The organism is Nostoc sp. (assembly GCF_036916735.1).
GTDB lineage: Bacteria > Cyanobacteriota > Cyanobacteriia > Cyanobacteriales > Nostocaceae > Nostoc.
In genome coordinates this window covers 57,416-172,758 of the sequence record NZ_JBALFV010000125.1, presented here as the reverse complement: position 1 = coordinate 172,758, position 115,343 = coordinate 57,416, and the positions used below count along the sequence as shown (strand labels likewise).

Sequence of the window (115,343 nt, the reverse complement as noted above, 5' to 3'; positions counted from 1 at the left end):
TACCATAGAAGGGGTGAAAGAGCAGATTGCAGAAGTATCTGAATTAGCTCGTCAAGCAGGACGCACAATTAAGTTTGGTTTGAATTCCTTTATCATCGTACGAGATACGGAAGCAGAAGCATATGAAGTATTGCGCGATATTATTGCTCAAGCTGATGTGGAAGCTGTCAAAGGATTTGGTGAAGCGGTGAAACAGGCGGGAGCTTCAACTCGTGAACGTCAGGGAATGTGGGCAAATTCCAATTTTGAAGACTTGGTGCAGTATAACGATGGTTTCCGATCGGGCTTGATTGGTACGGCTGAACAAGTAGCTGAAAAGATTCGCCAGTTCCACGAAGTAGGAGTCGATCTAATTCTTGGTGGTTTCTTACACTACACAGATGATTTACCAGCATTTGGTAAGACAGTAATACCAGTTGTGCGCGAACTTAAAGCTAATCGTCGGACAGCTGATGAGTTGGTTAGAGTGTAGATTAACAAGCAACATACTCTGTAGGAGCGGGTTTTGTGGATTGAAGCTGTTGTAGATAACAGTTATATCCGAACGGCATAAAAAAAACCCAAAGACTGTCTCATAGTAGTGGCGATTATGAGTGACTCAATCACAATCAAGGAGTTTTACTATGACATCAGTAATTAATACTGACCAGAAGGCGCATATTATTCGGGATGACAAAGAAGCGATCGCGATCGCTCACGAATTAGCAGCTGAGTTTGCCAAGGGAGACTCAGAACGCGACCAAAATCGGCGTTTACCTGCTCAAGAGGTAGAAAAGTTTTCCCAGAGTGGATTGTGGGGAATTACAGTCCCGAAAGAGTATGGCGGTGCTTTTGTATCAAATGCCACTCTAGCAGAAGTAGTTAAAATCATCTCCGAAGCTGATTCTAGCCTCGGTCAAATTCCCCAAAACCACCTCTATATGGTGGAAGCAGTCCGGTTGGATGGTACAGATGAGCAGAAGAAGTTCTTCTTTGATTTGGTTCTACAAGGTAAGCGCTTTGGTAACGCCTTCTCGGAAATTGGTACTAAGTCTGTGACTGATGTCCAAACAAAATTAACACCAGATGGCTCTGACTTCGTACTCAACGGACGCAAATACTACTCTGCTGGGGCACTATTGGCACATTGGGTTCCAGTGATTGCCAGTAATCCAGATGGTAAGACAGTGGTGGCATTTGTCGAAAGAGATGCCGAAGGATTAACCCTACTTGATGATTGGACAAGCTTCGGACAGCGTACCACTGCAAGCGGCACTACGATTATTGAAAATGTGAAAGTTAAGGCAGAACACGTAATTCCGCACTACTTAGCCTTTGAGAGGGCTACTCCAATGGGTGCGATCGCGCAAATCATCCAAGCCGCCGTAGATGTGGGAATTGCTAAAGCCGCAGTCCGTGACACCATCCACTTTGTTCGCAAGCATACCCGCCCTTGGGTTGACAGCAATTTAGAAAAAGGTTACGAAGACCCACTAACACTCTATAACTTAGGGAATGTCCAAATTCAGGTTCACGCTTCTGAAGCATTGCTGCGTCGTGCAGGCGAATTTCTTGACATCGCCAACGAGTCAGGCTTAGAAGAACCCAAGGTAGTTGAAGCATCGATCGCAGTTGCTGAAGCCAAAGCCTTAGCCACCGAAGCAGCATTACTAGCTACCAACAAATTATTTGAACTAGCAGGTACTAAGTCCACATTAGAGGAATTCAACTACAATCGCCACTGGCGAAATGCCCGCGCTCACACACTCCACGATCCTGTACGTTGGAAGTACTACGCTGTTGGTAACTACTTCCTTAATGGCGTCTATCCTCCGCGCCATCCTTGGTTGTAGTTGCAGCATTCTTTACTGGGGTGAAGCTTTCAGAATTAATATTTACTAGAATGCTTTACCCTGATAAATCCAACATTATTTAAATTGATACTATGAGCGTTGCGAACCCAACCCAAAGGCGAAGCATTTGGAAAAGCCAGCCATTTAAGGGACTCCTTTTCATTGCCGTAATTGCTGTTATTAGCTATATTTTTGAACTCATTTTTGGTCAAATTCTTCAGTTGAATGTGGGAACAAAGTTGACTTACATCACTATATGCTTCGTCTGGTGGCATATAGGTTTTTCCCTCAACGGCTATCCAGGTTCTCGCTTTTCTCCTACCCGATTTGGACGAGGAACAGTGAATTTAGTAGTGCTGTTAGCGCTAGTTTACATAACTGGAGAAATTTGGAAAATCATCTCTGCAAAAGCAATTCTCACTGATACACCTGTTGGCTTGTGGGGACAAACAGCAATCATTGCTGCCGCCGCCAGTTTATTCTTCTTTGACAATACGATTGTCACTACTAACGAAGTACGCAACTGGCATCCAGTTAGCGGCTTTCTCAACATCTTTTTTGCCATTTTCTTTATTGCCCCTGCCCTTACCTTTTTGCCGCAAATGTGGGGGCTTCAACCGTTTTACATTCCTTGGTATTGGTATCCTTGTTCGACGGTATTCGGCAGTTTCTTTGAACGTTGGCCTTTGAACAAATTGGAACTAGGAATGCCACGTTTGGGCTTACTCCATACAGGTATTATTTTGTTACTCACTCTGATTACAGAATTATTCCTCAAACAGCTAGGACTGGATTTATTTACAACAACGACAGGGCCAACCTTTGCAGCAATTTGGACAACTGTTGGTTTAGGATTTGTTTGGCAATTCAATATGTGGCCTTTCACAGAGTTGTCACAGCCCACAAAAGGCATAGTTGCATCTGTTGCTAGTTTAATAATTTCGGTCTTGTTGTACCTGCTGACACTATATCTGGTAGGTCAGGAAAATATTATCCAAGGGCTTTATTGGTGGTTTAATATCCTTTGGGTGCAAGTATTCTTAATGGCTCCAGGATTATATGATGGAATTAGCCTTTGGCAGGATGTACCACTACTAGTTGAAGAACAACCCCTGAGCTTAAATCGTGAAGGACGTTAAAATAATTCGTAATTCGTAATTCGTAGTTAAGAATTAAATTACGAATTAAGCATTAGTTAATAGCTGTGAAGTAAGTAAGAGGACGAGCTAAATAAACGAAAAAATTCTCAACTTTTAATCTTTGCATCTACAGCGTCTCTGCATCAGGACTTACGCACAGGTCACGGAAAATCAAACCACAGAGAACGCAGAGAACACAGAGGAATTAGAGTTAGAGAGGTTTTTTGCGTAAGCCCTATGCATGAAGAAAATTGATATTACTCAATCAGCAACGCCAAAAATTTTAACGTTGCTGAGATGATTTAAAACGTGAAGGTTGTCCTGAGAGTGCCAATTACCGCATCTTGATTGTCATTGTTTTGAGCAGGAGCCGTAATCCAAATTACGCCAGGGGTGATAGCAATATTATCTGTAAGCTGATACTTGTAAAAGCCTTCAATATGTAAGGATAAATCATTTGCAGGTTCAGGATTACCACCTCGATAAGGTTCTGCACCCACAAGAACGCCACCAAGATTGCCTTGTTTCCCTAAATCTGGGAATGCTAATCCTAAAGCATAGTACCAAATATCTGCACTACCACTACCTGCTAAATTTTTGGCGTTAGTGTAGCCAAAGAACCCATTGACTGCAAATCGAGGATTAAATTTATAAAAAGCTTCGACTCCGTAGGAGTTGGTAATCGTCCGCTCAAATGGAGTATTGGCTTGAGCTGTTCCGACCAGTGTAAAACCACTACCCAGGTCAAATATTCCTCCCCGATTTTGGTAAGCATTTACATAAGTCAAACCAATGCCAGAGTTCCTGTTAGGGTTCCATGCTATTTGTCCAAATGCGCTATATTGACCATTAAAAAAACCGCTATCGAGCTGAGGATTGGCATGATCTCCTGCTAAGTAAGCCAAGCTCAATACCAATCGGTCAGTTAATCGATAATTAAATCCTCCACCTGCACCACCACCAATACGATAGATCGGACTAGAGGAAGCAAATTCTGTCAAAGCGCGACCGCCGCCTGTGGCACTATCCAAATAGGGACTCAGAGTTGGAACAAAATCAAAATATACTCCGTTTACAGCTCCTATATAAGCATCGATTTTGCTACCAACGGGGAAATAGTAAGAAAGCCAATCTACGGCCAGATTGTTGTTACTAGGAGCAAGATTGAAGGTTTGCAAACCTTCAGCTGAACCACCAGGAAGCTGCAATAAAGTAGTGTTTCCAGTACTTAGACGAGTATATAAAGAGTCTTTACCTGTAAAGCTAGTTTTAAATACGAGGCGAACTCTATCTTGAAAAACTGTATTATCACCATTAACTGAGCCTTGGAAAGCATTCGTAATCACAAAGATGGCTTCAGTAGTAAGCTTTGTAGTTGTGGAAATCTGATTTGCTTCTAGTTCTGCGGTTCTAGGTTCTAAATTATCAACGCGACCCCGTAGAGTTGCTAGTTCAGTACTAAATTCTTTTTGCAGTCTTTGTATGGTAGTTAAGTCTTGTTTGGTAACTAAGTCAGATGTAGCTGTTGCAATTAGCTCGTTGATCCGAGATAAACAAGCATTTAAGCCTGCTGCAAATTCATAACGAGTGATGGCGCGGTTTCCCCGATAAGTACTGTTTGGATAGCCCGCAATACATCCATAACGCTCAACTAAAGACTGGAGTGCAATAAACGCCCAATCAGTTGGCTGCACATCTGAAAACTGAGATACAGAAGTCACCTGAGACATACTATTTGTCTGTTGGACATTTGCATCAGTATTGATTGCAGGAATTTTAGGCGTTTGGGCGATGATTATTACCGAGGCATTATCTCTGAAATTAGTGATCGCAATTGGTATATTTGTTTGAGTCTCAGTCCTAGCCACTAAATTTCTGTCTTCAGCATGAGCTGATGTACTAGCTAGCAAAGTAGCCCCCAAAACCATCGATTTTATGAATAAATTATGAAATGAACGATTGAACATTTCTACCACTCCTCATATTTTTAGTTTGCAAAATCTAGTGAAAGCCATCACACATTTCAGTGACTTGTCAAGCTAAAAAATCATGACTAGTCCTGATAATATTGAATCGATTTAACACTCGAAGTTTTTAACTAAGATTGCTACACTTCGAGATATAATTCTGGTACTTTTATCTGCATATTCAGTGTAAAAAAACTTGTGAGCATACAAATAGATTTATTGCACAAGTTAATCTATTTTTCAAGAGAATATTTATCTGCAAAATCACATTTTTTTTACAGAATAATCAGATTGGATCGGCAATTACCCATAAACTACTATATAATTATCAAATTTAGGTAGATTTTTGCCTTTAAATTAATAATATTGCATATATTTTTTATAAACACAAGTAGAATAGAAAACATATTTCAAATTATGATTTGGCTTTATTCTCAAGAAAATATTTTTTATTTGGCATTAATAACTGAGATAATTTAGCAAAAATTATTTTATTTTTGCTTGCTTTGTTAATTAATATATGCAATACTATTTTTATAGCAAAGTAGTGATGTGAAACTATTTGAAATTCAAGTTTTTTTAGCTATTTTTATAGTTACTTCTCACAATAAGGTTACAGGAGAAGTGGTAAAGTATGCAATTAATCGAAACGAAAGAGTCTCAAAATTATCTCGATCTAGCTAAGTCTTTAGGACAGGAATTTGCCCAAACTGCTGTTGAGCGGGATGCTAAAGGGGGAACGCCAAAGCACGAACGCGATCGCTTGCGCCAAAGTAACTTACTGAAACTGATCGTACCCACAGAGTATGGTGGTTTGGGGCAAAGCTGGATTACCGTTCTGCAAATTACCCGCGAGTTTGCTAAGGTTGATAGTTCCATTGCTCACGTCTTTTCTTACCACCATTTAGGTGTAGTAATTCCGCATATCTTTGGTTCGGCAGAGCAAAAACAGCGATATTACTCAGAAACTATTCACAATAATTGGTTTTGGTGCAATGCCCTCAACCCTTTAGATAAAAGAGCGACTCTGACACCGGAAAATGATTATTTCCGTCTCAACGGTATTAAAAGCTTTTGCTCTGGCTCTCAAGACTCGGATATATTACCGATTACTGCTATTCATCAAGAAACTGGTGAATTGAATATTTTGGTAATTCCTACCCAACGGCAAGGCGTTACTGTTCATCATGATTGGGATAATATCGGGCAACGCCAAACAGATAGTGGTAGTGTTACTTTTGAGAATGTATTGGTATACTATGACGAAATTCTTGGTAGTAGAGACAAACCCAGTCAACCCTTCAATACTATTCGTGCTTGCTTAACTCAATTGAATCTTGCTAATATCTACTTGGGAATTGCACAAGGAGCATTTGAAGCTGCTAAAATATATACTCGCACTAATACAAAACCTTGGCTGACATCAGGCATAGAAAGTGCAACCAAAGATCCTTACATCCTTCAGCACTATGGCAAAATATGGGTTGATCTGCAAGCAGCCTTGTATTTAACTGAGCAGGCGGGAGAATTACTACAAGCAGCTTGGGAAGAAGAATGGTCACTTACGGCACAACAACGGGGAGAATGTGCGCTCAGTGTCGCTACTGCCAAAGTCGTCGCAACTAGAGTCGGTTTAGACATTACCAACCGTATCTTTGAAGTTATGGGCGCACGCGCTACTGATGCAAAATATGGGTTTGACCGTTATTGGCGTAATCTCCGCACGTTCACTCTCCACGATCCAGTAGATTACAAAATTCAAGAGATAGGAAACTGGGTGTTGAATGATGAACTGCCAAAACCTAATTTTTATTCATAGTTTTATCTTTGCCGCATCTTTCTTAACATTCAACATTTCTGTCAGAACATTTATGTCTGCTGATACCTTTGCAAACGCTGATGCAGAATACCTGTGTGTAACTCAAACAAATGATTGTCGTAGTCGTAAAAATATAAGGAACGTCCTTCGCCTTCCACCCGGCTTCGACCTTCCTTCATATCAACCCCAAAATTTCTAACTTTAGCTGCGTAAAGTTCGTAGTCCTCTTCAGTTATTTTAAAAGCCACATGATTATAGGTTTTCTCTGCTAGAGCCTCACCTTCCATAATAGCAATCCATAAACCACCTATGAGAAAGAACTTTTCTTTCGAGATGGAGAAAGTTTGGTTACCGCTAGAATAAACTTCTTTGGCATCAAATATGAATGTGAGGAATTTTGTCATCCTCTCCAAGTCTCTCACAATGAAGGTAATATGGCTAATTCCTTGAATCATTTAAATCTGGAGACAGTGTTAATAAACTAATCAACTTTGCTCAAAAGAAGTAAATGTGAGAAACAGAAAAAACTCTTTCCCTACTCCCCACCTTCACCCGTCATTTTAGGGTTGGCAAACCACTAGATATACATAGCAAAGTAATCATTGTAAATTTCTGTATTAGTTATGACTGTGAGTTCTATTTGTTTCTGTTCTTCATCTGTTGCCGAACTCGTAGCCTGGTCTAAGCTTTCTTGAGGAATAAAATCACCACAGTATTCATTCGCAGGTACAGCTGCATTCATCTTTTGGGGATAACTCAATTTGAGATTATTCATGATGGTAATGAATTGACTACGGCTGCGATCGCTAAATCTAGGATTAAGCCGTTTTTCTTCGCCAATGGTGGAAACTGTGCGCCCTTTATAGTCATGGGCAGGATATACCTTGGTATCATCTGGCAAGGTGAATAAGCGTTGTGTCACTACATCGTATAGAGTTCCAGCATCGCCTGCCTGAAAATCTGTGCGTCCACAACCACGAATAAATAAGGCATCACCACTTAACAGATGGCTTTTGTTCACCAAATATGCTATGTGACTGGCGCTGTGTCCTGGTGTGAAAATTGTTTCGATGATTACCGATCCCACCTCTAGAATTTCGCCACCGACAAGGGAGCGATCAGCTTTTGTCACAGCAGTATTCTGGGGAACAATTACCTCACAGCCTGTTTGTTGCCTGAGTTTGCCTGCTCCTGTAATGTGATCGGCATGAAGGTGAGTTTCTAGACAATATCGTAGCTTTAATCCCAATTCATCCAATGATTCCAAATCGCGGTCAACTTGCTCTAATACAGGGTCAACTAGAACAGCATCTCCTGTCTGCTGATCGGCAATTAAGTAAGTATAACTACTAGTTGCAGGGTCAAAAAATTGCCGAAATAGGAAAGTTGACTGCGGTATCTCTGCACTGCGATTAGCTACGCTAGGGGGAACGCCATCGCTTAACAAAGGCATCATCGGAATCGGACGCACACGTACTGGTAGCGACTGCAACAACGTATTAGATAGTTCCTGCGCCTGTTTCCGTAATTCTGGAACAGCAATAGTTTCCCACAAGTCACCCTTGCGCGGAGTTCCCAAGGTATAAAGCAGCGTCGAAACGTTACCGTCTGCTGCATATAAAGCACCGTGGGTATCTGTATCTAATCCTAAACCGATGGTATTGGGGCGAATTAAATTCTGCGATCGCAAATTAGTAATCAAAGGATGAGGCGATCGGCGATAATCTGCTGCTACCCCTGTACAATTCACCACCCGGCGGACGTGCAAGATATGATTAGTTTGGGTTTTGCGCTGGCAGACGGTCACTGCTACACCGTCCGGCAAAGCTTGATATTCCTGAATCCGCCCGGCAGAAATGGTGAGTTGACCAGAATCTAGCATTTCAGTTACAACATCCGCCACTTTTGGGGCAATGCGGTGACGATGCACATCCCAATAGGGTGTCAGATGACGCAAAAAACGTTGCTGTTCTTCTGTCGGTAGTTTTTGCCAGATTTTCTGAATCATGGGACGCAGAGAATCAATTACTGCTCGCCAGTCGTAGCCTTGGGTAGCAGCAATTTTCACCTCGGCACGCAAGCGACGTAACCAGGAGCGCACACTTTTTGGTGAATTTTCTGGGGTCAAGAAACAGGGATAAGGTTGAGCCGCTTGATGTTTGAGGGGAAATAATCCGCGTCGGGACACAGCATAAATTTTGCCGCGATGTTGGCGATCATTCAGAGATAAAACCATATCCACCATCGTCAGTCCCGTACCAATTAGCAACACAGATGCATCAGCATCAAGGTCTGTTAGGGCATCGGCTGACCAAGCATTCCGTAGATAACTTTCATCATTACTGTTGGCGTTTTGTATGGCGGGGGGTGCAGAAGGTGAGTTCCCTAATGCCAACACAACTCTGTCTGCGACAAAACAGCGACCACTACGCAGAGAAATCATTGCGCCTTTTTCTTCAGGCTGTACCCCTACCACTTCATCGGTGAAGCGTTCTAGTCGCACATCACTAGGTGCTGTGGCTTCTGCTTCTGCCAAAACCGATTGAATGTATAAACCATAGACCTTACGAGGTATGAAGGTACTGGCATTGACTTCTTGGGGCAAAAATGCTTTTAACTCATCGCGGTTGTGCTGAAGCCAACGTAACAAATGCCCCGGGTCATGGGCAAATGCACTCACGTTGCCTGCCGATACATTCAGCAAATGACAGTTGGTATCTGTGCTGTAGGCAATTCCCTTGCCAATTTGATTACTGCGCTCAATCAGCTTAATGGTGAGGGGTTGACTGGCAGTTTTCAATAGGTGGGTAGCGACTAGAGAACCACTAAAACCTCCGCCAACAATAGCGATCGTGGTTGGAGTATGGGCAGTTAAAAAACTCGGGTTCATGGCGGTCTTAGTTAGAATCAATAGTTACGCTGATTTCATCAAGTCTTTTTACTGGAACTAAATGCTTTTCCAACCCAGCTAAAAAAACTTAAGATTAGATTGATTATAAATTCTTATATTACTCTAATTTGAAGCATTAAATACATTTTTTTGGTAAATTAACCGTAGTTTTGGATTACACAGTAATCATCTTTGTACCAAAAGATTGTTATGAAAGGATTGAAGACACTTTTCTCAATCATCGCCTTGCCATGTTTTGCTCAGAAAATAGGCATAACATTGACAATAATATGCCAAAACTAGCATACTTAAGATATGAGTTCATCGTTAAAACTAGTTGAGTGGGTTGGAAGTTCGCTTGAGGATTTGAAAGAGTTCCCAGAGAAAGTAAGGCAAGTTGTAGGTTACGCTCTGTACTTGGCACAATCTGGTGAGAAACATCCTTCGGCTGAACCACTCAAAGGATTTAAGGGTGCTGGAGTGTTAGAAGTTGTAGAAGATTTTGATTGAGATACGTATCGAGCTGTTTATGCTGTAAAGCTTGCAGGTGTAATTTATGTTTTGCACGCTTTTCAAAAGAAATCAAAACAGGGTATCGCTACACCAAAGCAAGATGTTGATCTGATTGAGAAAAGACTTAAACGAGCAAAAGAGCATTATGCAGAAAACTACAGCCAGCAGCAAGGTGAGCAAGAATGACTGAGGAAATTAAAATACAAGCGAGTAACAGTAATATATTTGCCGATTTGGGCTTAGAAAACTCTGATGAATTGCTTGTGAAAGCTGAACTTGTACGCAAGATTAGCAACATTATTACCATGCAACAAATGACGCAGGCTGAAGCAGCAGAACTGTTAGGAATTGATCAACCAAAGGTATCTGCTTTAATTAACGGAAAATTATCAGGCTTTTCAACTGTACGGTTGTTTAGGTTCTTGAATGCGTTGGGTCAAGATGTAGAGATTGTAGTGACAAGCAAACCTCAATCTCACTCACAAGCTAGAACAAGGGTTGTGGCTACATGATAGGTTGGTGATGTGATACAACTTATCAACAGAATCGGTACAATTCATGTCTGGGAAAATTCTCAAGATATTTACAGTTATGTTCAAGAAACAGAACATTTAAATGAGCAAGATATGCTCTTTTGGAGATTTTATCTTGATCTTCACAACTTAAATGTCATCAAGCTCTCTCTTTTTCGTGCGTCTAGCAAAGGAACCAAAAAATATATCCTTTTGTGAGTACAACCTTGGAAATTTATCGTCTTTGTAAGGAAACGAATAAATTTGAGATAAAAGCCAATCTCTACTATTTCTAGCTAACTTAGTTTCATCTGAATCTAGGTTGACATAATCGATCACGAAAACATTGAAAGCTTCGTTGACTGTTCTAACCATTTTTCTTAGAAGGTGTTGCAACTCGGAGGATTACTCCACATTTAGCGTTTTGCTTGGTTTGTGAATGCTCAATGTGAATTTCCTGAAATCGTAGCTTCTGAATGAGTATATGTGTACTAATAAAAGGTAGAAATAACCGTACTGAGCAATATTTCTGACTTGTAGAAAATCTTGTGATCGCGTCTTACAGATAACATTCAGGTTATAACCCTACTGATTCCTAGAAGCATAGCTATCTATTTTACTGAATCCAAAGTAAAAAAAATACTATACCGAAGATATTAGTACGTAATAAGACTTGATTTTATATGAACTACTATGATAATCTTTCTTTATTCATAAACTACAGTTAATCAATAAAGTAATCGTAGTATAATAGATACACAGCTTGCATCAAACGGGAATCACCCCTTATGCCAAAAGATTGGTATGAATGGCACGACCTATATGACACTGAGCCAAAATTGCAGCAGCGTCTAGAAGTTGTACAGGAATATATTGCTTACAGCCTGAATACGTCGCCATCTGGAGCTATTCGTGTGGTAAGTGTTTGCGCGGGTGATGGACGAGATTTATTAGGAACTTTAAAAAATCACCCTCGAATAAATGACGTATATGCACGACTTGTTGAACTTAGCCCCCAGTTAGTTGAGCGTGGACGAGCAAGTATAGAGTCTTTGGGTTTAGCCAAGCAAATTGAGTTTATCAATGGTGATGCAACTCTTGCCAGTAACTATGTAGGAGCAGTACCAGCAGATATCGTAATTGTGTGTGGTGTCTTTGGCAATCTGGCTGATGAGGCTGAACTCAATCGCTTACTAGATAACCTGAGTTTTCTGAGTAAAGCAGGTGCTTTTGTCATTTGGACTCGTGGACACTCCAACGGTATTACCTACTCTGAGAATGTGCGGAAAATTTTAAGTGCATCTGGATTTGAGCAAGTGAACTTCAAGCTTACGGCTACAGGAGATATGGGTGTTGGTCTTCATCGATACCTTGGTGAAAATTTGGCTGCACCCAAAGAGCAACAGTTATTTGTGTTTTCCGGCATTCCTAGTAAAGCGAGGTAAAAAATGTCTATTCAAAACACAGTGTCAACTTGGGAAGAAGTTTTAGAAACTGCTAGAAAAAATACCTCTGTGCGTAGGGTAAAGAGGCCGGGACAATCTCCTTCTACTGCACCAATACCCAGCAGTTTACATAAACTTTCCCCAAACACAGAACCGCCAATCTTGCTTTATCGAGATACTAATTCCTGGTGTCCTTTCTGCGAGCGAGTTTGGTTTGCTCTGGAAGAAAAGGAAATTCCCTTTGCAACGGAGTTTATTGATTTAAGTAATAAACCCAAATGGTACACTGACTTAGTTCCCACAACCCTTGTCCCAGCAGCAAAAATTGAGGGTAATTTAGTATATGAATCTAAAGATATTCTCTTGGCTTTAGAACAAAGGTTTCCACATCCAGCATTATTGCCTGAGAATTCAGAGGAAAATGCTGTTGCTAGGCAGTTGGTTGAAGACGCTGAGACTAACGTTTTTAGAGAGATTGCTTACAAATTTCTCAGGGAAGCACCTGTAGATGCTGATGAGTTGGCAAACTTACAAGCAGCATTTGAGGCGAAGTTAGATGAACTTGAGCAAGCTTTGGCTAAATATGCTGGCCCTTACTTTGTAAGTACGTTTAGCTTAGTAGACATTCTGTATAGCCCCCATCTAGATAGATTGGCGGCTAATTTACCTGTGTATCGGGGATATCACCTCAAAGGAAATCCTCGCTTTCCTCGCATTAATGCTTGGTTTGATGCACTTAATCAGCGTCCTGCTTATCACAGGGTAAAGTCGGATAATATCACCAACAATTTACTTTTGCGTCGCAGATGGGGTGTAGAACCGATTGGAAATCCTTTACCTCTGGATGTAGCAGATAGTGAGAAAATTCAATATCGCGCAGAAGCGGCTGAGAGATTGAGCGATAATCGGGAAGTTGCGATCGCAGATATTATCAGAAATTCTGGAGTCCAAGCTTTAGCCGCAGATGGTGATTTTACCACAGTTAAGGACGCTGTTGATTTTCACCTGCGACAACTGGCTGATTATCTTATTCATGGCAATAGCAAAACTTTACCGGGTGGTCGGACTGGTGGTAAAAATAGCAGTGTTGATCCCATCTTCGCTGCTGTGGGGGCTATTACTTTGGCATATTTGAGAAATCGCATCTGCGCCCCCCGTGATATGAGTGCTGGTGCAGCAACAGCGTTTCGAGCAGCGATAGATAAATTGTTGACATCTGTTTATTGAAGGCAGAAGGTGTGAGTAACTTTTACTCAGCACTCTAAAACACTGTTTGACGTAGTTCTGGAAATACTTTAGAGACTTTATTCAAAAGATAATCGCCATAAGTACCGTGAAATTGGTGGACACTGGCTTTATCCCAGCGCTCGCTTTTATCATCATTCACTACTATGTCATTCAGTTCAATGGATTTGACTTCAACGTTGAAGTTGGGATCAAAGAAGAAGGGAAATGACAGGCGATTACTTGTTGATAGGTTTTGAACGCGGTGAGGTGTTGAGCGATACAGTCCTCGTGTCATGCGATCAAGCATATCACCAATGTTGCATACGAATGAACCAGGAATAGGAGGTGCATCTATCCAACCAGACTTTGATTTTATTTGTAATCCACCCACATTATCTTGTTTGAGTATAGTTAATACTCCATAATCAGTATGTTCACCAACACCCCATTCAGATTTAGATGATGAATTAGGAGGGTAATTGAAAATCCGAAATAATATCAATGGGTCTTTTGTATAACTGTCTGCAAAGTAGGATTTTTCTAACCCCAAACTCAGAGCAATACCAACCATTAGGATGTGTCCAAGTTTGGTCATTGAGTCTATATAATCCAGCACTGTTTCCCTAAATTGGGGAATATTGAATGGAAAAAGATTGCGACCATGCATTGGTATACCAGCTTTCACAAGTGGGTGGTCTTCTTCTAGTTCTGCACCGAAGTAAATACCTTCTTTTAAGTCAGGTTTACCTGATGTCAACTCGTTACCTACGGGGAAATATCCTCGCCATGCTTGACCACCAAGAGCCATACTAATCTTCAGTTTAGTTTCTACATCTTGCGTGAAGAACTGTTGACTCAGATGTTCTAGTTGTTCTTGTAGTTGTTCATCAACTCCATGTCCGACGATATAAAAGAAACCGAAATCTTGGCACGCTTGTCTAATTTGGTCTGCAACTACACAATAAGAATTGTTAGTTTGGGAAATCAACGCACTAATATCAATGACGGGAACTTTTGAAAATTCTTTGTTTACAACTTGTAAGATTGTCATACTCAGTTGTTTATAGTCATACTTAGACTAATAACTAGGTTACACAGAAAATTATATCAATAACCATAATGTTGGAAATTATGACGATCGCAACAGCATCAGTTGACCAATTAATTACAGAAAATGCTTATGACCACATCTTTGAGGTGACAGTTACAGGAGAGATTGTTTGGGAATATGTTAATCCCTACTTTGCGGTTCGGAATCTAGGTGAGAAGTCAGCAGTAGCTAGTGAGGAACAAAATTCAGTCTTCCGTACCTTTCGTTATGCACCTGAAGAAGTGTCTTGGCTTTAGTTCAATTTTAGATTTTACATTTTAGATCGAATTAATTTCCAAAGTTAATAAACCATATAAAAAAATGACTAGATATAAAAAGTTGCTAATTACATCTTATCTGGCTCCCAATTGGTTTGGATTATATCAGGCGATCGCAGCTTATTTAAGTCGTGTTTTAAAAGTAGAAGTCCAACTACAGCCAGGTGAATATGACCCCTTAGAAGATCCCCTGTTATTACAAGACAAAATAGACCTAGCTTTTATTTGTGGATTACCACTAATTCGCTATAGCCAAATAGTTTCAAATCAATTTCAGACATTAGTTGCACCAGTAATGCAATCATCACGATATAGCAACTCCCCTATTTACTATGCAGATGTAGTTGTCAATGCTAATAGTAATATTAAAAAGTTTACAGATTTAGCAGGGAAAACATTTTGTTATAATGACCTTGGTTCTAACAGTGGTTATAATTTACTCTGTTATAGATTAATTCAAGAAAGATATCCTGAAAGTTTTTTTGGCAAAATTCTACAATCAGGTTCGCATCAGCATTCAATTAGCTGGGTAGTTGAGGGATTGGCAGATTGTGCATCAATTGATAGTGTAGTCCTAGAACAGGAATTAAAAGATTTTCCCGAATTATTACAGCATTTGCGTGTGGTGGAAGTGTTGGGGCCTTCCCCGATGCCACCTTTAGTGGTAGCACAGCGTCTAGGTATATTTTTAATTCAGCAAATGCAGTTGGCGCTACTCCAACCAGATGCAGAGTTGCAAAGAGTGATGGAACAGTTTGGAGTCAAACGTTTTGCCATAGTGGACTTAAAAGACTATCGGATATTAAATCAGATTTATAGCGCTCGCTCTTGTGTTAGCTTGTCGTGATATAGTAGGGACTTTTCAAAAGTATTATTTTTCATAGCACTTCCAATCAAATTAGCCAATCTGAATTATGCAGTTATTGATTAAATTTATTTTATTGGCTAACAACTCTACCTGCGTATTTAATTTTTTCTAAACTCTTTTTGAATTATTCATAGTCAGCTTAAGCTTATTGAGAACTGAAAACGAAAAATGAAGGTTTTCAAGCACATTTTCCGAGAAGAAGTAGGGATTATTAGAATAGTGGGATTGGTTCAAGGACAAGGCATTTCCATACACTTTCCCAAATAATAATCGCTGTGCATGACTCCCTCCAATCTCATGCAAGCGTGGTAAAACAGGTTTCAGTTCTGCAACAGTCGTGTGGAAATCGCCTTTGGCATGAGCTATCATGCCTCTAGCTGCGGGAATTGCTACTTCGATCCAACTTTGTCGCAGAAAGGGATTAATAGTCAAAGTGTGATACTGCATATTCTGAAGCATTTGGTTCACCCAATCATGGTGTCCGGCTTTCGTAAGGGCATAAACATAATGCAAATCCTGAAATGGTAATGCGTGTTCATCAATCCGGCTGTAAAGATAAGGACTGATGCTTTGCCAACGGTTTTCTACATTTACACCGCGCAATTCTAGGCGCAATAATAATGAAATTGCTCCTACTTGGTCTTTGGGAGATTGTTTGTTGGCACATTCCCAAATATGCGTATCATAAAGTTTGAGAACTTTTTGGTAGTTTTCTAACTGCAAATAATATAGTGCAATGTGCCACCAGTTGTGAGTGTAGAGCATGGAGTTGCAGTTTTCCCAAGTGTATGCAAAACTCTCCATCCAAGCTATCCCTTCATCAATTCTTCCCTGAGTTTCCATGACATGAGCGATCGCATGATGCGCCCAAGGATCATATCTATTTAAGGCGATCGCTTGACGTGCCATCTTTTCTGCTGATTGGAGTTGATGACACTGTTCTAAACCAAATGCCACCATGCCTAATAAATAATGGTTTTCAGGATTGCTTAGTAAAACTTTTTGGGCGATTTCTAGTAATTTATCATTATTGCCTGTATAAAAATAGTGATATTGTCCCTGCTGAACAGAAATTAAATCACGGGGAAACCGATTAGTAATTTCCTCATGAATAGCGATCGCTACATCAATCTCTTGATTTGCCCAAGCTGAAATTGCTTGCACATATAACTGTTCTCTGAGGGTAATCTTGGTACAATACTGTTGTGCAGTTTGCAGATATGGTAAAGCTCGCTGCCAAGCCTTGCGGTTTTCTTGGGTGAGATAATAAGCAGCCGCATAAGCATAAGCTAATGCACAAGTCGGATCTGCTGCAATTGCTTGTAAAATTACTGTTTCTGCATCTTTACCATAACCAAGCATCTGATCGATAAAACAGTTAATTGCTGCGATCGCATTGGCTGAATCTGTTGTAACTACTAGTCCTTGTGCATCTTTAAGCATTATTAATTTCTTGCAGCAAGATTTGTGAAGCAAACTTAAACTACGGTAAGTCTATAGGAATAATGAACTTAATAGCTAAAGTATGTCATAGCTACCACAAAATTACAAGTATTTAAATACTGTAAGTTTATAGAATAACCGTATTTAGTTGTTGCAGAGGTATTGCTTTGCTTAACTGGCTTAGTCTAAAAGGGACTACTTCGACTACGCCCAACTCTACCAAAGGCTGCGCCCTAAGCGTAGCTATGCCGTAGGCTTTACGACTAAGCTTAGGACAATTCGCAGTTCGACTGCGCTCACCGTAAACTCAGTACAAGTGCCCAATATGCACATTTTGTCGCACCTTTACTAACAGCTAATTTGTATTCAGTAAAATAGTTGTCTAATAAGGGTTTCAGGAGTTTGAGCCAGTAAAAAATTTTTTGCCTAAAGTCAGACCTAGCAATTAATTCAGTATTCTTAAGATTTACTTGATGAATAGACTTTAAACAAGCTGTTTGAGATCATAAAACTTTGTATCCTAAATTAATAGGTCTTAATTAATAATTTTTTAAAACTGGTGCAAGAAGATTTTAGGCTAATTATTGATTTAGTTTTAGTTTTAGGCATTGCCGCCTGCGGTGGATTGTTGGCGGCACTTTTGCGACAACCCGTGCTGCTAGGGTATCTTATTGGCGGGATGATTATTGGCCCAGCCGGACTGGGATTGATTAAAGAACTTATTCAAGTAGAAACTCTGGCACAGTTCGGTGTCGCTTTTTTATTATTTGCCTTGGGTGTGGAATTTTCCTTTGCAGAACTTAAGAAGGTAAAAGCGATCGCTCTTGGCGGAGGTGGACTCCAGATTACTTTGACGATTTTGGTCACAGTTGTGGTATGCGGGTTAACCGGAGCCTGGGGAGCCTTACCTGCTAAGGGCATGTTTTTGGGGTGTATTCTGTCCTTGTCTTCCACGGCGGTTGTCCTCAAGTGTTTGATGGAAGATAACGAAACAGAAACGCCCCACGGGCAAGTTATGCTAGGGATTCTGGTAGTACAGGACTTGGCATTGGGATTAATGTTAGCAGTCTTACCAGCCCTTAACCAACCAGCAGAAACTATTGGCATCGCCGTGCTAACAGCACTGCTGTGGATTGGTTTATTCGCTGCGGGTGCAATAGCTGCGGGGATTTGGCTGATACCGCCTTTGTTGCGACTGTTAGCCCGTACTGAAAGCAAAGAACTATTTTTATTAGGGGTTGTAGCTCTATGTTTGGGCATTGCCTTGTTAACAGAGCATTTAGGGCTGTCAATTGAAATGGGGGCATTTGTCGCGGGTTTGATGATTTCTGAGGTGGAATACGCCGATCAAACCCTGACTTATGTCGAACCACTGCGAGATATTTTTGCCAGTTTATTTTTCGCTGCCATTGGCATGTTAATCGATCCAGTCTTTTTGTGGAACAACTTAGAATTGATTTTGGGGTTGGTGGCAATAGTTTTTGTAGGTAAATTTTTGATTATCACGCCCCTAGTTAAGCTGTTTCGCTACCCTTTGAAAACAGCGATAATCGCTGGTTTGGGACTAGCACAAATTGGGGAATTTTCCTTTGTTCTCGCTAGTGAAGGGCAAACTTTGGGGCTGGTGTCCAGACAAATATACTTATTAATTTTGGGAACCACCGCAGTTACTCTCATGCTTACTCCCTTTGTCCTGCGATTAGTACCATTTTTATTTAACTTTGCCGAATCAATGCCCTGGTTGAAACCGTATTTAGAAGAACAAGAGGCGCGGGATGTGTCGGAAGATTTGCCCTTCAAAAACCATGTGGTAGTCTGTGGCTATGGGCAAGTTGGCAAAAATTTAGTAAAGTTGTTGCTGCAACATGACCTGCCTGTGGTAGTAATCGACCAATCAGAGAGTAGAATTCAGCAGTTGCGTGAGGCTGGGGTGTCTTATGTCTATGGCAATTGCGTGAGTTTACATGTTCTAGAAACTGCCGACGTGAATCATGCCAAAGGAATGGCGATCGCACTTCCAGACCCCATAAGTAGCCGTCTTTGCTTGAAACGCGCTCTGGAATTGCGTCCAGAATTAGATTTGGTTGTCCGTGCTAACCAGGATAAAAATATTGAAGTGCTGTATCAATTGGGAGCGAAAGAAGTTGTGCAACCAGAGTTTGAAGCTAGCTTAGAAATGGCAACTCATTTATTAACTAGCTTAGGCTTGTTGTCGCCAGATGTCGTGCAAGAGCAAATGCAGCAAATCCGCAACGATCATTATTTAGATTTTCGCCCAGAGCGTTCTGCTACTGAAGTTGCTCGTGATTTGCGCCAAGCAACTCGCGATCTAAATCAGCGCTGGTATCCTCTACCAGCTGATTCGCCTTTAATTGGCATGAGCATAGAAGAAGCAGATATGCGCTACTTAACAGGAGCGAGTTTGATGGCAATTCGCCGCGCTAACGGCGATGAAATCGATTATCCCAATAGTCAAACCAAATTGGAAAAAGGCGATCGTCTATTAGTAGTGGGAGCAGATGAAGAACTGGCAGCTTTGGCAGAATTCGCTAAGGGACAAGCTGCTGTTCCCGGAGAGAATAGTGCTTGCCAGTGGGTTACAGTTAATGCAGATACACCAACGCTGGGTAAAACCCTTGCAGATTTAGATATCAGCAAGCAATATGGAGTACAAGTACAGGCAATCCGGCGAGATGGTAAGTTTATCCGCTATCCTGATGGCGGTATGGAATTGCGAGTTGGCGACCAAGTATTGTTATGTGGTAACTTAACAGGTCTGAGTCAACTGCAACAGTTATTTGCGATCGCCAATTCAGTACCCCTTACTATCCCAGTGGTGAAAGCTGCTGAGGCAGAAGCGCTCAAAGAGTTTCTGCCTGTGGATAGAGTGACTGATTAAGCTTTAAAACTCCCCTAGTTGATAATCAAGCGCAAGTAAGCGGCTCAATCCAGCGATCGCGCCTTTAAAATGGTAGTGACTTGATCATATCCTTCTAGGATAGGACTTACGCACGCTCTACGAATTCTTCTCTACGAGACGCTGCGCGTTGGCAAAAGCCTCTCGTAAAGAAGGCGTTTTTGGCGTCTTCTCTGCGGGACGCTGCGCGTTGGCGGAAGCCTCTCGCAGAGAAGGCGGTTCGATAAATTAAGCTTTTCGGCGATTTTTGCGTAAGTCCTGTAGGATAATGTAGCTTTTGATAATATTAAGCTTCAAAATGTTGTATAAAAATTTGCACTTTTTATCTAAAGTATCTGCTAATCTACTCTGTAAACTTTTAGGACAGCCTAGTGTTAGTAATTTAGAAATTCAACTCCATGATCAACAAGTTCAAATTCAGCAGCTAGAAAAGCAAGAAAGGGCACTTTACCGAGTTATTAGCAAAATTCGAGCTTCTCTTGAGTTAGAAACAATTTTTCGTACAACCACTAAGGAAACTTGCAAGTTACTCCGCGTCGAGCGGATTGCCGTTTATCGTTTCTATGAAAATTGGGGTGGAGAATTTGTCAGCGACTTTGAGTTTGCAGAGACTGGATGGGATGATGTAGAAACATTAGGAAAAAATACAGTTTGGAATGACTCTTATCTACAAGAACATCAAGGTGGACGGTATCGTAATAATGAAACTTTAGTTGTTTCAGATGTCTACGCAGCAGGCTTGTCTCAATGCCATTTAGAAATTTTAGAACAGTTCCATATTCGAGCTTATGCAACTGCATCAATTTTTGTTGGAAAAAAACTGTGGGGAGTGCTTGCTGCTTATCAGCATTCACAACCACATGAATGGAAAAAATTAGAAATTCAGTTTTTGTCTCAGATTGCAACGCAGCTAGGATTTGCAGTTAAACAAGCAGAATTTTTAGCTCAAGCAGAACAAAAAGCAGCAGAACTGTATAAAGCGAATCAACAGCAGGATATTCTGTTTAATTTAGTTGCTGAAATTCGTGAATCTCTGAATCTAGATACTTTGTTTAAGACTACTGTACGAGAAATTCGTAAGGCTCTCCGTAGCGATCGCGTCAGTATTTTTCAATTTGACTTGGAATCGAACTATACCTCTGGTAAATTTGTCTCTGAGAATGTATTGCCTGACTACGATTCTGCGATCGCCATCAAGGTAAAGGATGATTGTTTTGCTGAACAATATGCAGTTGCTTATCACCAAGGGCGTATACAGGTAGTATCAGATATTTATCAAGCTGGGTTAAAGGATTGCCACATTCAACTGTTAGAGCAATTTCAAATTAAGGCACAAATTGTTGCACCTCTAATGAAAGGAAAAACTTTATGGGGATTACTATGTGTTCACCAGTGCGATTGTTCACGCCAGTGGAAAAAGTCGGAAATTCAATTTATCCAACAGTTAGCAGCTCAGTTTAATGTCGCTTTAGAACATTCTGAATTATTAGAGCAATTCCGCTCTCAAGCTAATCAACTTGCTGAAGCAAACCATGCTTTAGAACTAGCAAATTATCAGCTAGAAAAACTTAGTAAGCTAGATGCTTTAACTCAAATTGCAAACCGTCATTGTTTTGAACAATTTTTAGAGCATGAATGGAATCGACTAAGATTAACTGAAAATTATTTATCCTTAATTTTATTTGATATTGACTATTTCAAGAATTATAACGATTATTATGGACATCTGGTAGGGGATGAATGTTTAATAAAAGTTGCTCATGCAGCACAAGCTGTATTAAAGCGTCCTACCGATCTATTGGCTCGTTATGGTGGTGAGGAATTTATTGTCATTTTACCAAATACGAACGAATCGGGTGCTATTAAAGTAACTAAGTTGATTCAAAAATCTATTCAAAACTTACAGATTTCCCATAAAAAGAATAACTTTCAATATTTGACCGTCAGTTTAGGCGTTGCGATTGCTATACCATCAGATAAAAGTTCAGTTCAAGACTTAATTAATGCAGCCGACAAAGCTTTGTATAAAGCTAAAGAACAAGGACGTAATAGGTGGGTTTGTGCTGCAACACTCTAAGTCCAGTGATGAGGAATAGGGATTAAATCAGTGAACAGTGAATGAAGAGGAAAAGGGGCAGGGGGCAGGGGGAGAGAAAGAAATTAAGTGTATTGTGTGATATTTAAGTAGCTAAAATTACTAATATTTTCTCTTTGCTCCCCCTGCTCCCCCTGCTCAAAAAAGCTTATTGGACGACGATCTCACTTTTTAGCGTTGCTCCCCCCTAACTTACTTTCGGCTTGATGTATGCGATCGCTTGTTTCCAAACGGTGGTTTGCTGACTGTTTTCATCCGCAATACAGATACACTGTGGATCTTGCCATAAAACCTTTCCTGTCAGCACATCACCAGTCAGCACCTTTAACTCTACTGGCGTTGTTTGTTTAATCAGGTTTTGGACTTGTATAATACTGGGCAAAGTGGTGTCAAATTCGGTAAGCATTTTTAGTAAAGATGAACTTACAAGGCAAAATAAAGAGTAACTAATCCTTGATAATTCATCCTTGAAGAAATGGCAATCGAATTTACTAAGTATCATGGTCTAGGCAACGACTTTATTCTAATTGACAATCGCTCGTCATCTGAGCCTGTAGTGACTCCAGAGCAAGCTATTAAATTCTGCGATCGCCATTTTGGTATCGGTGCTGATGGTGTAATTTTTGCCCTACCTGGAGAAAACGGCACAGACTACACTATGCGGATTTTTAATTCTGACGGTTCAGAACCAGAAATGTGTGGCAATGGCATTCGCTGTTTAGCTGGTTTTGTAGCAGACTTAGAAGGCGAATCCCGCAATCAAGACTCATATCGTATTCATACTTTGGGTGGTGTAATGACTCCCCAACTCTTATCTGATGGTCAAGTTAAAGTAGACATGGGTTTACCCAGGTTACTCGCTAGCGAAATTCCGACTACTCTTGCACCCGCTCAAGAAAAAGTAATTTCTCAGCCGTTGGAGGTGGCGGGGCAAACTTGGGATGTTACCTGTGTAAATATGGGAAATCCCCACTGCATTACCTTTGTGGAAGATGTAGCAGCAATTGAGTTAGAAACCATTGGCCCGAAATTTGAGCATCACCCAGTTTTTCCGCAACGCATAAATACCGAATTTATTCAAGTGGTACGCCGTGACTATTTGAAAATGCGGGTGTGGGAACGAGGCGCTGGGATTACATTAGCTTGTGGTACTGGTGCTTGTGCTTCCTTGGTAGCTGGAGTATTAATAGGGAAATGCGATCGCACCGCCACTGTAGAATTACCTGGTGGCCCTTTGCAAATTGAATGGTCAGAAATTGACCAACGAGTTTACATGACAGGCCCGGCTGAAAAGGTATTCACGGGTAAACTGTAATCGATTTACTGTTGGCATTACTCAAGTAGTAGTGCCATTATTTATATTAAGCTTTTTGAGTTGATATAGCGTTAACAAGTAAACTTAACCCAAGGTATTGACCCATAAATAAATTTACTTGCTCTGTACCTTATTCTTTCTGATCAGCTAATAGGCAATGTAAACCAGAAAGTTGCTCCTGCATTCAATGCACTATTAATACCAATTTCGCCGCCGTGAGCATGGATGATTTGCTTACACAGATACAACCCCAATCCCAAACTTACAGAATTGCGGATACTTGCACCCCGAAAGTAAAGGTCAAAAAGCCGATCGCTTTGTTGTTGAGTAATGCCCACGCCGTTATCACTAACAGTACAATAAATCATTTTATCTGCATGGGTAGCGTTAATTGTCAAGAGCAAACCAGGGGCATTATGTTTCAGAGCATTGACAATTAAGTTAGAAAAAACTCGCCATAGTTGCGTAGGATCTGCATTTACTAATGGCAAATCTGCGGATACCAGATTTGTCAGCTTGGCTTGATTTTGCTCTAACAATGGCTCTAAATCTACGATCGCAGCTTCGACAACTGTCAGTAATTGTACGGCTTGACGCTGCAAAACAACACCTTGCACCTCGCTGATATGAGCTTCCATCAAGGAATTAATTAAATTAAGTTGGCGATCGCTACTTTGAATCATCCGCTCTAAAATTGAGCGTGAAACAGGGATTGGGGATTGGGAAGAGACTTCTTCAATAATTCCTCCTTGTCCCCAATCCTCAGTCCTTAAACCCTCGCTATTCAACAAATTTTTCAGCACCATTAAAGTACCCAGCACTGGGTTACGTAAGTCGTGGGAAACTGCATGAAAAAATACTCGTAGTTCTTCTTCAGCTTGTTTACGCTGAGTAATGTCTTCAATCAAACCTTCGTAATAAAGCAGTTTAAGATGTTCGTCACGCACTGCGTAGGCTTTTTCTGAAATCCAGACAATACTTCCGTCTCGGCGATAAATTTGGGATTCAAACTCGGAAACGCTGCCATACTTTTCCATTAGACGCACAAATTCTGCACGGCGGTTTGGATCAACGTACAATTGTTCAATGACAGTAGAATTTGCTGTTACTTCTTCTGCTAAAGAGTAGCCATAAATGCGTGCTAAAGCCGGATTTGCTGTAATGTAACGTCCATCGGGACTGCTTTGAAAAATCCCTTCAACGGCGTTTTCAAAAATGCTGCGATATTTAGCTTCTGCAACCTTGAGTTTTTGGTAAGCAGATTCCAGTTCTTGACGGGCGTAAAATTCAGAACGTTGCAGGCGATCGTACAAATAAACACCGATATCGCATATAGCACAAAACCAAAAAATGTATAAAATGAACGTTACATTATATATTCCTGGGTGGTCGGGGATTGGTGTTTTTAGCCCAAGTGCCGTATTCACACCAAAATAGTAAATCAGCACACTTACTTGAGTCAGCAAGTGAAGAATCCAGCAGACAGGTACCAATACAGCTTGGCTTAAGAATAGCAGCGACCAGCCGATGGTATCAGGTAGCGCGAAACCTGTAAGGGTTGCAAACAACTGTGATGCTAAACTAATTGACCAAGAAGACCCCAAAAATAATAAATCTGGACGATCGCGACCTAACTTAGTTTTATGTAAGGCAAAGCAGATTAGTATACTCAGCAACATGGAAATATTAATTACAAGGCGCTGAGTTTTAAGTACTTCTGGCAGATACTGCAACTCTGCAAAAGGAAAAAACAAGCCGTAAATGTCTCGCAAAATAAAAGAGAACAGACAAATCAGTGCCAGCCATAACCATAAACGCAATCTCTGCCACAAAAAACGGTTACGCCAATCTCTGTAGAGAGTAGTGGTTTGATCTCTTGTTGGTGCAGAAAAGGTTTGTCTGTACCACCTTTGCACTATTGTAAACGGAGTAGCCATTAGCATCCGAGCAACTTTGCCCATACCTTGAGGGTGTTTCCCTAACTCAACATTGCCATAAATAACACCCTCTCATTTTTTGATGACTTATGGGCGATTTGTTACGGATGTTGCTAAAGGTAGTGTAAACCAGAAAGTTAACCCGCGCTTGCGGTTACTAATAACACCAATTTCACCGCCATGTGCTTTAATAACTTTCCGACAAAGATACGTTTTTAAGCCAATGCTTGTGGAACAACAATCTTGAGGATCGCGGACATGCAGATCGAAAAGGCGATCGCACTCTAGTTTACTCATTACCACACCGTCGTCTTGAATCTGAGTCCGAATCATTTTGCCCTCAACGCTGGCACTCAGAATAAAATTTAATCCTGGTGGATTATTTTGCAAGCTATGTGTTACCAAATGTGACAAAACTTTCTGCAATCGAGTTGCATCTGCCATTACTAACGGTAAATCTGCGGGAACCAAGTTCTTCAGAGTTGCTTGATTTTGTGTCAGTATAGGTTCCAACTGGGTGAATGTTGCTCCTAGTAGAGTGTTAAAATCCACAGGTTCGGGTTTAATATCAATACCTTGTTTTTCACAAGAATTAATTTCTAGCAATGAGTTAATCATCGTCAGTTGGCGATCATTACCTTGAATCATCCGTTCGATGATCGAGCGAGATACTGGAATTGGGGATTGAGAGGAGGCAGAGGGGCACACTTCGGCTGCGCTCAGTGACCGGGGTGCGGGGGGCTGAGGGGAAAGAGGTAATTTTTTATTCTCCCCCTTGCTCCCTGCTCCCTGCTCCCCTGCTTCCCTATTCCCTGCTCCCCTGCTCCCCTGCCCCACTCCCTGATTTAACAAATTTTTTAACACCATCAAGTTACCCATCACCGAAGTTCGTAAATCGTGGGCAACTGTGTGTAAAACAACATCTTTTACTCGATGCAATTCTTCAACTTCTTGCATTTTTTGTTGCAATTGTGCTGTTCGTTCTTGTACTTGGTGTTCTAAATTAGTGTTAAGTTCTGCGAGTTTTTGGTAAATCTGGCTTTGGTGAATGGCGATCGCTACCTGTTCTGACATCTGCTGTAACAAATCAATTTCTATTGGTTGCCAATGACGCGGCCCTGAACATTGATTGGCAATTAACGCCCCAAATAATTCATTGCCTAGCATAATTGGTACACTCAAAGTCGCCCTCGTTTGGAATTTTTGAAAGTGCGCTTTGACTTTGGGAGATAATGCTACATGCGTTATATCTTCAACGACACCCACAACATTATTTTTGAGTAAGTTTCTCAATTCTTGTAGATAAGCTTCATCATTAGTAGACCATCCTGAGACTGATGGATACTTGGGATCTACTGATTCTGCAAGAGTTCTGGCTCCTAATTTGGTATTATTTAAACAAATAAAAACCCGGTCTGCTTGCAGAAATTGCCTGACTTCTGTCACGGTGGTTTGAAGAATTTCTTCTAACTTAAGGGAAGACCGAATTCGTACTAAGGTTTCTGCCAACAAGCGATCGCGTTCTGCTGATAGACGTAATTGTGCTTCCACCTGCTTGCGTTCTGTAATGTCGTGATGAACTGCTAGAAGCGAAGGCAGACCATCTAAATCAATGATTTCGGCTGAAAGCAGCGTTGTAATTATCTTGCCAGACTTTTGCCGAAATTCAAATTCCAAGTTGCGAGCAACTCCTGTGGTTTGCAACTCCTGTAACAAATTCTGGCGAGCGCGATCATGTATCCAAAGATTTAACTCAAAAGAAGTTTTACCAATCGCCTCATCTCGCTCATAACCTGAGAGTTTTACAAAGCTGTCGTTAACTTCGATGAAGCGTCCTTCTTGGAGTGTGCTGATGGTAATTGAATCAGGGCTGCAACTAAAAGCTTTAGCAAATTTTTGAGCAAGATTTTGTAAAGCGACTTCTGCTTGTTTGCGTTCTGTGATATCTCGGACAATTGCTACTACTTCATCTTGACCACTTACTACCAACCGCGCTTCATAATCTTTGAGTCCCAAAGGCGTTGGTAGTTGATATTCGCAAGTTTGTAAAGTTCCAGAATCTAAAGTTTTAGCGATCGCTTCTAGACTAATTGCGGCAACATCACTAGGCAATAACTCTTGCACATGTTTACCAACTATTTCTTCTCTCGAAAGAATGACATTTGCTCCCTCACTTTTCAAATCCAGATATTCGCTATCACGGCTGATGCGAAACATTAAATCGGGGATAGCATCCAAAATTGCTTGATACCGCGCCTCACTCTCAAGCAATTTTTCTTGGGCTTGTTTTCGGTCTGTAATATCCATAACCAAGCCATTCCAAAGCAAATCACCTGATTCTTGTAATTCCGGTTGCGAAGTAGCTTGAATCCATTTAAGTTTCCCACTAGGCGTAATGATGCGACCTTCCCAATGCCAATGTGTAATATTTGTAGTACAGAAAGTTATGGATTCTGTAAAGGTTTTAATATCCTGTGGATGAATCAGTTTGTATAGCACCCGAAAGTCTTTTTGTATAGCTTCTGGTTCTAATTCATACAAATTTTCACAACCAGAACTAACATAAAGGATTAACACAGAATCGTCCTGCTGTTGCAGAACTTGGAAAATCATTCCTGGTAAATTGACAGCAATTGTTTCCAAGAGAGTGATATTCTCTGGTTTATGCGGTGATTTTACAATTTCATCCACTCTTAGACCCTTTGATATATAAGCAATTGGCATAATATTCAAGGCAATCATAGCCACTGTGAGAGTTTCGTGACTGTCGACGTGATCACCAACAGCACAAAAGTGGCTCTACTTTCAGGGTAGTTCTGGATGCTGCGATCGCATACACCCAATCGGGTGAACCAGTTGTCAAAGAATGAATCATCTCAGGAGTGCTGAGTTACCGTTCGCCCTTTGGGGGAAGTTCCGGCGGAAGGTTTTGAGAATTGCAAACCGCAGATCCCCGATTTAAGAAGTCGGGGATATTGTTGAGCGCGAATGATTCAGTCGGGCTATAGTAGTCCATCAAGCTAACGAAAGCCTGCTATATACTAAATATAGTGTATTACTACATTAAAGCAATTTTCAGGTAATTGAACCACAAGCTAAGTTAGACTGAAGAGATAATATTGTATGAATAGATGCCAGTATGTTACTCAAAGGATTTGCCTGAGCGTGTGATTATGGCGTGGAAAGGTTCAATCACTGTGGTCTATTTACTTGAAAATTGCTGTAAGTTTAATTTATATTGCGTTAAAGCTTATTAACGCATCTACTTTCTAAACTGCCACACCCTCCAACTCCTCATCTGTCAACTCATACAACTGGCGCAATTTATCTAACTTATCAGCATCAGCTTCCCAGAAACCCCGCCCATGCGCCTCCAACATTCTCCCTAAAATATTGCGAAAAGCTTCAGGATTTGCTTTGCGTAATTTATCCGCCATCTCTGCGTCTAATGCATAAGTATCTGCGGCTTGATCATATACCCAATCATCGCTAAAATCGGCAGTACCACCCCAACCAATCAACGCCGTCATTCGTTGGGAAATTTCAAAAGCACCACCAGAACCTTGATTTGCCATCGCTTGCGCCCATTTGGGATTTACCAACTTAGTGCGATATTCCATTCGCAGCAAATCATCTAAATTGCGGGGTGTAGTATCTTTGGAGAAACTTTCCACAAAGCTGGTTGTAACTTTCTTACCGCCTTGTTTTTCTGCTGCCCTTTTTAAACCGCCCGTATTAGCGTAATATTCTTGAATATCGGTTAAGCCATATTCTACCGAATCGATTTCTTGAACAATGCGATCGCTAGTTTTTAACAAAGTATTCAACACTTCTGGTCTAGCTTGACCTTTATCTTCTCTTCCGTAGCTGAATACATTGCGACTTTGCCAAGTATTGCCTAACTCCTCGCCAGATTCCCAGTTACCATCCACAACTTGATCGTTTACCAAAGAACCAAAATCGCCCGCCGGATTAGAAAACAATCTCGCCGATGCATTCTCTACACCTTGGGCTTTTAAAGCTAAAGCGTGTTTCCTAATAAAATTTTGATCTTCCGGTTCATCAGCATCAGCCGCGCGTTGAAATAAATCATCCAATAATTCGATAATATTCACAAAACTATCTCGGAAAATCCCAGACAAATTACCCAATACATCAATGCGGGGATGTCCAACCTCCGCCAACGGCTTCAATTCATAACGAACAACTCTACCAGTTCCTTCCTTAACAGGTTCAGCCCCCACCAATTCCAACAGAATCCCCAGAGATTCACCCTTAGTTTTAATCGCATCCAATCCCCATAACATCACCGCCACCGTTTCTGGATATTTCCCATATTCATCCAAATGCTGGGCGATAATTTTTTGAGCAATTTCTCGTCCCCGTTCATAAGCCGCAGGTGAAGGCATCCGATAAGGATCTAAAGCATGAATATTTCTCCCAGTCGGCAAAACACCAGCCCCATCCCTTAACAAATCCCCCCCAGGCGCAGGCGGAATATACTCCCCATTCAACCCCCTTAACAAATTCGTTAACTCATCCGTAGATTGCATCAACAAATCCCTTATTAGCTTTTCTTCTTCTTCGCGTCCTTTGCGTCTTTGCGGTTCGTTTATTCCATCCTCCTCCCCAAAATAAGCCTCCAAATACGCCCCTAACTCCTCCTCATTCGGCTTTTCCCCCAACGTATGCAATCCAGAAGAAAACAACCGATTTTCTAAAACCTGCAAATATTCATACAACTCCACCAAATAATCATCAAAAGCATGACCGCTAAACATCCGCACATTCTCCGGCGTAAACGCAATCCCCAACCGTTTAGCATCCTCAAACGGACAATCTGCATCTAACCCAGAGTCCACAATTTTTTTACAAATTCCTTCCTTCAAAACATAATTCTTTTGTGGATCTTCACGATACTCTGAAATCAAATCTCGCAACGCCACCAACTCCTTATACAAACCTGCACGCCCATAAGGTGGTACATTATGAGAAATCAACACACCATAACCGCGACGTTTTGCCAACATCGATTCAGACGGATTATTCGCCGCATATATATATAGATTAGGCAAATTTCCTAACAGAATATCCGACCAAGAATAACCCGTATTACCCAAAGGAGAACCAGGCAACCATTCAACAGTCCCATGCATTCCAAAGTGAACTACAGCATCAGCTTGAAACTCATTTTGTAACCATTTATAATAAGCAGCATATTGCGGATGTGGCGTTAAATCCCGTTCAAACATTAAGCGCATTGGGTCGCCTTGTATCCCCAAAGGTGGTTGTACACCTATCCACACATTGCCTAATTGCACACCGCCAATCTGAAAATCGTCGCCATAAGTTTTAATACCAGTTCCCGTGAGAGATTTCCATTGTTTTTCAATGCGGGAAGTTTGCAAATATCCCAGCCATTTTTCTAGAGTGCGGACGTTGACAGTACTTGTGGGGTGGGCATCTTGCCCGCCATTGTCTAGGGGCAGGCGAGACGACTGCCCCACAAGAGGATTAGTTTCATCTGCCTGTTTTACCCAGCGAATCAATTCTTCTCCATCTTCTGGTAAATCTCCCACGGTGTAACCTTGTTCTTTCAGTGCATGGAGAAACTTCAGCAAACTACGCGGCACATTTAATAATGCAGCTGTACCGACAGCACCATAACCTGGAGGAAACCCATATAATATAATGGCAATCTTGCGTTCCGATGCAGGTTTTTGCCGTAAAGCTACCCAAGTTTTTACCCTACCAATTAATCGCTCTACCCGTTCGGGAACCAGATAAATATTTTCACCCACCAAACCACCGAGGGGAACGGTATCAATAGCGCCATCCAATTCTGGTAATGCATACAAGACTACACTTTGCAATCCACCGATACCTTGGCGCGTCCACGAGGAAATATCTTGAATTAATAGTGGTGCAGCAACAATATAAGGTACATTTTTGGCAGTGAGAATGCGCTTTGCTACTTCTATTTGACGGCCAGCTTCCATTGAACCAGCTGGGCCACCCACCAGAGGAAAGCCAATTGTCGAAGCGATCGCATTTACTTTTACTGCTTCACTTGATAGTGAGGGAGTTTCTATATTACCTAGTTGTCGTTGCTGAATTTCATAGTCGGTTGTCATCAAATCTCGTACCGCCACATGTCCTTCTACACCGTTGATGAAAATGGGTAAAGGAGTTAACCCGGCTGTTTCAAAACTGCGAATTAGTTGGGGAATGTAGGGTTGTTTGGTGATGACATGTTTTCGGTAGAGGAGAATTCCGATAACTGGGGAGACGCGATTTGGGGAGACGCGATTCATCGCGTCTCTACAATGGGTTTTATACCATTCTAAATATTCGCGGGGCGATTCAAAAAACCCTGGATAGTCGGGGTGGAATAATCCGATGTTGGGGGTTTCGACTAGCGGGGGAATGTCGCCGACTTTTAAACCTAAGTATTTTTCTGCCAGTGTCCAGAATAATGAAGCGACGTTTTCTGAACCGCCAGCATTCCAGTAACCATAGATAATTAACCAGTTGCGTAAGTCTTGGACTTTTTGCACTGGCACGTATTTCAATAATTTGGGGCCAATTTTTAAGAAGCTGATGTAACCAGCGAGTTTGTCTTCTTCTCGTCCGTTGCTAAATTTGTCGAGGATGAATTTAACTGGTTTGGGCATTCCTTTGGGTTTGTCGCCAATAGCAAAGTCACCCACCTTAGTTAAACTCATCAATTCCAAGGCTGACTCAAAGACTAGGCGAATGGGAATTTGGGAAATGCGATCGCGCAACCACACAACTTGGTCATAATCAAATAGTAGGCTACCGAAAAACACATCAGCGCCATCAAGTGCTGTTTCTACCTCAGTGCGTTTGTTGGTAAGATCGCGATCGCTAAATACCCGAATATCCAACTCAGGACAGCGAGAGTTAGCCAAAAAGGCTGCTTTCTTGTACAAATCAGCGTTGAACGATTCAAACCCAGCAACCAAGACGATGCGTTTCATGCCTGTAAGCTACGAAATATTTCTTTACTTAAATTTTAAACATGCTTTCAGGCTGATTGTTAAATATCTACCCACAGATTCCGGTCAGTAACACAACGATTTGTCTGTTACCCAGGTATAAAGCGTGTTTTATTTCTGAAGTCTGAATTCTGCTGTAGGTGTTCAGCTACTCAAGGTTAACAGGAATGCCAAGAGGCAAGCTTTGAGTGGGTTTACGGCTTTATAAACACACTTTACATCACGCAGTGCTTTTAGCTTGGCATTAGAATAAGTACATTTGTCATAGCTTTCTACTTTTACGAAGCGCTATTATCTGGATAATGGGGTTAATTGTTGCATTTCAATTTATTGCAACAATCACCTGATTATTCCCGATTTTGATAAATTATGAGGGTTGTGTTTTTGATTCCAATATGAACTTAAATTAGTGGATTTAACCACAAAAAATTTGCCGTTCAAGTTTGGAAAATAACTTATTTTGTCTACCAGCGTACTAATGCTACAGATAATGTTGATATTGCTAACAAGTGCTGAAACAAATTTATCAACAAAACTTTGGCTAAAAAATTAGAATAGTTTTGAATTAGTGTAAAAATAAGTAAGAGGATTAAATCATGAAATTTGGAATTGATAGCGGGCACAATTGTCCACCAGATACAGGAGCTAGAGGGATTAAAGTTGAGGATAATTTAACTCTCGATGTCGGTAATAGAGTTATAGCCAAATTAAGAGCTTTAGGAAATGAAGTTGTAGTATGTAAACCAAGTAGCGCTAGTACAGTACGTGAATCGCTTTCAAAAAGATGTTCTACAGCTAATTCGAGTAAAGTAGATATTTACGTATCAATTCATTTTAACTCCTTTAATGGACAAGCTAACGGTACAGAAGTATTTGCAACTAGCGATACAGGTGTAAAAATTGCTAAACCTGTATTAGATGAAATCGTCAAGTTAGGATTTTTTAATCGCGGCGTTAAAAGTGGTTCTCACTTGTTTGTTCTGAAAAATACGGATATGCCTGCGATTCTTGTAGAAGGTTGCTTTGTTGATTCGCAAAAAGATATGAATCTTTTTAATCCTGAAGCAATGGCTAATGCGATCGTCAAAGGCTTAACAGGTAAAGTGGCAAGTGTACCTGTTAATCCCGTACAAGATGAAGAAGATAATGTAGATGCCACTATTCTCAGACTGCAAAAATCTTTAAATCGACTAAAAATAACCGATAAAAATGGTAAGGCATTAGTAGAAGATGGCTTCACCGGAGCTAACACCAAATCTGCCGTAGAAAAGTTTCAGACTATTATCGGGGTTCAAGCGACCGGAATTGCTGACTCAACTACATGGAATGCCATAAATCTAATTTTGGCTAAACGAATTCTCAGACCAAACCATGCCGGTGGTGTCGTTGTCAGATACTTGCAATACCGTTTAGGTGTTGAGAATGATGGCGTCTACGGGCCGCAAACAGAGCTTACAGTTAAGAACTTTCAAAAGCAAAATGGTTTAGATGCCGATGGGATTATCGGGCCTGCTAGCTGGCAGAAATTAATTGCTTAGATTGAGGGGTAGGTATTGTTTGTAGTTGGCGCTTTAACGCTGAAGCACCAACTACGAACTTATACGATTGGTTATTACGGAAAAAATGAGTTTATAGCTACGAACTTCCAGGACGGCCTTCATTAATAAGTTTATTATTGAACTTTTACCACCTTCCAGGCTAACTGATTGCTAATCTTCACTTAAGGATAATTGTAGCGACTGTTTTAAAAGTCAAGCGTAGGCGTAGCCCGTCGTAGACATCACTTTGTTTGTGGAGATTTATGAAAGCGATGCCTATGGCAGGCTACGCCTACGCACCGGGAGCATCCCAATGCAAGCAAATTTACCAAAATGATGAGTTGTCATTGCGAATGAAGCGTAAAGCCTTCTCTTCGAGAGGCTTCGCCAACGGCATAGCTTCTCGAAGAGACGCTTTGCGAACGCTCCATTTCATTACGCTCGCAATGACAAAAGATGTTTTTACACATTTGGGATGCTCCCTATGCACCTGTGTAATTGAGCGCGGTGCAACAAAGTTTGAAGTACTCCAACACGACTTTGGAGTACCTCAAAACGACTTTGAAGTACCTCAAAACGACTTTGAAGTACCTCAAAACGATGTTGAAGTACCTCAACACGACTTTTAAGTACTTCAACACGATGTTGAAGTACCTCAACATGACTTCGAGGTACCTCAACATGACTTCGAGGTATCTATTGCTTATATAGCAGTCCTAAATCATTCGTGAGAATTTGAGATCGTTTTAACCCCCTTGTAGTCCTGCTTTGTTAAGGGGGGACGGCTCAGACATTGAGATCAAAAGTGCGATGCCTGCTCTGGGCTACGCGATCGCTGTATCCTAATTTTAAGTCGCGCTGTGGGCGTGGCATAAGGTAAATTCTAGTAATAAATTTACTATAGCCGTTGGTTTCGACTTCGCTCAACCAACTCAGTGGTCGAGGTTGAGCGTACCCCTGCGGGGAAGCAAGCTACGCGTAGCGTCCCGCAGGGAAGTCAAAACTCGTTAACATAGGTATTTTTTTCATCAGAAATCACCTAACAATAATTTGTCATCCTCTAATTCTCCCCATAATATCTATGCCCTTTAACATTTTTTCTAAACCCCCAAAACCTGAACCCGCAGAGATGACTGTTTTAATCAAAATATCGGGATGTGACAACCCAAAGCGGTGCGGGGATGTGATTTTTGTTCACGGCTTAGGTGGCCACGCACGCGGAACTTGGCATCCGCAAGAACTACGCGACGATGATAATTTCTGGTTAACGTGGCTGGGACAAGAAAGACCAGATTTAGGTATTTGGTCTTTTGGCTACAAGGCTGAACCCTTTGAGTGGAGAGGGTCAACAATGCCACTCTTTGATAGAGCTAGTAATTTACAAGAATATTTAGAAGTTTCTGATATTGGAAAATACCCAATAATTTTTATCGCTCATAGTATGGGTGGATTATTAGTTAAAGAAATGCTGCGTAATGCTCAGACATTTCAAAAAAAAGCAGTTATTGAACAGACAAAAGGCATTGTATTTCTATCCACTCCTCACACTGGTTCTCATCTCGCTAACTTAGTCGATAAAATTGATATTTTGGCACGAACCACTGTTAGTGTTAATGAATTGAAATCACATATTCCCCAACTGCGTCAACTTAACGAGTGGTATCGGCAAAATGTTGATTCTTTGGAAATTACTACAAAAGTTTATTTTGAAACTAAACCCACTCAAGGTTTTTTAGTTGTAGACCCAGATAGTGCTAACCCAGGCATCAAAGATGTCCAACCTACCGCTACAGATGACGACCATATTTCTATCACCAAGCCAAAATCAACAGAGAATTTAGTTTACAAGGGAGTAAATCAGTTTATTAAGCAACAATTGCCAATTAATCTAGGCATTGTTGAACAATCAACATCAAAAGCAAAAAAGAACAACTCCTCAGTGATTTTTGAAAATACTGATGGTCAAATTCCTCTTAACTCCCCCTTTTATATCGAGCGTCCAGAGGTGGAAATTAAATGTTATGAATCCATCCTCCAACCAGGGCGTTAATCCGCATCAAAGCGCCGCAAAAGATGGGTAAAACTTCTTTAATAAGCCGCATTCTTAACTATAGTAAACAAAAAGGTTATCGCACAGTTTCTCTTAATTTATGGAGTAAAGAAAATCTTAACGATCTCAATAATTTTTTACAGGGATTTTGTGCAACTCTAAGTTATGAATTAGGGCTAGAAGATAAAATAGATCAATCTTGGAAAAGACGCTTAAGCAGTCAAGTTAACTGCACTAATTATTTCAAAGACTATTTATTAAAAAATATTGATGTTCCCCTAGTATTAGGTTTAGATGATATTGATAAAATTTTTCCTTATCCCGAAATTGCTCAAGAATTTTTTGCTCTCCTCCGAGCTTGGCATGAAAACGGTAAAAACGAAGAAATTTGGCAAAAATTGCGTTTAGTAATTGCTCATTCTCAAGAAGTATATGTTTCCCTAAATGTCAATCAATCTCCCTTTAATGTGGGTTTATCTGTTGAAATCGGAGAATTCAACGCCACACAAATAAAAGAATTAGTCGAACGACATCAATTAAATTGGTCAGATACACAAATCGAACAATTAAGGGGAATGATTGATGGTCATCCTTATTTATTAAGAACTGCTCTTTATCAAATTGCCACAGGTAACTTAACTTTAGAACAATTTCTGAAAGTTGCTCCCACTGATGAGGGATTATTTAGAGGCTTTTTACATCCCTATCTTTCACTGCTGGAAGAAGATAAATTGTTAAAAGCAGCGTTCCAAAAAGTGATCAACAGTGATATTCCTGTGAAGTTAGACTCTGTACAAACTTTTAAATTACGCAGTCTGGGCTTAATTAAATTTAAAGGAAATCAAGTTCAATGTCTTTGTAATTTATACTGCCTTTATTTCCGAGAGCGCCTATCCGAATGATTACACCCAGCTTGAGAAGATGAACTATCAATAATCAGTGGTAAAATAGCGATGTCTACGACGGGCTACGCCTACGCAGCGTCAACACCAAAGCCGAACGCACCCCATTACACCCCAACTTTCACAAGTGCGTAGCCATAAGGCTTGTCCTCAGACATCTCACTCTTGTATCTCACTGAATGATTAATCATTTTACTAATTTGTAGAAGTGCTAAAAGATAGTGCAGATGCTTCTACCAAATGCGGTTGATGGCGTTGCCAAAAACTCAAAATCTCTTCACCAACCTGTTGAGGATAGAAGTAGTGAAAAAAATGATATCCTTCTGGGCATTCCCAAAGTTTATCTTCTGGCTTCAACCAATTTAACCAGTCATGCAATGCAAGTGGATTGACTACCGGATCGCTCTTGCTACCACATACCATCATTGGCATAGAAACTCCACCTTTGGGTAAATAAACCAACTTGAATAAAGAGTGTGACGAGGGAGATTGTTCTAAATCTTTATCTAAGGCAGCTACTAACTTCTTAGTAGTATGAGGTGATTGATTTCCAAATAGACTGCGAACGTTGCTTGCTAAAACTAGCTCACGGCTGATGCTAAAAAGTTGTCGTTGAAAGTAATAGTGAGCTTGCCAATTGTTTGCAGGTTGAGCCGCTACAGCTAGCAAGGTGAGCGATTGCACTTTTTGCGGAAATCGACGCGCAAAGCTTAAGGCGATCGCACCACCCATCCCATGTCCTGCTAAATGTACGGGGCGATCGCGCCATTCTAAAAACTCATACACCAAATCCACAGCTTGATCTATGCAACTGGCTTCATCTTTGGTTTGCTGGTATTCCCACTGGGCGATTCTCATATACCCAGATAAGTATTCAAGTAATGGTTTATCAAAACGCTGCAAAACAGGACTAGCACTTAACCACAAAACATCAAATGAATCAGACATAAATACCTATAACTTCTAAATTATCAATTTAAATAAAGGCGCACAGCTAGCTGTACGCCCCTAATCTCTACAAACCAAATTCTGTTTTCAACTGAGCAACCCAAGTTTTAATTCGCTCGTCTGTTAAATCGGATTGACTACCTTCATCAAGTGCTAATCCAACAAACTTGCCATTTTTCAAAGCTCTAGAATTCTCAAAGTCATAACCCTCGGTTGGCCAGTAGCCAACAGTTTTACCACCTCGCTGGGAAATTTTTTCTTCTAGAATTCCCATTGCATCCTGGAAGTTATCGGCATAGCCATATTGATCTCCATCACCAAAATAGGCAACCCGCTTACCACTAAAATTTATTTCATCCAGATCTGGGAAAAAACTTTCCCAATCACTCTGAAGTTGACCAATATCCCAAGTGGGAGAGCCAATAATCAGCAATTCATACTCATCAAAGGTGCTAGCATCCGCGTCATAAATGGCATGTAATGTTACAATCTCACCACCAAACTCATCCCGAATTTTTTCAGCATCAGATTCAGTGTTGCCAGTTTGAGTACCGTAAAACAGACCGATTTTTTTCGACATATTGTCACCTGATATATAGTTTTGCGATCGCCAGAATAGCTATTTGCTTTCTTGAAATATATTATCAGCTTAATGAATATCTATATCAATAAGCCTGAAGATATCCTACCAGAGTTATTGAAACTTTTTTTCATTTAATTTAAGTAAAATTTTGTAAAGTATTTTAGCCAACAAACCGAAAAGGCGGGCAGCCCTTCATTTCACTCCTACTTACTGTAAGTGGCTTAGGATATGCTCACGCAATATTCAGAATTATTACTGGTTTCAAAAAATACATTGGTAAAAGAAGCTAGAAAAGGCAAATTTTTTGTGCATTTATTATGAAATTCATCCAAACACTAAAAGTAGCTGTAATTCCTGTTTTGACTGTGTTGAATTTGTTGTCTGCATCAAATAAAGTACTAGCTGACTATTTAAATAGTCAGGGTTCAGGAGGTCATTACCGTTATGAATTATGGTCTACCGATGATAATAGTAGTTACTATTTGAAAATTTGGTCAGATGAAGCAAGTCCAAATAGTCACCCACGCTACACACATGGGAGTTTTAACTCTACTAGAGAAGCTTTAACTTATTTTGATTGCAATTACGCTGAGAGAAGTTTACCAGAATGCCCTCGATAAGAATTTTGAACCCCCCAGTATAATTCGTAATTGCTAATTCGTAGTTCGTAATTAAAGAATTCAATTATGAATTACGAATTACGTTAGCGTAGCGGTAGCGAGTCCGCGAGCGTCATTACAAATTACGCTTCGGCGGGTTGATATTCTTGTTGTCTTTCCACAAACGCCTGAACACGGGTGCGGTAGTTTCTCACAGTCTCATCTACCCAATCGCGATCGTTGCTATTTGCATATAAATGCACCAGTGGTTCGCTGGCATCTGGTAAAACTAACAACCAACTGTCATCGTAGGGCTGACAAATTTTCACTCCATCGATGAGTTCTAGATTTTGCGCTGGATGAGTTTCGACTAAGTAACGCATCAAAGCACCCTTAGCTGTCCACGGGCAGCGTATTGTATAAGTTTTGTGAATTACACGGGGCAATTCTGACCGCGCAGCAGCAAGCGATCGCTCCTGTATAGTCAACATCTCAATTATTTTCGCAATGCAGAACATGGCATCAAATCCCGGATGCAGTTGCGGGAAAATAAAACCAGTATCTCCACTACCTCCCAACACCACATTTGGGTTTTTCTGACAAGCCTCCATTAAAGCTGTGGGGTTGGCTTTAGTGCGAATCACTCTACCATCATGGCGACGGGCGACTTGTTCAATAGCACTGGAAGCATGAACTGGCACTACTACCGTTCCTCTGGGGTTAGCCGTCAAAATCATGTCTACCATCAGTGCAGTTAACATTTCCCCACGAATTGGGTAGCCTGATTCATCAACTAAAATTAGCTGTTCTCCATTAGCCGTGACTTGCACACCAAAGTTAGCTTTCAATGCCTCGACTACATGACCTAACTGAGTCAGCAATCCTTCTCGGTCAGTTACTGACATCGCCGTTTTATTGACACTAGCATTCAGTACCACCGCATCAGCACCAAATTTATCCAACATTTGGGGTAAAACTGCCCCCGATACTGCATAAACATAGTCAATCACCACTTTTGCCCGGCTGTTGCGGAGTGTATGAACATGCAACAGTTTCTCAAAAGCAGTACAGTAGCGATCCATGACTTGGCTGGGATAAGATACATCGCCAATTTCATGAATTAGCGCCCGTCGCATATCTTCCTTAAAGTAAGCCCCTTCAATTTTCTTTTCTAAGGCTTTGGAGATATTAATGCCCTTTGCATCCATAAATTCAATCAGAATGTAGTCAGGGCGATCGGGGTGTACCCGGACGTGGATACCACCAGTTACCGACATTGTAGGTATAATTGTGCGGGTGATGGGGATAGCTGTGGCATCGAGGTTTTGAATATCAACACCTACTGACATCAAACCAGCAATAAGCGATCGCGTCACCATCCGAGAGATATTACGTTGGTCACGGGAAACCGTTACCTTAGAACCTGGTTTTAAGGTAGAACCGTAAGCAGCTCCCAATTTCACGGCGAATTCTGGGGTAATGTCGATATTAGCTAATCCTTGGACACCCCGTTGCCCGAATAAATTCCGTTGGGCGGTATTGCCCCAAATCAAGTTAATGTTTAAAACTGCCCCTGACTCAATCTTTTTACTAGGCCAAACGCGCACGCCTGGGCTAATTTGGGCTTCTTCTCCCACCGTGGAAAGCGAACCTACAACCGCAGCTTCTAATACTTGAGCGCGGCGGTCTACACGAGCACCACGAGAAATCACGCAGGCAGAAAGAGCTGCTTCTTCGCCAATAAATGCCCCATTCCACACTATGGGACGTTTAAGATTCGCATCAGCGCCAATAGTGACATTATCTCCAATTACGGTTCCTGCCTCAATCTGGACTCTTGCACCGATGCGGCAATTATCACCAATTACTGCTGGGGCTTCAATCACAGCAGTTTGGTCGATATAAGTATTTTGACCTACCCATAATTGTTGAGAAACTTGTTTGTAGGCATAATCTAATTGCACTTTCCCATCTAAAGCGTCATACTGCGCCTCACGATAAGCATCTAAGTGACCAACATCGCACCAGTAACCTTGAGCAATGTAGCCATACATTGGCTCATCTTTTGCTAATAGCAACGGGAATAAGTCTTTAGAAAAGTCGGATTCAATGTTTGCTGGCAGATATTCTAAAACTTCTGGTTCAAGAATGTAAGTGCCAGTATTAACAGTATCAGAAAAAATTTCACTACTAGAGGGTTTTTCTAAAAATCGCCGAATTCGTCTTTCTTCATCGGTAATCACCACTCCAAATTCAATCGGGTTGGGAACCCTGGTTAAAATCAAGGTAGCTTTTGACTTATTTTGTTTATGAAATGCGATCGCTGCCGTGAGGTCAAAATCTGTTATGCTATCACCGCTAATGACTAAAAAGGTTTCATCAAGAAGTTCAGCAATGTTTTTCACACAGCCAGCTGTACCCAAAGGCTGATCTTCTTCGACAGCATAAGTCATCTGAACGCCAAAATCACTGCCATCTTGAAAATAGTCTCGCAAGACATCAGGTAAATAGTGCAATGTCGCAATAACTTCTGTAATTTGATGTCGCTTGAGGAGATTGATAATATGTTCGGCTATTGGTCGATTAAGGATCGGCACCATCGGCTTAGGCAGATCGCAAGTTAACGGGCGAAGCCGCGTTCCCGAACCCCCCGCCATCAGTACTGCACGCATAAATCCTCCTTAACTAATTACAGCCTTCGCTGCTTGAAAACGTGTTAGATATATTTTCTTCTTTCTCTAGTCTGCTATGGATATCGATATTTGAGGAACTTCCACAAGATGCATATAGATTGGAAATTGGGGATTGGGAAGAAACTTGTTCAATATTTCTCCCTCTTATCTTTCTCATCCCCCCAATCCCCAGCGATGCACTGAGTTTCGACTTCGCAAAAATCGAGTTTCGGCTACGCTCAACTCCCGCCAAGTCGAGATTCAACTCCCGCAAAGTCGAGATTCAACTACCGCTTGTCGTACCCCTTTGGGGAAGCAAGCTACGCAAAGCGTCTCGTTGGCGCAGCCTCTCCTAGAGAAGAGAAGTGTCCCCAATCCCCAGCCCCCAACTTATTGACAATGATAAAGTTGATATTCGTAGCCATCTATGCTTGGCAAAGATTGAGTATCAGACATAACGCATGTTTTGACAGCTTCTGCTACGGGTGCGTGAAAGTTTACCAGCCACAAGTCAAAAGGTCGTGGTAATTTATTTAAAGTATTTTCCAGAGCAATGGTGGAAGTATTCGGGTCTTTGTCTTGATGAGCAAGGAGAAACAGAGAATTTTGCAGTGAATTTGCAAGTTTAATCTCCCTAGCTACTCCCATCATTTCCCCAGTGTGTACATAAGTTTTGTGGGTGGTGGCAATCAGTACTGGTGTTGTGGATGTTTGTTGAATTAGCTGCACAAACAGGTCAGGGCGATAATATTTTTGATAGCCGAGATTGCAGATTACTGTAACTGCACTGAAAAATCCCATTAGCCAAATTAACATCACGGCTTTTTTACCGTTTATTCCCCATTTACCTATGCTTTTTATTTCCTTGGGAGGATGCCAACAAACTGCGAGGCTTGCTCCTAGTAAAACAACGATCACGGGAAAGTAAACAAAGTTATATCTAGCACCTCTAGTCAGGTCAATACCTAAAAAGTACGTAAAGATAAAGAATAAAGCGATCGCACTGCTCACTACTCCAGCAAACACCTGAATCATAATCCGATTTTCTGGGTGCTGTAGTTGAATCTTGATCCCACGCAGCAAAATTGGTACTGCCCAAATAAAAAAAGTCAGCATCACCAATCCAGAAGGAATCACAAATAATAGCTGTGAAGATTCAACTGGTAACAGGGAAATCATTGCAATCAATGTTCCTAAAGCTTGAAAAATTGGGCTTAACCAATCTAGTCCAACGCGCGAACCTCGAATCCACTCGGTCAAATTATCACGATTTTTATTCTCTAATAAGATTGGTATCCAAATTAAACCTGCCACCAAAGTACCTATAGCAACGGCATAGATGCGTCGCCAGCTATCCGAAAAGAAAAGAGAAAATTTGCTGTTAGTTTGCAATTGAAGCCAAGCAAGAAAAATCAAAACTACGGCTTCTGTACAGAGAGTGAGGCTGAAGAAATAATGAGTAGCAAAACCTAAAGCATTAATTCCTACCCATACAAGTGCTACCCATATAGGTAAAGGTGTACGGTTTTGAATATGACGTGTGGCAATTACTAAGCAGGTGAGGGAAGCAATTACCCATAACATTGCTAAAGTGTAATGACGCGCTTCTTGTGCTAAAAATACGCCGTAGGGTGATACTGCCATCATGGCAGCAGTCAAGTGTCCCACTAATCTCGAGCGAAAGGCTACTTTGCCCAATACGTAAACACACGGTATAGAGGCAGCACCGAATATAGCTGGTAGCGATCGCGCCGCAAACAGCGATACTAATCCTCCATCGCTCTTAAATAATTTCATCCACAGGTAAGCCAGCACAAAATACAGTGGTGGATGATTATCTTGTGTAACTAAGTTATGAATTACATCACTAATACTAGCTGCTGGGTTTGGTTGCAGTGGTTGCAATAGGAGATCAGATGTGGTCGCTTGATCTAAAGGTACTGGTAAAAAATTATTCCCCAAGCTAAACACCAAGGTGGCAAACTCATCAGTCCAAGGAGGCTTTGCAGTCAAGTTGGTTAGGCGCAAGCTGATGCCGAGGATCAGCCACATTAAGTTCAGCAAGGGATGAAGCCAGGAAGGAGGGAGGCGAAACTGCCAATTATGCCAATACTTGCGTTTTAAGGTGGAATTTGCATCTGTAGAATTTGCATCTACTATAGGCAAAAAACGGGGGGGCAAAAAACGGGCAGCATAGACAGCTAGCAACGAGATAATTTTTCTGTAAAAATCAAATGCACCTTGGAAAAAAGCTCTCATTGCCGGGCCTCACACAAATAGACTTGTAGATTTGACGTTTTAGATTTCAGTTCGTTCTAAAGTCTAAGAACAAAAATCAAAATCTCAAATCCCTCGTTGTGATTATTTCACGTCGGTGACGCGCCAGCTAAGTTTCAAATTAATCCAGAAATTCCAGACGGTAGCAACTGCGATCGCAATAAAGTTGGCAATATAACGGTTAGGAATAAGAAAATTGAATATCAAATTTAATACCAGTACATTCAATACTAGTCCAGCAAGACAAATGGCGTTGAATTTTACAAACCGCTTCAGGCGTTGCTTCCATCCTTGCTGTCTGGCGCTGACATCTGCAAATGTCCAAGCATCATTCCAGAAGAAATTATTTAAAATTGCAATCTCACCAGCAATAATTTTGCTGCGCGTCAGTGGCCAAGCCAAGGTAGTCGGATCACTAAGCAAGTAAAGTATTGCCATATCCACAAATACGCCACTAAAGCCAACTAACCCAAAGCGGACGAATCGACCAACTGGGAAATTGACTTTTCTACTCAATCGTCCTACCCGTCCTGTGGAGAGCCGCAACCGTATCAAGTGGTGGATGTAATCTACATATTGCTTCCATGTCACCTTACTCTCACCCTCTTTGCGTTCGCAAAAAACATACCCAACTTCGGCAACTTGCCCTACTTTTCCCCGCCCGATTACTTCTAGGAGAATTTTGTATCCAACTGGATTGAGTATTGCATTTGCGATCGCACTCCGGCGCACCATAAAATAACCACTCATAGGGTCGGAAACTCTTCCCAGTACCCCCGGTAAAATCACCAAGCCCAATAACTGAGCGCCACGAGATAAGATACGCCTAACAACACTCCAACTACTGACGCCGCCTCCGTCCACATGACGACTGGCTACTGCCAAATCTGCTCCCTGTTCAACACTACGCAACAGTTGCATCAGCACCTCTGGTGGATGCTGTAAATCTCCATCGATCACCCCTAACACACTCCCGGTAGCTGCTTGCCACCCTCGAATCACCGCAGAAGATAGCCCCCGTTCCTGTTGGCGTCGCATCACCCGCAACTGGGGGTATTCTGTCGTCAAGGATTGTGCTATTTCCCAAGTTCGGTCTGGGCTATCATCGTCTACCACAATCAATTCATAGTTTCCTGGAATAGATTCATCCAGTAACTGACTTAATATGCTGACTACATTCTTGATGTTGTCACGTTCTTTATAAGTAGGAATTACTAGGGAAAGATGAATAGATTCACTACTTATACCCACACCGTTAGGGGGGAACTCTGAAATCCTTAGTGGCCCAGTTGGTACTGTTAACAGCGAGTTGGATGAGTTTGTCTTCATAATTTCACATTATAGAAGGAGGATCTGTAAAAACCGAGAGAAACAAAGCCGAGTACTGCTGGCTTAATTGACTGAACTTGGTTAGTTAAAATTTGATGAATACTTTTATTACAGTTAGCTGTTTTGAAAAGTTTAGTAATTTCCGCGCCTCAATTCAAAATATTTTCCTAAACTTCATCTAAACTTTATATCTAACCACTGAATTTTAGGGATTTTCATTGATAAATAAATATTTTTTATACAGAACAATTAATACTGTTATATTAGATAAGTTAGAAAATATACAGTTGAGCTAGACTATTTGATGCTCTCAGAAGTGACGCGGATGCAGCGCAGCGCTCAACTACGCGGTTTGAATGGAACTATGGCATGGCTGCGCTACGCCAGTGCTGCCATGATTGAAGCCTTGTATCTGCGTAGTCTAGACAGCAGGGGGCAGGGGAGGGAAAGTCGTAGTGAAGTCCAGAAATTGGATAATTTATTTTTTGGAGTTCCCTTAATTGCTTCTCATGACTTGCATTGGCTAGGCAGAGTTACTCAACGCACTTCGGTACTATCTGGTGGTCGCATTCAAATAGACATCAATATTCAGCCACTTTTGTAAGATGGTGCTACTTTAGACCAGTTGGGTTTGCGATAAATTGGTAATTTGGGCATAGGGAAGCATCAGGGGCAGAGGGTACAAGGGGACAAGAGCTGAGAACTTGCAACAAGTATTTCCCTTGTCCCCAATTCTCCTTGTCCTCTTCCCAATGCCCAATCCCTTCGTTTATTCGTAATATTGGATACTATATTCTCGTTTTTATTGTTTTTGGGGTATTAATGTCTGTTTCACATAAATATACTGTTCTTGCTTCTGTTAGTCTAAGCATGGCTTTATTAATTACTAGTTGCAGCGAAAATAAAGTTTCCCAATGCCAGCGACTGATTCGAGTTGTGAATGCCGGAACTTCTCTGATTGATCAAAATAAAGGAACGCAAGTAATCACCAGCATACAGCTATCTAAAGATTTAGAATTTGTGACTAAATCGATTAAAGAACTGAATTTAAAAGATCATAAACTGAAAGAATTTCAAAGCGGTTTTGTCAATATTTTTCAAAATCTTAGTCAAGCGGTAGCCATTGCAGCTAGGGCGCTTGATGTAACAAAAACAGCAGATGCCTCAACATCTGGTAGAGAAAAAATCCAAAAGGAGAGAGCCGAGATTGACTCAGCACTGACAACAGCTACAACACTTGGCAAGCAGTCGGATACATTAATCAATCAGATGAATAAATACTGTAGCCAGCCAGAATAATCTATCTGATGGCATCCGTGAGAGGTTAAGGTAATTGCACTTTTGTCAAGAGGGTGGAGGAAAAGGGGATAAATCCAGCTTGGTGACTGGCTTTTGCAGAGCTTTGACCACTCCTAAATCTTGATTCTCTTTGGCAGCAAAATACTTAACGGGGTCATCGGCGTTGCCTTTGTCATAAGCAACACTAAAATGGTACAAACCGCGATAGATCATCTCTAAAGAAATACGGTCGAAAGGCAGAGATAATTCATCAGCAACAGCATCGCCCAAATCAACCAAGACGGCATAAAACAGCCAAGTAGCCCACACTTGCAACTTGACACCATTAATAGAGCCAGTCCACAAATAAGACAGCCCCAATAAACGTTTTACGGAGTAAAAAGCTTCTTCGATTCTCCATCTTCTTCGATATAAATCTGCTACAACATAAGGAGGTAATATTTGTGGGTCGAGGACAGAAGTAAGGTAAGAATAGCTAGTTTTACCAACTTTAATTTCTATTAAACGTAAAGTAAGAACTGGTGCGCCGCGACGAACAGTACCAAGTTGAATCAATCGGTCTTTAATGGAATGGTCATAACTGAGAATTTTTAAATATTTAATAGATGCTTGAGCTTTTAAACATCTATAGTAGGAGTATTATGTCGGTGTGGGTGGTCAGAGTTTTGTTTCGGTCGCTTGGGCATGGTGGGAAACCAAACTTTTCATTACCTCATTTGATAATTGAATTTACCTAAGAAGTGAGCCTCACATTTCACAAAGTTATTCTCTGGTTACAATACTTTTTCTTACCCTATTTAAGTTGTCAAAGCCTTTAAAAATAATGATAATCAAATACAGGGGGAGGAGGTGAGCGTCGCTCACCTCCTCCCCCTCTTTCCATAAACGATTATCATTATTAAAAATGTTTTGAGTATTTTAACTGATTGACAAAAGGCACTTTATCTTAACCTCTTACCGATGATCTGATGGGGAATTGGGCAGATGATATTTTCAAGCATCAATTAACATCCGCCAATTTTACCTCGATAGGATGCATCCAATTATGGCTTAACAAATGGGATTCCATCTCACAATTACTTGTACGTACTCAAGGACTAGTACAAGTATTTTAACCTGAGTTCGGGTTAAGCCAGAAGCTCAAAAGCTTATTATATAAGGATTGAACAAAACTCTAAGTGATCGAGTAAACGATTAAAGTGGAATCATTTTGTCAATAAGGTTCACAAATGAGACTAATCTCAACAACATGTCTTATAGAGAATAGATTCAAACTAAGCTTCAGACCGAATAACTATAAGTCAAGGCTTTTGAGGATTTCTTATCCCGAACTCAGGTTATTTTACCCTCTTGCAAAAACTTTAGGATGCTTCTGGAACTCTAGCAGGGCAAAATTAAATCAATATAATAGTTAAAACGGGGGCAACATTCCCATAAAAAAAGTCTGCAAAAAGGTGTTCAGCAGCGTTTTTGCCGCTTAGACTTTCTTTTTGTGGTAAATTTTACCCTGATGATTTTCTGGCTATACTAGTGATTTCAGCTGATTGATAAATTTCATCCCCCAGTATGAAAAACATAAAAACTCTAAATTTCAAACATATAAGTGTGCATTTCCTTTTAAGTGACACAAAAGCCTTGTCTGATCTTGGAGTAAATGAATTTCCTTACAGGTACAAAAATTTTATCACTCAATGACTAAGGTTAACACTAACACTACAGAGTGAAGTTAGATCAATCAAACGTCTTCTAAGTTAGCTTTTATGAAAGAAGAATTGATAGCCAGAATCGTGCAGGTCTTGCAAATTAATATGAGTTGGATGAGTTGGAATTTATTTCTGGCTTTTATACCTTTAGCTTTGAGTGTGTGGATATTTCGCTTTAGGCGTGGTGGCTCTTGGCTTTGGTGGCTAGGATTCTTAGTTTTCTATGCTTTCTTGCCGAATGCACCATATTTGTTAACTGATGTAATTCACCTGATAAATGATATCCGCACGATCCAATCAGTTTGGATGATTACGTTGGTACTCATTCCTTTGTATTTATTAGTAATTCTTAGTGGATTTGAAGCTTATGTAATATCGTTAATCAATTGGGGTTATTACTTACATCGTATCGGCAAAAGCCAATGGATTTCGCGCCTTGAGTTGATTACACATTTTCTGTGTGCTGTTGGTGTTTATTGGGGGCGATTTTTGCGTTTCAACAGTTGGGATTTTATTACTCAACCCGATGCCGTACTAACCAAAGGGGTAGAAGAAATTCTGGGAAAACAGCCCCTAGTAATTGTTGCTATCACCTTTGTGCTACTTGCCGGTTTGTACTGGATTATGAAACGAGTAACTTTGGGTTTAGTCAGGCAACCAAAAAATGCATATCCTACTAAAGCAGAATCAACCGATCCTAACACCCCAAACGCTGGATGAGTGAGGATATTCCATTGGTTTTTCTTGCTGCTGCAACCAAATCCAATACGCGATGACGGCTTTTAAAGCATCTTCGAGTCCAAAACAACATACTTTTAAGATATCCTGCACGTCTTCCCTGCCAAAATCTACACCAATTGCAGATAATACATATTCGTATTGCTTGAATATTTCGTACTCTATTGAGTCTTCCTCCCAAAACCCCATATTTAACCAACCTCCCAACAATTGACCTCATAATTCTTCTGGAGCCACCTATTTCTCCATCTAAAGGATAGTGTATACAATGGGTAATTTCTTATCAAAAGAAAGATGCAACTAAACCCTCCTTAAGGTGAAATAGATTTAGAAGCAAACGGTTGGACTTAAAGCGCCATCACCTGAGAATAACGTCCTATCAGAGCATTGAATATCGATGGTCTGGTCTAATGTATCTGGTCACATTGATAGGGGGGATATGATATGCAATTAATCTCTAGAGAGGAAATAAAGACATTAATAGAACAGCCAAAAGGAAATTGTGTTTCAATTTATATGCCAACGCACCCAGCCGGGCCAGAAGTGCGACAAAACCCAATTCGCTTTAAAAATTTGGTCAGGGAAGCAGAGACTCGTTTAATTGATGCTGGATTGAAACAGGAAGATGTGATCGCATTGTTAGAAAAATCCCAGGAAATTGATACTCAACAGTTTTGGGAGCAAATGGGAGAGCAAGGCCTAGCGATTTTTATCTCTGAAAATATTTTTCGTTATTTTACCCTGCCAATAGATTTTCAAGAGTTGGTCGTGGTTACAGACCGATTTCACATCAAACCACTGCTGCCAATTTTAAGTGGCAATGGTCGCTTCTATATGCTGGCTTTGAGCCAACAAGATGTCAGGTTCTTTGAAGGAACACGCTACAGCGTCAAACAGGTAGAAGTAGAAAATCTCCCTAAGAGTCTAGATGAAGCTTTGCAAAGAGACGAGACTGCTCAAGAAGGTCAGTTTCGCATCGGAACATCAAAAGGGGGAACCGCCAATACTTTTTCACAGCCAGGTACGTTTCACGGACAGGGAAGCCCTGAAAGGGATAAACACCAAGAAGACATCCTCCAATTCTTTCAAATTGTTGATCGCGCATTACACGAGAAATTGAAATTACAAAAAGCGCCTTTGGTGCTGGCTGGGGTAGAATATCTTTTGCCTTTATATAGACAGGCAAATAGTTACCAGCATTTAATGGATGAAGCTATCACTGGTAATCCAGAAATTCTCAGCGCCCAAGAGTTACATGACCAAGCTTGGCCGATTGTCGAGGCTGATTTCCAAAAGTCACAGCAAAATATTTTAGAGCAATTTCATGAATTGTTTGGTGGTGATACTGGTAAGGCATCTAACAACCTTGAAGAAGTTGTCTGTGCAGCTTATTATCAACGAGTGGATTCATTATTAGTTGCAGTTGGTCAGCAACAGTGGGGTTTATTCGACCCTACCTCAGAAACGGTTTATTTGCACCCAGAAAAAGAAACTGGTGATGAGGATTTGTTGGATTTTGTTGCTGCTCATACCTTATTAAACGGTGGTACGGTTTACGCTGTTCCTTTTGAACAGATTCCATATAGCACAGCCGTTGCAGCAATTTACCGATATTGAGCATTTTGATGGTGTTGTATAAATTTGAATGTGCTATATACAACACCAACGATGATTACTATTCGCTCGTTGATCATACAAAAATAGAAAAATTCCTTTTTACGTAACTATGCTAATTTTAGATTTTGAATTGAACAAAAAATCTAAAATCTAAAATCTAAAATCTAAAATCCAAAATCCAAAATTGAATGACTCCTAACTAATGGAGTTTTCGTCGTGCAGTTGCTAAAATTAAGCGTTGTTCAGCACGAGCGATCGCTTGATATGTTCGCTCAACTGCTTCCGGTTCCACAGAAATGGAAGTTATGCCCCATTCCACTAACTTATCGATAATTTCTGGATAGAGGGCTGGTGCTTGACCGCAGATTGAACAAGGAATACCAGCACTTTTAGCCATTTGGATAAGTTGAGCGATCGCACTCATAACTGCCGGATGACGTTCATTAAATACTTTTCCTAGCTGTCCTTGCTCTCGATCCACTCCGAGCAATAATTGGGTTAGGTCGTTTGTACCAATAGAAATTCCGGCTGCACCTGCTTTGACATATTCTGGCAGTAAAAACAGGACGCTTGGCACTTCTGCCATCATCCACAATTGAAACTGTGACACCTCTGTTAAAAGAGCTTGCTCAACTTTGCGACGGCAAAAGACAAATTCTTTCACAGTCCGCACAAAAGGCAACAGTAGATTGACATTGCTGTAACCAGCTTGCTGGACACTCGCTAAAGCTTGCAGTTCCAATTCAAAAACTGCGGGATTTCGTAAATAGCTGAAAGTACCACGTTCACCCAACATCGATTGTGTTGAAGATTGTAAATTATCATTCAATGATGGTAAATCCTGCGGCCAATCTAAAGAACGATAAAAAATTGGTCTTGGTGCAAAGGCACGGGCAAACTGCATAATTTGCTCAGACCATAGCTTTAACAATTCTGCTTCCCGCCCGTCTAAAATCCAACTATTGGGATGTTGCCCGGACAATATATTTAGTACCATCAATTCTGAGCGCAACAATCCCACTCCATCCACAGGAAAGCTTTGCACTTGTTCTATTAAACTCGACTGACTCAAGTTAACCAGCAGTTGGGTAGCAATCATAGGTAGATGAGAAGTAAAAATAGGAGAGTCAGATGGGGAGATAGGGGAATGGAGAGGATTTTGTACCACTTTTCTCCTCTCCATCTCTTTTTGTCTTCCACTTTCCCCTTCTCCTGTGATCCGATAAACTTCTCCTCTATCGCCATCGAGCAGTAGTCGTTCACCAGTTTGGATTAAGCTTGTAGCAGATGTTGCGTTAACTACTGCTGGGATACTTAATTCTCTGGCAAGAATTGCAGCGTGGCTGGTTAATCCGCCTTGTTCAGTAATAATACCACCAACTTGGTGCAGTAATGGTAACCAATCAGGTGCGATCGCTGTTATTACTAAAATCACTCCCTTAGGTAATTGTTCGGGTTTGTGTTGCGGATTATCAATTACTAGAGCAGTCCCCACAACACGTCCTCCTGCCGCTCCTATTCCCCTAATGAAGTGTCTGTGGGTAGTTGATTGGGGAGAACTAACTTGTGTAATGTAGAGCTTGCTAGATGTATTTTGCCCAGCGATAGTCCATTTAATGGTAAAGCTTTTACCCAGTTCACTCACCAATTGAGTTCCTAGAGCAATTATTTGTTGTACGTATTCTTCTTCTAAAGCGTACTGTTTTTGTTGGGCTGACTGAATTAAGTAGGTACTTAGACAAGTGTGATCTGGTGTTAGCGCTGAATTGGGCACGGGTTGCGAAAAAGCTTCAGGTGCTGCATCCACACCATAAGCGAGCATTTTATTGCCCAACTGTTGCTCAAGCACAACCCCGGTTGTTTGTTGAATGTAGTAAACATCTGGCTGGACTTCGCCAAGAGCTATCGCAATTCCTAATCCCAAAGTAGCTTCAATTTCCCAGCCAGAGGAGTTCGTACTCAGCAAGCCACTGGCGATCGCATTCTCAACAGGTTGAACCAAAACTGCTAGACTAATTTGTTGCAGGTTAATTCCTAAGTGCTGCCAATATAGTAGACTTCTAGCACGAAATATCTGGCTCCAAGTACGCTTTAGGGCAAAAGCGATCGCTTCAGGTTCGCACTGGCAAAACACCGACTCCAGCAAACCAGATATATTCTTCATACTTGGAGTAGCATTTGATACTGCTAAACTAGGCCGAAAAATCAAACAGCTAGTTTGCCATTCTCTAGCTGCTTGGAAAATTGTATTCACCCAATCCTGTGGTACAGTCGCAGTAAGGATTTCTTGGCGCAAGCGACCTGCTACCTGCTGAAGTTGACGCCAATTAGCTACATCTAGATGTAACGAAGAATAGGGTAAATCAGCCACTAATGACTCTGAACTATTGAGATTTTCAAGAAATTGTCGCAAAATCTCTGCCGAAACCACAAAACCAGGCACCACCGGATAACCACGCTGCATGATTCTGCTCAAGTAAAAGGCTTTGTCACCTACTTTGGCGCGGTCTTGTAGTTTAATTTGGTCTAGCCAGTAGAGTTTGTCCACTCAATTTGTTAGTTGTCAGTTATTTATTTGTAGCCATAGCCATTTCCTCTTAGTACGTTATCAGCCGTAAATCCACTGACTCCCTACTAAAAGAGGAGTTTCCAGCATTTACATTTAATTTGCCAACCTTATTAGTGGTTAATTGCCAGTTACACGATGTATTGCTGTAGTTCGACTGCTTTGTAAATCATATATTTTTCTTCATTTAGCCTCTCTTCCCTGAAATCGGGATTTTAGTTGTTTGAGCAAGTTGTAGATGGCGCTATCATATTTAATTATTGAGTGTATGGGTTAAATCTAGCAATTTAAGGTAAAATTTTATAGTTCCGTCATTTTAAATAGTTAAAAACCTATTTAATAAACTTAAAATTCATTTTTGACCAAAATAAAATATTATTGGTAAATAATCTTAACAACGTGATAGATTAAGTCGTACATAAAAAATATTCTCAAATTAATAGAATCAAAATCTTATCTAGGCTATTAAATTACAATTGTTGAATTAGACTCCATCAATAAAAGATTAAAATATTTTTGCACTATTTTTTTAAAAATATTATTAATTAACTTAGTACAGGTTGGCGAAAATAAACCTACCATTTAATTACAGCCCAGAAAGCCCAAAATTAAAGCCTACGTGACTTTTGACTTCCGCCTTGCGGTCTAGTAGTTGTGGTGAAAGTTTGCCTACCTTTAACAGTGGGATTTTGCCCGAAGTCTTGTTAATTTATATATATAGTATTTATATTTATGCCGTGTTGTACTAATATATAAAATTCTCTACGCCAGACTAAGCATTGCCAAACACTTACTATCTTGCAACTAATGATTGGCTAAATATCAGCTTCAGACTGTGCCTTGCATTGCTTATTGGAGCAATTATCGGCTTAGAACGCCAAATTAGACGTAAACCAGCCGGTTTAAGAACTCACATGCTGGTGAGTTTCGGTTCAGCCGTATTTACTCTCATAATTATCCAAACAGATGGGTCACAATCGAGCCATGATGCACTTAGCCGTGTGATTCAAGGGATTGCAGCCGGTGTAGGATTTCTCGGTGCTGGAGAAATTGTACGCCAATCTTCTCAAGAATCACAGCGGCTTGAAATTCACGGACTGACATCAGCAGCAGCTATTTGGGTTTCAGCTGCTTTGGGAATTGCTGCTGGCTGTGGTTTGTGGCAGTTAGCATTAATCGGTGCTTTGCTTACTTTTTTGGTTCTCACCGTTTTTAAAAGATTAGAAAAACATGATTAGTCACAAATGACTAATTTTGGATTATTTCTCCTGCTTTCACAAAAAGAATTTGGGAGGACTTCAGCCACTGAGAATCAAAAGAACCCAAGTGAGTAGTAGTAATTAGGGTCTGAAAGCGGTCTTGAATGGCATCAAGCAATTGATTTTGGCGGGATAAATCTAGTTCGGCAAGAACATCATCAAGCAATAGCAATGGTGGCTCTTTAACGACTTCTTCAATTAATTGTAATTCTGCTAATTTTAAGGCTAGAACCAACGTTCGTTGTTGACCTTGAGAACCGTATTGACGAGCGGGTGTCTGGTTAATAGTTAATTCTATTTCGTCTCGATGGGGGCCGACAAGAGTAGTGCCTTGGTGCATTTCGGCGATCGCTCGTTGCTGAATTTTTGCTAAAAAAGCTTGCTGTACTTCTTCTGGCTGATTATCCTCTAAAGGAATATTCGGCAAGTACTTGATTTGCAGAACTTCTGTACTGCCGCTAATACTGGCGTGCCAAGCACTAGCAATAGGAGCTAATCTTTGGATGGCGCGATCGCGTCGTCTAATTACCCTAGTTCCTGTGGTAGCTAACTGTGCATCCCACAACACCAGTTCTGACTGTAGAGATGCTGCATCTAACGTTTCTACATGGCGTTTTAAAAAGGCATTGCGCTGGCGTAACACATGGTTATACTGCTGCAAAATGTGAGCATAAACTGGTTCGAGTTGAATTAAGAGTGTATCTAACCAGTTGCGGCGACCTTCCGGGCCGCCGCGTACTAAGTCTAGATCCAAGCTGGAAAATTGGACTGCATTGAGAACGCCAAGAAAATCCATTTGGCGGCGGATAGATTCACCATTGAGGGCAACGCTACGGCGACCATTGCGGCGCAGCGTTAAAGTCAGGTCACTAATGCCTGTTTGTCGCTCAAGGGTGGCATTAATCTGGGCTATCGCTTCCCCTTCTTGAACTAAATCGCGATCGCGGGTGATTCGGTGCGATCGCAATGTCGCCAGCAACTCTACCGCCTCCAACAAGTTTGATTTTCCCTGAGCGTTATTACCTACCAAAATTGTTTTGGCAGCATTAAACTCAACATTTTGGTCTTGATAATTGCGAAATTGTCGGAGGTTTAGAGTTTTGAGGTACATAAAGAAAAGTTAGGAGTGAGAAGTTATGAGTCAGCAGTGAGGAATTTTAAGTTTTGAGTTTTAAATACAAAATGTTCTTTAACTCATAACTCTTAACTTTTAACTCCTAACTCCTAACTCCTAACTCCTCACTTTTTCAAACGGCCTTCTTGCCCATAATCCGCAAAAATATCTTCTCCGCTTCAATCCACACAAACATTAAGGCACTGAAGCCAATACAAATCCCCAACTCTTGCATATTGAGGTAGTGAGTACCAAAGAACTCTCGCAGGGGTGGGACGTAAACTAGCATCAACTGCAAAATCGTGGTGACAACAACAGCCGCTAGTACAAATATATTAGAGAAGGGATTCATTTCAATGGTCAGTCGGTTATTGGAACGAATAGCGATCGCATGTCCCATTTGGGCGATACACAAGCTAGTAAATACCATTGTTTTCCAACTATCACGATCGCCCTGATAGCCTGGGGCATGACTATGTTGATAAGCCCACCACATTAAGGCAATGGTGATAATGGCAAAAATAATCCCAATACGAATCATGTAAGAACCCAATCCCCTAGCAAAAATACTTTCACGGGGGCTAAAAGGCGGACGTTTCATTACATCGGGTTCTGGAGGTTCCACAGCTAATGCCAAAGCTGGTAAACCATCTGTTACCAAGTTCATCCACAAAATTTGTAAGGGGGTTAGAGGAACGCCTCCTAAACCAATTATGGGTGCAGCTGCAATTGTGAGAACTTCACCAATGTTACTGCCCAAGATGTATTTAATAAAGCGGCGGATGTTGGTATAAACAACTCTACCTTCCTTGGTGGCACTGACAATGGTAGCGAAGTTATCATCAAGTAACACCATATCACTGGCTTCTTTACTTACATCAGTGCCAGTAATGCCCATTGCAATACCGATGTCGGCTTGTTTGAGGGCTGGGGCATCGTTGACACCATCGCCTGTCATCGCCACAAATCTACCCCGGCGTTGCAGTGCTTGGACAATTCGCAGTTTGTGTTCTGGGGAAACTCTAGCATAGATGCTTACCAGGTCAACATTTTGCTCTAATTCCTCGTCAGTCATGCGTTGCAATTCTTGACCTGTGAGGAGGCGGTCGCCTTCTTGGGCAATGCCTAAATCGGTAGCGATCGCTCGTGCTGTTAACTGGTGGTCGCCAGTAATCATCACTGGGCGAATGCCTGCATCTCGACACTCTTGCACAGCTGCCCTTACTTCTGGGCGTGGTGCATCTAGCATTCCCACCAATCCCAACCATACCAAGCCTTGTTCGGATGTTTCGTCTGAACCTTCTGGTGGGATTTGTGCAAGGGGTTTGTAGGCAAAACCTAGCACCCGTAAACCTTTACTCGCCATCAGGTCATTTTCTACCAAAATTTTCTGGCGTTGTTCTTCGGTCAAAGGGCTTGTGTCATTACCCAAATGAATTTGAGTGCAACGTGCCAGGGTTAACTCTGGAGAACCTTTAGTAAACATTAAGTAAGGTTCAGATTGCAGAAAACTGGCAATCGCTGGGTCAACGCCTCTCGAAAATACTTCACCTGTGGCGACTCCCTCCACTTGAGAAATTACGCTCATCCGCTTCCGTTCTGAGGAGAAGGGGAACTCCGCAACGCGGGGTAATTTACTGTTCCACTGGTCTTTTTCGATTCCAGCTTTTCTTGCTAGTGTTAACAATGCCCCCTCTGTGGGATCTCCCAAAATCGCCCATTCCCCTTTTTCTTTTTGCAACACTGAATCATTACAAACGGCACAGGCGACTGATAACGCTGAGATTTCTGGAAAGTCCTCTAAGAAAATTTTTTGAGCATCTAGCTGAAAGTCTCCTGTGGGATTATAACCTTCGCCAATGACACAAAAAGTTTTATTATTAGTGGAAACCGATTGCACTACCATTTTATTTTGCGTCAGTGTACCGGTTTTATCAGAACAAATGGTAGTTACAGAACCCAATGTTTCCACTGCTGGAAGTTTGCGAATCAAGGCATTTTGGCGCACCATTCGTTGGGTTCCTAGCGCCAAGGTGACGGTAATTACAGCAGGTAAACCTTCTGGCACTACAGCAACCGCCATACTTAAGGAAACTTCCAAGAGTTCTTGGATGTTGCTAAAACCTCTGTCCTTGATTACACCACCAATAACGACGATCGCCACAAGAATCAAAGAACCTGTAACTAGGACATTACCCAGTTGAGTCATCCGTTGCTGTAACGGTGTCGGTTCACTTTCCACCTCCTGCAACATGGTGGCAATTTTGCCTAGTTCTGTAGTCATGGCGGTGTTAGTCACCAGAACTTTCGCCCGTCCTTGGACTACTTCGGTTCCTTGAAACACGACATTTAGGCGATCGCCTAATAATGTTTCCTCCGGCAATTTGAGTGATGCCTGTTTATTCACGGCTTCGGCTTCACCAGTCAATGCCGACTCACGCACTTGTAGATTAGACTGTTCTATCAAGCGTCCATCTGCGGCTATCTGCATCCCAGCTTCCAGCAGCATTACATCCCCTGGGACTAATTCCTTGGCTGCTATCTCCACCAGCCTAGCGTCGCGGATGACGCGCACTAAGGGAGAGGTCATTTTTTTCAGGGCTGCCAAGGCTTTTTCGGCACGGCTTTCTTGGACGTAGCCAAGTATGCCATTGAGGATGACAATTGCTAAAATAGCGATGGTATCTTTGAATGGCACTTCACCAGGCTTCAAACGACCCTCCCGCAAAGCCATCAGGTCTAAAAAGCCAGAAATCAGAGCTACGCCAATCAGCATCAACAACATAATGTTCTTGAACTGATCCAGCAGGATTTCCCAAGTACTACGGCTAGCAGTTTCTTCAAGTTCGTTGGGCCCGTACTTTTGCAATCTCTGCTCAATTTCTTGGGGTGTTAAGCCACTGTCTACATTACTATCGAGCAGGTCTAGCGCTTTATCAACTTCTAAACTATGCCAAACGGCGGCACCTTCAGACAGAGAATTAGCAGACATCGTGTAGGTTACAGCAAATGGTTACAAAATTCGATCATAATTTAGTGCTGGCAGGAATTCCATTTTCTAAAGTTACGTTAAGGCGATCGCCCAGTTGCACGAGTGTATCCGTAATTCTTAACATTTGTAAATTTATTTCTTTTAAGATAGTGTTATCTCTCACGAAAGAGTTTTTCAGAACACATTGTACCGATAATTATAAGTAATAGAGCTTTGAAGCTTAGTGATAGAGCATCTGCAACAATGAATTTTAGACTGTATTGCTTAAATTTACATGTGGTCAATAGCCAGGATGCTTGGCAAAAGTGCATTTATTCATTGTTAATTTTCAGGGAAGTTGCCAGTAAGGTTTTCCTACTTAGTAAATTTTTCAAAAATAATTTTGAATTGGTTAAATAGTCATGTTTCCTCCCCCTACCGAAAGGTGAGGCTTTTTTACACTTCCCACAAGGTTTTATGAGTTTTGCACTTCCCACTTTGACCGTTAGCCAGATGTTTGGGCAAAAGACAATTCGACCGCTTACTGCTGCTACCCTATGTGGCATTACTTTCATTAAAAACAGACTGATTGCCATTGACAGTATTAAAGGGCATCTACTAGAAATTGATCCCACCTCTGACAACAGCAAAATTCTCAATCCCCATCAAGTTAAAGAATTTACCGATGTCACTGGTCTAGCTGCGTGGGAAGATACCCTGTGGGTGAGCCGAGAAAAAAGCATTTATTCGTGCAAGCTCAATGCTTTAGGTCTGGAACATTTTGTAACATTGCCTTATCCTGCTGACGGCGTTGCTGTTTGGGAAACAACAGTTTATATCAGCTGCCAAAGGCTAGGCTACATTCTGATTTATGACCGCGAAACGCGAAAAGAGATTACCAGATTTTATGCCCCAGGCGTTGGGATAGAGAATTTAGCGGTCACCCAGGAAATGCTGTGGATTTGCGATCGCACCGAACAATCAGTTTACGCGATGGATAGGGCCACAGGAGAACTTCAATTCAGTGTCCTGACACCCTTTGAATGTCCCACAGGCATAGCAATACATAAAAATGGCGAAACAGGCGAAGAAAGTATTTACGTCGCTTACGCCTCAGAAGAACCTTATATCAGGGACAACCCAAATGCCGATCCGAGTCATGAGCTAACATTCCGCGATCGCACTTTTATTCACCCCCTGTATTATCATTACCAGCCAGATAAGCGTTACGCCCTCTCTAATGGATATCTAATTGAAATGTCCTACGCTGAGGAAATTGCACCCTTAGACGAGGTTTATTTACCTGAGGTAGAATGGCGTATCGCCCTACCATCCGAAACAGAGCGTCAAAAGGTGAAACACGTTGAACCCATTGGTATACCCTTTACCGAAGAAGTAAAAGATGGGCAACGTGTAGCAGTCTTTAAATTTGATTCTCTTGCCCCAGGAGAACGGCATATATTTGGCTGGAAGGCACTTTTGGAAGTTCGCGGAATTAAATATCGCATCACACCCAGAGATGTAGAAAATATACCTGAACTGTCCCCAGAATTACAAACACGCTACCTAGTGGATGACGACGATTTAGCGATGGATACTACCATTGTTCGCCGTGCCGCCAGAGAAGCGATTGGTTCAGAAACCAATGTGCTGCGGAAAATGCACAGCATCCGTAACTACGTCTATGATGAGTTATCTTATGGTATTAAACCTTACATTGACACGCCAGATACAGTTTTAGAACGGGGCGTTGGTTCCTGTGGCGAATATGTCGGCGTTTTACTTGCCCTATCCCGCTTAAATGGCATCCCCTGCCGCACCGTAGGTAGGTACAAATGTCCTGCCCATAGTGACTTACAAGGAGTACCGCTACAACCCGACTTTAATCATGTTTGGTTGGAGTTCTATGTTCCGAATTTTGGCTGGTTGCCAATGGAATCAAATCCTGACGATATAGGTGAAGGTGGCCCTTATCCAACGCGCTTCTTTATGGGCTTGTGCTGGTATCACATTGAAATTGGCAAAGGTATCACCTTTGAAACCGTGACAAGTCGAGGTGAGCGGCTAACCAAAGAAGATATCCCCATTGGCGATTTGGCAATAAATCATATTCGGTTCACAATTCTTAAAGAATTACCACCTTTTTAAATTCAGTAGACCGAAAACTTTTGTCACTTGACGAAATAATGAGGGTTTCAGCCGTCGATTTTGGGACTGGCAATCATGGTCAGTTGCGTAGCTTGCCGCCGTTGGCAAAGCGTCTCGTAGAGAAGACATCGCTCTATAATTCACTCAGAACAAAATTTCTTGAAAGGTAGATTAAAGGCTGATTTCGACTCCTTGTGTTCTCAAGGGTAAATGAAGTGCTGGTAAGGCTTTTAGAAAACTTTTCGGTCTACTGAAATTGGGACATCGGGCATTAGTTCAGGGTTGAAGCTTAACTACTATTAGGTTGTCTGATCAAAGAAGAAAATCAGGTCAGTAAAATATCAGTATTTAGTAGATTGTTTTGAAAATGGAACCAAGATAAACAGGTAAACCAATTAGCTATTAATTCTTAAACTGGGCATTGGATACGATTGATTGTGCTTAAAATCTGCAAACTCACAGATAGAGTTAAATGGACAAAAGCGGCAGTGAGAGCCAGGATTGGGAGGAAAAATTTTACTAAAATTACTAGTTTTTTCCTGATATTTTTGCAAATCGTGCTGGTGCTTGTGGGCAATATTAGCTAACTCAAATTTTAAGGATTCTAATTCACTATTATTAATGCTAATTAACTCAGACTTTTTACAGATTTCTAAATTATAAAATGATGCAACAGCTTTTCGTCCAGGATAAAGATAACGAGCAGCTAACAAGTAAACTAATGCTTGTCGTTTGTCAAAAGCCGACTTACCAGTTTTGAAATCTAAAATATGTAAAGTGCTATCAGACTCAATAAAAACGCAGTCCATAGCCGCGTATAAGCGAAAGCAATAATCTTCTTGTTCAACTACTATCGGTTTAGGAAAGCCTTCATCACCCGGAGTCAATTGGATAATATCTTTATCCAAAAGCAACGGCGCATCGTGATATTTTTTCAGAATTTGCAGCACACGTTGCTGGACTTGAACGCTTGAGTTGCCTAATTTAAGTAGCTGTGCAACTCTTTCTACACCATCTGCTTGCTTCAACAGATACCTGTGATGATGAAACTCATAAATGCCTTTTTGGGCGAGTATGCCAATTCGCTGGGGCGCGGTGGCTTGCCCTAAAAGCGCTTTGACTTGTGGTTCGTGTTGCCGTGCTTTGATAAACCCCCGTCTCATCTGGCAATGCCAGCGTTCTTGCCCAGTCGCTGGGGCAACTAGAGACCAAAGGTGATAACTGGCAAAAGGTCGATCGGGGGTTGACATTGCTCAGAAACAGTGAGAGAAAATACGGTGGGGAGAAGTTTAAACTAAGGCTTCCTTAGAAAAGAACTTCGGAGGATACTTGCTGCTACACACGCTTTGCGGGAAGCTTTTATAGTACTGATAATGTACGGGAGCAAGTGGCAAAAATGTCCAGCGAGATAAAATTTGGCACTGATGGATGGCGAGGAATTATTGCCGATGACTTTACTTTTCCCAATGTGCGGAAAGTAACAAGGGCAATTGCCACTTACTTGGATACAGCCTACACAAAAGATAGACCAGTACTTATTGCCTACGATACTCGCTTTTTAGCTGACCAGTTTGCCCAAACATCGGCCCGAGTTTTAGCAGACTTGGGTTGGACTGTCAAAATTACTGATCGGGATTGCCCTACACCAGTAATTGCCTACAACGCGCGTCATCTAAATTCTGCTGGGGCATTAATGTTTACTGCTAGTCATAATCCAGCACCCTACTGTGGAATTAAATATATACCCGATTATGCTGGGCCTGCCACTCCTGAGATTACTGATATCATTGTGGCAAATATAGAAAGTGCATTGGATGAGTTGCCTGGAAGCAACCCATCAGGTTCAATTTCAATTTTCGATCCCAAACCTGATTACCTACAATTTATCTACACTTTACTTGATATAGAAAAAATCAAAAGCGCTAATTTAAAGGTAAAGTACGATGCTTTGTATTCTACCTCTCGCGGCTATTTAGATAAAGTTTTGCAACTTAGTGGTGTTGAGTTAGAAAGTTTCCACAATTGGAGAGATGTTTTATTTGGGGGTGGAATGCCAGAACCCAAAGGAGAACAATTAGTTGAGTTAGTGGAAGCAGTAGTTCGTGATCGCGCTGATTTGGGCTTGGCGACGGATGGAGATAGCGATCGCTTCGGTATCGTTGATGAACAAGGAACCGTCCTTACTCCTAATACTGTGCTGTTGGTTCTAGCACGTCATTTAATTAGAAATAAAGGTAAAACTGGCGCTATAGTCCGCACTGTGGCGACAACCCACCTGCTGGATAATTTCGCGGCTAAAAATGGGCTGCAAATTTACGAAACACCAGTCGGTTTTAAATACATTGGCGAAAAAATGCGGGAAACTGTTGTGTTAATTGGTGGAGAAGAATCAGGTGGTTTGAGCATTATCGGGCATATTCCCGAAAAAGACGGGGTATTAGCCGATATGCTGGTAGCAGAAGCGATCGCTTATGAAGGTAAACCTCTGAGTCAACTTGTCAAAGAAGCGATCGCCCAAGCCGATGGTCCACTTTACAACAACCGCTTAGACTTGCACCTCACAGAGACGCACAAAATCGCCGTCATCGACTCCTTTACTAGAAATCCACCTACAGAGGTAGCAGGAATTAAAGTCAAGGAAGTGGGGCGTAAAGATGGTATTAAGCTCTATTTAGAAGAAGGTAGCTGGGTTTTATTGCGTCCTTCCGGTACAGAACCACTGGTGCGCGTCTATCTAGAAACTAATACTCCTGAAAAACTCACCCAAATCGCCCAAGAGTTAGAAAGTGTCATTGTTAAACTAGAGGCAGTAGCAGTTTAATCAGTCAGAATTAGGAGTTAGGAGTTATAAGTTAAGAATTATTAACTCCTAATTTTTAACTTTTATCAAACTATGAAAATCGCTCCTTTTTTGACATCTCTAGTTTTAGCGGTTTGGGTAATTGCGATCGCAATTATTTCAGTCCAAAATGCCACACTTGTATCGTTAAAATTCTTAACATTCCAATCGATTCAAATACCAATGGGTTTAGTGCTAGCTTTTAGTGCCGTTGTCGGGTTAATTGGTATGGCACTGCTGCAACCTCTGTGGGGACTTGCTGGTATTGGGCAGGGTAATTCTCGATTAGAAGACGATGCGGAATTTTTTGTTGACGATGAAGATTTTTGAGGATTGAAAAAAAACATACAGAAGTACACTAGTTAAATACTCTTCATCTGCCGATATGCACGGATGTGCATACAAGAGGTTTAGATGACGTATCAGTAGGATAGGGATAAGGCAGCAGCCAATCTTCACAAGCATGGTGTTGATTTTGCTGATGCTGTAACCGTGTTTTCTGACGATTTAATAATTACGCTCGCAGATGAACGTTTTGATGAAGAGAGGTTTATCACTATTGGAATAGACGCTTTGAGTCGAATTTTAGTAATTGTGTATACATGGCGTGATGATGAAATTCGATTGATTTCTGCCCGTAAAGCTACGCGCTATGAACTAAAGCAGTATGAGGAAGGATAAGTAATGGAAGCTGAGTATGATTTTAGCCAAGGCAAACGGGGAGCAATTGAACAAACGCCAACAGGTAAAACTCGAATTACAATTCGCCTAGATGATGAAGTACTGGCATGGTTTCGTGACCAAGTTCACGCAGCAGGTGGTGGAAATTACCAAACTTTGATTAACGATGCCTTGCGTAAGTATATTCAGCAGCGCCGTGAACCTCTAGAAGATACATTACGACGAGTGTTGCGAGAGGAACTTGAACGAATCGGAAAATGAAGATATATTAGCTTGCCCAATAAGTTATACAACTGATCGAAAACGCCTATGAGTGGAACTTATACAGCAGATTTTAATTTGTGGATTGAACAGACAGCCCAACTATTGCGATCGCATCACTGGCATAAAGTTGATGTGGAACATCTGATTGAAGAGGTTGAAGGCTTGGGCAAAAGTGAACGACGGGGTATTGCCAGTCAACTAACTCGCTTACTATTGCATTTGCTCAAGTGGCAATATCAACCCCAGCGTCGCTCAGATAGCTGGCTCGATTCGATTACTGATTCTCGCACCCAAATTGAGTTAGCTATACTCGATAGTCCTAGTCTTAAGAGCTATCCTATAGAGCAACTTGAGGAAAGTTATCAAAGGGCACGTCCCCAAGTAGCCAAGCAAACAAAGATGCTAATTTCCGTGTTTGCAGAAGAGTGCCCATATTCTTTAAAGTTAGTGTTGGATGAAGACTGGCTACCGGAAGCAAGCGATATTTTATAACTGTATTTGTGGCTGTGTTAGTAGTAGCGATGAACAATTTGCTCAAGCCCTAAGTTTTACCAAGCCTGATTTTGTGCAGTTTCACAAAGAATTGGTATCAGTTCGATGAGTTGTTTTTTACTTTACTGAATCAAAAGTTACGAATGAGTAACAAAAAGGGCGGGTATAAAACCCACCCTCAAAGCAATAAATATTTAAACTAAACTAGCGATCGCAACTTAGTTAGCAATTTGCGGCGCACTCAAAGAAACCTTTAGCGTTTCTTCTTTTTGCTGTGCTAATGTCGGCACGGAATCACGCAATCTTGCTGTCAATTGTACAGTTGTCGCGTCATACATTTGAGTCAGCAACTTCGGATAGAAACCAATACCAATAATTGGAATTAACAAACAGGCAATGATAAATACTTCACGGGGTTCAGCATCTATTAAAGCTTGGTGAGAAACTAATTCCTTGTTCTCTTCTCCGTAGAAAATTTCTCGCAACATTGACAAGAGATAAATCGGAGTTAAAATTACTCCCACTGCCATCAAGAACACCACAATGACTTTGAAGGTAGAGCTATAAGCATCGCTAGTAGCAAAGCCAACAAATACCATTAATTCTGCCACAAAACCGCTCATCCCTGGCAGTGCCAAAGAAGCCATCGAACAGGCGGTGAACATGGCGAAAATCTTCGGCATTCTCTTCGCAACACCGCCCATTTCATCCAACATCAGGGTGTGTGTGCGATCATAAGTTGCGCCAACCAGGAAGAACAAACTCGCTCCAATTAATCCGTGAGAAACCATTTGCAACACTGCCCCACTCAATCCCAAATCGGTGAAGGAGGCGATACCAATCATTACAAAGCCCATGTGGGAAATTGAGGAGTAGGCAATTTTTCGCTTCAGGTTGCGCTGGGCAAAGGATGTTAAGGCAGCGTAGATGATATTAACTACCCCCAAAACCACCAATACTGGTGCAAAAAGAGCGTGGGCATCGGGGAGCATTTGGGCATTCATCCGAATTAAAGCGTAACCACCCATTTTCAAAAGAATACCTGCCAATAACATGTGTACAGGGGCTGTAGCTTCACCGTGGGCATCAGGTAGCCAGGTGTGCAAGGGAATAATCGGCAACTTGACAGCATAGGCAATCAGGAAGCCAGCATAGACGGCAAGTTGGAAATTGAGGGCGAAGTCTTTTAAAGCGATCGCTCGCATGTCAAACGTCACCGTATTGCCGTAAAATCCCATTGTCAGGGCAGATAGCAAAATAAACAGCGACCCGCCAGCAGTGTATAAAATAAATTTAGTCGCTGCATATTGCCGCCTTTTGCCTCCCCAAATCGACAGCAGGAAGTATATCGGTACTAGTTCCAGTTCCCACACCAGGAAAAACAACAGCATATCCTGGACGGCGAACACGGCAATCTGACCGCCATACATCGCCAAAATCAAGAAGTAAAATAGCTTCGGCTTGAAGGTAACAGGCCAAGCTGCTAAAATCGCCAGCGTGGTAATGAATCCAGTCAAAATAATTAGGGGCATGGATAAGCCATCTGCCCCTACTGACCAATTCAAATCTAGTTGGGGTACCCAGGGGTAACTCTCGACCAACTGCAAATCTGGATTGGAGAAATCATACCCAGTATAAAAAGCATAAACAATTAGTGCAAAATCGATTAGCCCTACGATTAGGGAGTACCAGCGCACTGTTTTGCCTTCTTTATCTGGGATGATGGGAATCAGTAGTGAGGCGGCTATCGGCAACAAAATAATCGTCGTCAGCCACGGAAAATTAGCTGTATTCATCACAATTCGTCTGCTATCAAAATCATGTTTGGCAAAAAGTCACTAGTTATTAACTAACAGCTTTTTGAGGATTTCGTCTTCCTCGTTAGGTTGATTTAATTAAATTGCTAATCTCTTATTTTTTCTCTTGAGAATCTTTTTTAACAGTTGGGGGTGCGGAATATGGGTTGGGATGCTCCCAGTCAAGTCAAAAATTTACCCTAAAAAAGCCGCTAAAATTATAGTTTAAGGGTGCGATCGCCTAGCCCCCCGGATTGCTCAAAATACACGATGGTGTTTGGATTGATGAACAAGAGCCATTTGAAGCTAAAATTTTTTTATCATCACACGAGATATCGCGACTATTCACCACGGGACTGAAAACGTCACGAGATCGCGCCCTATTTGGCAGCCTTTACACTGGTACACGCATAGCTGAGGCTGTTTCAATAAGATTATCACTTTCGTTAGCAAAATCAAGTGAATTCAGGTGATTATGTTGAATTTTATAGGTAAAGTTGTTAATCAAAAAAATCTACCTATTAAAGATGCTAAGGTTTCATTGGAGGGCCTAGGAATTCCACTTGTAAACCACACTGATGCAGAAGGAGTTTTTAGATTTGCAATTAATATCATTAGTGGGAATAATATTAACGTAAACATTAGGATAGAAGCTCAAGGATATAGACCATATAACCGTTATAGTGAGTTGTCTATTGATAATAAAAATCTCGAAGAAATTCGACTCATTGAGAATGACATAGATAACCCTATCCAACCACCAGTAGCCATCAATGTTGCTAAAATAGGAGCAATAGCCACAGTTGCAGCAGCATTGATAGCTGGTGTGGCAATGTTATTGTCTAACTCTAACTTTTTTGGAGGAGGAGAAACACCAACATCGCCCCCAACTCCACAACCCTCAACAAAATCTATTAATTCTTTACAAGTAAAAGCTAAACCTAATCCTGAACCAAGTTCCATTACTTCTACTAAAAGAAAATCAGGCTTTGCTGAAGTTGATGTACGTCCCTTAGAAGGTAAAAAAGTTAAGTTTGCTGGCAGTACTGTCTTAGCAGTATTGCTTTGTAGCCCAAATAGTTCTGGTGACACAGGGATTCATCATCAGATTGAGTTGGCTCATCCAAACTTACAACTAAAATATATTTTACCTGATAATAGTAAACCACCTAATTCTGGCGAGGGCATTAAAATGCTGCTCAACGATCGGGTGGATTTTGTTATATCTTCGCGAACCCCTACACCAAAAGAAGAAGACCAAATCAGGAGCAAGAATTTTGAATTAAAGAAAATTAAAGTAGCTAAGTATCCAATAGCAATTGTTGTTAATTCTAATGTTGATATTAGCAGTAATAAAGGTTTGACTTTAGAGCAGTTAAAACGTATATTTGCCGGTAATATAAGATGGTGGAATGATGTGGGTGGATCTGATCAAGTTATTACTCCTTACGTACATATAGCTGAAAAAGACGCACTTTTCAGTTTTCTAAGGAATGTAATGGTGGAACTCAATGGTCAAGTGAGTGGGTAATAACACACAATATGTTAATACTACTACAGAAGGACTACAAAAAGTTGCACAAAATCCTGGTGGTATCTATCGCGTTCCGGCTCCACTATCTTTTAATCAACTTCCACAAAGGCTTCAAACAATATCCATTGTAAATAAGAATAATGAAACTGCTCTACCCTATGAAGATCCAAACTTTAAGCCATCAAATAATTGTAAAGACTTAAACAGTAATAACTTATTAAACACTGAAAATATTACATCTGTACCTATAAATATCAAATATCCAGAAGAGCTTATAGAACCAATATATGTGATTTTTAAAAATACAAATCCTTTAGGAAGATCCTATGCTGAGTTACTACTAACTGCTCAAGGGCAAAAAATGCTAGAGCATATTGGATTTTTGGGCATTCCCCAATAGCATGGGTATCTGGTGGCTATCCTTTTTTTAACGATGCGATCGCCTAGCCTGCCCCATCTCTAAAAATACACGATTCATCTTTAGACTCTTAAAAAACTTAGGGGCGGACAGCCGCCCACCCCTATAAAAATCAGGTAACACCAAAGACAACCACTAAGCCCAAAACCGCCCCAAACACAATCAAGGCATAAAATTGAGCGCGACCATTTTCTAGGTACTTCAGACCTTCACCACTGACAAGGGTAAAAAAGCCTGTGAGGTTAACAGCACCATCGACAACGCGGAAGTCAACTTCCATAACTTGTCTAGCTACGCGACGCAAGCCAAGGACAAAAACCCGATGGTAAATGTCATCAAAGTACCACTTGTTGAGGGATAACTCATAAAGTGGTTGGATTTTAGCAGCGATCGCAGCCGGATCAATCTTACGTCCCAAATACATTAGCGAAGCAAAGGTAATCGCAATCAAAGAAATTCCCACTGAGGCACCCGCCATAATGTAGAATTCCGTCGGATTGAACTCGGCAGCTTTTTCTATAACTTCAGAGAGGGTTTCACTAGGAGGAAAGATAAACTCTTCAAAATAATTGGCATAGGGAGTTCCCACCAAACCAATCAAAATCGAAGGCACAGCTAACAGTGCCAACGGCAGCGTCATTGTCCACGGCGATTCGTGGGGGGAGTCGCTGTGATGCCCGTGGGAGTCATGGGAGTCATGATGCTGACTAGTTGCCGCCAATTCTCCTTTCTTCATCGCCCCAGGTCCAAAATTCGGAACTGGTTCTTCTGACTCTAATTCCAGGACAATTGTCGCCGCAGCTTTCTTAAGTTTTTCCTTGATTTTCTCGTCAGTACCCCGGAATTTACCTTCAAATGTCGAGAAATACATTCTAAACATATAAAAAGCAGTAATCCCGGCAGTTAGCCAACCGATAAACCAGAGGAGTGGGTTAGCCTCAAAAGCCTTACCCAGAATTTCATCTTTTGACCAAAAACCAGCAAAGGGTGGGATACCAGAAATTGCCAAGCAACCAATTAAAAAGGTAGTTGCTGTAATAGGCATATACTTTCGCAGTCCACCCATCAAGCGCATATCTTGCGCTAAGGCGGGGTCATGTCCAACCACACCTTCCATACCGTGAATAACAGAACCTGAACCCAAGAACAGCATCGCCTTGAAATAGGCATGGGTCATCAGGTGGAATAGTCCCGCACTGTAGGAACCTATTCCCATTGCCATCACCATGTAACCGAGTTGGGAAATGGTGGAGTAAGCCAAACCCTTTTTGATGTCATTTTGGGTAATGGCAATGGTTGCCCCCAAAAACGCCGTAAACGCCCCAGTAAAGGCAATGACATTCATTGCGGCTGGAACGTCTTCAAATACTGGGTACATCCGGGCAATCAGGAAAACACCAGCCGCCACCATTGTTGCCGCATGAATCAAGGCAGAAATGGGGGTGGGGCCTTCCATCGCATCTGGTAGCCAGACGTGCAGGGGGAATTGGGCTGATTTCGCCACTGGACCTAAGAAAACTAAAATTGCAAACAGGACAGCGAGAAAATTGCTGATCGAACCTGATTCAACAAGTTGAGCGAGGCGATCGCCCATAATATTAAAATCAAAGCTTCCTGTTGCCCAGAACAGTCCCAAAATGCCGAGTAACAAACCAAAGTCGCCCACGCGATTGGTCACAAACGCTTTTTGAGCGGCATCTGCTGCTGACTTGCGATCAAACCAAAAGCCGACCAACAAGTAAGAACACATCCCGACCAATTCCCAGAATATATAAATCTGTACTAGGTTGGGGCTGACCACCAGACCTAACATTGAAGAGCCAAACAAACTGAGATAGGCGTAAAACCTCACGTAACCGGGATCGTGAGCCATGTAGCCATCGGTGTAAACCATGACTAACAACGCTACCGTTGTTACAATCACCAGCATTAGGGCTGTCAGGTGGTCAATAGTGTAGCCCATGCTCAGGTGAAAATTACCTGCCGCCGCCCACTCAAAGGTGCGGATATAAGGTGCGTGTCCTTGAATTTGACTCCATAGCAAGGCAAGCGACAGCCCCATAGCTGCTGCCATCATGGAGATAATCACTACAGCATTAAGCTGACGGAGGCGGTTTGTCACCTGATTCAATGAGATTAACCCTAGACCGACCAGCATTGCCCCAAGAAGAGGGAACACCGGAATCAGCCAGGCATACTGATAGATTACTTCCATGACTGACGCCTACTTTTAGAATTCTTGATTAGCGTGTCCAAACTGTTAATAATTGTGACATACACCCTTTAGGATAAAATAACCCACCCAAGACTGAGTTGGGTGGGGTGTTAAGCATGGTTTTAGATTTGGGCATTGGGCATTGGGCATTGGGTATTGGGCATTGGGCATTGGGCAAAACAGTTCCAAGTTCCGAGTTCCGAGTTGTAAGTAAAGAAATGGGATTCCCTACTGGACATTGGCACTCCCTCATCTCCCTCATCCCCATGCCCCATGCCCATCAAGCAGACCGACACTCTAAGTCCACTGTTTTTGAACTTTTGTAAATTTTCGGGCAACTGCTGTACTTAGCTTTAATCTCTTCTAAAGCTAGACGTAAATCTTCTCTACCGCCAAAGCATTCCAAGCGATGGCGAATAGTGCCATTTTCAATCAATAGTAAAGTGGGTAGTGATTTGAGCCTATAAGTAGTAGACAATTTAAAATTTTGATCGGCGTTAACCCCAACTAATTTAATTTCTTCCCCACATTGGGCTTGAAATTGCAATAAAAGTGGGTGGATAATCCGACACAAGCCACACCAAGGTGCTTCAAAATTAACTAAAACAGGAATAGGTGATTCTAAAACTTCTTGAGTAAATGTCCGCTCACTAACCGACAACACCATGACGCCTCTTGGATTATAAGGTTTTTATATTAAACTACCTCTCAGCATTTAAGTGAAAGATTGGCAAGTCAGTAACTGCCGATAGATGCTTTCAGGAACCAAATCTCAGGACACAGAATAATTAGGCAAGAATTGAGCGTGTTGATGTGTCTCTGACAATAAAAGCCAGCGCCACTCTCACGGTGGCTTTTTTGGATGTTAGGCTCCTGATTACTGTGGCTACCTGAGGATCTGACTGAATCTGCCATTTTTCCCCAAGGCAAGGTAACTGACCAACAACTACCAATTTAAAATCTTAACTCGGACTTAGACCACCCCCATCGATAGATGTTTGAACTTATCCTACATTGATTTAGGGCAATTGATAAGCTGAAATCCTTATCTATTTTGGATTTTCTGCTGACACTGGGGATCGCCTAAATTTCCCATCTTATCTTACTAGTTGCTTCTAGCAACAGAGGGTGCGACAACCAAAGCAAAACTATGAAAATGGCAACTCCCAAATAGGAAGGGCGAAGAAATTCCTGCCATTTGATAGATTGACGCCCGTCAATAATTGCTTTAAAGGGAATAATTGAAGTTCGTTGTTTGGCAATTTCAAAGGCTTCCCCATAGCGATCGCTCAAACGGCGATCGCCGTGCCAAACTCCAAACAAGTGATGTAACACTAATCCAATGGAAGTCACAAGGGTAAAGGTAGTACCCAACCACAGAGTATGAGCAACACACCAAATTATTTGTCCTACCATCTGAGGATGACGCGTAATCCGAATAATTCCTGTTTCATAGAGGTGAACTTGGGGCTTTTGAATGGCAGCAATTTCTAGTAGATTGAAGGTAGCAGGATATAAAAATAAAAACGAGATAGCTGACAGCAGCCAAACAAATTCTCGCACTCCTGGCACTCCTTGTACCTGCCAAAGTTGCAAACCATCATATCGATGCCCAAAAAAGTAAATAATTAATATGACAGCCAAAGGTAGGCTAACTAATGCAAAGAGAACGCGATAAAGCCTTGAGCCAATATATTTTTCTGCCCAAGGACGCAAAGCAGCGCCTCCACTGTGAGCGATCACAAAAACTATTTGTAGCCCCAGCATGACAAAATGACTGGGTGTCAACCAAGAAATCAACAGCATATACACGGGTGAAATAATTTAAAGAAAATGGAACTCAGTACAACCAATACCACAAAGTATTCAAAGGGAGACTTTAGTCAAGATGTTGTACTACTGTCTTTTTCGAGTCAAATTTTCAAGTTTAATATGCAACAAATCATACCTGGCTGATTGTTGCCAAACCTGATTTGTTCTGTGCATCTGCTCCTTTCAAAGTTTGTGGTTTGAGCCTTATGTCTGACCTTCCTTTCACTTTAGATCAGTTACGTATCCTCAAAGCGATCGCACAAGAAGGAAGCTTCAAGCGTGCCGCTGATAGTCTTTACGTTTCCCAACCTGCCGTCAGTTTGCAAGTGCAAAATCTCGAACGGCAGCTAGATGTCCCCCTATTTGATCGGGGAGGACGACGCGCCCAATTAACCGAAGCAGGGCATCTACTCCTAAGTTACGGTGAAAAAATCCTCAGTCTGTGTCAGGAAACCTGCCGCGCGATTGAGGATTTACAAAATCTCCAAGGCGGTACTTTAATTGTCGGTGCTTCTCAAACCACCGGCACTTATCTTTTGCCTAGGATGATCGGTATGTTCCGACAAAAATATCCAGATGTGGCAGTGCAATTACACGTTCACTCTACCCGGCGGACTGCTTGGAGTGTCGCTAACGGACAAGTTGATCTGGCAATTATCGGCGGTGAAATTCCTGGTGAACTATCAGAATCCTTGGAAGTTGTTTCTTACGCTGAAGACGAACTAGCGCTAATCCTACCTGTCTTTCATCCCTTTAGCAAACTGGAAAAAATTCAAAAAGAAGACCTATACAAATTACAATTCATTTCCCTAGATTCCCAATCGACTATCCGCAAAGTAATCGACCAAGTATTAGCACGCTGTGAAATCGATACCAGACGTTTTAAGGTTGAAATGGAATTAAATTCCATTGAAGCAATTAAAAATGCTGTGCAATCTGGTTTGGGGGCTGCCTTTGTTTCAACTAGCGCGATCGCTAAAGAGTTACAAATGGGTGTTCTACACCGTACCCCCATTGAAAGCGTTGTCGTCAAACGGACACTATGGCTGATTTTTAATCCTAATCGCTATAGATCCAAGGCCGCAGAAGCTTTTAGCCGGGAAATTTTGCCCCAGTTTGCTAATCCTGGATGGAGTCAAGATGTGTTAGCATTGGCACAAAAAAGCATAGTGATATCTACATTGGACATAGCGACCTCCACCTCTTCCGCCCAAGACTAAAATCTGGTGATTATTCCTACCCCTAGAGCTTCTACGTCATTTGTCCGATGTTTTTTGTAAATAACCAATGAGCAAATAATTCGTAATTCATAATGGGCTACGCCCCGCTATGCTAACGTAATTCGTAATTATTATTTCATAGCTTTTCGCCTATCGTACCGTAGACAAGCTAAGAATTTGACATCAGTAAAAAAGTTTCCTGTTCTTAATAAAGAAGTTGAGTTTTTATATAACCTGATTGAATTACATAATTCGTAGCGGTAGCAAGTCCGCGCTCGCTCTTAGGTCTCGCAGAGAGCGTCATTACGCATTATCAATTAGGAATTATTTTGGTCAAAAAGAAAAAGGTACAGAGCAAGTAAATTTATTTATGGAAAATAAAAACATGTATTTATTGACACCTAGTACCAGGAATACTACGTCAGTTGACTCAAGCAAACGCATTGCATTTATGCGTGGCGAAAGAAATTGCGAATTGTGAATTGCGAATTGGTTTGACTAATGACTAATTACGAAAATGGAAGTTTACTGTACTCGTCCACGTTGCCCACGTCCACAAAACTATTTTGCCGATTTAGATGATATTACGACGCTGAAAACAACGCAGCAGAAGTACTGTACTACCTGTGGTATGCCATTGCTGCTAGATGGTCGATATGTACCCGTAAAGCTACTGGGAAGGGGGGGATTTGGAGCAGCCTTTTTGGCACGCGATCGCCGAATTCCAGGAATGCGTCAATGCGTAGTTAAGCAGTTTCAACCATCGGGAAATTTAACCTTAAATCAACTGCAACAAGCACAGTTGATGTTTGAGAGAGAGGCAGAAGTTTTATCACAACTGGGTAACGATCACGAGCAAATCCCTGACTTGTTTGCTTTCTTTCCAGTAATAGTTAATGGTTTGCAACCAGGACAGCAAGACCAGTTTTTTTATTTGGTACAAGAATATATTGATGGGCAAAACTTAGAGGAAGAATTAGTTCAACAAGGCAAATTTTCAGAACAGCAAGTGTTGGAGGTGCTGCAAGAAATCCTGAAGGTGCTAAAGTTTGTCCATCATAGAGGCATTATCCACAGAGATATTAAACCCTCTAATATCATGCGCCGTCGTGATGGTAGACTTTTTCTCCTAGATTTTGGCGCAGTTAAGCAAGTAACAAATGCTGCACTTGGTTCTGCTGGTTCTTCTACAGGAATTTATTCTATGGGATTTGCACCGCCAGAGCAGATGGCTGGGGGTCAAGTCTTCCCATCTACGGATTTATACGCATTGGCTGTAACTATTATTATTTTGTTGACAAATCAAGAAGCAGGTCAACTATTTGATGCCTATAGTAACCAATGGAAATGGCGAACGCAAGTAACTGTCAGTTCTCACCTTGCTGACATATTAGACAAGATGCTGCTACCTGCTGCCAATCAGCGCTTTCAGTCAGCCCAAGAAGTTTTAGATGCACTTAACTCACAAGCAGCTCATGCTGCTACACAACTTAATTCCTCATCTGTAACACTTCCACCTCAACCACCCAATTCTAGTCCCGTCGTCCCCCGCCGCTTACCAACTCAACCAGCATTTTCGACAGTGGAATTGCTGGGTGGGGCGGCATTTAGTGGATTTGAAGGGGCATTAATTGCGATCGCTCTCTTCAGTCTAGTAAAATCACCAATAGTTACTTTGACTACTTCCGCTCTGATTTTAGCTATATTAATTTTTGCCCAAACTAGGCGGTGGATTGAAAAGTTCGATTTATTAATTATTCCAACAATTAGTTTTGCGATTATTTTTTTTCTGCCCTTTTTACATAGGGGACTTAACATTCAAGTAGTAGTTTTTTTAGCAGTTGGAGCAGGCTTAGTAGCGATTTCCTTAACAGCCATATTTCGACTTATTTATAAATTATTATCTCTAATACTTTAAAAACCCTTGCTGCTAACAGCCACCTATGTCTCAAAAAAATGAAACACTTAGTCTTTTCTTAGCTGCTATCATCACCATTGGCTTAATTTTTACTGGCTTATGGTTTTTTATGGAACGGTGGGCGCAACTAAATGGAACTGTTCCTAAACCTTCGGGGAGTAACAATACAGATAATCCCACAAATCAGTTTGTCAATAAATGTAACGTGTCAAATCTTCCAGAGGGAACATTCAACTATGGTGGTAGTACAACTTGGGCACCCATTCGTAAAGACGTAGACTCTGTACTAGAAAGTCTGTGCCCTCAATTTACTTTACGTTATACTCAACCTCCTTCAGGTCAACCAGGATCTGGAACTGGGATTCGGATGTTGATAGATAACCAACTAGCTTTTTCTCAATCTTCTCGCTCAGTCAAGGCAGAAGAAAATGCCGAAGCTAAACAAAAAGGATTTAGTTTGAAAGAAATTCCAGTGGCGATTGATGGAATTGCGATCGCAGTTAACCAAAATTTAAATATCCCTGGTTTAACTGTCGCCCAACTCAAAGATATCTACACGGGCAAAATTACTAATTGGCAACAGGTAGGTGGTCAAAATTTACCAATTACAGTCTACTCTCGCACCAAAGAAGCTGGGGGAACAGTGGACTTTTTTGTGGAAAATGTTTTAAATAAAGATAATTTTGGTACTAACGTTAATTACGTTACTACGACCACAGAAGCAGTACGAAAAGTAGCTGCAAGTCCTGGTGGAATTTACTATGCTTCTGCCCCAGAGATTGTAACCCAGTGTATGATTAAATCTCTATCACTAGGGCGGACAAGCGGTCAATTTGTGCCTCCATACCAAGAACCCCTTGTATCTCAATCTGAATGTCCTAATAAACGTAACCAGTTGAATAGTCAGGCTTTTCGTAGTGGAGATTATGCAATTACTCGCAATTTATTTGTAATTGTTAAACAGAATGGTCAAACAGATCAGCAAGCTGGGGAAGCTTATGCAAATTGGCTGCTGACACCTCAGAGTCAAGAACTGATCGAAAAGGCTGGATTTGTCAAAATTAAATAAGCAAAATGGTTAAAGTTAGCGGAATAATCAAATTATGACTTATACAAAAAATCTCTGAAATTTTTATTGGTCGTGCATCTAGAATTGTTGATTTTTTATCTCCAAACGTAAATTATACAAATAATAAATATTTTAATTTTATTTAAATTTGTTCATGTCACAAAAGAATGAAACTAAAATTTTAGCTTTGACCCTGCTGCTGACAGTTGGAATAGTTGGCGGTGGTGTTTGGTGGTTTACTAACAATGGGGTCAAAATTGGTAATAGTATCACCCAAAATCCCGAAATAGGCAGTAATCCATCCTTACAAAACCGCATTAGTTTTGGTGAAAACTCCTTGATTCTCGGTGACATTTCTCCAATCAAAAAAGAAGGAGTACAAGCGATCGCAGCTAAAAGTTATGATAAAGCGATCGCTAATTTCACAGATGCCCTAAAACTCAACCGTAACGATCCAGAAACGCTAATTTTTCTGAACAATGCCCGGATTGGTTCTTCCAAAAGTTATACCATTATGGCTTCTGTACCATTCGGCACTGACCCCAATGTTGCTTTAGAAATTTTACGTGGTATCGCCCAAGCCCAAAATGAAATTAATACCTCTGGAGGAGTCAAGGGAGTGCCGTTGAGGGTAGGGATAGCTAACGACGACGACAATCGAGAAATAGCCAAGCAAATCGCTTCTAACCTAGTCAGCAATTCAGAAGTATTAGGTGTAGTTGGGCCAAATACTAGCGATTCCACCTTAGCCGCAGGTACTATTTATACTTCAGGACAACTTGTAGCAATTTCTCCTACCAGTACATCTGTCAAAATTTCTAACTTTAGCCACTATGTTTTTCGCACGGTTCCCAGTGATTTTATGGCTGCTAGAAGTTTAGCCAACTATATGGTAAAAACTTTACAGAAAAAAAATGCAGTGGTTTTCTTTAATTCTCAGAGTAACTATAGCCAGTCTTTAAAGTCGGAGTTTGTCTCATCTGTTTCCCTAGAGGGTGGACAGGTATTGAGCGAATTTGATTTGTCTCAGGTGGGTTTTAGTGCAGCTAAAAGTGTAGAACAAGCAACTAAGCAAGGTGCAGAAGTATTGATGTTAGCTGCTAACACTGAAACTCTGGATAAAGCGCTGCAAGTAATTCAGATTAACCAGAAAAAGTTAACTCTGCTGGCGGGAGATGATGTTTACACCACTAAAACTTTAGAAATTGGCAGAGAACAAGCTGTGGGAATGGTATTAGCAGTTCCCTGGCATATTGATGGCGCTCCCAAGTCAGATTTTGCTCAGAAATCCCGGCAGTTATGGGGCGGTGACGTGAGTTGGCGAAGTGCCCTCAGCTATGATGCCACTGTCGCTCTAATTGCGGCATTAGAACGCAATCCTACACGTTCTGGAGTCCAACAAGCACTTTTTTCCTCTGACTTTTCGGCCACTGGCGCTTCTGGTACAATTCGGTTTTTAGCATCAGGCGATCGCAATGCGCCAGTCCAACTTGTAAAAATTGTTCCTGGTTCTCGTTCCCGTACTGGTTATGACTTTGAACCAGTGCATTAATCACCGGAGAAAGACAGAAATCATGAGTGTATTAGCTTAGTTTATCTTTCTTCATATAGTTTAGTTTTATTAGCTATTTCTTAACTTTTAATTAATTTTCAGGCAACAAAATACAGAAGTAGCAATTTTTAGCAACTGGTGAGGTATGAGTAACTAGCAAACCCAGAGTGCTAATGGACAAGTGGTTTAATACCTTGTCTGTTGTGGGAAATCAAGAATAATTTGATCCGGTGAAAATCGGATCAAATTATCAATGCAGTCACTTTTGACTTCGGGATTTTCCTTTATATCTTCAAGCCTAGCTATAGCAGCATTTTTACTTTGGCATTATTTTCGGTGTGTAAAAAGCGCACTTACCTAAACTATGGGCAAAAATACTAAGACCAAACTTATACTGAGTGCAACACCTTTGAGAAGGTTATCGCAAGTAACTGCCACCGCAGCGCTTGGTTTTGCTATGCTTGCAGCTATTGACACAGATCATGCCCAGGCTGTCAATTTGAAAACATTTAATATTTCCGGAAATTTTGCTTCTGCATCTGAGGATGGTTCAGTAGGGCTACCTGTGAATTTAGCAAATGCCTCTTTTAATGGAAGTTATACAGTAGATGTAGATCAATTACCTGCTTCTAGTTCTTTTGTAGATTTGAAAAATTGGACAGTTAACTTAGTCAAGGATAATACTATTTTACGAACATTATCCAACAATTTGGCTGGCAATACAGCTTACATTCAAGAGAACATACTTGCTTTTTCAGACGCAGGGTTATTAACAAAGCAAAACAATAAATTGTACAGTTTTGAACTGAATTTTGACAAAAGCTTCACAGGTACAGATAGCACCAATGATGGAAATTTTTTAGACAATAGTGACCTTGGAAATGTCAAAAATTCGGGCATTACTGCCGTTACTTTCGCTCAAAGTGAGCCTGTTCCTGAACCTCAAAGCATTGCCGGAACAGTAGTTATTGTAACTATCGGTTTGTCGCTGAAAAGAAAGCAAAAAACTTAAATAGCAGCACAACTTTGCTTATCTTCAACGGTATTACTTTTTTCTAAATTTCGTAACCAAGAAAGCACAGTGTAACCAAAATGCCTATTCTAAATCAATCAAATGCTTGCGGTATATGAATATAAATTCTGAAAGACGCATAGCAATATTAGCTAGATAGAAATTACTAAGGAGATGTGCTTTGAGAAGATTTACGAAGTTCTATTTTGCTCTAACACTCTTGCTACTTCCGTCCTTCATCGTCCCGGCGATCGCAGAGGATTCTTCTTTACAGCAAGTTTCGCAACCAAAATCAACCGTTACGACTCAGCCAGATGCAACGCCAGACGTGGCGCGATACTTAAACAATCCAGGCAAGGAACCCCAGCTACCGCCGAAGTTACTCACAAGGCTGCTTCAGGAGCGGATCAAGTACGTCTTCGTCATCTTTAACGAAAACCACTCCTTCGACAACGAGTATGGCACATTGCCCGGTGTGAACGGACTCTACTCAGATGGACAAAAGCCTCGTGACCCCAAGAAAACGCCGGGCTTCACCCAGACCTATACGGATACTGACGGTGCAACCGTCACAGTTGAGCCATTCCGAATCGGATCTGAGCAGAACGCCAGTGCCGTTGACAGCGTTGATCACTCACACACTGGACTGGCAACTAAGCTCCACGTTGTGGACGGCAAGCCACGAATGGATCAGTTTGTCTACGACGAGTACACGCGGTTCGCGTCGAAGGGTGGAGCCGCCAATATTGCTGAGGGCAAGCAGTTCGCGCGTCTTGTCATGTCGCATATCGACTGCGACACCATTCCGTTCTTCTGGAAGTGGGCTAGTCGCTTCACGGTCTTTGACAACATCTTTGCTACTGAAGACACGCCCTCAACCCCGAATGCAGTGGCGATGATCGCGGGGCAGGGGGGTGAAACGCAATGGGTCAAGCACGGTGCAAGTGGCCAATCCTACACCGTAGGTAGCCACACTGGCACGACGCAGGGAGTACCCCTGGTCAACGATCCACAGCCCTTCTATGGCTCCCAGTTCGACACAACGACGGACAACAAACAACCTGCTGGCACGAAAGAGAGCTACGCCGATGGCAACATCTCCTCAAACCTGACCTTTGCGAGTCTGCCACTCACCTTCCAGGGGCGCGATATTCGCTCGGTCTTGGCTGGTAACAGGAATCCTTTATTCGATCTAGCCGACATCCAGCAGGATATCCCCTATATTCACAAACTCCAGACTGAGCCAGTCAATTGGCGCTGGTATCAAGAAGGCTACGATCTCGAACCGACCGATACCAACGGCATTGCTTCCCACAATGCCTATGTCACCCATCACAACGGCGCACAGTATTTCGGCTACATTGCCAATACGCCGGAGGTGAGCAAAAATCTTCGGGGGCTAAATGACTTTTTTAGCGACATAGCTAATAATTCGCTACCTAAAAGTGGCGTGTTCTACATTCGTGGCGGCTATACGAACCAACAGGGTCTGAAGCCGCCGATCACCAACCCCAACACCCCTGCAGATGAGATCGCCGCAATTAATGCTGCGAAGTCAGGTGATGACGACCATCCGGGCTACACCGATCGCCAACTCAGTGAGGGAATGGCGGCTAGGGCAATCAATGCGATCGCGTCAAATCCAAAAATCTGGCAGCAGAGTGCCATCATCATTACCTACGACGAGTCCGATGGTTTCTACGACCATGTACCACCAAGGATCTTATCTTATGGCCCTGATGGGCTGCCCCTCTCGCGTGGTGTGCGTGTACCACTGATCCTCATCTCACCCTACGCCAGGACGCACGCCGTCTCCCACGTCGAGGGCGATCACAACTCGGTGATCGAGACGATCAACACGATCTTTGGTTTGCCTGCCCTTGCCAGTTTGCCCGATGAAGCACAGGCACTCGCTGCTGGCAATTCCCCAGAGTTCAACAAGTTCGGGCCGCCAGGATTCCAGCAGAAGTACCTTGGTCCAAGAGACATCAATTCGCCGATCACCGACAGTTTGCTCTCAGGCTTCGATCCCAAGCGCCTGCTCGGTGTCTCACCGCCACTGCCAGCCTCCTTTGCGAAGATTCCAGATAATGTGGTGAAGACACTACCGCACTACGGCGGTAAAGGCTGTCGGGCGATCGGGATCACGCCAGAGGACAAGCGCCAGGGGATAATTAACAAAATCCCCAAGGGATTCAACGCGCTACCCAGCACTTATCCAGCCGCTAACCCTTAAATCAGTAAACAGTCAACAGTTATCAGTTATCAGATGTAGAGGGCGTAGGTTTTATACCGTTCACTAATCGGCGACATAGTGATTAATTTTCAGTTGGAAGTTTTCGCCCATCATATATTGGGGGACTTAAACCCAGTTATCAAAACTGATAACTGATAACTGTCCCCAGTCCCCATTTTTCAACATTCGCTGAGGATAATTCATGCGCTTCGTGTTAGTCTTCCTGACTCTGTTTAGTGTCTGTTGCTCAATTTCCGATGCTCAGGCGGGTTCTGTCATTAAACGTGTCAAGGAACGCAATGTGGTTCGCTGTGGCAGCGTAGAGCGGACGGGTCTAGCAACTTCAGCCGATCCAGGTGGCTGGAGTGGTCTAAACGTCGATATTTGCCGTGCGATCGCCGCCGCCGTGCTGGGATCTTCTGACCGCATCGAATATCATGAGTATGAGACACCGAAAGACTTCGATGCGGTGCGTAACCAGCAGGATGACGTATACTTCCTCACAGGCTCGGAGATTGAGGAGCAGAAATTGGCTGGTAAGCTGCTGCCTGGTCCGACTATCTTCCTAGAATCCAACGCGGTAATGGTGGCATCCACCTCGGCTGCACACCACGTCAGCGACCTGGCCGGAAAAAGTATCTGCTTCATGATTGGCAGTTCGGTTGAGCGCAGCCTCACGGCTTACTTGGGTGCGCTCCACAAAAACTGGTTCCGTCGGCCGTTCTCTGAAGATGGGGAGATGATCGATACATACAACGTGCAAAATTGCCAAGCTATTGCCGGTGAGATTACGACCCTCGCCAAGATTCGCCTCGACCCTGGGGTAAACCGATTATCGAGCCGCATCCTTCCAGAGTCACTGACGAACTTTCCGGTGATCGCCGCGACCGGAACCGAGGATGGCCAGTGGTCAGCGCTCGTCGCGTGGACAGTACATACATTGATCAATGCAGAGAGGCCGGAAACACACTGGTATGCAGGCGGTGCTGGGGCGATGCCAATCTTTGCACCAGATTTAGGTCTTGACAAGGAGTGGCAGCGCCGCGTTCTTGCGTCTGTAGGCAACTACGGCGACATCTTTAATCGCCATCTGGGGAAAGGCTCCCTACTCAAGCTTGATCGCGGATTAAATGCGAACTATTTCCGGGGAGGACTTCTTCTGAGTCCGTTCCTTGACTAATTTCAACCAAGTATAGAGGTGTCAGAATTTGTGAATAAAACACCCGTCTTCCAAATACAATCTCAAGTAGCAAGAACCTATCAAGTACTTATATTGAATGGAAGCGGGGAGAATTTACTATGTCTCAAAAAAATGAAACAACTATTCTTGTACTATCAATACTGATTACAGTAGGGCTAATAGCTGGCGGTTTTTGGTGGTTTACTAAAAAGTCTGGTGTTAACCTAAATACAATTAATTCTGATAGCTCCAAAACGCCTCAAGCTTCATCAGAAAAGCCTAGTGGCAATACTTTCACTTCAATACAGGATGTTCCTACAGGATTATTCAATTACGGGGGTAGTACATCTTGGGCACCGATTCGGCTGATAGTTGATCCAGCAATTCAAGCGGCGCGGCCAGAGTTTCGGCTCCGCTATGTAGAACCCAGTAATGCATCTCCTGGTTCTGGTACTGGCATTCAATCTCTCATAGACGGTCAACTAGCCTTTACCCAGTCCTCCCGACCAGTTCTAGATCAGGAATTAAACCGTGCCCAGCAGCGTGGGTTGACTTTAAAACAAATCCCTGTGGCAATTGATGGTTTGGCGATCGCAGTTAACCCCAACCTTAACATCCAAGGACTAACGGTAGACCAGTTAAAGTCAATTTACACAGGCAAAATCAATAATTGGAGCCAGGTGGGTGGCCCCACTATTCCGATTAAGCCTTATTCTCGCCGCATTGCTGATGGCGGTACGGTGGAACTTTTTGTCCAAGATATCTTGGGTGGTCAACCTTTCAGTTCCAATGTGGAATTTATTTCCACAACCACCCAAGCCTTGCAAAAATTGGCTGGCAGCCCTGGTAGCATCTACTACGCTTCTGCCCCAGAGGTAATTCCTCAATGCTCAATCAAAGCCTTGCCGTTGGGGCGGACGCAAGGGCAATACATTTCTCCATACCAAGAACCATCTGTCCTCCCGTCCGAATGTCCTGGTAAACGAAACAAATTGAACATTGAGGCTTTCCAATCAGGAAAATACCCGATTACCCGCAATCTGTTTGTGGTGGTCAAACAGAATGGTCAGACTGAGCAGCAAGCAGGTGTCGCTTACGCCAACTTACTGCTGACTGAACAGGGACAGGAACTGATTAGCCAAGCTGGGTTTGTCAAAATTCGCTGACTCTTGCGATCGTCTCCGGCGGGGCGTAGCCCATCGCACTCAAGACAGAGTGGCAAAAATCGCCGCTCTGAACTGTGCTTTAACCAGCTCTATTAATCGACTCTGCTGGCAAGCAAATGAGATTATCGCCTTGAGTCAAAATTAGACCACGTTGACGCAGCTTACCCATTAAACGGGTGACGGTAACACGAGTGGAACCAATCGCGCTCCCAATTTGGGCATGGGTAAGGGGGAAGGGCAGACAATAGCCGCGAATCACATCAGGATCAGTGTCGCTCATTGCTGGCTCTCCATATTCCTCAATTAACAATGTGAGAAATCCTAAGAGTCGGTCAATCGTGCGGCGTTGTCCCAAGGCACTCAGCCACAGTAGCTTACGCTGGTGCTGATACCTAAAGGCATCCATAACTTCACGACGGAAGTGAGGCCAGTTGTCTAAGTCATGCCAGTACATCCACAACACCGCAGTTTGGTCAACATGAGCGTAGGACTGGAGTGTGAATGGTGATTGGGCAACAATTTCAAATGGCTGTCCCGCTCCCACAAAACCCAAGAACGCTTCTTCTGGAGTTCTGTTAATTCGTCGAGACGTTAGCTGGCTAGCAGTCGCACTAACCTGGGCGGTTCCTACCATACGGATCGCACCCCTTTGCACCAAATATAGCAATCCAGGCCGGGCTGGAATGCGCTCATCTTTGCTAAAGGTACGGCAGCGGTAGTGTTCTTGAGCCCAGTCAAGAATGCGTTGCCAAGTTAAAAAAGGCCGTGATGCCTCAGAAAAGGAGGATGGAGATTGCATAGGTAACAAAGAGCGTTCGGCTGAAGACAAAGACGTAAAAAAAAGGGTGCAAGGAGTGTCTTTGTGTTGGCAAGGCAGGCTTAACGCCTAACAGCGCCAGCCAATACAAAGAATAGAAAGCAAATTACTCTCTACTCTTTTGTTATACTTCCTACTGTACAATGATGGTAGTAAAGGTTACTTACTATTCATCGATTATTCATCAAATTTTATCCTCTTCTCATTTTTCTTTATCTAAATTAAATTTATACCGCAAGATAGATGACAGAAAAGTAACAAATATATTTTACATAAAAAATCAAGTAATACTACGTGCCTTATAAATTACAAGTTAGCAAATATACGTCAATCAAACAGTTAATAAACAGTTATTTGATAAAAGTTATAAGCATTAATACTTATGAAAAAGAATATATATGCATAAAAAATGAAAAAATTCATCTATATAAAGGTAGAGATAATGATATAATTATATACACCTCAAGTGTGTCTCTGCGACTATCAAAATCTCAGAATCGAAAAGCGATGGAACTTGCTAGTGTGATCGCCTCAGATATATCAGGGATCTGTGGGGGCGTTTTTAGCATCCAAATAGTTCCTCCTGGTTTAATACATTTTGAATTAACTCACTTAACCTTAGCGGCTTGGTTACAAAACCTGGTATTTGGGAGTTTGGGGGAAGTAGGGGAGGCAGGGAAGGATGAAGACAAGGCGAATAACCAATGCCCCATACTTCGACTACGCCCTTCGGCTACGCTCAGGACAAGCTCAGTACAAGTGCCCAATGCCCAATGCCCAATACCCAATTTGTTTGCAGTTCAATATGCCCATGCACGCTGTTGTTCGCTAGTGCTTCTGGCTCATCGAGAGGGATTGATTAAACTTAAAGAACCAGTTCCAAATACTAGTCCAGCTTTTTGGAGTATTATCTCTCCTAATCCTTTACCTTGGCTTAATTGTGACGGAATATTGCGGCTTAATCACCCAGACGAGCGTCGTCTAATTGGTGAGTTAATACAAGTGGTAGACAACATAGATTCCCCTGATGTTAAGGGTTCTGTGAAATGGGAAAAAGTAGCGCTGAGTTTGAGCCAAGCTTTTGAAAAGTTTTGGTGTAATTGCCGGATTTGGGGTGAGGTGAAAATTACCTCACCAGAGTTAGCCCAAGCCAGACTCGGATTGCTTATGGCTACTCAGTCAGTATTAAGATTTGTGCTAGAGGAAAACTTAGGTGTTTTTGCGCCCTTGGAGTTATAAATCGGTAATGTGGCTTAGGCAAAAATAAAAAACTCCACCCACTAGGGGATGGAGTTTCCCGTCGCTTTCAATAAAAACTTTTATATATCTATTGACTCAATGCATCACCTCAGCTAAATTAACAGGTGTGTGAGGAGCGAACCAGCTAGGACACCGAGACGAAACACGGCCAGTCGTCGGTGTCCTTTCTGATTTATATTGGGTTAGGTTTGAAAAAGTACCGTGATTACAGCAAAAACTTTTCAATTGCTACTGCTGCTCCATCTTGCTCAACGCTGGGAGCTACCCACTGCGCGATCGCTTGCACTCTTGCTGGTGCGTTGCCCATAGCTACGCCAAGTCCAACATACTCTAGCATTTCCACATCATTGAAGTTATCGCCAATGGCCATGACATTGGCTATCTGTAATCCCAGTAATTCTTCGGCTAGGTAACGCACAGCAGTTCCCTTATTCACAGAGGCATTAGTTGCTTCAAAGAAAGTAGCAACAGATGTTGTCAAATAAAGTTCAGCAGGTGTGTATTGGCGGCGCAAATTCCCCAATAGGTGATCGATTACATCGGTGTCATCACACAAAGCAAGAATTTTTGTTGGTTCATTGGTTAAGACTTGACGCAAATCACCCACGGCAATCGGGGTAATATCAGAACGTTCTGCATAAATTTGGGTTTCTCTAGTTAACTCACGGACGTATAGTTGATCGTTGATGTAGAAGTGGACAGATAGGAGCGATCGCAACTCAGGCCGTTCAAAATAGTCGAGTAACTTGTGGGCGATTTCCCTGGAAACAGTCCAATGGCGATGAATTTTTTGAGTGAGCGGATCTTGAATCCAGGCTCCTTGATAGGCCATTAATGGTAGGGTAGAGCTGATATCTTGGTGAAAGCGCAAGGCTGAACGATACATCCTACCTGTAGCAATCGCTACTCGAATTCCTCGTGCTTGCGCTGCAACAATAGCTTGCTTTACAGGTTCGTTGATGGTGTTAGAGTGTCCAGCGATCGTGCCATCTATATCCAAAACTAGTAGTTTAATATCTTTTGCAGCAGCCTGATTATCAGTAAATGCCAAATGTGTAGCAGATGCTTTCTGCATAATGTCCTAAATTTTAAGTTCCAGTAAGAGGTTATACCATTTTGGATTTTAGATTTTGGATTTTGGATTGAGAATAGCGTTCTGAATCTGAGTTTACTGAATTGCGATCGCAGTAACGAAGCTTCTGGCTAAAATAGGGCTATGTCTGAAATCACTTCTACAACCGCAACACGCCCCACGTTCATCCTCGTAGATGGACACTCGCTGGCCTATCGTTCATACTTTGCTTTCGCCAAAGGGCGAGATGGAGGGCTACGTACCAAAACGGGCATTCCTACCAGTATATGTTTTGGTTTTGTCAAGTGCCTGCTGGAGGTAATGGCAACACAACAGCCCCAAGCAATGGCGATCGCTTTTGATTTAGGTGAGGCGACTTTTCGCCATGAAGCTGACGATACTTATAAAGCCGATCGCAAAGAAACGCCAGAAGACTTTATTCCCGACTTAGCAAACCTGCATGAATTGCTCAATGGCTTTAATCTACCAATTTTCACTGCCCCTGGTTACGAGGCAGATGATGTTTTGGGAACCTTAGCACAAAGAGTCACTGCTGCTAGGTATAGGGTGAAGATTCTTACTGGCGATCGCGATTTATTTCAACTAATCGACTCTGACAAAGAAATCACTGTTCTGAATTTTAGTCCAGATGCCCTAAAACGCTCTACAAATAGCATCACGGAATTTGAAGCAGAACAAGTCAAAGAAAAAATGGGAATTTTACCTTCACAAATTGTTGATTTCAAAGCTCTTTGTGGTGACAAATCAGATAATATTCCTGGGGTCAAGGGAATTGGTGAAAAGACAGCAGTGCAGCTGCTAAATAACTATGGTTCTCTTGATAATATTTATACTGCGTTAGATGAAATTAAAGGCGCAACTCAGAAAAAACTGGCAACGGGTAAAGAAGATGCCGATAGGTCTCGCTATTTAGCAACCATAGTTTTAGATGTTCCTATAAAATTTGATTTAGAAAATTGCAAATTAAAAGGTTTTGATACAAGCGTTTTAACACCAATTTTAGAAAAGTTAGAATTCAAGTCTTTTTTAGGCAAAATCAACGACCTTCAACAACGTTTTGGTGGCAAAGTTGAAGGCAAAGTCGAAGAAAGCCAAGAAGCTAAAACAGACGAAAATAATCTCAATTTTACTAACTCAGGATTCAGCACTGATGAAGATAATGATTTGTGGTTTTTCAGTGCTAGTGATACAGCAGCAGTTACACAACAATCTACTTCCTCAATTACACCACGCATCATCAATACTGAAGCAAAATTAACTGAGTTAGTGAAACTTTTGCAAAAATTCACTAAACCAGAAACACCCGTTGCTTGGGACACTGAAACTACAGCTTTAGAACCGAGAGATGCTGAGTTAGTAGGAATTGGTTGCTGTTGGGGAATGCAACCAGATGAAGTAGCCTATATTCCTGTGGGACATAAAACTGGGGAAAATTTACATAAAGATTTGGTGCTAAAAGCATTACGCCCAATTCTCGAAAGTGCCGATTATCCCAAAGCGTTACAGAATGGAAAATTTGACCGCTTAGTTTTAAAGTGTCAAAGAATTAATTTGGCGGGAGTAGTGTTTGATCCCATGCTGGCAAGTTACATTCTAAATCCTGATTCAAGTCATAATTTGATGGATTTATCGCAGCGATATTTGGGATTAATAGCAAAAAGTTATTTGGATTTAGTTCCTAAAGGTAAAACCATCGCTGATATAGATATTCCTGCCGTAGCAGATTACTGCGGTATGGATGCTTATTCTACCTTTGGCTTAGTGCCGAAATTGCGTGAAGAACTGGATAAAATTCCAACTTTGTCTAAGCTGTTAGTGGAAGTCGAACAGCCACTAGAAGCGGTTTTAGCCGAAATGGAATACACAGGTGTCCGCATTAATTCAGCTTATTTACAAAAACTTTCAGAGCATTTAGAAACTGAGCTAGCCAGGTTAAAAGAGGAAGCAACTAAAATAGCTGGGGAAAATTTTAACTTAGGTTCTCCTAAACAGTTGAGCCAAATTTTGTTTGAAAAGTTGGGGTTAAGTACTAGACATTCTCGTAAAATTCAAACAGGCTTCTCTACAGATGCAGCGACACTGGAAAGACTTCAAGAAGATGATAAAAGTGGATTTGTTGAGGCGATCATTGAGTATCGTACTCTATCTAAATTAAAGTCTACTTATGTTGATGCATTGCCTGCATTGGTGCGTCCAGATACACAGCGAGTGCATACTGATTTTAACCAAACAGCAACATCAACTGGTAGGCTATCTTCTTCTAATCCAAATTTACAAAATATCCCCATTCGTACAGCTTTTAGTCGCCAAATTCGTAAGGCATTTTTGCCAGAACCTGGCTGGTTAATGGTGGCTGCTGATTACTCACAAATTGAATTGCGAATTTTGGCTCATTTGAGTCAAGAGCCGATATTAGTACAAGCATATCAGCAAAATGAAGATGTTCACACTGTGACGGCGCGATTAGTGTTTGAAAAAGAAAATATAACCTCAGAAGAACGAGGGATAGCAAAAACTATCAATTTTGGCGTGATTTATGGAATGGGTTCTCTAAGGTTTTCGCGCTCAACTGGGATAGATAAAACCATTGCCAACGAGTTCATTAAGCGGTTTAATGAACGATATCCGAAAGTATTTGCATATTTAGAGGGAGTCAAAAAAGAAGCGATATCTCTTGGTTATGTAGAAACTATCCTCGGTCGTCGTCGTTATTTTGACTTTACTAATAACAGTTTACGCAAATTAAAAGGCAGTAACCCAAAAGATATTGATCTGAGTAAATTGAAGAATTTGGGTGCTTATGATGCAGGTTTACTACGCTCTGCTGCTAATGCACCAATTCAAGGTTCCAACGCTGATATTATCAAAATTGCGATGGTGAGATTGCATGAGGTTTTGAAGGACTATCAGGCGCGTTTGTTGTTGCAAGTTCACGATGAATTAGTGTTTGAAATTCCCCCTGATGAATGGGAAGAATTACAGCCACAAATTAAGTTGGTGATGGAAAATGCAGTCCAATTGAGTGTGCCGTTGCTGGTAGATGCGCGTGTTGGTGAAAATTGGATGGAGACAAAGTAAGTTGAACTTTGACCAAATAATTCGTAATGGGCTGCGCCCCGCTTCGCTAACGTAATTCGTAATTAATTCATTCAGGGTACAGAGCAAATTAATTTATTAATCAAAAAATAAATTTATTCATTATTCAAAACCACCCGCCTTTAAATGTGGGGTAATAATTACTCTCTTAGAACTTACGCACGAGTTACGGAATAACGAACCGCAAGGGCGCACTGGCCTCTGTGCGCCCTTGCGGTTAAGAGACTTGTTCGCTCTTAGCGTTCCCGTAGAGTAGCAACTGGCGCGACACAGAGAAATTAGAGTTTGAGAGATATTTTGCGTAAGTCCTATCTCTTACAAATTATCCTGACAAGCCTTTTAAATAGAAAAATGCCAATCAGTTTATTTGAAAGTTTAAAATTATATATTAATTTGACAAAGTAATCAAGAGCCAAAAGTATTGACTATTGACTCTTGATGATAGAGTAGGCAATAGTTAATAGTTAACCGCCACGCTTCAATGCTGCTTCTACCTGCTGTAACTCCTTCTCTAAACGATTCTTGAGTTTTTCGGGTACAGGACGATTTGGGTAAGAACTGTAGTGTCCAGCGAGGGAGTTGAGGGCTGTTCGCATGGTTGTAAAAGAGCCAAGACCAGAAACAGAGTTAACTCGCTGATAGCGAGCTGAAAAGTCATTAATTTTTTGACGCGCTTCTGCTTGAACTGCTGCTTTGTCTGATGAATCTTGTGATACATCTAGAGCTTGTCTCATAATATTGACCACAGCTAAGGTGTCTTGGCGATAATCCCCAGTCAAGCTATCTGGACTGCCAGAACAGCCCATTAAGCCGATAGATACAACCAAAACCAGCGCAAGCAAACGCGACCAATAGCGCTTCATATTCATTAACTAAAAGGATACGTAAATCAACGTCCATCGTATCTTGGATTGGTAACTTGGGGATCAATCAATTTAGTTAGGAATTAGGAGTGAGGAGTGAGGAGTTAAAAAACTTCATTCATTCATCTCGAAACTCAGAACTCTGTTGAGCTAATTTAAATACTTGTCCGCAAGCCTTTGACTTGACTCTCTAACTCCTAATTTTTTGATAAAGAGTGTTGCGTTGTTGGTAAGGTCTTCTTAAAGAAGCGATCGCAGTTTGCAAAGTTTCCACTTCCATACATGTACCGCCTAAAGCACCTGCCATTGTGGTAATATGCTCCTCCATCAATGTGCCGCCAATATCGTTGCAACCCCAAACGAGGGCTTCTGTTGCACCTGCAAGCCCCAGTTTTACCCAACTCTGCTGATGGTTAGGAATCCAATTACCTAAGTAAATCCGCGCCACAGCGCCTAGCAGCAGTGCATCACTCAAAACTGGTTGATCGCGTCCGACACGGCGACGTAAGGGTTTGGGCGCTTCTTGCCCAACGAAGGGTAATAAAATAAACTCTGTTATCCTTGCTGGATATCCTTGATCAATGGCGGTTTGTTGGAGCGATCGCAATTTTTCTAAATGCCCAATTTGTTGTTCGTGGGTTTCAATATGCCCAGATAACATCGTACTGGTGGTATGCAAGCCTAATTTGTGAGCGGTGCTAACAATTTCTAGCCAAGTCGCTGTGTCAATCTTCTCTGGACACAATATCCGCCTTACATTATCGTCTAATACTTCAGCTGCTGTTCCCGGCATTGAGCCAACACCAGCATCGCGCAAAGCAGCAATTACATCAGCATACCTAAGTCCGTCTAGTCTGGCGATAAATTCCACTTCTTGGGGAGAAAAAGCATGTAAATGTATCTGAGGAAATTCTTGTTTGATGGTTTCCACTATTTTGAGATAATAGGGTAAAGATTTGCCATTTATCTGCGCTTGTGGATTTAATCCCCCCTGCATACAGATTTCTGTCGCACCCCGTTGCACTGCATCTGTCGCTTTTTCCAAAATTTGCGCCGAATCTAACCAGTATGCATCGGCATCACCATCATCTCGACGGAATGCACAAAAACTACAGTGTTGCTCACAAATATTAGTAAAGTTAATATTACGATTAATTATGTATGTAACCGTATCGCCTGCTTGAGTATAGCGGAGTGTGTCGGATGTATCACGTATCGCTGCGATCATCTCCGGGTCAGTTTGTTGTAACAACATCACTCCCTCTTCAAGAGATAAGTCGTATCCCATCAAGGCACGCTCAAGAATTTTTTCAACAGTAATTTTTGTCAGCATTACTTTCTTAACTTCTGAGTAAATCTTAATTTTAGGATCTTGTAAATAATCAAATTTTACTTAATAAATACACCAAGTTCTGGAGAATTCCAAGAGCGGATATAAGTTTTATCTTTAAAATTAATTTCTTGAGATTTCTTTTGTTTACTTTTTTTAGTTTCCATTGAAATAATTCCACAAGGCTCAAAATCTTGATAATAAACCTCTTTTTCTAAACTTGCCGAAATATTAGTTACATTAATATGTTGAATTTTAAGTGCTTTTTGATTATTTTGCTGCAAAAGTACCCATAAAGGGTATTCCCAAGGGTCATTTCCCATTGATAGCCCAATATTTGAGCATTGTTTGGAATTTAAAAACTCAACTGCTCCTGTGTAAGTACCTTTGAGGAATGGTCTATTACTAAAATACTGCTCAATTCTGGGGGTTTGGAATATATTATTGCTATCAATAATAGGTCTGTACCTATTAAAAAACACCCACGGTAATGATGAAATTAGCAGAAATGTTACTATAATAATTGCGATTTTTTGCTGTTTAAATTTAGATAATACAACACCTAAAAATGGAGACATTAGGACAAACAAAGGTAAATGCAGACGACTATTCCAGGCTTGCCATTTTAGCAAGTAGCAAAATATCAAAAATGTAGATGCGGTAGCAAGAAGATAAGTAAAAATATAATTTTCTTTACGTAGTGATTTTCGAGTTAAAAAAATAATTATACATATTATTATCAGCGCTAAATGTAGTAAATTACCAGCACTATTTTCATTACCACTTATCCCAATTGTTGACCAGCCTCCTGGTACAAAGAATGTCTGGGAAAAAGTTGTCCGAGGATCGTTATAATCTACACCTATGAATACATGTATAAGTTGAACTAATTTGTTCGCTTTTCCATTCCAGAAACCAATCGGTGTTCCTATATGTAAAGCAATATTTCTCAGGATATTAGAAATTAGTATATTAACACCGAGTATTTCATTAAGATAGCCACTCGCTTCACCAAGTGGCGAAGCAAATAAATTATAATTACGTAAGTAGTGACTAATATTCAGTAGCAAAGATATACTTCCTACTATCAAAGCAGGCTTCCATGCTTGCCACCGTAAGCGTTTAATCAGGTAAAAAATAAACCAAATTAAGAAGGGAAATACATAAAAATAAGCAGTTCCCTTGCTCAAAATAGCTAATCCTGTGCTACTACCAATATTAAATGAATTCGTCCAAATATCGCTTTTTCTTGCTTGGATAGTTGATAATAAGTAGTAAGCAAGACAAACTAACCAAAATGCAACTACATAATCATTTTGAGTGCTTGAAGCTTGCAAGATTCCCATAGGAATTGTTGCAGTTACAACCGCAGAGAAAACTTGACCTCGTAAATCTGCTCCCAATTGTTTTGCAATTAATGACACTCCAATAATACAGCCAATCATACTGAACCATTGAACTAAGTTAGCGAAGTAGTCACCACCACTTAAAATCTGAAAATGCAAAATCACGAACTCTGACCAAGGGTTTTGATACAGTTGTGGAGTATAACTTGTTGGATAATGAGCAATGGTATGATTTTGTATCCAATAAGCAACACGACTCATGTGATAGTCCATAGAATCCCAGTTATTGGGTGGTGCGATGATGGCAATTAATCCAACTGTCGCTACAACGAAACCTATACCACATAACAATAAATTTACGAAGGGTTTACTTTTAATATCTTTATTTATTTGAGAAGAATGTATTTGCTCGGGATTCGGAAGTATTTGGTGATTTAATCGAAAATGTATATAAATTAATATTATACATATTAACATCCAGATTCCTAATATCCAGCCAAAAGTAATTAATTTAAAAAAACTCAAAAGTTCGGTGATTGCAGTGACTAAAATTCCCCAGTAAGTAATTGCTAATATCAGCGAATCGCGCCAATTATTAAGTTTTTTATTAATTAATAAAAAAAGAGTAATTAAGGAAATAATAGGCAAAAATATAAACATAAATAATATTCCCAACTTTGAATCTCATTTATTATCCAGAATGTACTTCTCTAATGGCTTTTTCTGCTTGCTTGTCTGAACCTGTAAATCCCCCACCACGTACAAATATTAAGTGTACAACTGCTAAAGCGATCACGGCTACCACTAAAAGCCAGTTACTCAATCCTTTTTTAGACTGTTTCATTGTATTGAGGTTCCGTTAAATTAATTTTAAAAATTCCAATTCTTAAGGCGTATAGCATTGTAGCTAATTCCATACCATATCAGCACAGTCAGCAACCCTTCGCTAATTGCTAGAAGAACTTGAGTAATTGCAAAAATATTGACAAATTTAATAAAAACTCCACCTTTTAGGGGATGGAGTTTTTGGTTTCTTACCCATTCCTTATTCACCATGCCAAAAACTCCAACTTCATCCCGCAAGTGACGAAGAGTTTTTTATACAGAAGTCACTGTATAAATGTTGTAATATTTAAGTAACTTGAGCTAAAGTTTTCAGGAAAAAATTTTTCCTTTCTTTAAATTTAATAACTTCAGTAGCAGTTTTGAAGCACTATAAAATTATTGACAATAATTACTAATTCATCTAAAATATTAATAATAATTACAAATATTTTGCAATTATATAGTGCTAACCGTAACGAAATCTCATGCCCAACAACTTCGCTCTAGGTAACGCCAAACCTTGGAGCCGTCGTCAATTATTGCAGCTAGGACTAGCAGGTGCTGGTGTGACTGGTGCAGCTGGACTTTGGCAGATGCTAAATCTACAAAGTCAGTCAATGGTCAAAGTGCCACCACTCAATATTGAAGCACTAGACGACGTTGCTAACCCGATGAGGATGTTAAGGGATTTTGATTATGGGACGGTAAAGCAAGAAAATGGGCGGACTATCCGAGAATTTCAGTTAACTGCGGGTACTTCCATAATCAATCTTAATAGTGTTGTCTCTTACAACATCTGGGATTTAAACGGTCGCATACCGGGGCCAACGCTACGGGCAAAACAGGGCGATCGCATTCGGGTACTATTTCTTAACAAGGCGGGACATTCTCACTCTTTGCATTTTCATGGCGTTCATCCGGCAGAAATGGATGGTGTTCGCCCAGTCAGGAATGGTAGTGCCACAATTTACGAATTTGATGCTGAACCTTATGGCGTTCACTTATACCACTGCCATATTGAACCAGTTACCCGTCACATCGCTAAGGGACTATATGGGATGTTCATCATCGATCCACCTACTCCCCGTCCCCCAGCTGATGAGATGGTATTAGTGATGGGTGGATATGATGTGAATGATGATAGCCATAACGATTATTACGCCTTTAACGGTCTGCCCCATTATTACATGCATCATCCGATTCAAATTTACCAAGATCAGTTGATTCGGCTGTATATTCTCAACATCATTGAATACGATCCGGCAGTAACGTTTCATCTCCACGCCAACTTCTTTGATGTCTATCGCTATGGCATGAGTATGAAGAAGAGTGAGAAAACAGATGTGATTACGATGGGCATCGCAGAAAGGCACATTTTAGAATTTGCTTTTCGCTACCCAGGTAAGTATATGTTCCATCCCCATCAGGATGCGATCGCAGAAAACGGTTGCATGGGTGAATTTGAAGTACTTGCCCAGAGCAATCAAAAGACTGTTAACAATTCATGACAAAGTAAATAGTAATTTCTATTCAGGCTAAGTACAAGGTACTTAATTGGTAATTAATAAAATTTTAAATCAAATAGTTGATAAAAAATATCATTATATGAGAAAGTAAAATCTATGACAATTTGTCAAACGAACTACCTTTGGGTAATAGTTTGAAGCATTTGAACCAATACCTTTTAAATTGTGCGAGGAACAGAAATGATAAAATTTCGCTATATCTGTTTAACAGTGGCAGCTGCGGCAATAGTTACCTTAAGTTCCTGTAGCAGTACACCAACCGCAGAAAATCCCTCAGCACCAGTTACTAGCCCTCAAGCTACAGAGGCAGTAAGTGATAACAGTCATAGTGGTCACGGTGGCAAAGAAAAAATTAACATCAACACTGCTATATTATCAGAATTGGATAAATTTGAAGCCAAACTAGGGGTTCCGGCATTATCCAACAAAATCCAGGCAAATCGTCCTTACGGTAGCCCACAAGATTTAGTTACTAAAAAAGTAATTACTCAAGAACAATTCGACCAAATTAAAGACCAAGTTGGTGTTCAAGAAGTTGTACTCACAGGTGAGGCAAAAGATGTTGATTATATGTCTAAATTAGGCTTAATGAAAGGGCATCTTTTGGTAGCACAAGAACTGCTGGACCAGAATCAGCCAAAACAAGCAGAACCTCATATTGGACATCCAGTTGAAGAGATTTACGTTGATGTAGAAGATCAATTGAATGAACGAAAAGTCAAAGAATTTAAGACAACTTTAGTAAGTTTGCAAGATTTAGTGAAATCTAGCCCGAAAGATAGCAAAGTTACAACTAATTTTACTTCTTCAATGGAAGCAGTTGACACAGCGATCGCAGCTTTGCCAGCAGCTCAACGCTCAAAACCAGGATTTGCGCTACAGGTAATTAACGAACTACTAGATTCAGCTAACTCCGAATATGGCGCGGCGATCGCAAATGGAAAAGTAACCGCGCCAATTGAGTATCAAGACTCCCGTGGTTTTGTCTTTTACGCCAATGAATTATACAAAGGAATTTCTAGTCAAGTAGCTCAAGTAGATCCCGAAGCACACAAAGCGATCGATACTAGTTTCGCTGAACTCATAAAAGTTTGGCCTGCTGCCATCCCACCAGCAAAAGCAGTCAAAACACCTAGTGATGTTACCAAGCTAGTGAAAACCATTGAAGAAAACTCTCAAAATGTGGTTGATAAATCCAATACCCAAGCACAGCGATAACACTTTGTTTTAATGGGAAGCAGATAGTAAGGAGTTTAAAATAGTTAGGAGTTAGGAGTTATGAATTAGGAATTATGAGTTATGAGTTATGAATCCCGAACTCCTAACTTACAACTCCTAACTCCTCACTCCTAACTCCTAACTCATGAAAATTCGTTACTTGAACTAACAACTGATGCAAGAACTTGACCAGAAAAAGACCATTGACCTGCTGAACTCCATCATGGAATTTGAACTAGCAGGGGTAGTGCGCTATACACATTATTCTTTGATGGTGACTGGCCCTAACCGTATTCCGATCGTGGCTTTTTTCAAAGCACAGGCAAGTGAATCTTTACTTCATGCCGAACAAGTAGGAGAAATTCTCACCGGTTTAGATGGGCATCCTTCTCTGAAAATTGCCCCAATGGAAGAAACCTACCAGCATAAAGTCAAGGATATCTTGGAAGAAAGCTTATCCCATGAAAAAAAGGCATTGGATCTGTATAAAAATCTGCTCGAAACTGTTACCAATGCCAGCATTTATTTGGAGGAATTTGCTCGCGGTATGATTGGGCAAGAAGAGATGCATAATCTCGAACTGAAAAAGATGCTACGCGATTTTAGTTAATAGTCATTAGTCATTAGTCACTTGTACTGCCCTTCGACTACGCTCAAGAACCGCGACTTGCACGCTCGCTAGTCGAAGGGAGCCGAAGTATTAGTCATTAGTCATTGGTCATTAGTCAAAAACAAATTCAAAGGACAACTGACTAATGACTAAGGACAAAAAACAAAGGACAAAAAATGAATTTTAGTACTGCTCTACCTACTTTTGTAATCACACTCCGAGAAGGAGTAGAAGCTGCCCTTGTTGTTGGCATTGTGCTAGCGTTGCTCCAAAAAGCTAAACAATCCCGACTCAACTCTTGGGTATATGCTGGTGTCGGCGTTGGTATTGTCATTAGTGCTTTAATAGGCGTGCTATTCAGTTCGATAATTCAAATACTGGGAGCAGCAAATCCTCAATACACCACTGTAGTTGAGCCAGCACTAGAGGGTGTGTTTAGTGTCTTAGCGATCGCAATGCTCAGTTGGATGCTAATCTGGATGACCAAACAAGCCAGATTTATGAAAGCTACAGTTGAGGGAGCAGTAACAGAAGCACTGACACAAAACTCAAATGCTGGCTGGGGTGTTTTTACTTTAATTTTAATTGCCGTTGTCCGCGAAGGCTTTGAAACTGTTCTCTTCGTTGCTGCTAATTTTCAACAGGGATTAATGCCAGCATTGGGTGCTATTGCTGGTTTAGTGGCGGCATCTGCCGTTGGAGTACTGCTATTTAAATGGGGTGTCAAAATTAACATCCGCCAGTTTTTCCAGGTAATGGGCGTTTTATTAGTATTGATTGTCGCTGGTTTGGTAGTATCAGCCTTGCAACATTTTGACGAAGCAGTGGCTAACCTTGCCCTTAGCAGTCGCGCCACAGAAAGCCTTTGTTTCTATTACGAACGCTTTACAAAAGTTCACTCCTGTATTTTGGGCCCAATGGTTTCCAATACTTCCACAATCTTGCCTGACGAACAGTTTCCTGGCATTATTCTCAAATCTTTATTTGGTTATAGAGATAATCTGTATCTTGTGCAAGCAGTGGGATATGTGGCATTTTTACTCACCATTGGAGGACTGTATTTCCGTAGCCTTGGAGGTGCTGCTCCTGAAGGTAGAAAGAATATTCCCTTTGCTCAAAAACCAATTAATTCTGCAAAAGATTAAAACCCATAGTGTTTGAGTTACATATTGGGACTCAAACACAAATCTATCAGACTGTTCGTGTAGCACAAATATGTGTCAGAAAAGGAAAAATAAAAACTTTAGGTTTAGACAACAAACTCAATCTAAATAAATTGGTTAAGTAAATAATACTCCTTAATATAGGACTCCGATTTGATTTTTGAAAACATCCTGAGACTGAAAAGCTCGTTTTATCAGGGTTTTATTTAAAATCTTGTTTATAAATCAGACAGAAGTCTTATAAATACTGTTGATTGTCATCACCTGCGATAAATACATCCTTGATTGACTGCGACGTTCTCTCACTTAATTAAGCTACCTAAGTGCCCTGTGTTGCAAACAACGCTTGCTTAAGCTGCTGACAAGTCTTTTCAATTGCATCTATACTACCTGGATTCACCAGACCATAATAATCAAACACATAGACTCGGTTATTTTTAGTTGCTTGCAGTTGTTGCCAAAAAGCTTCCTTTTTCAATGAATCTAAAAGCGTTGCTTCCGAATTACCTTGTGGTGGATTAACCGAAATTATCACCTCTGGATTTGCTTCTAAAACTTTCTCAGCCGAAAGCGTCACGTAGCCAGGAATTGGACTTTTCCCTTGTAAATCTGCTGCTATATTTTTCGCCTGGAATTTCGCCAGTAAATCCCCTGCCCAACTATTTTTATTCGGCGTTAAAATTGGTTGACGACTAACCAGCACTAGAGTAGAAAAACCCGGATTTAGCTTCTTTGGCAAGAAAGTTTTGTAACGATTTAACAAAGGCTGAGGATCAGCGTCAATTGATTTAGCAAGTGTTTTAGTAAGTTCTTCTAGAGATTCCCAATTATTATTCATCTTAGTAAGAAAGGTAGGAATTCCTAGTTGCTGAAGTTTTTGAATTGGGATGTTAGAAAAACCTTCTACACCAATAACTAAATCTGGTTTGAGTGCTACCACTTTTTCTAAATTTGGTGGATTTTGCCCTTCACTAACACGGGGAATATCCTTAAATCTTGAGTCATTATTAAATAATTTACTACCAGTGATGCCAACAATTTTTGTTTGATCGAGTCGAAAGATAATGTCAGCAGAAAGAGAAGAAAGAGCAACAACTCTTTTTACTGCTCCTTTTGGTAGTTGCTGAGAATATGTGTTTATTGTCTCAGTAGAGTTTGTGATTTTTGTTGGTGGCTGCTGCTGAGTAGTTGCAGTCGTGCAAGCAGCTAAAAGCATACTCATCAAAAATGCTAAAGCAGATAAAAGCCAACGACGATGCATATTAAAATTCCTTTTGGGGTAAGAATGGAATAAGCAGATTTTCACTAACTAAGGTACTATCCAATAACAGACTAAGCTTGATGTGTATTTAGATGTTTATATTGCTCTATATGTCTTTATGTATTTATATCTTTATCAAAAAATGCAGCAACACAAACAAGCCTTTGGTAGTCTTAAAAAATAAGTTTTCAAACCCCTATCAATTAGAAGTATAATTATATACATTAACTCCGATTTATCTGAATTGGGGTCGATGATTATTGTGTCCATCTACTGCTAGATATGTCTAACCATCCCTTGAGCGTTGCAAGAGCAACATTATTTTGGCGGCGTCTATTCGCTATTGTTTTCACTAGTAGTTCGTTACTCCCCAACTTTGCAAGCGAACCAGCAAGGGCGCAAGTAAACCAGTATTGTCAATTATCGTCAACGGCAGCACAAGAAAAAGAAAACTTACGTTTGTCAGCCCTCAAAGGCAAACCAGATGCCCAAACCCGCTATCAAAATATCCTACAAGAACAGGCACAGAAATTACACGAGTGCCGCACGCGGACTTGGCCGCAAATCCAAGCCATTTGGTTGCGCTTGTATCCCTGTGACATTCAGCCAGGAATAATAGACCAGATTATGGATCGGATTGTCAACCGTGGCTACAACCAAGTTTATTTAGAAGTATTTTACGACGGGCAGGCATTATTGCCAGCAAAAGCTAACCCAACGGTTTGGCCTTCTGTAATTCGCACTCCAGGAGCAGAAAACGCCGATTTACTCGCCACAGCAATTAAAAAAGGTCGGCAACGCGGTTTAAAGGTTTACGCTTGGATGTTTACCACCAATTTCGGCTATACTTACGCCCAGCGCCGAGATAGAGAAAGTGCGATCGCTCGTAATGGCAAAGGTCAAACGAGCTTATATGTTGTAGACAACGGCTCTCAAGTATTTATCGACCCTTATAACTTGCAAGCAAAACGCGACTACTACCAATTAGTAAAAGAAATTTTGCGCCGTCGCCCAGATGGCTTGCTATTAGACTATGTGCGCTATCCCCGACAAGCAGGAAGTGATTCCATCGCTACCAAAGTTTCAGATTTATGGCTATATAGTCCCGCAACCCAAGAAGCTTTATTTAAACGGGCACTAAATTACAAAGGGCTGGACTTGATTCGGCGCTTTTTGAGTAAGGGATTCGTCGGCGCCGGAGATATAGCGGAAGTTGATAACCTTTATCCTCAAGAAGGGGAACCTCTGTGGCAAGGACGCATTCCTCCATTAGCGCAAAAATCAATTCTGCGTGCAACGGATAGACAGCCGCTTTTACAATGGGAGTTATGGCAGCTTGCCGTTGCCCACGCCATGCAAGGAATTTTAGATTTTGTCACCTTAGCCAGTTATCCAGCAAAGCAGCTAAGTATTCCCACAGGAGTAGTGTTTTTCCCGGATGGCAACCAAACTGTAGGACAAGGGTATGATTCCCGTTTGCAACCTTGGGATCGGTTCCCCACTACATTACAGTGGCATCCTATGGCTTATGGGAATTGCGGTAATGTCAGTTGTATTGTGACACAAGTGCAACGAGTTTTGAGTATGGCAAAACCGGGTACGCAGATAATCCCAGCTTTAGCAGGCAAATGGGGAGCATCTGTTACTAATCGTCCATCCCTAGAGGTGCAAATGCAAGCACTTCGCCAATACGCCCCCCAACTGAAGGGAGTTAGCCATTTTGCCTATTCTTGGCAATATCCTGAGAGTGATAACGATCGCAAATTTTGTCGCATTCAGTAAACAGCAGATACAGCAGAATTCAAAAGGAAAATTTTCCTCATCTCCCCAATCATCTAATTGCGTTGTTATCAAATAGATTTATATCCCACATTGGGCTGAATCCCCCACTAATTGATTCTGAGTTCAGTATTCTTCAATTAACTTAACGTGAGTTCGACGGTTAGAAAAGGCAAAAAGTTTGCTAAATTTTTAAATATTCTGTAAACCTAGAATATACCTAATTTTAGCTACTACAAATTATTGAGGATTAACTATGGAACCTGTTTCTATGATTATTGCGGCTTTAGGTGCTGGTGCGATCGCAGCTACTAAAGATACCGCAGGAACAGCCGTTAAAGATGCCTATCAGGGTTTGAAAACCTTGATTAAGAAGAAGTTTGAAAGTGAACCAAAAGCACAAATGGTTCTGGAAGAACACGAAACAGATCCTGAAACCTATGAAGCACCACTTAAAAAGAAATTAGCGGAAGCTGGTGCTGATCAAGATGCAGAAATTATTAAGTTAGCGCAGGAGTTGCTGAAACAGTTAAAACCTGAAGAGTCGGCAACAGGTAAGTATAACACAGTATTTCAAGGAGAAGTGAAGGGGATTCAGGTGGGCGATCGCAACACACAAGAAAATAAATTTGGCTAGAAGCCATTGGAGTATCTAGATGGCTGAAGAGAGTTCCAAATACCACTCAACTTTTAAAAATGAGGTCAAAGGTGCTGTAGTTGGTGAAGGAAACATTATCTACAACTACTTCTACTCTAGGGAAGAGGTAAAACCTGTTGATTCTGCGATCGCTGTTGATGAATATCTCCCTTGTCCTTATCAGGGTTTGTTTCATTTTGGCCCCAATGATGCTGAGTTTTTCTTTGGGCGGGAAATTTTTATAGAAGAACTTTATATTACAACTAAAACCCGTAATTTTATACCCGTGCTGGGTGCGTCGGGAAGCGGTAAATCTTCGGTAGTATTAGCTGGATTAGTCCCTAAGTTACAAAAAGAGGGTCATTGGCAGTTTACTCACTTTCGTCCTGGTTCTGATCCTTTCCATGCGATCGCTTTAGCTCTTGTTCCTCTTTATACACCCAACTTAAATGAAACCAAACAAATTATCCAAGCGCGAGAGTTAGCTGATTATTTGCAAAAAGGCTCTGTTCCTCTCTCAGACGTTTTTGCTAAAATTCGGCAAAATCACCCCGATCATCGAGTCCTGCTGATTGCTGACCAATTTGAAGAAATTTACACACTCTGTAACAATCAGGAAATTCGCCGTAAGTTTCTCGATTGCTTATTAGCCAGTTTAGAAACTCCTATTTCTCTGTCTTCATCGGCTACGGTGTTGGTAGCAACGATGCGGGCAGATTTTTTGGGAAATGCTCTCTCCTATCGTCCCTTTGCTGATGTCTTGCAAAATGCTGATGTGAAACTGGGACCAATGAATCGGGAGGAACTAAAAGAAGTCATTGAAAAACCTGCTCAAAAATTAGGGGTGACATTTGAAACAGGACTGGTAGAACGCATTCTTAATGATGTGGAAGACCAACCTGGAAATTTACCTTTGCTAGAGTTTGCATTAACAGAGTTGTGGAACAAGCGAACGGGTAAACAATTAACTCACAAAATCTATGAAGAAATTGGTCAAGTAGAAGGTGCATTAGCTCGCCATGCTGATGAGAAATATGGCAACTTGACAGATGATGAGAAGGAAAAAGTCCGGCGGATTTTTATTCAATTAGTGCGTCCGGGTGAGGGAGCAGAAGATACCCGACGCATAGCGATGAAAGCGGAATTGGGGGAGCAAAGCTGGTCTTTGGTAAAAAAATTAGCTGATGCTCGGTTGGTGGTGACAAGTCGCAATCTCAGCAGTCAAGAAACGGTCGAAGTAGTTCATGAAGCTCTGATTCGTAATTGGGGAGAACTGCGAGAATGGATGAATACAAACCGCGTTTTTAGAGCTTGGCAAGAGCGACTGCGGTCAGCAAAGGAACAATGGGAAGCAACGAAACAAGATTCTGGGTCATTGTTGCGCGGTGCAGCTTTGGCGGAAGCAGAAGAAAAACTGAAGGAACGCCCCGAAGACTTAATTGATGAGCAAGAATTTATTAATCAGAGTATTGAAGAAGGAAATCGCCTCAAACAAGCCGAAGCAGCCCGCATAAAGCGCGAAAACAGAACCGCCTGGGGGATTGCGGCGGGTTCAGTGGTGGCGGTGGTAATTAGCAGTGCATTGGGTTTTACGGCATGGAATGAGACGAAGCAGGCGCAACTCAATCAAGCTGAATCTCTGAGTAGATATTCCTTACCTCTAATTAATGAACATAAAGACTTAGAAGCTTTCGTCACAGCAATAAAAGCAGGAAAAATCCTGCAAAGCCAACACAAAACTAAACCAGAAACTTTAAATGCTTTGCAGACAGTTCTGGTTCAGGGAAGAGAACGAAACCGCTTAGAAGGGCATCAAGGCCCAGTCACAAGTGTGAGTTTCAGCCCGGACGGCAAAACCATCGCCACGGCATCATATGACAAGACAGCGCGGTTGTGGAACCTGCAAGGGCAACTGCTGCAAGAATTCAAAGGGCATCAAGGCCCAGTCAATAGTGTGAGTTTCAGCCCGGACGGCAAAACCATCGTCACGGCATCATCTGACGGAACAGCGCGGTTGTGGAACCTGCAAGGGCAACTGCTGCAAGAATTCAAAGGGCATCAAAGCCCAGTCAATAGTGGGAGTTTCAGCCCGGACGGCAAAACCATCGCCACGGCATCATCTGACAAGACAGCGCGGTTGTGGAACCTGCAAGGGCAAATGCTGCAAGAATTCCAAGGGCATCAAGGCGCTGTCACAAGTGTGAGTTTCAGCCCGGACGGCAAAACCATCGCCACGGCATCATCTGACAAGACAGCGCGGTTGTGGAACCTGCAAGGGCAACTGCTGCAAGAATTCAAAGGGCATCAAGACAAAGTCTGGAGTGTGAGTTTCAGCCCGGACGGCAAAACCATTGCCACGGCATCATCTGACAAGACAGCGCGGTTGTGGAACCTGCAAGGGCAAATGCTGCAAGAATTCAAAGGGCATCAAAGCTTAGTCTATAGTGTGAGTTTCAGCCCTGACGGCAAAACCATCGCCACGGCATCATCTGACAAGACAGCGCGGTTGTGGAACCTGCAAGGGCAAATGCTGCAAGAATTCAAAGGGGATCAAATCTCAGTCTGGGGTGTGAGTTTCAGCCCGGACGGCAAAACCATCGCCACGGCATCATCTGACAAGACAGCGCGGTTGTGGAACCTGCAAGGGCAACTGCTGCAAGAATTCCAAGGGCATCAAGGCGCTGTCAATAGTGTGAGTTTCAGCCCGGACGGCAAAACCATCGCCACGGCATCATATGACAAGACAGCGCGGTTGTGGAACCTGCAAGGGCAACTGCTGCAAGAATTCCAAGGGCATCAAAGCTTAGTCTATAGTGTGAGTTTCAGCCCTGACGGCAAAACCATCGCCACGGCATCATCTGACGGAACAGCGCGGTTGTGGAACCTGCAAGGGCAACTGCTGCAAGAATTCCAAGGGCATCAAGGCGCTGTCACAAGTGTGAGTTTCAGCCCTGACGGCAAAACCATCGCCACGGCATCATCTGACAAGACAGCGCGATTGTGGAACCTGCAAGGGCAACTGCTGCAAGAATTCAAAGGGCATCAAGACAAAGTCAATAGTGTGAGTTTCAGCCCAGACGGCAAAACCATCGCCACGGCATCATCTGACGGAACAGCGCGGTTGTGGAACCTGCAAGGGCAACTGCTGCAAGAATTCAAAGGGGATCAAAGCTCAGTCTGGGGTGTGAGTTTCAGCCCAGACGGCAAAACCATCGCCACGGCATCACTAGACGGAACAGCGCAGTTGTGGAACCTGCAAGGGCAACTGCTGCAAGAATTCAAAGGGCATCAAGGCTATCTCTTAAGTGTGAGTTTCAGCCCGGACGGCAAAACCATCGCCACGGCATCATCTGACAAGACAGCGCGGTTGTGGAACCTGCAAGGGCAACTGCTGCAAGAATTCAAAGGGCATCAAGACACTGTCACAAGTGTGAGTTTCAGCCCGGACAGTAAAACCATTGCCACGGCATCATTTGACAAAACTATTAAACTCTGGGATCTGGATTTAGACTCTTTAATGAGGCGCAGTTGTGATTCGGTACGCGGTTATTTAACCTATAATCCTTTAAAAGATAATCCTAATGTCACCGAGAATGACAGGCACTTGTGCGACGGTATTGGCACGCAAAAATGAAACCAATTCGCAATTTGCAATGACGCTCGTTCCTCTCTACGAGACGCTGCGCGAACGCTACCGCTTCGCTAACGCAATTCGCAATTAAATTTTTAACGTGCGCCTCCGTTGGAGACTGATGTTAACTTAAAGCCAAGTCTTCTGGTGTATTACAGTTAAACAGCATTTCGGGTTCTGCTAAAGGCAAAACTTCTACAGGATATTGCCGAAGCCACTGTTGAAACGATCGCCCCCCTTGATTGATAAACTCTAAAAGTTGTGGCAAACAGCGACGGCGATAGAAACCACACAGAGGTTCCCAGCCTTTAGGATGATCAGCTAAAGCTGCGATCGCATTATCGCCCACGCTATCAAGTCTAGTTACCCAGTCTTGCAATATCTCAACCCGCAACCTCGGCAAATCGCAAGCTAGCAGCAGTACCCAATCTGTTTTAACTTCGGCTAGCCCTTGGGCAAACCCAACTAAAGGCCCGTGGGCGAGAGGTTCTCCAGATAAAGGTATTTCTCGGATAAACTGACAACCAGGCAAAAGCAAGTCTTGATAGCGTTCCGGCCAAGAAGTTACTACATAAACAGTATCAGCACAGCTTTGAGCAATCCCACAAACTCGCTGCAACAACGGCACTCCTTGAATGGGAATCAAGGCTTTATCCTGACCCATCCGAGAACTTTTACCCCCAGCTAGCACAATGGCGGTTAACTTGCTAGATGAGTCAATAGTCATTCGCCAAAAAAATATAGATTATAAATATATTTTGCACTTGTGTACATCACTCGCCAGTGATTTAAATCGCTGACTGATACCCAAAGTCCATTGAAATCTAAAATTCTTGTTAAGTCCTCTAAAAGAAGACTTAAGTTATTAGTCAGGGGTTTATAGCGGTTCCCAATTGCATGGAATACAGACCTAACCCGCAGCCTCTTTCCTTTAAGGGAAGCTACTGTGTACACACAAGTATGACCAGCATAGGTTTCAACTCTTTTAGTAGTTTCGTAGGGTGCGTTATGTCCACGCCGAAATAACAAATGCGTTCGCCGAAATAACAAATGCGTTCGCCGAAATAACAAATGCGTTCGCCGAAATAACAAATGCGTTCGCCGAAATAACAAATGAGTTCGCCGAAATAACAAATGAGTTCGCCGAAATAACAAATGCGTTCGCCGAAGTAACAAATGCGTTCGCCGAAATAACAAATGAGTTCGCCGAATTAACAAATGCGTACGCCGAATTAACAAATGCGTTCGCCGAAATAACAAATGCGTTCGCCGAAATAACAAATGCGTTCGCCGAAATAACAAATGCGTTCGCTGAAATAACAAATGCGTTGGCGTAGCCCGCACTTCTCTACAAGACGCTCTGAGGACAGGCTCAGGACAAGCTCGGCACGAGTCCCGGTTCCTGAGCGTAGTCGTAAAGCCTGCGGCATAGCTACGCTTAGGGCGAAGCCTCTCGTAGAGAAGGGCAGTACAAGTGCCCTATGCCCCATACTTCGACGCCGCCCCTCGGCTACTTCGACTACGCTCAGTACAAGTCCGCTCGGGCTGAACTCAGTACAAGTGCCCTATGCCCTATTTTGACTTTTCTGGACTTGCTGCAATAAATGCTCTACATTTTCTGCTGGTGCAAGACATTTCAAACCTTGGCAAACTAAACCAATGCTTCCCTCTGGTAAATCTGATGTGATAGTGAACACAGCCGTTGGTAAAAACTTGGGTATCAGAGAGTTTATTTGCTCAGTGGTGCTGCGAATCAAGGTAGAATTGCGATACCAGTCCAACGCTGTAAATAAACTAGGACTTGCTTGAGGAGCGCGATGCATTACACTCCTAAAAGCTTTCAAACCAAGTTCTGCTAAATCCAAATAATCTAAATTATCAGTGAGTAAGGCAAGACGAACAAGATTAGCGATCGCAACTCCATTCGCTGATGGTGTAGCATTATCAGCGTAACTGCGCTCCCGTACAATTAAATCTTGACTAGAATCACTTGATGTGTTGTAGTATCCACCTAACTCTACACTCCAGAGAAATTCGTTGAATTCATCTTGGATAGCGATCGCTTTCTCTAACCATTGCTTATGCTCAGGGTTGGAAGCTTGTAAATCCAGGAGAGCTTTAATAAAAAAAGCGTAATCTTCAGACTGCGCTAAAACGCTTGGCTCTCCTTGATAGTTGAGTCGGTGGAAACGTCCATCCACAAACTGATTTTCCAAGATAAAATTCGCCGCTCGTGCTGCTAATTCCAGATATGACCGTTCTTGAAAAACCCTAGCAGCTTTAGCCAGTCCAGAAATCATCAAGCTATTCCAAGCGACAATCATCTTCGTATCTGTCACCGAGGGAATGCGACCTGGCCAGTTAGCAGTTTTTGCTTCCTGGTTATTACGAGCCGGGGGAAAAGTTTCTAAAGACTCAGAACTAACGCCATAACGAGCGGTAAACAGCTTGCTCAGTGCCGTTTCTACCGTTGCACTCAGTTGCCCAGAATGGCGTCTTTGCAAGACATTACGCCCTTCAAAGTTGCCGTTAGGTGACACAGTAAACTCTTCTAATTCCCTCAATTCTTCAGGCGTTAACAGTTGTTGTAGTTCGCTGTAACTCCAGACGTAAAAGGCTCCTTCTTCTGGTTCTACTGCCGTGGGTTCAATGAAGCTATCGGCATCTTGAGCAGCATAAAAGTAACCATCAGGCGCGGTCATTTCTCGCTTCAGCCATTGTACAGTACCAGCAACTGCTCTTTCAAAGGCTGCTTCTTCTACTCCTGCACTCCATAAAGAAGCTATGTACTCGACAATCTGTCCATTGTCGTAGAGCATCTTTTCAAAGTGGGGTACTGTCCAAGTAGCATCAACAGTATAGCGATGAAAGCCACCGCCCACATGGTCGTAAATGCCTCCCAGCGCTAAGTCTAGTCCCCGTTGGGTACAAACTTGCTTGCCATCATAGCGAGATTCAAAATTAAATCGAGTTCCCCGCAATGCTAATTCTGCATAGGGAATCATCGGAAAGCTATTGCCAGATTGACTAGGAGTAATTATACCTGTGCTGGTCTCCCAACCTTGGCGGAGTAATTCATGGTCTTCAAGCTCATCTGTTGTACCATCTTGTAACACCGCAGATGTGAGTAGCGACTCAATAATTAAGGCTTTGCGTTGCTGTAATTCTGCTTTTTCTGTATCGTAATAACGGCGAAGAGCTTGCAACACCTGTAAAAATCCAGGACGACCATAACGCGGGTCTACAGGGAAATAAGTACCAGCGTAAAACGGCACTAAATCTTCTGGGGAAAGAAATACGTTTAAAGGCCAACCCCCTTGACCGCTCATCATCTGCAAGGCTTGCATATAGATGCTATCGAGGTCAGGTCTTTCTTCCCTATCTACTTTGATGGGAAGATAATTAGCATTCATGTAGTCAGCGATCGCAATATCAGAAAAAGCCTCGCCTTCCATGACAGTACACCAGTGGCAACTAGAGTAGCCAATGGAGAGAAAAATCGGTTTATTTTGCACCCTTGCAGTTGCAAGTGCTTCATCACACCAAGACCACCAATCAATAGGGTTTTCGGCGTGTTTGCGGAGATAGAGGCTCTTAGCTTCAGCAAGGCGATTAGTCATGATTAAATGCAAGTAGTTGCCTTCTTTGCTCAGTCTATCCTCTTCTCAGGAGTCTTAGCTTAGACGGCTATATAGATAAGCAAGAAATCCTACGAGCGAATTATTTCTTGGGTAAGAGGTCGTAGTGCATATCTGTGATATACCTAACCAACAAATAATTTGGATGTAGAGCAACTAAATTTATTGAAAGCGACGGGAAACTCCATCCCCAAACTTCGTGTTGCTATGCACTCCGTGGGTGGACGAGGTTGTTCTCCCCGTCGCTTGGGCCAAGCAGGGCATTAGCCAAACAGGTAGTTTCTTCCCATGCCCAATACTTCTCTACGAGAGGCTGCGCCAACGGCTTACCTCGGCTTACTTCGACTACGCCCCTCAGCTTTGCCCAACTCTTCTTAGGCTGCGCCCTAAGCCTAGCTATGCCGCAGGCTTTACGACTACCAAGAGGACAAGCTCGGGCTAAACTCAAGACAAGCTCAGTACAAGTCGCCGTTCCTGAGCGTAGTCGTAAAGCCTGCGGCATAGCTACGCTTAGGGCGAAGCCTCTCGTAGAGAAGGGCAGTACAAGTGCCCTATTTTCCATGCCCAAAAACTCCAGAGAGCAAGTGGCGTGGAGTTTTTTATTTATGATTACTGAGTTTACGGTAAGCGCAGTCGAACTGCGTAGCCGTTAAATTATTATTGAAAAGAGCGCAATAGCAAGCTAACAATATTTGGTGGTGTTTCTTGCACAGGTGATGCTGTCTTTGTCTGAATTAAAGTATTTGGGCTAAGTACTGCTATCAGGTGGAGCAAGAAGGTGATGATGGCAGCTTGTACAAGTTTTTCCAACATGGCACGTCTCTCTGGATGGATAGCATTTCAAACATAACTAGTTCTTATAAATACATTCACTTTTAGATATTTACTGAATTTGACAAAAATAATTTGATATTTACCGAGCGAAATCCTAAAAAAATGTTTAAATTGTTATCGGCTCAACATAATTCCCTAAGCAAGTTTGATTTTGGTTATTGGTCTAATCACCACATCGCCAGAGTTGTCCAGCAAATACCGAGATATGAGGTTGGCGATGATTGGAGTTTTTTGATTTGTTCTTCATCGGATATTTTCTTAGACATCTTTTGCGGTTAAAAAGTGCCCTTGGGGGTTGAATTTATCGCAAAATCATTTTTTGTACTGTTTTTAGGCAAGAGAAAACGAGAAAGGTTTAAGTTATCTGTTTGGGAACAGTAGAGATAAACCCCAGTTTCGTGCTGTCACCGATAAAATGTATTTAAAGTAGCCACAAACACGCTTCCATGATTCCTATCGTTATTGAACAATCGGGTCGAGGCGAACGCGCCTTTGACATCTACTCACGGCTGCTGCGTGAGCGCATCATCTTTTTGGGACAACAAGTTGACAACAACATTGCTAACTTGATTGTTGCCCAACTGCTGTATTTGGATGCCGAAGACTCGGAGAAAGACATTTATATGTACATCAATTCTCCCGGTGGTTCGGTGACGGCTGGTATGGGCATTTTTGACACTATGAAACACATTCGCCCTGATGTCTGTACAATTTGTACTGGATTAGCGGCGAGTATGGGCGCTTTCCTCCTCAGCGCAGGTACTAAGGGTAAGCGGATGAGTCTACCTCATTCTCGGATTATGATTCATCAACCTCTAGGTGGCGCTCAAGGACAGGCGACTGATATTGAAATTCAGGCGCGGGAAATTCTGTACCACAAGCGGCGGCTAAATGACTATTTAGCTGAACATACAGGTCAACCAATTGAGCGGATTGCTGAAGATACTGAACGTGACTTTTTCATGTCGCCAGAGGAAGCCAGGGAATACGGTTTGATTGACCAAGTGATTGACCGTCATGCTGCTGGTAGCCGCCCAGCAGTTGCTGTTCTCAATTAATAGTCACGATTGGTAAATGGTAATTTACCACTTTTAATTCCCTTAAACCCTAAAAATAACCCCTTTTCGCTTATGAAGAGGGGTTATTTTTGAAATTAAATTTTGACAAATGACAAATACTTCGGCTTCGCCCCTCGGCTTTGCTCGGGCTGAACTCAGTACAAGTGACAAATGACAAATCAAAATCCTGCTATTGGGTCTGGCTGCGATTGGAGGTATTTGAGGAATCCGTGTAACTGTTCTTCACTTAACAAAGTACGCCCCCGCTTACCATAAGTTTCAATCAGATATTCCCGTCCTTGTTCTGGTGTCCAGCCTAAACGCTGAAGTTCGACATCTGTTTTAGCAATTACATCTGATAAATCAACGGGTTCAGCTTTCTTCTTTCTCTTTCCTGTAGCTGGCGGGTTGACGACATCCTCTTGAGGGCTGTAACTCCGAGGTGTAAATGGTGTGACATTATTGGCAGAAATTGCGGGAAAAGTTTGATTTTCCACCTGATTATCAAAAGTTATTTCCAATTTTTCCACTGGAGGATCAAATTCTAACTCCTGGTTAGTAGCTACAGGAAAGTTTTGACCTAAATCCTGGCTATAGGTATCGCTTGGTAGGGACGCATCACTGCTGTACCCGTACTGTTCATTATTGTTTGTTACTACTTCTGGTTTGATGTTCCGTACTTTAGAAGGCGGTATCGATATTTCTTTGTCGCTGACCACTGGCCACTGACTACTAACAAAATCCTCATCTTTTGCAGAGGAATAAGCAGCAGACTCATTCAATCCACCTTTGGTATTCAAGGAAGGGTTTAGCTGGGCTGGGGGAATTGGATTTGAGCTAAATGCCACTGATTGCTGTGGTGCATTTGTAATACCCAAAACTATCAGCGCCCTAGTTCTGGCTAGGTCTTCTGCTGCTTCTACTGTTTCTGCTGCTGCCATACCCGTAGCACGGGTTACGCCTTCTATTTGCACGCTTGCCCGGACAATATATTTTCCTTGAAAAATTTGCACTAATTCAGAAATCAGACTGCCTTTGGGATACAAGCTCTGGAATTGAGCCAACATAATACTGCTACCAATCTAAATCTGCTGGGGACTGGGGACTGGGGACTGGGACTGGGGACTGGGGACTGGGGACTAAGAAAGAATTATTTTAATCCTAATCCCTAATCCCTAATACCCAATCCCCAGTCCCTTTTAAAGTGATATTTTTGCTTTGCCTTGTGTCCCAATTGTAGCAGTAGCTCTTTTTTGACGAAATTTTTTGCCAGTGCTAACTTATCTGGGTAGTCTTGCCTGCAATGCTATACTGATTACCCAACTGGATATTTAGAACTATTTTCTGGAAGTGCGCTCTAAATCTACAATAATGGAGATAAGGTTCGCCCTCACTGCTTATTAAGCTGCCCACCTAATTGTTACCGATTCTACATGTGGGAAAATTGGGTTCACGGCAGTTTTGCCTAGTTCAAAATCAGAGTCTAATGTCGTAAAATTACCTTCACTCTAGACAATCAAACACCTGTAGTTTCCACGCCACTTGACGGCAGTTGCTTCACTTGGGGAGACCTCAAGACCGCACTGCCTCCTCCACTTGGGGAAACCCCAGACGCTCGCGGACTCGCTAACGCTGCGCTATCGCTTTTAGCGTCTCCCCTTCTCCCAAAGGGAGAGGCTAACGCCAAGGGAGAAGACGGCAGTGGCTCCCCTGCATAGCCCTTTTGGGCAGTCTGGATTCTCTAAACCCAGCTTCTCAAAAACCCGTCGCGTAATTACCTAGCGGGGCTAAATCCTAATCAGGCGTGTAATCTTAAGTTTGGTTAGGTGAAGAGACTTGAACGCAGGCGAACTCTGAGATCATCGTGCAGTGAGAAGTTCGTAGACGCCCATTGTCTGTGGGTCGGCTTCCTTTGCTTAGAACTGCAAGAGTAGTTTATCGCTCTTGCTGGGTCGAGCTTCCTTTCTTTAGAACTTAGAAAGTCTTGCCTCTAAGCAATTCGTTTCTAACTTGTTTCTGTAAGCCGTGAGGATATACAGAAAAGAACCAGATTGAAGAAGAATTCAGAATTCATGAATTCTGGCTCCTGACTCCTGAATTCTGTTTTGTTAAACAAAAATGATGTTTTGACCAAAGGTCGGTTCACTGCATGGAATTTTCAATCGCTACACTCCTTGCCAATTTCACCGATGATAAATTGGTAGCTCGAAAGGTTTTAGAAAAGAAACTTGGCTGTGAAGATGAAAAAAGTTTACAAAAACTTCACATTGCCTTAGATGTTCTAGAAAAAATCGGTATTTTAGTGAAGGAACGAGGCAAGTACCGCCGTGTCTCAGAAGAGGGAATAATCGAGGCAAAACTCCGTTGTTCTAGTAAAGGCTTTTGCTTTGCTATCCAAGATGTGGAAGGGGCTGAGGATATTTATATCCGCGAAAGTCATTTGAGTAATGCTTGGAATGGCGATCGCGTTTTGGTTAGAGTTCTTAAAGAAGGCAGTCGCCGTCGGTCTCCCGAAGGGGAGGTGAAGCTAATTCTAGAACGTTCTAACCACACCTTACTGGCACGAATTAAGCAGGTAGAAGCTGGTTTTAGGGCTGTGCCTTTAGACGATCGATTGCTGTTTGAACTGAAAATCCAGCCTAACGGCGCAAAGTTGGAAGAAGCGATCGATCATTTGGTTCATGTAGAAGTTTTACGTTACCCATTGGCACAATATCCTCCCCTTGGTCGAGTGGTGCAAATCCTTGGCAGCGATGCCGAAGCTGCTGCTGATATAGATTTAGTTACATGCAAACACGACCTTTCCCGGACTTTTCCAGATAATGTGCTAGATGCAGCCGCCAAGTTGCCTAAAAAACTGCTAAAAGCAGACCTGAAAAATCGGCTGGATTTACGTAATTTATTTACCTTCACCATTGAAGGGGTAAATGACGATACCAAAGTTATAGAAAACGCTTTTAGTTTAGAAAAAAACCTAGCCGGAAATTGGCTTTTAGGCGTTCATATTACCGATGTTTCTCATTATGTCCAACCTGACGAAGCCCTAGATAGAGAAGCACTCAAACGGGGCAAATCAGTGTATCTGGGAGAATTAGTACTGCCAATTTTGCCCCCAGTTGTAGCAGAACGCTGTTCTTTAGTACCTGGGAGCGATCGCTTAACTATCTCTTTTTTAATTACCATTGATCCCCAATCTGGACAAGTCCTAGAGTGGGAAATTCAACCCAGTGTAATCAACGTCGAGACTGCACTGAGTACTGAACTTGCCCAAGCAATTCTCACAGGTCAATCTGTTGAGCAATCATCACAGGTTTCCCAAATCCTGCAAGACCTCC

Annotated in this window: 86 protein-coding genes and 6 pseudogenes (2 of these 92 running past the window's edge); 54 read left to right on the top strand and 38 right to left on the bottom strand. The window is 41.9% G+C overall.

Annotated elements, in window-relative coordinates:
- The 3 genes from sfnG to V7L20_RS32100 all read left to right on the top strand — a co-directional run.
- Positions 1-472, top strand: the final stretch of a protein-coding gene (gene sfnG / locus V7L20_RS32110; protein ID WP_334747961.1) for a dimethylsulfone monooxygenase SfnG. 626 nt of this gene lie to the left of the window's left edge; 472 of the gene's 1,098 nt are visible here — the last part of the coding sequence; its start codon lies beyond the left edge, outside the window; it ends in the stop codon at positions 470-472.
- Between the two features lie 151 nt (positions 473-623).
- On the top strand, positions 624-1,832 hold the full coding sequence (locus V7L20_RS32105) for an SfnB family sulfur acquisition oxidoreductase (protein ID WP_334747960.1): 1,209 nt from the start codon (positions 624-626) through the stop codon (positions 1,830-1,832).
- Positions 1,833-1,924: 92 nt separating this feature from the next.
- Entirely contained in the window at positions 1,925-2,971 is a 1,047-nt protein-coding gene (locus tag V7L20_RS32100) for a hypothetical protein (RefSeq protein ID WP_334747959.1), read from the top strand.
- Positions 2,972-3,273: 302 nt separating this feature from the next.
- Here V7L20_RS32100 and V7L20_RS32095 read toward each other — a convergent pair whose 3' ends face one another.
- Positions 3,274-4,938, bottom strand: a complete 1,665-nt coding sequence (locus V7L20_RS32095; protein WP_334747958.1) for an iron uptake porin — start codon at positions 4,936-4,938, stop codon at positions 3,274-3,276.
- A 634-nt stretch (positions 4,939-5,572) separates the two neighbouring features.
- On the opposite strand from V7L20_RS32095, the gene V7L20_RS32090 reads away from it, so the two are divergent.
- The gene (locus V7L20_RS32090; RefSeq protein ID WP_334747957.1) at positions 5,573-6,757 is read left to right on the top strand and encodes an acyl-CoA dehydrogenase family protein; all 1,185 of its coding nucleotides are present in this window, start codon (positions 5,573-5,575) and stop codon (positions 6,755-6,757) included.
- A 50-nt stretch (positions 6,758-6,807) separates the two neighbouring features.
- Here V7L20_RS32090 and fosX read toward each other — a convergent pair whose 3' ends face one another.
- Both fosX and V7L20_RS32080 read right to left on the bottom strand, forming a co-directional pair.
- Positions 6,808-7,212: a FosX/FosE/FosI family fosfomycin resistance hydrolase gene (gene fosX, locus V7L20_RS32085; protein ID WP_334747956.1), complete on the bottom strand. Its 405-nt coding sequence runs from the start codon at positions 7,210-7,212 to the stop codon at positions 6,808-6,810.
- A gap of 122 nt (positions 7,213-7,334) precedes the next feature.
- Positions 7,335-9,647 (bottom strand): FAD/NAD(P)-binding protein, encoded by a 2,313-nt coding sequence (locus V7L20_RS32080; protein WP_334747955.1) that lies wholly within the window; start codon positions 9,645-9,647, stop codon positions 7,335-7,337.
- 315 nt (positions 9,648-9,962) lie between these two features.
- On the opposite strand from V7L20_RS32080, the gene V7L20_RS32965 reads away from it, so the two are divergent.
- From V7L20_RS32965 to V7L20_RS32060, 5 genes and pseudogenes are all read left to right on the top strand, one after another.
- Positions 9,963-10,157 (top strand): hypothetical protein, encoded by a 195-nt coding sequence (locus tag V7L20_RS32965; protein ID WP_442943673.1) that lies wholly within the window; start codon positions 9,963-9,965, stop codon positions 10,155-10,157.
- A 12-nt stretch (positions 10,158-10,169) separates the two neighbouring features.
- A pseudogene (locus tag V7L20_RS32960) lies at positions 10,170-10,346 on the top strand (type II toxin-antitoxin system RelE/ParE family toxin); the annotation flags it as partial.
- The gene (locus V7L20_RS32070; protein ID WP_334747954.1) at positions 10,343-10,672 is read left to right on the top strand and encodes a helix-turn-helix domain-containing protein; all 330 of its coding nucleotides are present in this window, start codon (positions 10,343-10,345) and stop codon (positions 10,670-10,672) included. The pseudogene V7L20_RS32960 and the gene V7L20_RS32070, both read left to right, overlap by 4 nt.
- A 788-nt stretch (positions 10,673-11,460) precedes the next feature.
- Complete coding sequence (locus V7L20_RS32065; RefSeq protein WP_334747953.1) at positions 11,461-12,117, top strand: class I SAM-dependent methyltransferase family protein; 657 nt, start codon at positions 11,461-11,463, stop codon at positions 12,115-12,117.
- A gap of 3 nt (positions 12,118-12,120) precedes the next feature.
- The gene (locus V7L20_RS32060; protein WP_334747952.1) at positions 12,121-13,344 is read left to right on the top strand and encodes a glutathione S-transferase family protein; all 1,224 of its coding nucleotides are present in this window, start codon (positions 12,121-12,123) and stop codon (positions 13,342-13,344) included.
- Positions 13,345-13,378: 34 nt separating this feature from the next.
- Here the strand turns inward: V7L20_RS32060 and V7L20_RS32055 are convergent, their stop codons facing one another.
- The gene (locus V7L20_RS32055; RefSeq protein ID WP_334747951.1) at positions 13,379-14,395 is read right to left on the bottom strand and encodes an isopenicillin N synthase family dioxygenase; all 1,017 of its coding nucleotides are present in this window, start codon (positions 14,393-14,395) and stop codon (positions 13,379-13,381) included.
- A 68-nt stretch (positions 14,396-14,463) separates the two neighbouring features.
- Here V7L20_RS32055 and V7L20_RS32050 point away from each other — a divergent pair, with 68 nt between their 5' ends.
- Both V7L20_RS32050 and V7L20_RS32045 read left to right on the top strand, forming a co-directional pair.
- The gene (locus V7L20_RS32050; protein ID WP_334747950.1) at positions 14,464-14,691 is read left to right on the top strand and encodes a hypothetical protein; all 228 of its coding nucleotides are present in this window, start codon (positions 14,464-14,466) and stop codon (positions 14,689-14,691) included.
- Between the two features lie 64 nt (positions 14,692-14,755).
- The gene (locus tag V7L20_RS32045; protein ID WP_334747949.1) at positions 14,756-15,559 is read left to right on the top strand and encodes a phosphate/phosphite/phosphonate ABC transporter substrate-binding protein; all 804 of its coding nucleotides are present in this window, start codon (positions 14,756-14,758) and stop codon (positions 15,557-15,559) included.
- 129 nt (positions 15,560-15,688) lie between these two features.
- Here the strand turns inward: V7L20_RS32045 and V7L20_RS32040 are convergent, their stop codons facing one another.
- On the bottom strand, positions 15,689-17,023 hold the full coding sequence (locus V7L20_RS32040) for a tetratricopeptide repeat protein (RefSeq protein WP_334747948.1): 1,335 nt from the start codon (positions 17,021-17,023) through the stop codon (positions 15,689-15,691).
- Positions 17,024-17,582: 559 nt separating this feature from the next.
- Between V7L20_RS32040 and V7L20_RS32035 the strand changes: the two genes are divergently transcribed.
- Together V7L20_RS32035 and V7L20_RS32030 are read left to right on the top strand one after the other, a co-directional pair.
- Complete coding sequence (locus V7L20_RS32035) at positions 17,583-19,922, top strand: cation:proton antiporter (protein ID WP_334747947.1); 2,340 nt, start codon at positions 17,583-17,585, stop codon at positions 19,920-19,922.
- 316 nt (positions 19,923-20,238) lie between these two features.
- Positions 20,239-22,017 carry a diguanylate cyclase domain-containing protein gene (locus V7L20_RS32030; protein WP_334747946.1) on the top strand — a complete coding sequence of 593 codons (1,779 nt, stop codon included), beginning with the start codon at positions 20,239-20,241 and terminating at the stop codon, positions 22,015-22,017.
- Between the two features lie 205 nt (positions 22,018-22,222).
- Here the strand turns inward: V7L20_RS32030 and V7L20_RS32025 are convergent, their stop codons facing one another.
- Positions 22,223-22,441 (bottom strand): Hfq-related RNA-binding protein, encoded by a 219-nt coding sequence (locus V7L20_RS32025; protein ID WP_334747945.1) that lies wholly within the window; start codon positions 22,439-22,441, stop codon positions 22,223-22,225.
- Positions 22,442-22,510: 69 nt separating this feature from the next.
- Between V7L20_RS32025 and dapF the strand changes: the two genes are divergently transcribed.
- Positions 22,511-23,350, top strand: coding sequence for a diaminopimelate epimerase (gene dapF / locus V7L20_RS32020; protein ID WP_334747944.1), 840 nt, complete (start codon positions 22,511-22,513; stop codon positions 23,348-23,350).
- A gap of 143 nt (positions 23,351-23,493) precedes the next feature.
- On the opposite strand, the gene V7L20_RS32015 is transcribed toward dapF, so the two are convergent.
- The 3 genes from V7L20_RS32015 to bchH form a co-directional block, all read right to left on the bottom strand.
- Positions 23,494-25,287 carry a PAS domain-containing sensor histidine kinase gene (locus tag V7L20_RS32015; RefSeq protein WP_442943675.1) on the bottom strand — a complete coding sequence of 598 codons (1,794 nt, stop codon included), beginning with the start codon at positions 25,285-25,287 and terminating at the stop codon, positions 23,494-23,496.
- Between the two features lie 87 nt (positions 25,288-25,374).
- The gene (locus V7L20_RS32010) at positions 25,375-27,978 is read right to left on the bottom strand and encodes a sensor histidine kinase (RefSeq protein ID WP_334747942.1); all 2,604 of its coding nucleotides are present in this window, start codon (positions 27,976-27,978) and stop codon (positions 25,375-25,377) included.
- A 578-nt stretch (positions 27,979-28,556) separates the two neighbouring features.
- Positions 28,557-32,288 (bottom strand): magnesium chelatase subunit H, encoded by a 3,732-nt coding sequence (bchH, locus tag V7L20_RS32005; RefSeq protein ID WP_334747941.1) that lies wholly within the window; start codon positions 32,286-32,288, stop codon positions 28,557-28,559.
- A 614-nt stretch (positions 32,289-32,902) separates the two neighbouring features.
- On the opposite strand from bchH, the gene V7L20_RS32000 reads away from it, so the two are divergent.
- The 4 genes from V7L20_RS32000 (at position 32,903) to V7L20_RS31985 (ending at position 36,796) form a co-directional block, all read left to right on the top strand.
- Positions 32,903-33,844: an N-acetylmuramoyl-L-alanine amidase gene (locus V7L20_RS32000; protein WP_334747940.1), complete on the top strand. Its 942-nt coding sequence runs from the start codon at positions 32,903-32,905 to the stop codon at positions 33,842-33,844.
- A gap of 263 nt (positions 33,845-34,107) precedes the next feature.
- Positions 34,108-34,473: a hypothetical protein gene (locus tag V7L20_RS31995; protein WP_334747939.1), complete on the top strand. Its 366-nt coding sequence runs from the start codon at positions 34,108-34,110 to the stop codon at positions 34,471-34,473.
- A gap of 500 nt (positions 34,474-34,973) precedes the next feature.
- The gene (locus V7L20_RS31990) at positions 34,974-35,894 is read left to right on the top strand and encodes an esterase/lipase family protein (RefSeq protein WP_334747938.1); all 921 of its coding nucleotides are present in this window, start codon (positions 34,974-34,976) and stop codon (positions 35,892-35,894) included.
- Between the two features lie 23 nt (positions 35,895-35,917).
- Entirely contained in the window at positions 35,918-36,796 is an 879-nt protein-coding gene (locus V7L20_RS31985; protein WP_334747937.1) for an AAA-like domain-containing protein, read from the top strand.
- Between the two features lie 195 nt (positions 36,797-36,991).
- On the opposite strand, the gene V7L20_RS31980 is transcribed toward V7L20_RS31985, so the two are convergent.
- Positions 36,992-37,744, bottom strand: a complete 753-nt coding sequence (locus tag V7L20_RS31980) for an alpha/beta fold hydrolase (RefSeq protein WP_334747936.1) — start codon at positions 37,742-37,744, stop codon at positions 36,992-36,994.
- A 67-nt stretch (positions 37,745-37,811) separates the two neighbouring features.
- Positions 37,812-38,324: a flavodoxin FldA gene (fldA, locus tag V7L20_RS31975; RefSeq protein ID WP_334747935.1), complete on the bottom strand. Its 513-nt coding sequence runs from the start codon at positions 38,322-38,324 to the stop codon at positions 37,812-37,814.
- A 320-nt stretch (positions 38,325-38,644) separates the two neighbouring features.
- Between fldA and V7L20_RS31970 the strand changes: the two genes are divergently transcribed.
- Positions 38,645-38,947 carry a hypothetical protein gene (locus V7L20_RS31970; protein ID WP_334747934.1) on the top strand — a complete coding sequence of 101 codons (303 nt, stop codon included), beginning with the start codon at positions 38,645-38,647 and terminating at the stop codon, positions 38,945-38,947.
- 122 nt (positions 38,948-39,069) lie between these two features.
- On the opposite strand, the gene V7L20_RS31965 is transcribed toward V7L20_RS31970, so the two are convergent.
- Positions 39,070-41,598, bottom strand: a complete 2,529-nt coding sequence (locus V7L20_RS31965) for a mannose-1-phosphate guanyltransferase (RefSeq protein ID WP_334747933.1) — start codon at positions 41,596-41,598, stop codon at positions 39,070-39,072.
- Between the two features lie 133 nt (positions 41,599-41,731).
- Here V7L20_RS31965 and V7L20_RS31960 point away from each other — a divergent pair, with 133 nt between their 5' ends.
- On the top strand, positions 41,732-41,995 hold the full coding sequence (locus tag V7L20_RS31960) for a hypothetical protein (RefSeq protein ID WP_334747932.1): 264 nt from the start codon (positions 41,732-41,734) through the stop codon (positions 41,993-41,995).
- Here V7L20_RS31960 and V7L20_RS31955 read toward each other — a convergent pair.
- Both V7L20_RS31955 and V7L20_RS31950 read right to left on the bottom strand, forming a co-directional pair.
- Positions 41,989-43,650 carry a glycosyltransferase family 39 protein gene (locus tag V7L20_RS31955; RefSeq protein ID WP_334747993.1) on the bottom strand — a complete coding sequence of 554 codons (1,662 nt, stop codon included), beginning with the start codon at positions 43,648-43,650 and terminating at the stop codon, positions 41,989-41,991. The genes V7L20_RS31960 and V7L20_RS31955 overlap by 7 nt on opposite strands.
- Positions 43,651-43,959: 309 nt before the next feature.
- Entirely contained in the window at positions 43,960-45,204 is a 1,245-nt protein-coding gene (locus tag V7L20_RS31950) for a glycosyltransferase (RefSeq protein WP_334747931.1), read from the bottom strand.
- A 301-nt stretch (positions 45,205-45,505) separates the two neighbouring features.
- Between V7L20_RS31950 and V7L20_RS31945 the strand changes: the two are divergent.
- The 3 genes and pseudogenes from V7L20_RS31945 to V7L20_RS31935 all read left to right on the top strand — a co-directional run.
- Positions 45,506-45,631: pseudogene (locus tag V7L20_RS31945) on the top strand (energy-coupling factor transporter transmembrane protein EcfT); the annotation flags it as partial.
- A gap of 60 nt (positions 45,632-45,691) precedes the next feature.
- Positions 45,692-45,808, top strand: a pseudogene (locus V7L20_RS31940) (ABC transporter ATP-binding protein); the annotation flags it as partial.
- 218 nt (positions 45,809-46,026) lie between these two features.
- Positions 46,027-46,503 (top strand): hypothetical protein, encoded by a 477-nt coding sequence (locus tag V7L20_RS31935; RefSeq protein ID WP_334747930.1) that lies wholly within the window; start codon positions 46,027-46,029, stop codon positions 46,501-46,503.
- 57 nt (positions 46,504-46,560) lie between these two features.
- Here V7L20_RS31935 and V7L20_RS31930 read toward each other — a convergent pair.
- Positions 46,561-47,124: pseudogene (locus V7L20_RS31930) on the bottom strand (transposase); the annotation flags it as partial.
- 1,139 nt (positions 47,125-48,263) lie between these two features.
- Here V7L20_RS31930 and V7L20_RS31925 point away from each other — a divergent pair.
- The gene (locus V7L20_RS31925; RefSeq protein ID WP_334747929.1) at positions 48,264-48,926 is read left to right on the top strand and encodes a DUF1361 domain-containing protein; all 663 of its coding nucleotides are present in this window, start codon (positions 48,264-48,266) and stop codon (positions 48,924-48,926) included.
- On the opposite strand, the gene V7L20_RS31920 is transcribed toward V7L20_RS31925, so the two are convergent.
- A complete protein-coding gene (locus tag V7L20_RS31920; RefSeq protein WP_334747928.1) occupies positions 48,894-49,133 on the bottom strand; it encodes a hypothetical protein in 240 nt (79 codons plus the stop codon). The genes V7L20_RS31925 and V7L20_RS31920 overlap by 33 nt on opposite strands.
- Positions 49,134-49,388: 255 nt before the next feature.
- Here V7L20_RS31920 and V7L20_RS31915 point away from each other — a divergent pair, with 255 nt between their 5' ends.
- Complete coding sequence (locus V7L20_RS31915) at positions 49,389-50,561, top strand: baeRF7 domain-containing protein (protein WP_334747927.1); 1,173 nt, start codon at positions 49,389-49,391, stop codon at positions 50,559-50,561.
- 199 nt (positions 50,562-50,760) lie between these two features.
- Here the strand turns inward: V7L20_RS31915 and V7L20_RS31910 are convergent, their stop codons facing one another.
- On the bottom strand, positions 50,761-53,109 hold the full coding sequence (locus V7L20_RS31910) for a putative PEP-binding protein (protein ID WP_334747926.1): 2,349 nt from the start codon (positions 53,107-53,109) through the stop codon (positions 50,761-50,763).
- A gap of 797 nt (positions 53,110-53,906) precedes the next feature.
- Here V7L20_RS31910 and V7L20_RS31905 point away from each other — a divergent pair.
- A complete protein-coding gene (locus V7L20_RS31905) occupies positions 53,907-54,365 on the top strand; it encodes an MgtC/SapB family protein (protein ID WP_334747925.1) in 459 nt (152 codons plus the stop codon).
- Positions 54,366-54,375: 10 nt separating this feature from the next.
- On the opposite strand, the gene recF is transcribed toward V7L20_RS31905, so the two are convergent.
- The gene (recF, locus tag V7L20_RS31900) at positions 54,376-55,497 is read right to left on the bottom strand and encodes a DNA replication/repair protein RecF (protein ID WP_334747924.1); all 1,122 of its coding nucleotides are present in this window, start codon (positions 55,495-55,497) and stop codon (positions 54,376-54,378) included.
- 136 nt (positions 55,498-55,633) lie between these two features.
- Positions 55,634-58,492, bottom strand: coding sequence for a cation-translocating P-type ATPase (locus V7L20_RS31895; protein ID WP_334747923.1), 2,859 nt, complete (start codon positions 58,490-58,492; stop codon positions 55,634-55,636).
- Positions 58,493-58,948: 456 nt separating this feature from the next.
- Between V7L20_RS31895 and V7L20_RS31890 the strand changes: the two genes are divergently transcribed.
- Positions 58,949-60,619, top strand: coding sequence for a transglutaminase family protein (locus tag V7L20_RS31890; RefSeq protein WP_334747922.1), 1,671 nt, complete (start codon positions 58,949-58,951; stop codon positions 60,617-60,619).
- Positions 60,620-61,014: 395 nt separating this feature from the next.
- On the opposite strand, the gene V7L20_RS31885 is transcribed toward V7L20_RS31890, so the two are convergent.
- Positions 61,015-61,869 (bottom strand): PD-(D/E)XK nuclease family protein, encoded by an 855-nt coding sequence (locus V7L20_RS31885; RefSeq protein WP_334747921.1) that lies wholly within the window; start codon positions 61,867-61,869, stop codon positions 61,015-61,017.
- 146 nt (positions 61,870-62,015) lie between these two features.
- Here V7L20_RS31885 and V7L20_RS31880 point away from each other — a divergent pair, with 146 nt between their 5' ends.
- The 5 genes and pseudogenes from V7L20_RS31880 to V7L20_RS31860 all read left to right on the top strand — a co-directional run bounded on the left by V7L20_RS31880 (position 62,016) and on the right by V7L20_RS31860 (position 64,895).
- Positions 62,016-63,440: a phosphoglucomutase/phosphomannomutase family protein gene (locus V7L20_RS31880; protein WP_334747920.1), complete on the top strand. Its 1,425-nt coding sequence runs from the start codon at positions 62,016-62,018 to the stop codon at positions 63,438-63,440.
- Positions 63,441-63,512: 72 nt separating this feature from the next.
- Positions 63,513-63,788 carry a DUF1049 domain-containing protein gene (locus V7L20_RS31875; protein ID WP_334747919.1) on the top strand — a complete coding sequence of 92 codons (276 nt, stop codon included), beginning with the start codon at positions 63,513-63,515 and terminating at the stop codon, positions 63,786-63,788.
- Positions 63,789-63,899: 111 nt separating this feature from the next.
- Positions 63,900-64,139 (top strand): annotated as a pseudogene (locus V7L20_RS31870) (BrnT family toxin); the annotation flags it as partial.
- Between the two features lie 3 nt (positions 64,140-64,142).
- Positions 64,143-64,400: a BrnA antitoxin family protein gene (locus tag V7L20_RS31865; protein ID WP_334747918.1), complete on the top strand. Its 258-nt coding sequence runs from the start codon at positions 64,143-64,145 to the stop codon at positions 64,398-64,400.
- Between the two features lie 48 nt (positions 64,401-64,448).
- Positions 64,449-64,895, top strand: a complete 447-nt coding sequence (locus V7L20_RS31860; protein WP_334747917.1) for a DUF29 domain-containing protein — start codon at positions 64,449-64,451, stop codon at positions 64,893-64,895.
- A gap of 218 nt (positions 64,896-65,113) precedes the next feature.
- Here V7L20_RS31860 and V7L20_RS31855 read toward each other — a convergent pair whose 3' ends face one another.
- Positions 65,114-66,691, bottom strand: a complete 1,578-nt coding sequence (locus V7L20_RS31855; RefSeq protein WP_334747916.1) for an NAD(P)H-quinone oxidoreductase subunit 4 — start codon at positions 66,689-66,691, stop codon at positions 65,114-65,116.
- Positions 66,692-67,166: 475 nt separating this feature from the next.
- Here V7L20_RS31855 and V7L20_RS31850 point away from each other — a divergent pair, with 475 nt between their 5' ends.
- Together V7L20_RS31850 and V7L20_RS31845 are read left to right on the top strand one after the other, a co-directional pair.
- Complete coding sequence (locus tag V7L20_RS31850; RefSeq protein WP_334747915.1) at positions 67,167-68,222, top strand: PstS family phosphate ABC transporter substrate-binding protein; 1,056 nt, start codon at positions 67,167-67,169, stop codon at positions 68,220-68,222.
- Entirely contained in the window at positions 68,215-68,625 is a 411-nt protein-coding gene (locus V7L20_RS31845) for a hypothetical protein (RefSeq protein WP_334747914.1), read from the top strand. Before V7L20_RS31850 ends, V7L20_RS31845 begins: the two co-directional genes overlap by 8 nt.
- A gap of 130 nt (positions 68,626-68,755) precedes the next feature.
- On the opposite strand, the gene V7L20_RS31840 is transcribed toward V7L20_RS31845, so the two are convergent.
- The 4 genes from V7L20_RS31840 to V7L20_RS31825 form a co-directional block, all read right to left on the bottom strand.
- Positions 68,756-70,858 (bottom strand): NAD(P)H-quinone oxidoreductase subunit 5, encoded by a 2,103-nt coding sequence (locus V7L20_RS31840; protein WP_334747913.1) that lies wholly within the window; start codon positions 70,856-70,858, stop codon positions 68,756-68,758.
- A 28-nt stretch (positions 70,859-70,886) separates the two neighbouring features.
- The gene (locus tag V7L20_RS31835; protein WP_334747912.1) at positions 70,887-71,111 is read right to left on the bottom strand and encodes a hypothetical protein; all 225 of its coding nucleotides are present in this window, start codon (positions 71,109-71,111) and stop codon (positions 70,887-70,889) included.
- Between the two features lie 27 nt (positions 71,112-71,138).
- Positions 71,139-71,525 (bottom strand): thioredoxin family protein, encoded by a 387-nt coding sequence (locus V7L20_RS31830; protein WP_334747911.1) that lies wholly within the window; start codon positions 71,523-71,525, stop codon positions 71,139-71,141.
- Between the two features lie 416 nt (positions 71,526-71,941).
- Positions 71,942-72,664 (bottom strand): NnrU family protein, encoded by a 723-nt coding sequence (locus V7L20_RS31825; RefSeq protein ID WP_334747910.1) that lies wholly within the window; start codon positions 72,662-72,664, stop codon positions 71,942-71,944.
- Between the two features lie 212 nt (positions 72,665-72,876).
- Here V7L20_RS31825 and V7L20_RS31820 point away from each other — a divergent pair, with 212 nt between their 5' ends.
- From V7L20_RS31820 to V7L20_RS31785, 8 genes are all read left to right on the top strand, one after another.
- A complete protein-coding gene (locus V7L20_RS31820) occupies positions 72,877-73,890 on the top strand; it encodes a LysR family transcriptional regulator (protein ID WP_334747909.1) in 1,014 nt (337 codons plus the stop codon).
- Positions 73,891-74,407: 517 nt separating this feature from the next.
- Positions 74,408-75,808 (top strand): protein kinase domain-containing protein, encoded by a 1,401-nt coding sequence (locus tag V7L20_RS31815; protein WP_334747908.1) that lies wholly within the window; start codon positions 74,408-74,410, stop codon positions 75,806-75,808.
- A 25-nt stretch (positions 75,809-75,833) separates the two neighbouring features.
- On the top strand, positions 75,834-76,877 hold the full coding sequence (locus tag V7L20_RS31810) for a PstS family phosphate ABC transporter substrate-binding protein (protein ID WP_334747907.1): 1,044 nt from the start codon (positions 75,834-75,836) through the stop codon (positions 76,875-76,877).
- Positions 76,878-77,031: 154 nt separating this feature from the next.
- Positions 77,032-78,429, top strand: a complete 1,398-nt coding sequence (locus V7L20_RS31805) for an ABC transporter substrate-binding protein (protein ID WP_334747906.1) — start codon at positions 77,032-77,034, stop codon at positions 78,427-78,429.
- A 364-nt stretch (positions 78,430-78,793) separates the two neighbouring features.
- Positions 78,794-79,441, top strand: coding sequence for a PEP-CTERM sorting domain-containing protein (locus tag V7L20_RS31800; protein ID WP_334747905.1), 648 nt, complete (start codon positions 78,794-78,796; stop codon positions 79,439-79,441).
- Positions 79,442-79,622: 181 nt separating this feature from the next.
- Positions 79,623-81,677 carry a phospholipase C gene (locus V7L20_RS31795; protein WP_334747904.1) on the top strand — a complete coding sequence of 685 codons (2,055 nt, stop codon included), beginning with the start codon at positions 79,623-79,625 and terminating at the stop codon, positions 81,675-81,677.
- A 202-nt stretch (positions 81,678-81,879) separates the two neighbouring features.
- Entirely contained in the window at positions 81,880-82,857 is a 978-nt protein-coding gene (locus V7L20_RS31790; RefSeq protein WP_334747903.1) for a hypothetical protein, read from the top strand.
- 119 nt (positions 82,858-82,976) lie between these two features.
- The gene (locus tag V7L20_RS31785; protein WP_334747902.1) at positions 82,977-84,023 is read left to right on the top strand and encodes a PstS family phosphate ABC transporter substrate-binding protein; all 1,047 of its coding nucleotides are present in this window, start codon (positions 82,977-82,979) and stop codon (positions 84,021-84,023) included.
- A 79-nt stretch (positions 84,024-84,102) separates the two neighbouring features.
- On the opposite strand, the gene V7L20_RS31780 is transcribed toward V7L20_RS31785, so the two are convergent.
- On the bottom strand, positions 84,103-84,822 hold the full coding sequence (locus V7L20_RS31780; RefSeq protein WP_100901811.1) for a Crp/Fnr family transcriptional regulator: 720 nt from the start codon (positions 84,820-84,822) through the stop codon (positions 84,103-84,105).
- Between the two features lie 525 nt (positions 84,823-85,347).
- Here V7L20_RS31780 and V7L20_RS31775 point away from each other — a divergent pair.
- Positions 85,348-86,079: a DALR anticodon-binding domain-containing protein gene (locus V7L20_RS31775; RefSeq protein WP_334747901.1), complete on the top strand. Its 732-nt coding sequence runs from the start codon at positions 85,348-85,350 to the stop codon at positions 86,077-86,079.
- A gap of 226 nt (positions 86,080-86,305) precedes the next feature.
- On the opposite strand, the gene V7L20_RS31770 is transcribed toward V7L20_RS31775, so the two are convergent.
- Positions 86,306-87,175, bottom strand: coding sequence for a Cof-type HAD-IIB family hydrolase (locus V7L20_RS31770; RefSeq protein ID WP_334747900.1), 870 nt, complete (start codon positions 87,173-87,175; stop codon positions 86,306-86,308).
- Between the two features lie 141 nt (positions 87,176-87,316).
- Between V7L20_RS31770 and polA the strand changes: the two genes are divergently transcribed.
- On the top strand, positions 87,317-90,271 hold the full coding sequence (gene polA / locus V7L20_RS31765; protein WP_334747899.1) for a DNA polymerase I: 2,955 nt from the start codon (positions 87,317-87,319) through the stop codon (positions 90,269-90,271).
- Between the two features lie 482 nt (positions 90,272-90,753).
- Here polA and psb27 read toward each other — a convergent pair whose 3' ends face one another.
- The 5 genes and pseudogenes from psb27 to V7L20_RS31740 all read right to left on the bottom strand — a co-directional run.
- Entirely contained in the window at positions 90,754-91,158 is a 405-nt protein-coding gene (gene psb27 / locus V7L20_RS31760) for a photosystem II protein Psb27 (protein ID WP_229454697.1), read from the bottom strand.
- A gap of 184 nt (positions 91,159-91,342) precedes the next feature.
- Positions 91,343-92,485, bottom strand: a complete 1,143-nt coding sequence (gene cofH, locus V7L20_RS31755; protein ID WP_442943670.1) for a 7,8-didemethyl-8-hydroxy-5-deazariboflavin synthase subunit CofH — start codon at positions 92,483-92,485, stop codon at positions 91,343-91,345.
- Positions 92,486-92,541: 56 nt separating this feature from the next.
- Positions 92,542-94,488 carry an ArnT family glycosyltransferase gene (locus V7L20_RS31750; protein WP_334747898.1) on the bottom strand — a complete coding sequence of 649 codons (1,947 nt, stop codon included), beginning with the start codon at positions 94,486-94,488 and terminating at the stop codon, positions 92,542-92,544.
- Positions 94,489-94,519: 31 nt separating this feature from the next.
- Positions 94,520-94,672 (bottom strand): energy-coupling factor ABC transporter substrate-binding protein, encoded by a 153-nt coding sequence (locus V7L20_RS31745; RefSeq protein WP_334747897.1) that lies wholly within the window; start codon positions 94,670-94,672, stop codon positions 94,520-94,522.
- A 26-nt stretch (positions 94,673-94,698) separates the two neighbouring features.
- Positions 94,699-94,827: pseudogene (locus V7L20_RS31740) on the bottom strand (cobalamin biosynthesis protein CbiM); the annotation flags it as partial.
- A 311-nt stretch (positions 94,828-95,138) separates the two neighbouring features.
- Here V7L20_RS31740 and V7L20_RS31735 point away from each other — a divergent pair.
- The 4 genes from V7L20_RS31735 (at position 95,139) to V7L20_RS31720 (ending at position 99,152) form a co-directional block, all read left to right on the top strand.
- Positions 95,139-96,161, top strand: coding sequence for a multicopper oxidase domain-containing protein (locus V7L20_RS31735; RefSeq protein ID WP_334747896.1), 1,023 nt, complete (start codon positions 95,139-95,141; stop codon positions 96,159-96,161).
- Positions 96,162-96,359: 198 nt separating this feature from the next.
- A complete protein-coding gene (locus tag V7L20_RS31730) occupies positions 96,360-97,397 on the top strand; it encodes a helix-hairpin-helix domain-containing protein (protein ID WP_334747895.1) in 1,038 nt (345 codons plus the stop codon).
- A gap of 175 nt (positions 97,398-97,572) precedes the next feature.
- Positions 97,573-98,007 (top strand): ferritin-like domain-containing protein, encoded by a 435-nt coding sequence (locus tag V7L20_RS31725; protein WP_334747894.1) that lies wholly within the window; start codon positions 97,573-97,575, stop codon positions 98,005-98,007.
- A 176-nt stretch (positions 98,008-98,183) separates the two neighbouring features.
- Complete coding sequence (locus V7L20_RS31720; protein WP_334747893.1) at positions 98,184-99,152, top strand: FTR1 family iron permease; 969 nt, start codon at positions 98,184-98,186, stop codon at positions 99,150-99,152.
- A gap of 337 nt (positions 99,153-99,489) precedes the next feature.
- Here the strand turns inward: V7L20_RS31720 and V7L20_RS31715 are convergent, their stop codons facing one another.
- Positions 99,490-100,431, bottom strand: coding sequence for an ABC transporter substrate-binding protein (locus tag V7L20_RS31715; protein ID WP_334747892.1), 942 nt, complete (start codon positions 100,429-100,431; stop codon positions 99,490-99,492).
- Positions 100,432-100,713: 282 nt separating this feature from the next.
- Here V7L20_RS31715 and V7L20_RS31710 point away from each other — a divergent pair, with 282 nt between their 5' ends.
- The 3 genes from V7L20_RS31710 (at position 100,714) to V7L20_RS31700 (ending at position 106,481) form a co-directional block, all read left to right on the top strand.
- Complete coding sequence (locus tag V7L20_RS31710) at positions 100,714-102,213, top strand: family 10 glycosylhydrolase (RefSeq protein WP_334747891.1); 1,500 nt, start codon at positions 100,714-100,716, stop codon at positions 102,211-102,213.
- Positions 102,214-102,466: 253 nt separating this feature from the next.
- Positions 102,467-102,847, top strand: coding sequence for a hypothetical protein (locus tag V7L20_RS31705; protein WP_334747890.1), 381 nt, complete (start codon positions 102,467-102,469; stop codon positions 102,845-102,847).
- Between the two features lie 19 nt (positions 102,848-102,866).
- The gene (locus V7L20_RS31700; protein WP_334747889.1) at positions 102,867-106,481 is read left to right on the top strand and encodes an nSTAND1 domain-containing NTPase; all 3,615 of its coding nucleotides are present in this window, start codon (positions 102,867-102,869) and stop codon (positions 106,479-106,481) included.
- A gap of 121 nt (positions 106,482-106,602) precedes the next feature.
- Here the strand turns inward: V7L20_RS31700 and V7L20_RS31695 are convergent, their stop codons facing one another.
- Complete coding sequence (locus V7L20_RS31695) at positions 106,603-107,205, bottom strand: molybdenum cofactor guanylyltransferase (RefSeq protein ID WP_334747888.1); 603 nt, start codon at positions 107,203-107,205, stop codon at positions 106,603-106,605.
- 274 nt (positions 107,206-107,479) lie between these two features.
- Here V7L20_RS31695 and V7L20_RS31690 point away from each other — a divergent pair, with 274 nt between their 5' ends.
- Entirely contained in the window at positions 107,480-107,815 is a 336-nt protein-coding gene (locus V7L20_RS31690) for a hypothetical protein (protein WP_334747887.1), read from the top strand.
- 228 nt (positions 107,816-108,043) lie between these two features.
- Here V7L20_RS31690 and V7L20_RS31685 read toward each other — a convergent pair whose 3' ends face one another.
- From V7L20_RS31685 to V7L20_RS31675, 3 genes are all read right to left on the bottom strand, one after another.
- Complete coding sequence (locus V7L20_RS31685) at positions 108,044-110,098, bottom strand: thioredoxin domain-containing protein (RefSeq protein ID WP_334747886.1); 2,055 nt, start codon at positions 110,096-110,098, stop codon at positions 108,044-108,046.
- A 223-nt stretch (positions 110,099-110,321) separates the two neighbouring features.
- A complete protein-coding gene (locus V7L20_RS31680) occupies positions 110,322-110,678 on the bottom strand; it encodes a hypothetical protein (RefSeq protein ID WP_334747885.1) in 357 nt (118 codons plus the stop codon).
- Positions 110,679-110,773: 95 nt separating this feature from the next.
- Positions 110,774-110,929: a hypothetical protein gene (locus V7L20_RS31675; protein WP_334747884.1), complete on the bottom strand. Its 156-nt coding sequence runs from the start codon at positions 110,927-110,929 to the stop codon at positions 110,774-110,776.
- A gap of 467 nt (positions 110,930-111,396) precedes the next feature.
- Between V7L20_RS31675 and clpP the strand changes: the two genes are divergently transcribed.
- The gene (clpP, locus tag V7L20_RS31670; RefSeq protein ID WP_229451819.1) at positions 111,397-112,008 is read left to right on the top strand and encodes an ATP-dependent Clp endopeptidase proteolytic subunit ClpP; all 612 of its coding nucleotides are present in this window, start codon (positions 111,397-111,399) and stop codon (positions 112,006-112,008) included.
- Between the two features lie 179 nt (positions 112,009-112,187).
- On the opposite strand, the gene V7L20_RS31665 is transcribed toward clpP, so the two are convergent.
- On the bottom strand, positions 112,188-113,075 hold the full coding sequence (locus tag V7L20_RS31665) for a hypothetical protein (RefSeq protein WP_334747883.1): 888 nt from the start codon (positions 113,073-113,075) through the stop codon (positions 112,188-112,190).
- 1,082 nt (positions 113,076-114,157) lie between these two features.
- Here V7L20_RS31665 and V7L20_RS31660 point away from each other — a divergent pair.
- Positions 114,158-115,343 carry the 5' portion of a ribonuclease R family protein gene (locus tag V7L20_RS31660; RefSeq protein ID WP_334747882.1) on the top strand. Its footprint extends 1,166 nt past the window's final position, so 1,186 of the gene's 2,352 nt are visible here — the first part of the coding sequence; its start codon is at positions 114,158-114,160; the stop codon falls past the right edge of the window.

Bases quoted from the DNA above. Each gene is read 5' to 3' on its own strand.
- V7L20_RS32105 (WP_334747960.1), top strand. From the start codon at position 624: ATGACATCAGTAATTAATACTGACCAGAAGGCGCATATTATTCGGGAT.
- V7L20_RS32100 (WP_334747959.1), top strand. From the start codon at position 1,925: ATGAGCGTTGCGAACCCAACCCAAAGGCGAAGCATTTGGAAAAGCCAG.
- V7L20_RS32095 (WP_334747958.1), bottom strand. From the start codon at position 4,938: ATGTTCAATCGTTCATTTCATAATTTATTCATAAAATCGATGGTTTTG.
- V7L20_RS32090 (WP_334747957.1), top strand. From the start codon at position 5,573: ATGCAATTAATCGAAACGAAAGAGTCTCAAAATTATCTCGATCTAGCT.
- fosX (WP_334747956.1), bottom strand. From the start codon at position 7,212: ATGATTCAAGGAATTAGCCATATTACCTTCATTGTGAGAGACTTGGAG.
- V7L20_RS32080 (WP_334747955.1), bottom strand. From the start codon at position 9,647: ATGAACCCGAGTTTTTTAACTGCCCATACTCCAACCACGATCGCTATT.
- V7L20_RS32965 (WP_442943673.1), top strand. From the start codon at position 9,963: ATGAGTTCATCGTTAAAACTAGTTGAGTGGGTTGGAAGTTCGCTTGAG.
- V7L20_RS32070 (WP_334747954.1), top strand. From the start codon at position 10,343: ATGACTGAGGAAATTAAAATACAAGCGAGTAACAGTAATATATTTGCC.
- V7L20_RS32065 (WP_334747953.1), top strand. From the start codon at position 11,461: ATGCCAAAAGATTGGTATGAATGGCACGACCTATATGACACTGAGCCA.
- V7L20_RS32060 (WP_334747952.1), top strand. From the start codon at position 12,121: ATGTCTATTCAAAACACAGTGTCAACTTGGGAAGAAGTTTTAGAAACT.
- V7L20_RS32055 (WP_334747951.1), bottom strand. From the start codon at position 14,395: ATGACAATCTTACAAGTTGTAAACAAAGAATTTTCAAAAGTTCCCGTC.
- V7L20_RS32050 (WP_334747950.1), top strand. From the start codon at position 14,464: ATGTTGGAAATTATGACGATCGCAACAGCATCAGTTGACCAATTAATT.
- V7L20_RS32045 (WP_334747949.1), top strand. From the start codon at position 14,756: ATGACTAGATATAAAAAGTTGCTAATTACATCTTATCTGGCTCCCAAT.
- V7L20_RS32040 (WP_334747948.1), bottom strand. From the start codon at position 17,023: ATGCTTAAAGATGCACAAGGACTAGTAGTTACAACAGATTCAGCCAAT.
- V7L20_RS32030 (WP_334747946.1), top strand. From the start codon at position 20,239: ATGTTGTATAAAAATTTGCACTTTTTATCTAAAGTATCTGCTAATCTA.
- V7L20_RS32025 (WP_334747945.1), bottom strand. From the start codon at position 22,441: ATGCTTACCGAATTTGACACCACTTTGCCCAGTATTATACAAGTCCAA.
- dapF (WP_334747944.1), top strand. From the start codon at position 22,511: ATGGCAATCGAATTTACTAAGTATCATGGTCTAGGCAACGACTTTATT.
- V7L20_RS32015 (WP_442943675.1), bottom strand. From the start codon at position 25,287: ATGGCTACTCCGTTTACAATAGTGCAAAGGTGGTACAGACAAACCTTT.
- bchH (WP_334747941.1), bottom strand. From the start codon at position 32,288: ATGAAACGCATCGTCTTGGTTGCTGGGTTTGAATCGTTCAACGCTGAT.
- V7L20_RS32000 (WP_334747940.1), top strand. From the start codon at position 32,903: ATGAAATTTGGAATTGATAGCGGGCACAATTGTCCACCAGATACAGGA.
- V7L20_RS31995 (WP_334747939.1), top strand. From the start codon at position 34,108: ATGAAAGCGATGCCTATGGCAGGCTACGCCTACGCACCGGGAGCATCC.
- V7L20_RS31990 (WP_334747938.1), top strand. From the start codon at position 34,974: ATGACTGTTTTAATCAAAATATCGGGATGTGACAACCCAAAGCGGTGC.
- V7L20_RS31985 (WP_334747937.1), top strand. From the start codon at position 35,918: ATGGGTAAAACTTCTTTAATAAGCCGCATTCTTAACTATAGTAAACAA.
- V7L20_RS31980 (WP_334747936.1), bottom strand. From the start codon at position 37,744: ATGTCTGATTCATTTGATGTTTTGTGGTTAAGTGCTAGTCCTGTTTTG.
- fldA (WP_334747935.1), bottom strand. From the start codon at position 38,324: ATGTCGAAAAAAATCGGTCTGTTTTACGGTACTCAAACTGGCAACACT.
- V7L20_RS31970 (WP_334747934.1), top strand. From the start codon at position 38,645: ATGAAATTCATCCAAACACTAAAAGTAGCTGTAATTCCTGTTTTGACT.
- V7L20_RS31965 (WP_334747933.1), bottom strand. From the start codon at position 41,598: ATGCGTGCAGTACTGATGGCGGGGGGTTCGGGAACGCGGCTTCGCCCG.
- V7L20_RS31955 (WP_334747993.1), bottom strand. From the start codon at position 43,650: ATGTGGCTGATCCTCGGCATCAGCTTGCGCCTAACCAACTTGACTGCA.
- V7L20_RS31950 (WP_334747931.1), bottom strand. From the start codon at position 45,204: ATGAAGACAAACTCATCCAACTCGCTGTTAACAGTACCAACTGGGCCA.
- V7L20_RS31935 (WP_334747930.1), top strand. From the start codon at position 46,027: ATGTCTGTTTCACATAAATATACTGTTCTTGCTTCTGTTAGTCTAAGC.
- V7L20_RS31925 (WP_334747929.1), top strand. From the start codon at position 48,264: ATGAAAGAAGAATTGATAGCCAGAATCGTGCAGGTCTTGCAAATTAAT.
- V7L20_RS31920 (WP_334747928.1), bottom strand. From the start codon at position 49,133: ATGGGGTTTTGGGAGGAAGACTCAATAGAGTACGAAATATTCAAGCAA.
- V7L20_RS31915 (WP_334747927.1), top strand. From the start codon at position 49,389: ATGCAATTAATCTCTAGAGAGGAAATAAAGACATTAATAGAACAGCCA.
- recF (WP_334747924.1), bottom strand. From the start codon at position 55,497: ATGTACCTCAAAACTCTAAACCTCCGACAATTTCGCAATTATCAAGAC.
- V7L20_RS31895 (WP_334747923.1), bottom strand. From the start codon at position 58,492: ATGTCTGCTAATTCTCTGTCTGAAGGTGCCGCCGTTTGGCATAGTTTA.
- V7L20_RS31890 (WP_334747922.1), top strand. From the start codon at position 58,949: ATGAGTTTTGCACTTCCCACTTTGACCGTTAGCCAGATGTTTGGGCAA.
- V7L20_RS31885 (WP_334747921.1), bottom strand. From the start codon at position 61,869: ATGTCAACCCCCGATCGACCTTTTGCCAGTTATCACCTTTGGTCTCTA.
- V7L20_RS31880 (WP_334747920.1), top strand. From the start codon at position 62,016: ATGTCCAGCGAGATAAAATTTGGCACTGATGGATGGCGAGGAATTATT.
- V7L20_RS31875 (WP_334747919.1), top strand. From the start codon at position 63,513: ATGAAAATCGCTCCTTTTTTGACATCTCTAGTTTTAGCGGTTTGGGTA.
- V7L20_RS31865 (WP_334747918.1), top strand. From the start codon at position 64,143: ATGGAAGCTGAGTATGATTTTAGCCAAGGCAAACGGGGAGCAATTGAA.
- V7L20_RS31860 (WP_334747917.1), top strand. From the start codon at position 64,449: ATGAGTGGAACTTATACAGCAGATTTTAATTTGTGGATTGAACAGACA.
- V7L20_RS31855 (WP_334747916.1), bottom strand. From the start codon at position 66,691: ATGAATACAGCTAATTTTCCGTGGCTGACGACGATTATTTTGTTGCCG.
- V7L20_RS31850 (WP_334747915.1), top strand. From the start codon at position 67,167: ATGTTGAATTTTATAGGTAAAGTTGTTAATCAAAAAAATCTACCTATT.
- V7L20_RS31840 (WP_334747913.1), bottom strand. From the start codon at position 70,858: ATGGAAGTAATCTATCAGTATGCCTGGCTGATTCCGGTGTTCCCTCTT.
- V7L20_RS31835 (WP_334747912.1), bottom strand. From the start codon at position 71,111: ATGAGGGAGTGCCAATGTCCAGTAGGGAATCCCATTTCTTTACTTACA.
- V7L20_RS31830 (WP_334747911.1), bottom strand. From the start codon at position 71,525: ATGGTGTTGTCGGTTAGTGAGCGGACATTTACTCAAGAAGTTTTAGAA.
- V7L20_RS31825 (WP_334747910.1), bottom strand. From the start codon at position 72,664: ATGCTGTTGATTTCTTGGTTGACACCCAGTCATTTTGTCATGCTGGGG.
- V7L20_RS31820 (WP_334747909.1), top strand. From the start codon at position 72,877: ATGTCTGACCTTCCTTTCACTTTAGATCAGTTACGTATCCTCAAAGCG.
- V7L20_RS31815 (WP_334747908.1), top strand. From the start codon at position 74,408: ATGGAAGTTTACTGTACTCGTCCACGTTGCCCACGTCCACAAAACTAT.
- V7L20_RS31810 (WP_334747907.1), top strand. From the start codon at position 75,834: ATGTCTCAAAAAAATGAAACACTTAGTCTTTTCTTAGCTGCTATCATC.
- V7L20_RS31805 (WP_334747906.1), top strand. From the start codon at position 77,032: ATGTCACAAAAGAATGAAACTAAAATTTTAGCTTTGACCCTGCTGCTG.
- V7L20_RS31800 (WP_334747905.1), top strand. From the start codon at position 78,794: ATGGGCAAAAATACTAAGACCAAACTTATACTGAGTGCAACACCTTTG.
- V7L20_RS31790 (WP_334747903.1), top strand. From the start codon at position 81,880: ATGCGCTTCGTGTTAGTCTTCCTGACTCTGTTTAGTGTCTGTTGCTCA.
- V7L20_RS31785 (WP_334747902.1), top strand. From the start codon at position 82,977: ATGTCTCAAAAAAATGAAACAACTATTCTTGTACTATCAATACTGATT.
- V7L20_RS31780 (WP_100901811.1), bottom strand. From the start codon at position 84,822: ATGCAATCTCCATCCTCCTTTTCTGAGGCATCACGGCCTTTTTTAACT.
- V7L20_RS31775 (WP_334747901.1), top strand. From the start codon at position 85,348: ATGGAACTTGCTAGTGTGATCGCCTCAGATATATCAGGGATCTGTGGG.
- V7L20_RS31770 (WP_334747900.1), bottom strand. From the start codon at position 87,175: ATGCAGAAAGCATCTGCTACACATTTGGCATTTACTGATAATCAGGCT.
- polA (WP_334747899.1), top strand. From the start codon at position 87,317: ATGTCTGAAATCACTTCTACAACCGCAACACGCCCCACGTTCATCCTC.
- psb27 (WP_229454697.1), bottom strand. From the start codon at position 91,158: ATGAATATGAAGCGCTATTGGTCGCGTTTGCTTGCGCTGGTTTTGGTT.
- cofH (WP_442943670.1), bottom strand. From the start codon at position 92,485: ATGCTGACAAAAATTACTGTTGAAAAAATTCTTGAGCGTGCCTTGATG.
- V7L20_RS31750 (WP_334747898.1), bottom strand. From the start codon at position 94,488: ATGTTTATATTTTTGCCTATTATTTCCTTAATTACTCTTTTTTTATTA.
- V7L20_RS31745 (WP_334747897.1), bottom strand. From the start codon at position 94,672: ATGAAACAGTCTAAAAAAGGATTGAGTAACTGGCTTTTAGTGGTAGCC.
- V7L20_RS31735 (WP_334747896.1), top strand. From the start codon at position 95,139: ATGCCCAACAACTTCGCTCTAGGTAACGCCAAACCTTGGAGCCGTCGT.
- V7L20_RS31730 (WP_334747895.1), top strand. From the start codon at position 96,360: ATGATAAAATTTCGCTATATCTGTTTAACAGTGGCAGCTGCGGCAATA.
- V7L20_RS31725 (WP_334747894.1), top strand. From the start codon at position 97,573: ATGCAAGAACTTGACCAGAAAAAGACCATTGACCTGCTGAACTCCATC.
- V7L20_RS31720 (WP_334747893.1), top strand. From the start codon at position 98,184: ATGAATTTTAGTACTGCTCTACCTACTTTTGTAATCACACTCCGAGAA.
- V7L20_RS31715 (WP_334747892.1), bottom strand. From the start codon at position 100,431: ATGCATCGTCGTTGGCTTTTATCTGCTTTAGCATTTTTGATGAGTATG.
- V7L20_RS31710 (WP_334747891.1), top strand. From the start codon at position 100,714: ATGTCTAACCATCCCTTGAGCGTTGCAAGAGCAACATTATTTTGGCGG.
- V7L20_RS31705 (WP_334747890.1), top strand. From the start codon at position 102,467: ATGGAACCTGTTTCTATGATTATTGCGGCTTTAGGTGCTGGTGCGATC.
- V7L20_RS31700 (WP_334747889.1), top strand. From the start codon at position 102,867: ATGGCTGAAGAGAGTTCCAAATACCACTCAACTTTTAAAAATGAGGTC.
- V7L20_RS31695 (WP_334747888.1), bottom strand. From the start codon at position 107,205: ATGACTATTGACTCATCTAGCAAGTTAACCGCCATTGTGCTAGCTGGG.
- V7L20_RS31685 (WP_334747886.1), bottom strand. From the start codon at position 110,098: ATGACTAATCGCCTTGCTGAAGCTAAGAGCCTCTATCTCCGCAAACAC.
- V7L20_RS31680 (WP_334747885.1), bottom strand. From the start codon at position 110,678: ATGGAAAATAGGGCACTTGTACTGCCCTTCTCTACGAGAGGCTTCGCC.
- V7L20_RS31675 (WP_334747884.1), bottom strand. From the start codon at position 110,929: ATGTTGGAAAAACTTGTACAAGCTGCCATCATCACCTTCTTGCTCCAC.
- clpP (WP_229451819.1), top strand. From the start codon at position 111,397: ATGATTCCTATCGTTATTGAACAATCGGGTCGAGGCGAACGCGCCTTT.
- V7L20_RS31665 (WP_334747883.1), bottom strand. From the start codon at position 113,075: ATGTTGGCTCAATTCCAGAGCTTGTATCCCAAAGGCAGTCTGATTTCT.